The 115,343-nt window shown below is 34.7% G+C and carries 122 protein-coding genes, 4 pseudogenes, 3 riboswitches and 1 other annotated feature; of the genes and pseudogenes, 48 read left to right on the plus strand and 78 right to left on the minus strand.

Annotated elements, in window-relative coordinates:
• Window positions 1-89: 89 nt before the first annotated feature.
• Together ACTYBU_RS03815 and ACTYBU_RS03820 are read right to left on the minus strand one after the other, a co-directional pair.
• The gene (locus ACTYBU_RS03815) at window positions 90-620 is read right to left on the minus strand and encodes an AAA family ATPase (RefSeq protein ID WP_445487288.1); all 531 of its coding nucleotides are present in this window, start codon (window positions 618-620) and stop codon (window positions 90-92) included.
• A 169-nt stretch (window positions 621-789) separates the two neighbouring features.
• A complete protein-coding gene (locus ACTYBU_RS03820; protein ID WP_445487290.1) occupies window positions 790-1,269 on the minus strand; it encodes a GNAT family N-acetyltransferase in 480 nt (159 codons plus the stop codon).
• Between the two features lie 337 nt (window positions 1,270-1,606).
• On the opposite strand from ACTYBU_RS03820, the gene ACTYBU_RS03825 reads away from it, so the two are divergent.
• The 6 genes from ACTYBU_RS03825 to ACTYBU_RS03850 all read left to right on the plus strand — a co-directional run bounded on the left by ACTYBU_RS03825 (window position 1,607) and on the right by ACTYBU_RS03850 (window position 4,569).
• Window positions 1,607-1,792 (plus strand): CBO0543 family protein, encoded by a 186-nt coding sequence (locus ACTYBU_RS03825; protein ID WP_445487553.1) that lies wholly within the window; start codon window positions 1,607-1,609, stop codon window positions 1,790-1,792.
• A 462-nt stretch (window positions 1,793-2,254) separates the two neighbouring features.
• Entirely contained in the window at window positions 2,255-2,500 is a 246-nt protein-coding gene (locus ACTYBU_RS03830) for a spore gernimation protein GerQ (protein WP_445487291.1), read from the plus strand.
• A 16-nt stretch (window positions 2,501-2,516) separates the two neighbouring features.
• Window positions 2,517-2,885, plus strand: a complete 369-nt coding sequence (locus tag ACTYBU_RS03835; RefSeq protein ID WP_445487292.1) for a spore coat protein — start codon at window positions 2,517-2,519, stop codon at window positions 2,883-2,885.
• 18 nt (window positions 2,886-2,903) lie between these two features.
• A complete protein-coding gene (locus ACTYBU_RS03840; RefSeq protein ID WP_445487293.1) occupies window positions 2,904-4,040 on the plus strand; it encodes a zinc-dependent alcohol dehydrogenase in 1,137 nt (378 codons plus the stop codon).
• Between the two features lie 17 nt (window positions 4,041-4,057).
• Entirely contained in the window at window positions 4,058-4,252 is a 195-nt protein-coding gene (locus ACTYBU_RS03845; RefSeq protein WP_445487294.1) for a hypothetical protein, read from the plus strand.
• Between the two features lie 17 nt (window positions 4,253-4,269).
• Window positions 4,270-4,569: a spore coat protein gene (locus ACTYBU_RS03850; protein ID WP_445487296.1), complete on the plus strand. Its 300-nt coding sequence runs from the start codon at window positions 4,270-4,272 to the stop codon at window positions 4,567-4,569.
• Between the two features lie 151 nt (window positions 4,570-4,720).
• Here the strand turns inward: ACTYBU_RS03850 and ACTYBU_RS03855 are convergent, their stop codons facing one another.
• Window positions 4,721-5,818 (minus strand): L-dopachrome tautomerase-related protein, encoded by a 1,098-nt coding sequence (locus ACTYBU_RS03855; RefSeq protein WP_445487298.1) that lies wholly within the window; start codon window positions 5,816-5,818, stop codon window positions 4,721-4,723.
• Between the two features lie 429 nt (window positions 5,819-6,247).
• On the opposite strand from ACTYBU_RS03855, the gene ACTYBU_RS03860 reads away from it, so the two are divergent.
• Window positions 6,248-6,616, plus strand: a complete 369-nt coding sequence (locus tag ACTYBU_RS03860; RefSeq protein ID WP_445487299.1) for a hypothetical protein — start codon at window positions 6,248-6,250, stop codon at window positions 6,614-6,616.
• Here ACTYBU_RS03860 and ACTYBU_RS03865 read toward each other — a convergent pair.
• The 4 genes and pseudogenes from ACTYBU_RS03865 to ACTYBU_RS03880 form a co-directional block, all read right to left on the minus strand.
• Window positions 6,587-7,103 (minus strand): annotated as a pseudogene (locus ACTYBU_RS03865) (transposase zinc-binding domain-containing protein); the annotation flags it as partial. The gene ACTYBU_RS03860 and the pseudogene ACTYBU_RS03865 sit on opposite strands and share 30 nt — an antisense overlap.
• Before the next feature lie 377 nt (window positions 7,104-7,480).
• Window positions 7,481-7,771: a hypothetical protein gene (locus ACTYBU_RS03870; protein ID WP_445487301.1), complete on the minus strand. Its 291-nt coding sequence runs from the start codon at window positions 7,769-7,771 to the stop codon at window positions 7,481-7,483.
• Between the two features lie 447 nt (window positions 7,772-8,218).
• Entirely contained in the window at window positions 8,219-8,434 is a 216-nt protein-coding gene (locus ACTYBU_RS03875; protein ID WP_445487302.1) for a hypothetical protein, read from the minus strand.
• 10 nt (window positions 8,435-8,444) lie between these two features.
• Window positions 8,445-8,666 (minus strand): WYL domain-containing protein, encoded by a 222-nt coding sequence (locus ACTYBU_RS03880; RefSeq protein WP_445487305.1) that lies wholly within the window; start codon window positions 8,664-8,666, stop codon window positions 8,445-8,447.
• 107 nt (window positions 8,667-8,773) lie between these two features.
• Between ACTYBU_RS03880 and ACTYBU_RS03885 the strand changes: the two genes are divergently transcribed.
• From ACTYBU_RS03885 to ACTYBU_RS03900, 4 genes are all read left to right on the plus strand, one after another.
• Complete coding sequence (locus tag ACTYBU_RS03885) at window positions 8,774-9,103, plus strand: YolD-like family protein (protein WP_445487307.1); 330 nt, start codon at window positions 8,774-8,776, stop codon at window positions 9,101-9,103.
• A gap of 12 nt (window positions 9,104-9,115) precedes the next feature.
• On the plus strand, window positions 9,116-10,381 hold the full coding sequence (locus ACTYBU_RS03890; RefSeq protein WP_445487308.1) for a Y-family DNA polymerase: 1,266 nt from the start codon (window positions 9,116-9,118) through the stop codon (window positions 10,379-10,381).
• A gap of 625 nt (window positions 10,382-11,006) precedes the next feature.
• Window positions 11,007-12,077, plus strand: coding sequence for a hypothetical protein (locus ACTYBU_RS03895; protein ID WP_445487309.1), 1,071 nt, complete (start codon window positions 11,007-11,009; stop codon window positions 12,075-12,077).
• A gap of 27 nt (window positions 12,078-12,104) precedes the next feature.
• Window positions 12,105-12,248, plus strand: coding sequence for a hypothetical protein (locus ACTYBU_RS03900; protein WP_445487311.1), 144 nt, complete (start codon window positions 12,105-12,107; stop codon window positions 12,246-12,248).
• Between the two features lie 67 nt (window positions 12,249-12,315).
• Here the strand turns inward: ACTYBU_RS03900 and ACTYBU_RS03905 are convergent, their stop codons facing one another.
• Complete coding sequence (locus tag ACTYBU_RS03905) at window positions 12,316-12,564, minus strand: helix-turn-helix domain-containing protein (protein ID WP_445487312.1); 249 nt, start codon at window positions 12,562-12,564, stop codon at window positions 12,316-12,318.
• Between the two features lie 169 nt (window positions 12,565-12,733).
• Between ACTYBU_RS03905 and ACTYBU_RS03910 the strand changes: the two genes are divergently transcribed.
• The 6 genes from ACTYBU_RS03910 to ACTYBU_RS03935 all read left to right on the plus strand — a co-directional run bounded on the left by ACTYBU_RS03910 (window position 12,734) and on the right by ACTYBU_RS03935 (window position 17,817).
• The gene (locus ACTYBU_RS03910; RefSeq protein ID WP_445487314.1) at window positions 12,734-13,171 is read left to right on the plus strand and encodes a helix-turn-helix domain-containing protein; all 438 of its coding nucleotides are present in this window, start codon (window positions 12,734-12,736) and stop codon (window positions 13,169-13,171) included.
• A gap of 107 nt (window positions 13,172-13,278) precedes the next feature.
• A complete protein-coding gene (locus ACTYBU_RS03915; protein WP_445487316.1) occupies window positions 13,279-13,941 on the plus strand; it encodes a hypothetical protein in 663 nt (220 codons plus the stop codon).
• A gap of 50 nt (window positions 13,942-13,991) precedes the next feature.
• On the plus strand, window positions 13,992-14,573 hold the full coding sequence (locus ACTYBU_RS03920) for an ImmA/IrrE family metallo-endopeptidase (RefSeq protein ID WP_445487317.1): 582 nt from the start codon (window positions 13,992-13,994) through the stop codon (window positions 14,571-14,573).
• Window positions 14,574-14,598: 25 nt separating this feature from the next.
• Window positions 14,599-15,414, plus strand: coding sequence for a hypothetical protein (locus ACTYBU_RS03925; protein ID WP_445487319.1), 816 nt, complete (start codon window positions 14,599-14,601; stop codon window positions 15,412-15,414).
• Between the two features lie 79 nt (window positions 15,415-15,493).
• Window positions 15,494-16,813 (plus strand): hypothetical protein, encoded by a 1,320-nt coding sequence (locus ACTYBU_RS03930; protein WP_445487320.1) that lies wholly within the window; start codon window positions 15,494-15,496, stop codon window positions 16,811-16,813.
• 38 nt (window positions 16,814-16,851) lie between these two features.
• Window positions 16,852-17,817 (plus strand): DUF6414 family protein, encoded by a 966-nt coding sequence (locus ACTYBU_RS03935; protein ID WP_445487322.1) that lies wholly within the window; start codon window positions 16,852-16,854, stop codon window positions 17,815-17,817.
• Here the strand turns inward: ACTYBU_RS03935 and ACTYBU_RS03940 are convergent.
• Window positions 17,801-17,986: a hypothetical protein gene (locus ACTYBU_RS03940; RefSeq protein ID WP_445487323.1), complete on the minus strand. Its 186-nt coding sequence runs from the start codon at window positions 17,984-17,986 to the stop codon at window positions 17,801-17,803. The two genes, ACTYBU_RS03935 and ACTYBU_RS03940, sit on opposite strands and share 17 nt — an antisense overlap.
• A gap of 325 nt (window positions 17,987-18,311) precedes the next feature.
• On the opposite strand from ACTYBU_RS03940, the gene ACTYBU_RS03945 reads away from it, so the two are divergent.
• Window positions 18,312-19,499, plus strand: a complete 1,188-nt coding sequence (locus ACTYBU_RS03945) for a tyrosine-type recombinase/integrase (RefSeq protein ID WP_445487325.1) — start codon at window positions 18,312-18,314, stop codon at window positions 19,497-19,499.
• Between the two features lie 67 nt (window positions 19,500-19,566).
• On the opposite strand, the gene glnA is transcribed toward ACTYBU_RS03945, so the two are convergent.
• The 8 genes from glnA to miaA all read right to left on the minus strand — a co-directional run bounded on the left by glnA (window position 19,567) and on the right by miaA (window position 26,762).
• Window positions 19,567-20,904 (minus strand): type I glutamate--ammonia ligase, encoded by a 1,338-nt coding sequence (gene glnA / locus ACTYBU_RS03950; RefSeq protein ID WP_445487327.1) that lies wholly within the window; start codon window positions 20,902-20,904, stop codon window positions 19,567-19,569.
• 36 nt (window positions 20,905-20,940) lie between these two features.
• Window positions 20,941-21,360 carry a MerR family transcriptional regulator gene (locus tag ACTYBU_RS03955; protein ID WP_445487328.1) on the minus strand — a complete coding sequence of 140 codons (420 nt, stop codon included), beginning with the start codon at window positions 21,358-21,360 and terminating at the stop codon, window positions 20,941-20,943.
• Window positions 21,361-21,486: 126 nt separating this feature from the next.
• On the minus strand, window positions 21,487-22,755 hold the full coding sequence (locus tag ACTYBU_RS03960; RefSeq protein ID WP_445487330.1) for a methionine gamma-lyase family protein: 1,269 nt from the start codon (window positions 22,753-22,755) through the stop codon (window positions 21,487-21,489).
• 24 nt (window positions 22,756-22,779) lie between these two features.
• The gene (gene hflX / locus ACTYBU_RS03965; protein ID WP_445487331.1) at window positions 22,780-24,018 is read right to left on the minus strand and encodes a GTPase HflX; all 1,239 of its coding nucleotides are present in this window, start codon (window positions 24,016-24,018) and stop codon (window positions 22,780-22,782) included.
• Window positions 24,019-24,366: 348 nt separating this feature from the next.
• A complete protein-coding gene (spoVK, locus tag ACTYBU_RS03970) occupies window positions 24,367-25,305 on the minus strand; it encodes a stage V sporulation protein K (RefSeq protein WP_445487333.1) in 939 nt (312 codons plus the stop codon).
• The gene (locus ACTYBU_RS03975; protein WP_445487335.1) at window positions 25,265-25,390 is read right to left on the minus strand and encodes a hypothetical protein; all 126 of its coding nucleotides are present in this window, start codon (window positions 25,388-25,390) and stop codon (window positions 25,265-25,267) included. The genes spoVK and ACTYBU_RS03975 overlap by 41 nt, the downstream gene beginning before the upstream one ends.
• Before the next feature lie 144 nt (window positions 25,391-25,534).
• Window positions 25,535-25,771: an RNA chaperone Hfq gene (gene hfq, locus ACTYBU_RS03980; protein WP_445487337.1), complete on the minus strand. Its 237-nt coding sequence runs from the start codon at window positions 25,769-25,771 to the stop codon at window positions 25,535-25,537.
• A gap of 46 nt (window positions 25,772-25,817) precedes the next feature.
• A complete protein-coding gene (gene miaA / locus ACTYBU_RS03985) occupies window positions 25,818-26,762 on the minus strand; it encodes a tRNA (adenosine(37)-N6)-dimethylallyltransferase MiaA (protein ID WP_445487339.1) in 945 nt (314 codons plus the stop codon).
• 261 nt (window positions 26,763-27,023) lie between these two features.
• Here miaA and ACTYBU_RS03990 point away from each other — a divergent pair, with 261 nt between their 5' ends.
• Window positions 27,024-27,155: a hypothetical protein gene (locus tag ACTYBU_RS03990; RefSeq protein ID WP_445487340.1), complete on the plus strand. Its 132-nt coding sequence runs from the start codon at window positions 27,024-27,026 to the stop codon at window positions 27,153-27,155.
• A gap of 52 nt (window positions 27,156-27,207) precedes the next feature.
• Here the strand turns inward: ACTYBU_RS03990 and ACTYBU_RS03995 are convergent, their stop codons facing one another.
• The 5 genes from ACTYBU_RS03995 to nadB all read right to left on the minus strand — a co-directional run bounded on the left by ACTYBU_RS03995 (window position 27,208) and on the right by nadB (window position 32,929).
• Complete coding sequence (locus tag ACTYBU_RS03995; protein ID WP_445487342.1) at window positions 27,208-28,677, minus strand: sigma factor-like helix-turn-helix DNA-binding protein; 1,470 nt, start codon at window positions 28,675-28,677, stop codon at window positions 27,208-27,210.
• Between the two features lie 132 nt (window positions 28,678-28,809).
• Window positions 28,810-29,229, minus strand: a complete 420-nt coding sequence (locus ACTYBU_RS04000) for a hypothetical protein (RefSeq protein WP_445487343.1) — start codon at window positions 29,227-29,229, stop codon at window positions 28,810-28,812.
• A 196-nt stretch (window positions 29,230-29,425) separates the two neighbouring features.
• Entirely contained in the window at window positions 29,426-30,529 is a 1,104-nt protein-coding gene (nadA, locus tag ACTYBU_RS04005) for a quinolinate synthase NadA (protein WP_445487345.1), read from the minus strand.
• 14 nt (window positions 30,530-30,543) lie between these two features.
• Window positions 30,544-31,389, minus strand: coding sequence for a carboxylating nicotinate-nucleotide diphosphorylase (gene nadC, locus ACTYBU_RS04010; protein ID WP_445487347.1), 846 nt, complete (start codon window positions 31,387-31,389; stop codon window positions 30,544-30,546).
• Complete coding sequence (gene nadB, locus ACTYBU_RS04015; RefSeq protein ID WP_445487348.1) at window positions 31,358-32,929, minus strand: L-aspartate oxidase; 1,572 nt, start codon at window positions 32,927-32,929, stop codon at window positions 31,358-31,360. The genes nadC and nadB overlap by 32 nt, the downstream gene beginning before the upstream one ends.
• A gap of 172 nt (window positions 32,930-33,101) precedes the next feature.
• Between nadB and ACTYBU_RS04020 the strand changes: the two genes are divergently transcribed.
• Window positions 33,102-34,229, plus strand: a complete 1,128-nt coding sequence (locus tag ACTYBU_RS04020; protein ID WP_445487350.1) for an IscS subfamily cysteine desulfurase — start codon at window positions 33,102-33,104, stop codon at window positions 34,227-34,229.
• Between the two features lie 235 nt (window positions 34,230-34,464).
• Here the strand turns inward: ACTYBU_RS04020 and ACTYBU_RS04025 are convergent, their stop codons facing one another.
• Genes ACTYBU_RS04025 through ACTYBU_RS04035 form a run of 3 tightly spaced genes read right to left on the minus strand, consistent with a single transcriptional unit; the run spans window position 34,465 to window position 35,731 of the window.
• The gene (locus tag ACTYBU_RS04025) at window positions 34,465-35,046 is read right to left on the minus strand and encodes a TetR/AcrR family transcriptional regulator (protein ID WP_445487352.1); all 582 of its coding nucleotides are present in this window, start codon (window positions 35,044-35,046) and stop codon (window positions 34,465-34,467) included.
• Window positions 35,047-35,078: 32 nt separating this feature from the next.
• Window positions 35,079-35,390, minus strand: a complete 312-nt coding sequence (locus tag ACTYBU_RS04030) for a DMT family transporter (RefSeq protein WP_445487555.1) — start codon at window positions 35,388-35,390, stop codon at window positions 35,079-35,081.
• Complete coding sequence (locus tag ACTYBU_RS04035; RefSeq protein WP_445487353.1) at window positions 35,390-35,731, minus strand: DMT family transporter; 342 nt, start codon at window positions 35,729-35,731, stop codon at window positions 35,390-35,392. The genes ACTYBU_RS04030 and ACTYBU_RS04035 overlap by 1 nt, the downstream gene beginning before the upstream one ends.
• Before the next feature lie 267 nt (window positions 35,732-35,998).
• On the opposite strand from ACTYBU_RS04035, the gene ACTYBU_RS04040 reads away from it, so the two are divergent.
• A complete protein-coding gene (locus tag ACTYBU_RS04040) occupies window positions 35,999-36,400 on the plus strand; it encodes a YrvL family regulatory protein (RefSeq protein WP_445487355.1) in 402 nt (133 codons plus the stop codon).
• 82 nt (window positions 36,401-36,482) lie between these two features.
• Here ACTYBU_RS04040 and ACTYBU_RS04045 read toward each other — a convergent pair whose 3' ends face one another.
• The 5 genes from ACTYBU_RS04045 to ACTYBU_RS04065 form a co-directional block, all read right to left on the minus strand.
• Window positions 36,483-36,851, minus strand: a complete 369-nt coding sequence (locus ACTYBU_RS04045) for a PhzF family phenazine biosynthesis isomerase (protein WP_445487356.1) — start codon at window positions 36,849-36,851, stop codon at window positions 36,483-36,485.
• Window positions 36,851-37,171 carry an iron-sulfur cluster biosynthesis family protein gene (locus ACTYBU_RS04050; RefSeq protein ID WP_445487358.1) on the minus strand — a complete coding sequence of 107 codons (321 nt, stop codon included), beginning with the start codon at window positions 37,169-37,171 and terminating at the stop codon, window positions 36,851-36,853. The genes ACTYBU_RS04045 and ACTYBU_RS04050 overlap by 1 nt, the downstream gene beginning before the upstream one ends.
• Before the next feature lie 242 nt (window positions 37,172-37,413).
• Window positions 37,414-38,061 (minus strand): YcnI family copper-binding membrane protein, encoded by a 648-nt coding sequence (locus ACTYBU_RS04055; protein ID WP_445487359.1) that lies wholly within the window; start codon window positions 38,059-38,061, stop codon window positions 37,414-37,416.
• A gap of 349 nt (window positions 38,062-38,410) precedes the next feature.
• Window positions 38,411-40,090 carry an arginine--tRNA ligase gene (gene argS, locus ACTYBU_RS04060; protein WP_445487360.1) on the minus strand — a complete coding sequence of 560 codons (1,680 nt, stop codon included), beginning with the start codon at window positions 40,088-40,090 and terminating at the stop codon, window positions 38,411-38,413.
• Window positions 40,091-40,134: 44 nt separating this feature from the next.
• Window positions 40,135-40,353 (minus strand) — a binding site (T-box leader).
• A 65-nt stretch (window positions 40,354-40,418) separates the two neighbouring features.
• Window positions 40,419-40,751, minus strand: a complete 333-nt coding sequence (locus tag ACTYBU_RS04065; RefSeq protein WP_445487362.1) for a hypothetical protein — start codon at window positions 40,749-40,751, stop codon at window positions 40,419-40,421.
• A 175-nt stretch (window positions 40,752-40,926) separates the two neighbouring features.
• Here ACTYBU_RS04065 and ACTYBU_RS04070 point away from each other — a divergent pair, with 175 nt between their 5' ends.
• Entirely contained in the window at window positions 40,927-41,208 is a 282-nt protein-coding gene (locus tag ACTYBU_RS04070; RefSeq protein WP_445487364.1) for a hypothetical protein, read from the plus strand.
• Between the two features lie 203 nt (window positions 41,209-41,411).
• Here the strand turns inward: ACTYBU_RS04070 and ACTYBU_RS04075 are convergent, their stop codons facing one another.
• The 7 genes from ACTYBU_RS04075 to ACTYBU_RS04105 form a co-directional block, all read right to left on the minus strand.
• A complete protein-coding gene (locus ACTYBU_RS04075) occupies window positions 41,412-41,975 on the minus strand; it encodes a maltose acetyltransferase domain-containing protein (RefSeq protein ID WP_445487365.1) in 564 nt (187 codons plus the stop codon).
• Window positions 41,976-42,197: 222 nt separating this feature from the next.
• A complete protein-coding gene (locus tag ACTYBU_RS04080) occupies window positions 42,198-43,154 on the minus strand; it encodes an NADP-dependent oxidoreductase (RefSeq protein WP_445487366.1) in 957 nt (318 codons plus the stop codon).
• Window positions 43,155-43,208: 54 nt separating this feature from the next.
• Window positions 43,209-44,090, minus strand: coding sequence for a LysR family transcriptional regulator (locus ACTYBU_RS04085; protein WP_445487368.1), 882 nt, complete (start codon window positions 44,088-44,090; stop codon window positions 43,209-43,211).
• A 145-nt stretch (window positions 44,091-44,235) separates the two neighbouring features.
• Window positions 44,236-44,895 (minus strand): type 1 glutamine amidotransferase domain-containing protein, encoded by a 660-nt coding sequence (locus ACTYBU_RS04090; protein ID WP_445487370.1) that lies wholly within the window; start codon window positions 44,893-44,895, stop codon window positions 44,236-44,238.
• A 240-nt stretch (window positions 44,896-45,135) separates the two neighbouring features.
• Window positions 45,136-46,008, minus strand: coding sequence for an AraC family transcriptional regulator (locus ACTYBU_RS04095; RefSeq protein ID WP_445487371.1), 873 nt, complete (start codon window positions 46,006-46,008; stop codon window positions 45,136-45,138).
• Between the two features lie 198 nt (window positions 46,009-46,206).
• Window positions 46,207-46,431 (minus strand): hypothetical protein, encoded by a 225-nt coding sequence (locus ACTYBU_RS04100; protein WP_445487373.1) that lies wholly within the window; start codon window positions 46,429-46,431, stop codon window positions 46,207-46,209.
• 123 nt (window positions 46,432-46,554) lie between these two features.
• Window positions 46,555-47,058: a TVP38/TMEM64 family protein gene (locus tag ACTYBU_RS04105; protein ID WP_445487375.1), complete on the minus strand. Its 504-nt coding sequence runs from the start codon at window positions 47,056-47,058 to the stop codon at window positions 46,555-46,557.
• A gap of 484 nt (window positions 47,059-47,542) precedes the next feature.
• On the opposite strand from ACTYBU_RS04105, the gene ACTYBU_RS04110 reads away from it, so the two are divergent.
• The 6 genes from ACTYBU_RS04110 (at window position 47,543) to ACTYBU_RS04135 (ending at window position 51,137) form a co-directional block, all read left to right on the plus strand.
• Window positions 47,543-47,800 carry a YueH family protein gene (locus tag ACTYBU_RS04110; RefSeq protein WP_445487376.1) on the plus strand — a complete coding sequence of 86 codons (258 nt, stop codon included), beginning with the start codon at window positions 47,543-47,545 and terminating at the stop codon, window positions 47,798-47,800.
• 99 nt (window positions 47,801-47,899) lie between these two features.
• Window positions 47,900-48,403 carry a GNAT family N-acetyltransferase gene (locus ACTYBU_RS04115; protein WP_445487378.1) on the plus strand — a complete coding sequence of 168 codons (504 nt, stop codon included), beginning with the start codon at window positions 47,900-47,902 and terminating at the stop codon, window positions 48,401-48,403.
• Between the two features lie 181 nt (window positions 48,404-48,584).
• On the plus strand, window positions 48,585-48,998 hold the full coding sequence (locus tag ACTYBU_RS04120; RefSeq protein ID WP_445487380.1) for a BlaI/MecI/CopY family transcriptional regulator: 414 nt from the start codon (window positions 48,585-48,587) through the stop codon (window positions 48,996-48,998).
• Window position 48,999: 1 nt separating this feature from the next.
• The gene (locus ACTYBU_RS04125; RefSeq protein ID WP_445487382.1) at window positions 49,000-49,848 is read left to right on the plus strand and encodes a M56 family metallopeptidase; all 849 of its coding nucleotides are present in this window, start codon (window positions 49,000-49,002) and stop codon (window positions 49,846-49,848) included.
• A 178-nt stretch (window positions 49,849-50,026) separates the two neighbouring features.
• A complete protein-coding gene (locus tag ACTYBU_RS04130) occupies window positions 50,027-50,431 on the plus strand; it encodes a DoxX family protein (protein ID WP_445487383.1) in 405 nt (134 codons plus the stop codon).
• Window positions 50,432-50,462: 31 nt separating this feature from the next.
• Window positions 50,463-51,137, plus strand: coding sequence for a DsbA family protein (locus ACTYBU_RS04135; protein WP_445487384.1), 675 nt, complete (start codon window positions 50,463-50,465; stop codon window positions 51,135-51,137).
• 524 nt (window positions 51,138-51,661) lie between these two features.
• On the opposite strand, the pseudogene ACTYBU_RS04140 reads toward ACTYBU_RS04135, so the two are convergent.
• The 4 genes and pseudogenes from ACTYBU_RS04140 to ACTYBU_RS04155 all read right to left on the minus strand — a co-directional run bounded on the left by ACTYBU_RS04140 (window position 51,662) and on the right by ACTYBU_RS04155 (window position 58,302).
• Window positions 51,662-53,230 (minus strand): annotated as a pseudogene (locus ACTYBU_RS04140) (IS1182 family transposase).
• Between the two features lie 176 nt (window positions 53,231-53,406).
• On the minus strand, window positions 53,407-54,327 hold the full coding sequence (locus tag ACTYBU_RS04145) for a ketopantoate reductase family protein (protein ID WP_445487386.1): 921 nt from the start codon (window positions 54,325-54,327) through the stop codon (window positions 53,407-53,409).
• Window positions 54,328-54,764: 437 nt separating this feature from the next.
• The gene (corA, locus tag ACTYBU_RS04150; RefSeq protein ID WP_445487387.1) at window positions 54,765-55,748 is read right to left on the minus strand and encodes a magnesium/cobalt transporter CorA; all 984 of its coding nucleotides are present in this window, start codon (window positions 55,746-55,748) and stop codon (window positions 54,765-54,767) included.
• A gap of 423 nt (window positions 55,749-56,171) precedes the next feature.
• Window positions 56,172-56,334, minus strand: a riboswitch (M-box (ykoK) riboswitch).
• A gap of 342 nt (window positions 56,335-56,676) precedes the next feature.
• Complete coding sequence (locus ACTYBU_RS04155; RefSeq protein WP_445487389.1) at window positions 56,677-58,302, minus strand: RNA-guided endonuclease TnpB family protein; 1,626 nt, start codon at window positions 58,300-58,302, stop codon at window positions 56,677-56,679.
• 373 nt (window positions 58,303-58,675) lie between these two features.
• Here ACTYBU_RS04155 and ACTYBU_RS04160 point away from each other — a divergent pair, with 373 nt between their 5' ends.
• On the plus strand, window positions 58,676-59,545 hold the full coding sequence (locus tag ACTYBU_RS04160; RefSeq protein ID WP_445487390.1) for an aminoglycoside 6-adenylyltransferase: 870 nt from the start codon (window positions 58,676-58,678) through the stop codon (window positions 59,543-59,545).
• 67 nt (window positions 59,546-59,612) lie between these two features.
• Here ACTYBU_RS04160 and ACTYBU_RS04165 read toward each other — a convergent pair whose 3' ends face one another.
• Window positions 59,613-60,599 carry a ketoacyl-ACP synthase III gene (locus tag ACTYBU_RS04165; protein ID WP_445487392.1) on the minus strand — a complete coding sequence of 329 codons (987 nt, stop codon included), beginning with the start codon at window positions 60,597-60,599 and terminating at the stop codon, window positions 59,613-59,615.
• A 184-nt stretch (window positions 60,600-60,783) separates the two neighbouring features.
• Between ACTYBU_RS04165 and ACTYBU_RS04170 the strand changes: the two genes are divergently transcribed.
• The 4 genes from ACTYBU_RS04170 (at window position 60,784) to ACTYBU_RS04185 (ending at window position 65,317) form a co-directional block, all read left to right on the plus strand.
• Window positions 60,784-61,476: a response regulator gene (locus tag ACTYBU_RS04170; protein ID WP_445487394.1), complete on the plus strand. Its 693-nt coding sequence runs from the start codon at window positions 60,784-60,786 to the stop codon at window positions 61,474-61,476.
• On the plus strand, window positions 61,473-62,489 hold the full coding sequence (locus ACTYBU_RS04175; protein WP_445487396.1) for a sensor histidine kinase: 1,017 nt from the start codon (window positions 61,473-61,475) through the stop codon (window positions 62,487-62,489). The genes ACTYBU_RS04170 and ACTYBU_RS04175 overlap by 4 nt, the downstream gene beginning before the upstream one ends.
• Window positions 62,490-62,613: 124 nt before the next feature.
• The gene (locus ACTYBU_RS04180; RefSeq protein WP_445487397.1) at window positions 62,614-63,375 is read left to right on the plus strand and encodes an ABC transporter ATP-binding protein; all 762 of its coding nucleotides are present in this window, start codon (window positions 62,614-62,616) and stop codon (window positions 63,373-63,375) included.
• Entirely contained in the window at window positions 63,365-65,317 is a 1,953-nt protein-coding gene (locus ACTYBU_RS04185; protein ID WP_445487399.1) for an FtsX-like permease family protein, read from the plus strand. Before ACTYBU_RS04180 ends, ACTYBU_RS04185 begins: the two co-directional genes overlap by 11 nt.
• A gap of 44 nt (window positions 65,318-65,361) precedes the next feature.
• On the opposite strand, the gene ACTYBU_RS04190 is transcribed toward ACTYBU_RS04185, so the two are convergent.
• The 6 genes from ACTYBU_RS04190 to ACTYBU_RS04215 form a co-directional block, all read right to left on the minus strand.
• A complete protein-coding gene (locus tag ACTYBU_RS04190) occupies window positions 65,362-65,880 on the minus strand; it encodes an RNA polymerase sigma factor (protein ID WP_445487401.1) in 519 nt (172 codons plus the stop codon).
• Between the two features lie 18 nt (window positions 65,881-65,898).
• Window positions 65,899-68,154 (minus strand): histidine kinase dimerization/phospho-acceptor domain-containing protein, encoded by a 2,256-nt coding sequence (locus ACTYBU_RS04195; protein WP_445487403.1) that lies wholly within the window; start codon window positions 68,152-68,154, stop codon window positions 65,899-65,901.
• Window positions 68,132-68,824, minus strand: a complete 693-nt coding sequence (locus tag ACTYBU_RS04200) for a response regulator transcription factor (protein WP_445487404.1) — start codon at window positions 68,822-68,824, stop codon at window positions 68,132-68,134. The genes ACTYBU_RS04195 and ACTYBU_RS04200 overlap by 23 nt, the downstream gene beginning before the upstream one ends.
• A 196-nt stretch (window positions 68,825-69,020) precedes the next feature.
• Window positions 69,021-69,173, minus strand: a complete 153-nt coding sequence (locus tag ACTYBU_RS04205; protein ID WP_445487406.1) for a YfhD family protein — start codon at window positions 69,171-69,173, stop codon at window positions 69,021-69,023.
• 78 nt (window positions 69,174-69,251) lie between these two features.
• The gene (locus ACTYBU_RS04210) at window positions 69,252-69,674 is read right to left on the minus strand and encodes a CBS domain-containing protein (protein ID WP_445487556.1); all 423 of its coding nucleotides are present in this window, start codon (window positions 69,672-69,674) and stop codon (window positions 69,252-69,254) included.
• Between the two features lie 196 nt (window positions 69,675-69,870).
• Complete coding sequence (locus ACTYBU_RS04215) at window positions 69,871-70,590, minus strand: MBL fold metallo-hydrolase (protein WP_445487407.1); 720 nt, start codon at window positions 70,588-70,590, stop codon at window positions 69,871-69,873.
• Between the two features lie 251 nt (window positions 70,591-70,841).
• Between ACTYBU_RS04215 and argH the strand changes: the two genes are divergently transcribed.
• Entirely contained in the window at window positions 70,842-72,374 is a 1,533-nt protein-coding gene (argH, locus tag ACTYBU_RS04220; protein WP_445487408.1) for an argininosuccinate lyase, read from the plus strand.
• A gap of 76 nt (window positions 72,375-72,450) precedes the next feature.
• Here the strand turns inward: argH and ACTYBU_RS04225 are convergent, their stop codons facing one another.
• From ACTYBU_RS04225 to ACTYBU_RS04240, 4 genes are all read right to left on the minus strand, one after another.
• The gene (locus ACTYBU_RS04225; RefSeq protein ID WP_445487410.1) at window positions 72,451-73,170 is read right to left on the minus strand and encodes a YebC/PmpR family DNA-binding transcriptional regulator; all 720 of its coding nucleotides are present in this window, start codon (window positions 73,168-73,170) and stop codon (window positions 72,451-72,453) included.
• A 298-nt stretch (window positions 73,171-73,468) separates the two neighbouring features.
• Window positions 73,469-73,837, minus strand: coding sequence for a hypothetical protein (locus ACTYBU_RS04230; RefSeq protein WP_445487411.1), 369 nt, complete (start codon window positions 73,835-73,837; stop codon window positions 73,469-73,471).
• A gap of 182 nt (window positions 73,838-74,019) precedes the next feature.
• Complete coding sequence (locus ACTYBU_RS04235) at window positions 74,020-74,367, minus strand: YolD-like family protein (protein WP_445487412.1); 348 nt, start codon at window positions 74,365-74,367, stop codon at window positions 74,020-74,022.
• Between the two features lie 25 nt (window positions 74,368-74,392).
• The gene (locus ACTYBU_RS04240; RefSeq protein WP_445487413.1) at window positions 74,393-75,625 is read right to left on the minus strand and encodes a DNA polymerase IV; all 1,233 of its coding nucleotides are present in this window, start codon (window positions 75,623-75,625) and stop codon (window positions 74,393-74,395) included.
• 448 nt (window positions 75,626-76,073) lie between these two features.
• Here ACTYBU_RS04240 and ACTYBU_RS04245 point away from each other — a divergent pair.
• Window positions 76,074-76,184 (plus strand): annotated as a pseudogene (locus ACTYBU_RS04245) (GNAT family N-acetyltransferase); the annotation flags it as partial.
• 46 nt (window positions 76,185-76,230) lie between these two features.
• Here the strand turns inward: ACTYBU_RS04245 and ACTYBU_RS04250 are convergent.
• Together ACTYBU_RS04250 and ACTYBU_RS04255 are read right to left on the minus strand one after the other, a co-directional pair.
• Window positions 76,231-77,085, minus strand: coding sequence for a metallophosphoesterase (locus ACTYBU_RS04250; protein WP_445487415.1), 855 nt, complete (start codon window positions 77,083-77,085; stop codon window positions 76,231-76,233).
• Between the two features lie 294 nt (window positions 77,086-77,379).
• Window positions 77,380-78,012 carry a class I SAM-dependent methyltransferase gene (locus tag ACTYBU_RS04255; RefSeq protein ID WP_445487416.1) on the minus strand — a complete coding sequence of 211 codons (633 nt, stop codon included), beginning with the start codon at window positions 78,010-78,012 and terminating at the stop codon, window positions 77,380-77,382.
• A gap of 351 nt (window positions 78,013-78,363) precedes the next feature.
• Here ACTYBU_RS04255 and ACTYBU_RS04260 point away from each other — a divergent pair.
• A pseudogene (locus tag ACTYBU_RS04260) lies at window positions 78,364-78,661 on the plus strand (IS6 family transposase); the annotation flags it as partial.
• Window positions 78,662-78,777: 116 nt separating this feature from the next.
• Here ACTYBU_RS04260 and ACTYBU_RS04265 read toward each other — a convergent pair.
• Entirely contained in the window at window positions 78,778-79,089 is a 312-nt protein-coding gene (locus ACTYBU_RS04265; protein WP_445487418.1) for a DMT family transporter, read from the minus strand.
• Window positions 79,089-79,427 carry a DMT family transporter gene (locus tag ACTYBU_RS04270; protein ID WP_445487419.1) on the minus strand — a complete coding sequence of 113 codons (339 nt, stop codon included), beginning with the start codon at window positions 79,425-79,427 and terminating at the stop codon, window positions 79,089-79,091. The genes ACTYBU_RS04265 and ACTYBU_RS04270 overlap by 1 nt, the downstream gene beginning before the upstream one ends.
• Before the next feature lie 474 nt (window positions 79,428-79,901).
• Here ACTYBU_RS04270 and ACTYBU_RS04275 point away from each other — a divergent pair, with 474 nt between their 5' ends.
• Both ACTYBU_RS04275 and ACTYBU_RS04280 read left to right on the plus strand, forming a co-directional pair.
• Entirely contained in the window at window positions 79,902-80,777 is an 876-nt protein-coding gene (locus ACTYBU_RS04275) for a LysR family transcriptional regulator (RefSeq protein ID WP_445487421.1), read from the plus strand.
• 197 nt (window positions 80,778-80,974) lie between these two features.
• Window positions 80,975-81,700 carry an AAA family ATPase gene (locus ACTYBU_RS04280; RefSeq protein WP_445487557.1) on the plus strand — a complete coding sequence of 242 codons (726 nt, stop codon included), beginning with the start codon at window positions 80,975-80,977 and terminating at the stop codon, window positions 81,698-81,700.
• Between the two features lie 68 nt (window positions 81,701-81,768).
• Here ACTYBU_RS04280 and ACTYBU_RS04285 read toward each other — a convergent pair whose 3' ends face one another.
• Both ACTYBU_RS04285 and ACTYBU_RS04290 read right to left on the minus strand, forming a co-directional pair.
• Complete coding sequence (locus ACTYBU_RS04285) at window positions 81,769-82,869, minus strand: DUF1835 domain-containing protein (protein ID WP_445487423.1); 1,101 nt, start codon at window positions 82,867-82,869, stop codon at window positions 81,769-81,771.
• Window positions 82,870-83,009: 140 nt separating this feature from the next.
• The gene (locus tag ACTYBU_RS04290; RefSeq protein ID WP_445487559.1) at window positions 83,010-83,540 is read right to left on the minus strand and encodes a DUF402 domain-containing protein; all 531 of its coding nucleotides are present in this window, start codon (window positions 83,538-83,540) and stop codon (window positions 83,010-83,012) included.
• Window positions 83,541-84,034: 494 nt separating this feature from the next.
• On the opposite strand from ACTYBU_RS04290, the gene ACTYBU_RS04295 reads away from it, so the two are divergent.
• Entirely contained in the window at window positions 84,035-84,337 is a 303-nt protein-coding gene (locus ACTYBU_RS04295) for a hypothetical protein (RefSeq protein WP_445487424.1), read from the plus strand.
• 159 nt (window positions 84,338-84,496) lie between these two features.
• Here the strand turns inward: ACTYBU_RS04295 and ACTYBU_RS04300 are convergent, their stop codons facing one another.
• On the minus strand, window positions 84,497-85,333 hold the full coding sequence (locus ACTYBU_RS04300) for a YitT family protein (protein ID WP_445487560.1): 837 nt from the start codon (window positions 85,331-85,333) through the stop codon (window positions 84,497-84,499).
• A 285-nt stretch (window positions 85,334-85,618) separates the two neighbouring features.
• Here ACTYBU_RS04300 and ACTYBU_RS04305 point away from each other — a divergent pair, with 285 nt between their 5' ends.
• Window positions 85,619-85,813, plus strand: coding sequence for a hypothetical protein (locus ACTYBU_RS04305; protein ID WP_445487426.1), 195 nt, complete (start codon window positions 85,619-85,621; stop codon window positions 85,811-85,813).
• Between the two features lie 193 nt (window positions 85,814-86,006).
• Here the strand turns inward: ACTYBU_RS04305 and metE are convergent, their stop codons facing one another.
• A complete protein-coding gene (metE, locus tag ACTYBU_RS04310; RefSeq protein ID WP_445487427.1) occupies window positions 86,007-88,304 on the minus strand; it encodes a 5-methyltetrahydropteroyltriglutamate--homocysteine S-methyltransferase in 2,298 nt (765 codons plus the stop codon).
• Window positions 88,305-88,458: 154 nt separating this feature from the next.
• A riboswitch (cobalamin riboswitch) is annotated at window positions 88,459-88,656 on the minus strand.
• Window positions 88,657-88,756: 100 nt separating this feature from the next.
• Window positions 88,757-88,868, minus strand: a riboswitch (SAM riboswitch).
• Window positions 88,869-89,089: 221 nt separating this feature from the next.
• Between metE and ACTYBU_RS04315 the strand changes: the two genes are divergently transcribed.
• From ACTYBU_RS04315 to ACTYBU_RS04325, 3 genes are all read left to right on the plus strand, one after another.
• On the plus strand, window positions 89,090-89,398 hold the full coding sequence (locus tag ACTYBU_RS04315) for a hypothetical protein (RefSeq protein WP_445487428.1): 309 nt from the start codon (window positions 89,090-89,092) through the stop codon (window positions 89,396-89,398).
• A 16-nt stretch (window positions 89,399-89,414) separates the two neighbouring features.
• Window positions 89,415-89,573, plus strand: a complete 159-nt coding sequence (locus tag ACTYBU_RS04320) for a hypothetical protein (protein ID WP_445487430.1) — start codon at window positions 89,415-89,417, stop codon at window positions 89,571-89,573.
• Between the two features lie 920 nt (window positions 89,574-90,493).
• Window positions 90,494-91,417 (plus strand): class I SAM-dependent methyltransferase, encoded by a 924-nt coding sequence (locus ACTYBU_RS04325; RefSeq protein ID WP_445487431.1) that lies wholly within the window; start codon window positions 90,494-90,496, stop codon window positions 91,415-91,417.
• A gap of 47 nt (window positions 91,418-91,464) precedes the next feature.
• Here ACTYBU_RS04325 and ACTYBU_RS04330 read toward each other — a convergent pair whose 3' ends face one another.
• The gene (locus ACTYBU_RS04330) at window positions 91,465-92,430 is read right to left on the minus strand and encodes a glycoside hydrolase domain-containing protein (protein ID WP_445487433.1); all 966 of its coding nucleotides are present in this window, start codon (window positions 92,428-92,430) and stop codon (window positions 91,465-91,467) included.
• Window positions 92,431-92,694: 264 nt separating this feature from the next.
• Here ACTYBU_RS04330 and ACTYBU_RS04335 point away from each other — a divergent pair, with 264 nt between their 5' ends.
• The gene (locus ACTYBU_RS04335; RefSeq protein WP_445487562.1) at window positions 92,695-92,757 is read left to right on the plus strand and encodes an HD domain-containing protein; all 63 of its coding nucleotides are present in this window, start codon (window positions 92,695-92,697) and stop codon (window positions 92,755-92,757) included.
• Between the two features lie 94 nt (window positions 92,758-92,851).
• The gene (gene sda / locus ACTYBU_RS04340; protein ID WP_445487434.1) at window positions 92,852-93,013 is read left to right on the plus strand and encodes a sporulation histidine kinase inhibitor Sda; all 162 of its coding nucleotides are present in this window, start codon (window positions 92,852-92,854) and stop codon (window positions 93,011-93,013) included.
• A gap of 274 nt (window positions 93,014-93,287) precedes the next feature.
• Here the strand turns inward: sda and ACTYBU_RS04345 are convergent, their stop codons facing one another.
• The 16 genes from ACTYBU_RS04345 to ACTYBU_RS04420 all read right to left on the minus strand — a co-directional run bounded on the left by ACTYBU_RS04345 (window position 93,288) and on the right by ACTYBU_RS04420 (window position 111,417).
• Window positions 93,288-95,495, minus strand: coding sequence for a GH32 C-terminal domain-containing protein (locus tag ACTYBU_RS04345; protein WP_445487435.1), 2,208 nt, complete (start codon window positions 95,493-95,495; stop codon window positions 93,288-93,290).
• Between the two features lie 21 nt (window positions 95,496-95,516).
• Window positions 95,517-96,359, minus strand: coding sequence for a carbohydrate ABC transporter permease (locus ACTYBU_RS04350; RefSeq protein WP_445487437.1), 843 nt, complete (start codon window positions 96,357-96,359; stop codon window positions 95,517-95,519).
• 3 nt (window positions 96,360-96,362) lie between these two features.
• Window positions 96,363-97,262 carry a carbohydrate ABC transporter permease gene (locus ACTYBU_RS04355; RefSeq protein ID WP_445487439.1) on the minus strand — a complete coding sequence of 300 codons (900 nt, stop codon included), beginning with the start codon at window positions 97,260-97,262 and terminating at the stop codon, window positions 96,363-96,365.
• 71 nt (window positions 97,263-97,333) lie between these two features.
• Complete coding sequence (locus tag ACTYBU_RS04360; RefSeq protein ID WP_445487441.1) at window positions 97,334-98,647, minus strand: ABC transporter substrate-binding protein; 1,314 nt, start codon at window positions 98,645-98,647, stop codon at window positions 97,334-97,336.
• A 164-nt stretch (window positions 98,648-98,811) separates the two neighbouring features.
• Window positions 98,812-99,780, minus strand: a complete 969-nt coding sequence (locus ACTYBU_RS04365; RefSeq protein ID WP_445487443.1) for a LacI family DNA-binding transcriptional regulator — start codon at window positions 99,778-99,780, stop codon at window positions 98,812-98,814.
• A gap of 120 nt (window positions 99,781-99,900) precedes the next feature.
• Entirely contained in the window at window positions 99,901-100,128 is a 228-nt protein-coding gene (locus tag ACTYBU_RS04370) for a hypothetical protein (RefSeq protein WP_445487444.1), read from the minus strand.
• A gap of 594 nt (window positions 100,129-100,722) precedes the next feature.
• Window positions 100,723-101,721, minus strand: coding sequence for a PLP-dependent cysteine synthase family protein (locus tag ACTYBU_RS04375; protein ID WP_445487446.1), 999 nt, complete (start codon window positions 101,719-101,721; stop codon window positions 100,723-100,725).
• Window positions 101,722-101,933: 212 nt separating this feature from the next.
• Window positions 101,934-102,890, minus strand: a complete 957-nt coding sequence (locus ACTYBU_RS04380) for an ABC transporter ATP-binding protein (protein ID WP_445487447.1) — start codon at window positions 102,888-102,890, stop codon at window positions 101,934-101,936.
• On the minus strand, window positions 102,865-103,866 hold the full coding sequence (locus tag ACTYBU_RS04385; RefSeq protein ID WP_445487449.1) for an ABC transporter ATP-binding protein: 1,002 nt from the start codon (window positions 103,864-103,866) through the stop codon (window positions 102,865-102,867). The genes ACTYBU_RS04380 and ACTYBU_RS04385 overlap by 26 nt, the downstream gene beginning before the upstream one ends.
• Window positions 103,867-103,898: 32 nt before the next feature.
• Complete coding sequence (locus tag ACTYBU_RS04390; RefSeq protein WP_445487450.1) at window positions 103,899-104,702, minus strand: ABC transporter permease; 804 nt, start codon at window positions 104,700-104,702, stop codon at window positions 103,899-103,901.
• 14 nt (window positions 104,703-104,716) lie between these two features.
• Complete coding sequence (locus tag ACTYBU_RS04395) at window positions 104,717-105,658, minus strand: ABC transporter permease (protein WP_445487452.1); 942 nt, start codon at window positions 105,656-105,658, stop codon at window positions 104,717-104,719.
• Window positions 105,659-105,675: 17 nt separating this feature from the next.
• Complete coding sequence (locus ACTYBU_RS04400) at window positions 105,676-107,247, minus strand: ABC transporter substrate-binding protein (RefSeq protein ID WP_445487453.1); 1,572 nt, start codon at window positions 107,245-107,247, stop codon at window positions 105,676-105,678.
• A 26-nt stretch (window positions 107,248-107,273) separates the two neighbouring features.
• Window positions 107,274-107,975, minus strand: a complete 702-nt coding sequence (locus ACTYBU_RS04405; RefSeq protein WP_445487454.1) for an HAD family hydrolase — start codon at window positions 107,973-107,975, stop codon at window positions 107,274-107,276.
• A 90-nt stretch (window positions 107,976-108,065) separates the two neighbouring features.
• Window positions 108,066-109,802, minus strand: a complete 1,737-nt coding sequence (locus ACTYBU_RS04410; protein ID WP_445487455.1) for a CocE/NonD family hydrolase — start codon at window positions 109,800-109,802, stop codon at window positions 108,066-108,068.
• 100 nt (window positions 109,803-109,902) lie between these two features.
• Window positions 109,903-110,415 (minus strand): GNAT family N-acetyltransferase, encoded by a 513-nt coding sequence (locus tag ACTYBU_RS04415; RefSeq protein ID WP_445487456.1) that lies wholly within the window; start codon window positions 110,413-110,415, stop codon window positions 109,903-109,905.
• Window positions 110,416-111,258: 843 nt separating this feature from the next.
• Entirely contained in the window at window positions 111,259-111,417 is a 159-nt protein-coding gene (locus ACTYBU_RS04420) for a pyridoxal-dependent decarboxylase (protein ID WP_445487457.1), read from the minus strand.
• A gap of 147 nt (window positions 111,418-111,564) precedes the next feature.
• Between ACTYBU_RS04420 and ACTYBU_RS04425 the strand changes: the two genes are divergently transcribed.
• The 3 genes from ACTYBU_RS04425 to ACTYBU_RS04435 all read left to right on the plus strand — a co-directional run bounded on the left by ACTYBU_RS04425 (window position 111,565) and on the right by ACTYBU_RS04435 (window position 113,181).
• The gene (locus ACTYBU_RS04425; protein WP_445487458.1) at window positions 111,565-112,041 is read left to right on the plus strand and encodes a DUF2975 domain-containing protein; all 477 of its coding nucleotides are present in this window, start codon (window positions 111,565-111,567) and stop codon (window positions 112,039-112,041) included.
• Between the two features lie 10 nt (window positions 112,042-112,051).
• Window positions 112,052-112,273, plus strand: a complete 222-nt coding sequence (locus tag ACTYBU_RS04430) for a helix-turn-helix domain-containing protein (RefSeq protein WP_445487460.1) — start codon at window positions 112,052-112,054, stop codon at window positions 112,271-112,273.
• Window positions 112,274-112,410: 137 nt separating this feature from the next.
• A complete protein-coding gene (locus ACTYBU_RS04435; RefSeq protein WP_445487461.1) occupies window positions 112,411-113,181 on the plus strand; it encodes a DUF817 domain-containing protein in 771 nt (256 codons plus the stop codon).
• Window positions 113,182-113,946: 765 nt separating this feature from the next.
• Here the strand turns inward: ACTYBU_RS04435 and ACTYBU_RS04440 are convergent.
• Window positions 113,947-114,897 carry a VanW family protein gene (locus ACTYBU_RS04440; protein WP_445487463.1) on the minus strand — a complete coding sequence of 317 codons (951 nt, stop codon included), beginning with the start codon at window positions 114,895-114,897 and terminating at the stop codon, window positions 113,947-113,949.
• Window positions 114,898-115,343: the final 446 nt, after the last annotated feature.

The following is a 115,343-nucleotide window of genomic DNA, read 5'->3' on the forward strand; positions in this document are numbered from 1 at the left end:
AATATAGGAATGCTGCCATGATTGTTAAAAATAAATGGCCTTTCCTATAACTTAAGGAGGTGCTAACCTAGCTTAAAGGTAAGTATTATTTAATTTATGTATTTTGCTATTTCTGAGTTGGTTTTTATAATAATTGAATTAGCTTTTTCTTCTTGAAACATTCTTATGATATTTGGTTTGCTTTCTTTTTCAAATTCTCGGTTCCATTTAAACATAGCTAATAACATATTGAAAGAAGGTTTGTAGTTAGCTGATTCTATCCCTAATAATTGTCGGACATATCTTTTCAAAATCCTAATTTCTCGTTTTATAAACGGTGTATCCAAAAATATTATTATGTCAGCTTTATTGAAACTCTTTCTTACCCAATTATGATTATGGGCTCCTTCAATAATCCACTTCTTCTCATTAATAATTGCCTCTAAATATTTATCCCTTTCTTCATCTTTTCTTCTTATATCCCCTGATTTATGTCTTTCCCATACCACATTGTCTAATTCGTAAAATTGTATATTATACTTTTCCGATAACTTTCTAGCTAATGTAGTCTTACCACTTCCTACTGAACCAATAATATGGATTCTATTAGGTATAGTTTTATTCAAATAGTTCACCGCCATCTAATTCTTTTTTACTTGATATTCTATATAACACTTTGAAATCCTTCTTCCACAAACCTTCCATTTATCTTCCATAAGCCAGTTTTTCATTTATTACAGTAATGCTGCCCCCTGTTAGCACAATAGGAAAAGGACATCCGCAGCAGTGCCAATCTATACTCTTCCCCAGTTACTTCAATAACTTTTTCATCTCAATTTCATCCCTTATTGGGATACCGTCATTACTTATTAAGGGTATCTCTAGTTTTAATTTTCTTGCTTTCTCTACTGCGTTATTAATAACTTGGGATATTATGAAACCTCGTTTTTGATAAAACTTTAATGCCAATAAATTATCATTTGTAGTTATGAGTTTAACGAGTTTACACTCCTGATTAAAAGCAAGACTTTCTACTTCTCTAACAAGCGATGTACCTATCCCTTTCCCTTCTTCAATGCTGTCTAACGAAATAATTTCGCATTCGTTATTTTTAATAATATAGGTGATTAAGCCAATGATGTTGTCTTCTTCATTTACGACAGCAAAACCATCTAATGTACTACAGTCATAAACGCCGCTGGAGATTACCATTTCTGGAGTTCCCCAATGCGACTTGAAAAATTCTTTTATTTTATCATTCGGTAAACCCTGAATTGCGTAGGTTTTCATTATAAGACCACCTTAATGTAATAGGTTCTTCTTCTAGTAAACTGCCATGTTTCTACCATAAGCAAGGTTTTCATAATTTATTACAGGAATGCTGCCCTGTTAGTTCCGAAGCAAAAAAGAACATTAATCCTTCCCAGATTAATGCCCCCTTTAGTTTAAGAGAAAATGTCAGTATAACCACCTGCAACAGAGATAACCTATCTTATGGAGGTGCTAAACATGGGACGAAAATTTGAAAAAAACTAATAAAATTGCTTTATTTCTTTGGTATTGGTTCCTTTATTTACTTAATTAAAAAACCACTTGCAAAAGACTGGCTCCTTGTTTTCTTTTCTTTATAAAAAGTTATTATGCATCATTGGTCGATAAATTAATTGTAAATAAAGGTTATGTTCAATATCCCACCCGATTTCCAAGTAAAGTTAAAACAAGCTTGTTTTTTGATTATATACTTTTCCCAATTACATGTGTCTTTTATAATCAACTCACTAAGGATTCTCGCATCCTTCAGTGCCTTTTATAAGTTCTGTATTTCAGTGTACCAATAACTATTACTGAGCAATGGCTAGAAAAAAATACACAGCTTGTTAAGTATAAAAAGGGGTGGAATTGGAAAACCACTTTTTATTCGCTTTCTTTTTCCTTTTTATTGGTCAGATTTTCAATGTCTGTTATAAGACGTCTCATCAATAATAAATACGATTTTTCTTAGACGTAGATTCTTAATCAACAATAAGAGTAAATAGGATGAGGCATATCTTCTTCCTTTTGTATTATAAATTCAACCAGATATTTCTGGTTGAACTTTTTTTAGTTACTTGATTAACCCCCCTCACCCATCATAATAAATGCCCCCCTCACTTTATCCAACATTCCAACTATTTAAGATAATTTACAAATTTTATAAAAAGCATTAAAGAATGTTTCCCTCCTATTTTGGAATAATACAATTGATTGTATTAAAGAATAAGGAGGTTAAATAGAAATGGATACACAAAAATTAGCTAACCATGAATCATTGGAATTACATGAAGTTATTAATTTTAAAACCCTTTGCTTAGCGAAATCAAAACTAATGCAAGGACTTGTATTTAATCAAGATTTGAGAGCATTAATGCAAAAAGATGTTGAACAATCCATACAAGCGCTTGAAGAATTACAGAAAATTTATCAACGTGCACCTTTTGAATCTCCTGTTCCTCAAAACCGACCTACACCAATAGTAAATTGAAAAGGAGGTAAATAAATTGAATCAAGACTATTTAGACCCTATTAACTCCCTACACGTACCTGAGTTAGCAGATACCACATTTGCGATGGATTTCCTCCTTCGTGCCAAAGAAGGTGTTCGCAATATTGCTGTCGCATTAACGGAGTCTGCATCACCTGATGTTAGAACCCTTTTACGAAACCAGTTAATGCAAGGTATTGCCATGCACCAAGAAATTACAGAACTTATGATTAGTAAAAAATGGTTCCATCCATACGAATTAAGTGAACAATATCAACTAGACCAACTCTCTGCCAACAATACAGTGATGATTGGAAAAATGAATCTATTCCCGGTTGAGACCAATAGAAAAGGTATGTTTGACCGGACACCTGATGAACACTAACACTGGAGGCTGTATATCATGAAGGCAGTTACGTATCAAGGTATTAAAAATGTTGTAGTAAAAGAAGTTCCAGACCCAAAAATTGAAAAACCAGATGACATGATTATTAAAGTAACGAGTACAGCAATATGTGGGTCTGATTTACATTTAATTCACGGCATGATTCCTAACCTGCAAGAAAACTATGTTATCGGCCATGAACCAATGGGAATCGTCGAAGAAGTTGGTCCAGGTGTGACTAAGGTAAAAAAGGGAGACCGAGTCATTATCCCCTTCAATATAGCATGCGGTGAATGCATTTATTGTAAAAACTCTTTGGAAAGCCAATGTGATAATTCTAATGATAATGGTGATATGGGTGCCTATTTCGGATATTCTGGTACGACTGGTGGCTATCCAGGTGGGCAAGCCGAATATCTAAGAGTGCCTTTTGCCAACTTTACTCATTTCAAAATTCCAGAGACTTGTGAAGAACCTGATGAAAAGTTAGCTGTTATTGCCGATGCGATGACTACTGGTTTTTGGAGTGTTGACAATGCAGGCGTAAAGGATGGAGATACAGTTATTGTTCTTGGCTGTGGACCGGTTGGTCTTTTTGCTCAAAAATTCTGTTGGTTAAAAGGGGCAAAGCGAGTCATTGCCGTTGATTATGTCACTTATCGCCTGCAGCACGCCAAGCGCACAAACAAAGTAGAAATTGTTAACTTTGAGGACCATGAGAATGTAGGAAATTATCTTAAGGAAATCACCAAAGGCGGTGCAGATGTTGTCATTGACGCTGTTGGTATGGACGGTAAAATGACTGATTTAGAATTCCTCGCGAGTGGGATGAAACTTCAAGGTGGAGCATTAAGTGCATTTATCATAGCTTCACAAGCTGTGCGTAAAGGCGGGACAATTCAAGTTACTGGCGTTTACGGCGGCAGATACAATGGTTTCCCTTTTGGAGATATTATGCAGCGAAATATCAATATCCGCTCCGGTCAAGCCCCTGTCATCCACTATATGCCATATATGTTTGAATTAGTTTCTACGGGGAAAATTGACCCAGGAGATGTCGTGAGTCATGTACTTCCACTTAGTGAAGCAGAGCGTGGGTATGAAATTTTTGACGCAAAACTGGATAATTGTATTAAGGTCTTGTTGAAACCTTAAGGAAGGAGATATAAAAAATGAACTATGCTTTACATGAAGTTCTTGAAGTCCATGAGATAGCTGCATTTAAGACCACTTGTTTGACTAAATCAAAAACGATGAGAGCTTTAGTTACAGACCAGCAATTAAAAGATATTATGCAGTTAGACATTGATGTGTCTACTAGACAATTACAAGAATATGCTTCTATCCTTTCGAACGCTAAGCAGTAAATAGGAGATGAATAAACATGAATCCAATCATTGAAAATTTAACTGGCATGAACGCACTATCCGACCAAGTAGTTACAATGGATTTACTCATTTCTGCTAAAAGTGGAATTAGAAATTATGCAATGGCAGTCACAGAGGCAGGAACACCTGAAATTAAAGATATGCTCACTCGCCATTTAGTGGAAGCTCTTGATATGCATGAACAAATATCTGCTTATATGGTAGAAAAGGGATGGTATCACGCTTGGGATACAAACGAACAGATTAGTTTAGATTTAAATAATATAAATACAGCATTGAACTTACCGACATTATAAAAAATTCCAAGGAACAGTTTAACAATCACCAGAAAACTGTTCCTGGTAAACCATTTTGAGTTTTTTTCGCAGAAGTAAATAAAATTAATACTTCTTGCTTTCTAGAGTTTGTTTTACTCTATATAATGAAAATAATTATTGACTATTTTTATTATGAAAAGGTCGGAGCAGGTAATTCATCAATTTTCATACGAAGTAAACTATAAGGTTTCTGTCGTAGGTCTTTTCCATAATGAAATCTAGGCTGCCGATGTAATTGGTTCACAATGACATACAAATATTGATCCGGACCAATTGAAAAAGTATCCGGCCACAAAATTCTCGGTTCATGTGCGATAGTCTCCATCATGCCATTTGGCAATATTTTACGGATACTGTTGTTTTCATAATCTCCAGCATAAACAGTTCCCTTTGCATCGGTGATCATTCCATCAGACGCACCTTTTTCTCCCCAATACTCCACATGATAAGGTAATTCCAGATCCGGTATCGTTCTGTCTCTCAGGGCTTCTGTTGAGATCGAGAATAGATGACGGCTTGTTAGTGGACAAAAAAATAATACCTTTCCATCGGGAGAAATCGCAATACCGTCAGACGCCAATCTAAATGGAGAAGTTGAACCATCTTTGTTTCGATTCATTAAAATTTGACCTTCTACTTTCGGTAAAAAATAAGGATAAGGTGACGTTGAATTTGCACCATTTAACCGTCTAAACGCGTTTCCATTTGATAAATCTACGACGATAATAGCTCCTGGTCCTTTGGAAGAAGAATCCGTTATATAGGCATAACCTGCTTTTCCAACACGAAAATCAAAACGGACATCATTCAGATAAGTTGTATATAGGACAACATCTTCTGTAAAGGTATATACTTTTCTTATTGTATTGGTTTCTAAATCAACAGCGACTAATTTTGCCCCTCCTTTAATAGGCTGAGAAAAATTGGGTGCCGCTGTATCTAATATCCAAACCGTTCCCCTTCCATCAGCCACTACACTTTGAACACTGATGAAAGTCGTTGTGATATTCTTGGGGTTAACCAAATTGGTTTGTAAATTAGGATAAGGCTGCAATTTATCCCCAACAATTTCCGCCACCGTAAATTTAACATCATCACCCCATTTCGGAAAGCAAATGAAAATACGACCGGTTTCTGAAACAGTAACACCTGTAGGCATAGCCCCATAAAATGCATAAACTAGTTCTAAATTACCGAAATATTTTTCACTAGGTAACATAGGTTTCATAATATCCTCCTTAAGTAATCAAACGGGATATCACCTATATATGATTTATATTTTTTCTAGTGCATGTTCTTAACTAGTTTTCTATACGAAACCGATGATTGAAAAGATTGTTTTCGAAATTTAATTTAAAGGTCCCCAGATGAAGAAAAATTCAATTATCAGGTAGCGAAGTTCAATATTCCTGAATCAAAGTAAACTTTTATAAAAAATCACAAAGCCTTTAAACTTTGTGAAGAAATGTACTTAAGCTAAACTGCCCTTTTAGTTGAAGAAAGTAATTTTCCTCACTATTACTCAATAAATTTACATTAAACCCTTTAAAACAAACATATGTTCTGATATTATCAAGAAGTTTGAATTAATCTCCATTGAATTTATTTGATTAAAAACTGCTGGCTAAAAAATGACAAAAACAAGGAGGGAGCGTATGTGAACATTGTTATAGACCTAGAATACTGGACAAAAGAAAACATAGGTAAACAAAAAGCCATTTTTGGCGTGGATGAATTACAATTTAAAATAAATCCAGATAAAGAAGCATTAAGAGTAGCTTACAATTGGTTTGATAAAGTACGTCAAGAATATCCACATGATATCAAAATCAACAGTGTTAAATATAATGGAGAGCATGATATTACTCAAGGAATGCAAAATGTTTTAAAGAAAGTAAAACGAATCGCTTTCGAAGAATGGAAAGCGCCTCACTTGGGTCTTTTCTCGCTCTTCGCATGGCTCCATTACAAAAAGGACATACTATTTCCACTTCTTCATTCTCTGGATATGAGGATTAAATTTTAAATCTCGCCTAAAAGTATGAATAACTGTGATAATGCCAACCTGTAAATCGCGTTTTTTACTTTTACGTTGAAAATAAAATTGAAATACATCCGCTACTTTCTTACTTAATTCATTTAATTTTTTTCGGGCTTCAAAAAAGACATTCCTCAATTCTTTAGGAATGGTAAATACCATAACGATGGGGAACGTTAAAAATCATTTCTTGTTGTTTATCTGACCAATCATCTGTATATTTTTTACCACACTTATGACAAAAACGACTTTTACAAGTAAAACAAACAAAAACAGGATTAGGACCACCTTCACATCCGAGACAGTCGTAACGAGCATATCCCAAATCACGAGTTCCACATCTAATCGCTTTCTCTACGGTTTCTTTTATGTCTTCGCGATACGATGCTGGAAAAAGATTGGAGTGCATCTTCCAATAACCATCAAAGTGATCCTTTAATATTCGTTTGATAATTCCACTCTTAGACTGATTCATACGAAAACACCACTAATATTATACGAACATTTTATCGAACAGTTATCCACAAGACTATGGATTTTATAATTTCCTAGACAATCAAAAAAGCCCTGACGCTTACAGCGTCAAGGCTTCTCCCTCTTAATACATTTCCATGTATTGATCTCTCTCCCATGGGTGCACTTGTGTGCGGAACATATCCTAACTTATCATTTCATAATATCCTCAATAATAAAACCACTAATAATAAGCATTCTATAAATATACTTTTCATTTTTATTAATAGCTTTTCATAAATTGGGGGCAAGATGGGGGCAGATTTGGGGGCAAGATTCTAATACATATAATATTCAATATTCTATCTAGTATTTAATTAGAGCCTTGCTATGGTTAAATTACTTTTTATCCTGTTTTTCTTTTATTTGTTCACGGATACTTTCGAGGTCTTCTAAAGACAATTCCTTGAGAGCTTTTGCAACTTCTTTCTCAATCTCTTTTTTATTGTTTTCACGGTATTGATTCCACCAATCTCTAAGGCCTTCTGTTTTATCTAATATGTAATCAATATCTATCTCTTCTTCTGTATCATCTGAAATATAGTTTAGTAATGCTGCTAGCATGCGATTAAGATTAGCAATTTCTTCTTCGCTATTTTTGTTTAAATATACACCTTTTTGTTGTGGCATGATTTCTCTCCTTACGTAATGGTTAAGTGATTTTTTTAGTATTACCAATAATGGATTTTTTCAATTAGTAAAACAACATAAAAAGCCCTTCTCAAACGAGTTGGGCTTTACTTAATATCTTCATTGGTATAATTTTTTTGGATCAGATTGATACTAGGATAGAATAAAATTTCTTGAAAGGAGAAATAAAATTTGAAAAGCAAAAAACACTTACTTCTACTAATGTCTTCTATTTTATCCTTAGGATTTCTATTTGGGTGTAATGGGGTTGATGAAGATGAACCAGATCCAACTGAAGAACCTTCTGAAGAGCAAAACGATGAAAATGAATAGTAATAATTATTAAAAAGATTAATCATAGTGATTAAATGTGTATAATTGAACGAATTAGGTCTTGATAAAATTTAAAGCTACAGTAAAACAGCCCTTCTTAAAGCTTCCTTTCTATTATTGCATCATACTAAAATTACACTGTGGACAATAAAAGTGAACGTGTTTGTTTATCCCCCATGCACATGAGTAATTAGTAGTCATTTTTCCGCATCCAGGGCATTCAACTTCTTTTGAATCATCTGGATATCCATTTGCTTCTTCATAAATTTCCACAACAGTATCAATTAATTTTTCCATTTTTTCTAATACTTCGTTACTTATTCTTCTCATCATATACTCCTTATGCATACATTTTATAGTTTTTAGTAACAAAGGAGGCAGCTAAGATGGACTCGATCTTAAAGATGCGTGGTTGTCTCTTTGTAAGACAATAAGCTTTTATATAATTCGCTTGTATATCATTTATTAAAATAGTCCTTTTTGAAAACGTCTTATCGTTCTTCTCGTATATAATTTCTAATGCTAAATTTTCAAGCAATGCTTTCTCAAGTTGTCGATTCATTACATAACTACCTCCCTTTTGCATATATTATATACGAACATTAGTTCTAAAACAAGATTGAAAACGAACAATTGTTCTGTTATTATTTTTTAAAAGGAGATGTAGTTATGATTAGAGATCGTGGAACGAAAAAATGGACTGCTATGATGCTGCCGGAACATGTTGCAGCTGTTAAAGAAGCTTTAGCCAATGAAAAGAAAATTAAGAAACCTATTTTAGATGAAAGTCAAATTCAAGAAATGGAAATCCTCCTATTAGAAGGCATGGAATACAACTTGATCCTTCAATATGACATTTATAAAAATGGAGCAATCAAAAACATATTCGGAAGAACCGTCTATATCGACTATATAAAAAATGAACTTCGTATACAAGATAAAAACGATAACATTCACTATGTTCCTTTCCGCACCTTAGTAAACATACAAAAAGATTAAAGGAGAAAAACTGTGTTTGATTATACTCAATTCCCAAAACGATCTATTCTTTGCGTGGATATGAAAAGTTTTTATGCAAGCGTTATCGCAGTCCAAGAAGGATTAGACCCTCTCACTTGTCATCTCGTTGTGGTCGGGAACACCGATCGCAATGGCAGTGTTGTTTTAGCCGCATCTCCTGCGATGAAAAAAGATTTTAAAATTAAAACAGGATCTCGTTTATTTGAGATTCCTGATGACCCAAAAATTAAAGTGCACAATCCACGAATGGGATTATTTGTCCGTGTATCGACGGAAATTACCAAATTGTTTTTTCGGTATGTTCCACCATCTTCTGTCCATACCTACTCAGTCGATGAAAGCTTTCTCAATGTTGGTGGATTAGAGAAAGTTTGGGGAACACCTTTAGAGATTGCAAAAAAAATTAAAAATGACATTATGCTTGATTTTGGTTTACCCTCTACTATCGGGATAGGTCCTAATATGTTAATAGCAAAACTATGTCTAGATTTAGAAGCAAAAAAATCTCCCTCCGGAATATCTACATGGTCATACGAGGATATTCAAGAAAAACTATGGCCAATCTCCCCCTTGCGAGAAATGTGGGGAATTGGTAGCCGGGTTGAGAAAACATTAAACAGTATGGGAATATTCTCTATCGGTCAACTAGCAAAATATGATTTAAAGCTTTTAGAAAATAAATTTGGCATAATGGGCAACCAATTGTACCACCATGCGTGGGGAATTGATTTATCTGAAATCGGCGCACCTATTATACAGGGACAAATTAGTTATGGAAAAAGTCAAATACTACTTCGTGATTATAAAGAAATAAGTGAAATAAAATCCGTCATCTTAGAAATGTGTGAAGAAGTCGCTAGAAGAGCAAGAGTAAACAATAAAGCAGCAAGGACGATAAATTTTGGACTAGGATATAGTAAAAATGAGTTTGGAGGCGGTTTTCACAGATCAAGGACTATAGAAAATCCATCCAACATTACTATTGATATTTACAATGTGTGTTTAGAATTAATGAGTGAAAACTATCGTGGTCAAACAGTACGTTCAATTTCTATCTCGATTACTAAATTAGAAAATGACTACGAAATGCAGCTTGATCTCTTTGATGATAACGGATGGAAAAAAAGAAAAATCGGTTATGTTGTAGACGATATTCGCAAGCGTTTTGGTCCTGCTTCTTTATTGCGCGCTGTTTCCTATACATCTGGAGGCACAGCTTTGCATCGAGCAAGCTTATTGGGTGGTCATAAGAAATAAGAAGATATCTAATGAAGTCTTCTTAACCCTTCTTCTGGTTGATTTTGGAGATGAAACTTTGCTTCTTTGACAGGGAAAATTTTCGGATTATTCTTCGTAATCAACTTGAAATTTCCTACCATCACAGCTGTATTAATATGATACGGATAGCAATCAAAATGTCACAGACCCCATGCAAAATCAACAGCTATTTCATCAGCATTTCTAATCTTTTTACGGCATATTTGGCAGGTTATTAGATTATCCCACATGTACATTCCTCCTTTCATTTTAAGGAGGTTCTTTGTCGTGGGTGGATTTTCCTGTTTGTTCACAAAATGTACAAAAAAACACAACCTTAAGAGTGAGACCAATATATTCACCAATCTAGTGGTGGATTAAATTGAATCGACCAATCTCTGCCAACTGAATTAATCGAAGAACTACCTGAGTGTATATTTTTAACATTTTTTTACTTTTCTAGAATCTATTTACTTTTATAGAATAATATAATAAAATCAATTAATAATTAATAGATTTTTCTAAAAATTAATTCTATTTCATTTTAGAGAAAGGAGATTTTCAACATTAGAGAGACAAAAAATTAAAAATAAGATTATATTATATTTTATGGGGGAAACAAAAAATGAGAATAAAACTAAATCTTCTAATTATTTCTTTCGCAATACTAATTTCCATTTGTTTTTCGTTTAATCTTGAACAGGCGAAAGCAAGTGAAAACTTAAAATTTGTTAACAAGTATGGTATTGAAATAACTGAGTCAGATTATAATAGATTAATTAGTTTAGGTTTTGAAGATGAGCAGATTCAAAACATGAATGCAGAAGAATATGATATAAATAAAGAAATGTACGGAGAAACAATTAACGTTTTAAAGCAATATGTAAAAACTACTTATCTATATGATCAAACTCCTCCTATAGATAAATCAGTAAAAGATAAATCAGTGAAAAGTTCAAAATCTATGTTAGTCGAAGAAAATGAACCTGAATTAGTGGATGAGAAAGTAGAATATTTGTCAAAAGAAGAATTTGAGCAACAATTAAAGTATGATACTCAAAATCAGTTAGGAAAAAATAAGATTAATAATTCAATTGCATTATCGCCTGATGAAGGTACAGATAGTACTTCTTATAAAATAATTACAGTAAAACTTACTAAAATAGCAAGTAAGGAATGGAAAGTTTCTACTACATTGGAATGGAAAAAAGTTCCGGCAACAAGATCTAAAGATATCATCAGTGCTGCTATAAGATATCCAGATGATTTTGTTATAAACCATACAAAAAGATATGGCTCTCAATACTATGAATCTACTGGGGTTAATGCAAAACAACAAAGTAAAACTTATAATGAACTTATCACTTATGGTGCAAATAGTGGAAATTGGTTGAATGAAGGGTATGAGGGAGATGGTCTAGTTCAAAATTTAAGAAATAATTTTTATGATGCAGGTTATAATTATAAAGTGACTTACTTTAAAAATTATATGTATTTTTACTTTAATCTCGATGTTAAATCTTATTCACATAGCAATGTTCAAGTTAGTGGATCTTATGTGCATCAAATAAATACATCACCTTTTTCTGTTTCAGATATCTCACTAACATATGGAGCACCATCAATTACGATTGGAAAAAATGACGAAGAAAAATTTGATACACCAATCTATGCACGAGCTTATGTTCCTTATTAATTTTCAAAAAACATTGGAGGAAAAATTTTGAGAAAATTCGAAATCGTTTTAAGTATTTTATGTATTGGAATATTAATCACACTTATATTTATCGGCTTTCAATTAATGAAGATGAACGATTCTCTTGATGGACTGTATGATGTTCTTAGATTGATGTCAAAAAACAGGTAATAACCATCTTGGTTGGTAGACTTAGTAGCAAGTCTACCAACTTGACACATAGATAAATATAATAAGATTAAGTTTCATTACCTTTTGGTAAATCCATTTCATAATAAAAAACTTTGTCAAAGTTTAAATCATTAAAGTTTTTTAATACTCCAGCTATAAATTTACTGCCGGGATTTCTTTTTCCGTTTAAAATTCGATTAACCGTACTATGTGCTACACCTATAACATCAGCAAATTGACTCTCAGAAAGATTGTTTTCTTTTATAAACGTTCTAAGAAAATCTGCTTTTACTAATATATCTGTATTAACTGTCATCTCTTCAATCCACCTTTACCTTTTGGTAATTACCTTATGGGAATAATATAGCATCTATTTTACCAAAAGGCAACACTTTTTATTGTTTTTTTTATATTTTATTTCCTTTTGGTAATTAGGAGTTTTAATATAAAAGTATTTATAAATACCTTTGATTGGATTGATTAGTATGAGCGAATTTGGAACTTTTATAAAAAAAATAAGAGAATCCAAAAGTCTAACCTTGAATCAAGTTGCTTTATACTCTGAAATAAGTGCAGCTCAATTGTCTAGAATTGAAACAGGTAAACGAGGTATTCCTAAACCACAGACAATAAAGAAGATATCTGATGCTCTTAAGTATGATTATGACGAGTTAATGAGAATTGCTGGTTACATAAAAAGTGAAGAAACAGCAAATGTTGCTGGACAAGATATAACCTTAACAACTGAAGAATATGAAATATTTAAAGAACTTAGAAAACATCCTATTCTTTTCCATGACCTTGCAACAAATCCTGAAAAGAAAATTAAGGAACTTATCCGTCTTCAAAAAGCAAAAGATATGTTTTTAAAAGATGACGATGACGAAAAACGTGGAGATGGATTTGGAGAATTAGAAGACTGACACGATTATTTAATTAATCGTGTTAATTTTTAACTTACCTATGGTAATAACTAACTATTTTTGAAATCAAATGGAATCATACTTTCATCATATTTAGGGGGTATTTTATGCAAACGAATGTAATTGAAGTAGTAAAGAAGAAGCCTTTATGGTTAATAGTTGTCTGTGTACTTGTTTTATTAGGAATAGTGTATTTTATAGGTCACTCAATAGGACATTCAGAAGGTCTTACAGATGCAACTGTAAAGATAGATAAACAAAAATATAATTATGATAAATTAGTTGCAGCTGTAAAAAACAAACAGCAACATTTATCTACAATAAATGAAGATATTTCGGCGTTATCAAAAGAGCAAGAAGAGTTGAGTGATGAACTTTCTAATGCAAAGGAAGCTATTTCTAAAAAAGTAAGTGCTGAAAATGAACTATCTACTTTAAAAAGTGACATAGACAGTAGACGTAATGAAATAACTGAATTAAATGATGAATTATCATCCTTACAAGGAAAAATAAAAGAAACAAAAGAAAAGCCAATCATATTACCTGCTGGTCAATTTACTGTTGGAAAGGATATACAGGCTGGAAGATATAAAGTTGTTGCAGCTGGCAGGGGTGGAAATCTATTTGTCTACGATTCACTTGGAAATAACTTGGTGAACACCATTATATATTCTGATAAAAGTAATGGCGAAACAGAATATGTTACAAATTTGGACGATGATTATGTAATTGATGCACATTATTCGTTCAAGTTTATACCAGTTGAATAAACTAAAAAATTATCAAAATACTAAGAATTTAAACGTTTGGAGTTATTAGTATGCAGCTTTTAGCAAAAAATATAGACGATTGGGAACAACGAGCAAACAAGGTCCTTTCACATTTTCACTATCAATATGCCGATGAAATCGATCTTTACCATATTTGCTGGCGATACGGTATTATCATTAAACCACTCGATCAGAATTATTTTACCCACACCGAAGACTATGCATCTATAAAACACTTAAAATCATACTCTATTCCAGATAAAATCGGCCGCCGTGGCACGATCTATATCGTTCCTGGCTTAGATGCCATAGAAAAAAGAATGCTCTTAGCAGAAGAGTTTTGCCATGTCTATGCCCACCAATCGTCGCAGTTCATGACAGACAAGCTCATGCTAAACAAATTAGAATGCCAGGCAAAACGAATGGCAGCCTACCTCCTTATGCCCCACCGCTTTCTAAAGGAGATTTATGTAGCTGCCATAAACGAACCGGTTCTTGTTAGTGACATTGCTGATCACTTTCTTGTCAGCGAAGAGTTTGCTCATTATCGGTTGGAGTTGATTTATCAGCATAAGGTGGATGGGTTTGTGCAGATTCGGGAGCGATTGTGGAGTTTGGAATGGATAAGGTAATGAGAAAGGATGTTATGAAGTAAAAATGGCAACATGGATTGAAAGTTTAGGGAATTCCAAAGCTTTAATAAGTTTTATTGTTTTAATAATTGTACCTAGTTTTATTACATTGATTTCTTCAACTAAGGCAGAACGAACCCAATATAGTAAAGAACTTAGATTAGTTTATCAAACTATCATCTATGGTGCATCATTAGTCGTATATCCCCTTTTAGTTGGTTTTTCAGCTAGTCCAAATGATAAATTAATATTATATTTTAAAAATAATCAGCTTTTAGTAGACTTAATTATTTTCATTGGCTGTATTTTTTTATTTTACGTTTATATTCGGATCAATTATCTTAAAAAGAAATTAGAAAAGAAAAAAAGAATTAAATCAAGTGATTATGATTCTGAGGATCTTCCAAAAAGAACAAAGACTAAAAAAAATCTCGGAATAATTGAATGCTTCATTTATTATATTATAAGCTTATATTATCTTTTTCATATAATGTTTATATATGGTTACATTGTCACTAGTTTCTCTGATTCTATTCAAATATTGGCATTCACTATTTCTTATCTACTCATTACTGCGCTTCCTATAAACTTAATTTTAGAATTATTTAAAGACAAACTAGTATGTAATATTACTTTAAAAAACGGAAAGGTTCTTAAAAATGTATATATATTGCACCCAACATTAGGAAAAAAGATTCTTATCAGTAATAAAGAAAAAGTTATTCCTCCATATCACCAAATACTTATCTCTAAAGATGATATTGATCGAACTGATTATCTTGTAACTAATCAATTTTCTGATGTCCCTATAGAAATTATTGAGGAAATTGATCCAAAATAAATTGCCCAAAATGTGCTTATCTTTCAACAAAAACATATTTAGATTAAATTTATTAATAATTCCATAAAGGAGATCAAACATGCCTAAAATTAGTCTTGAAACATTTGAAAAAACAATAAAAAATAACAATTCTGGTCTTATTATTGGAAATGGTTTTAGTATGAACTTTGATCCACAGTTTGGAAATATTTATGATTCTTTAAAAGAAGGCATATTCTCTATTTATAAATACGGTAACTTTTCAATTTCACCAGATGCAAAACCGATTACTCGACAAACAATTAATCATAATTATAAAACTGTATTAAATTATGTTCGTTCAATGAATCAACAACAATTAGAAAAGATATTTGAAGATGGGGTGGTTTTTGCCGCTTTTATCACTGAAAACCAGCATATAAACAACTATCTAAAAAACAATAAACACATTCTTGACCATTTTAAAATCGGACAAAATATGTTAGAAATTACTGCTAATATATACAGAATTGGCAAATTAAAAGGATTTAAATACGTTAACATTGAACATTGGCCGATACTAATATGGCTGTATAACCTTATAGAATTCCATGAAGAATTTAAGACTTTTAAAAAATCTCCTAATAAGTTTATATCTATTCTTACAATTGGTGGTACTAAAAGTATTTTCCCTAAAAATTCCCCAGGTGATGTAATGAATAGAACAAGATTTAATGGGTTTTACATTTTATATCGTTTGCTTATGATTACGATAATATTTGGTAAAGGAAAAGCCATTGATAAAAATAAATTAAAATTTATTGATTCTATTTCTACTTCATCATTATCTGATTGGTTAAGCAACTTTAAAACCTTGTTTAGTATGAATTATGATCAAATTCTTTCTCATATTGCTGGAAGACCAGTAACTTATTTACATGGACGTTTTGAAGATAAAAAACAAGGTTTCACTTACTTTCAATCATATGCACTTACCTATAATGATACTGAATATTATAGCAATAATATTATACTTGGTGATTACCAAACTTCTAAAGTATTAGATCATGCGATACACTCTTTAGTTATGAAAAATTTCCTATTTACTGAACCTGCAGTTGAAACATTAAAGGAATTACAAGCTAAAATGAATGAATTTAATTTGAACCATATAGTGTTTTTTGGAATGAACCCCGAAAATGATTATCATATATTAAGTGGAATTTATTACAATTTTCTTCAATCTAAAATTCAATATCCAACTATTACCTTTTGTTATTACAATGAAAATGAGATAGATGATTTTATAACTATTTTTCATCAATCAATCCATTCTATATACAAAAATACTCAATATCAGGAACAAATAACTTTGAATTTTGTTGTTTCTAAAGAAATTATTTGTAATTACATTAAAAAAGAACAGACCGCAAACCTGTAACGTAACTTTTACAAATATCTATAGAAAGGAAGAATGAGATGAAGGAGATTTTATATTTAGATACAGATTTAATGAATTCGATGTTAGCACAATTAGATGAAGGAATTATTAATTCATTTTCTTTTGAGGAAAATATGCAGGAGTCTGAAACTGAAGGTCAACAATCTGCTAAGGGTAAGAAAGCTAGACTAAGGGCACAAGCTAAATTAAGCACAGGTATTCTTCCTGGTGGGGAATTATTATTAGGTTCAAATCTCGAAAATAATGGAAATGAAACCACTATCGAATCACGTACAATCTTAGACGGTCAAAAAGATATTTTAAACAAAGCATTCCATGATTATGCACTTGATATTCTACAAGACAAACTTTTAGAAAAAGAAATACTTAAAACAGGACCTGAATTTATTGAAGGAGACCTTTTCTTAAGTGAAAGTACTTTTAAGTTTTTTGATTTTGAATTTCAATCTAATGTAATTGATATGGAAGCAATGAGTCAATTTATTTTATATGCTGAAGGATCACCTATTTCTGATATCTCTGAAGCATTAGAAATATTAGAACGAAAAAAGAAAGGAAAATTAACATCCCATGATCAGGGAAAAGTAGATTTTGCTGAAAAAATGATAAATAAATATGAATCGACAAAGCCATTATTAAACATGTTGAATATGTTTAAAACGTATAATAACTACGCTTCTAAAATATTTGGTAACTCTTCGATCATTAGATTTGAGGATATAGTTGGGATTATAAAAAAAGAATATCTAAGAGTTACACCTGAATCACTTTCATTAAGAACTAACCCATTTAGAAATGTTAAATTTTTAGCAAGAGTTATAGGTACAAAAAACGAAGTTTATGATGGAAGTTTAGAAAAAGTATTAGATGTATCAGATTTCGATCAGATACCAAATTTATTCTCTGATATGTTATTAGGATCATTTGGAGTAATTAAAAAAGGAGACATTATTGTTACTCCCATAGCTATTTATTTCGAATAGAATCAAAATACTTAGATCGGTTTATTTTTCTTTCATTAAATTCTATAGACTTATCCTTAATTGACGCTCTTATATCGTTAGCTCTTAATTTATTTTGTTCCTTGAGGAGTTCATACTCATCGTTTAATTTCTTTTGTTCTCTTTTAGTTTCTTTTAGTAAATTTTTCACTTATCACTCACTCTCCTTTTGTCCCCAAGTATTCTTGGGGATTATTTATAAGAAAACAGGACAAATAAACTAATACTACTCTTTTTTAATTTTAATTATATCTATCCCCTACCATCATTATACATAATAATAAAAACTTTTATTAAAATTTTTATTATTGTTAAATTTCATTTAGACTACCTCTTTTATTTTTCCCACAATCAAACTTTATCAACTATTCACAATAAGAACATATGTTCTTATAATTAAAATGTACCTTCCCCTTTATATCATTGTTACAATTCTCTATATATTATTAAAAGAAAAACAAAGGAGGACCTTAAAAATGGCGAGTTTCAAAAAAATCACACCTGGAAATTGGTCTTTTCGTCACAAATATAAGGACAAAATTACGGGTAAGCAACGTGAAGTAAAGAGACAAGGATATCAAACGAAACCTATGGCAGTTAAAGCCTATGAAGAATTAAAACGATCAATAGATTTAGGGTTTGATTCAGCTTCCGAAGAAACACTTGCTGAATTTCTTGAATTTTGGATGAAGGAATACAAGGAAGGAAAGATTGCAAAGAATACATATCGGCTTCATGAACGAAATATAAAAAACCATATCATCCCCTACTTCCAGCATATTCGCTTAGAAGATTTGACTTATAAAATGTATCAAAAGTTTATTAACCACTTAATTGAACAAGGCTACAGTAAAAGAACAGTTGAAATTATTCACGGAACAATGTATGGTGCTATGCAGCGAGCAAAGTTGCTTAAAAAAGTACACGACAACCCTTGTGAAGATGTATCCATTTACTCAGCAAAAGAAAAAAGAGAAAAAGAAAATAAAGCTGATATTAAATTTATTCCATATGATAAAATCGAAACATTTTTGGAAGTTGCTCTTGCTGATAACTATACGTATTACATCTTCTTTCGATTTCTGATTGAGACAGGATTACGAAAAGGAGAAGCTCTTGCCTTACAATGGGAAAATGTTAATTTGGAATCAAATAGAATTAAAATTCTTCAAACACTCGATTATGAAGCTGAATCAGATGAGGAGTTATTTGGTGATACAAAAACATACCATTCTGTTAGAGAAATTCCTATCACCAAAAGATTAGCCATGGATTTAAAATCACACAGAGTGAGACAAAACAATAATATCTATCGTTTAAAGGATGCATATAAAAGTAATCTTGACTTAGTTTTCTGCAGAGAAGACGGTTCCACTATCCCTAAGTCAACATTATTTAATGCCTTTAGGAGGATATTAAAAAAGACAGGATTACCAAACCTAAGCATTCATACTTTACGTCACACACATGCTGTCTTGCTTCTTGAATCCAATGCGGAAATGAAATATATTCAAGAAGCATTGGGGCATGGATCCATGCAAATCACTTCTGATATCTATACACATGTCAGTAAAAAGATTGAAGAAGATGCTATCGAGAAATTCGAAAATCATACCAAAAAAATTATTTTGGGGGCAGAATGGGGGCAAAAAACAAATAACTAGCCCTCCCCTCTTTTATTGCCCCCAATAAAAAAAGCCCTGACGCTTACAGCGCCAAGGCTTCTCCTTCTTAATACATTTCCAAGTACTGATCTCTCTCCCATGGATGCACTTGTGTGCGGAACATATCCCACTCTATTTCTTTCGCTTCAATAAAGTGTGCAGTAATATGCTCTCCAAGTGCTTCAATCATTACTTCATTTCGTTTTAATACATCCAATGCTTCTGCTAATGTTGCAGGCAAGTCTTCAATTCCTTCTGCTAAACGCTCTTCCTTGCTCATGATGTAGATGTTGCGATCTACTGGAGCTGGCGGGAATAAATCGTTTTTAATACCATCTAATCCAGCTTTTAAAAGAGTTGCCATTGCCAAATATGGATTAGCTGCTGGATCAACGCTTCGGACTTCTACTCGTGTGCTTAAACCGCGTGATGCAGGAATGCGCATCAGTGGTGAACGGTTTTGTGCGGACCACGCAACATAACAAGGCGCTTCATAGCCAGGCACTAGACGTTTGTAAGAGTTTACTGTTGGATTCGTAATTGCAGTAAATGCTGTAGCATGTTTCACGATTCCTGCAATAAACTGAAGTGCTGTTTCACTTAATTCCAACTCTCTCGTTGGATCAAAAAATGCATTTTCCCCATTTTTAAATAAGGACAAGTTGCAATGCATTCCAGAACCATTTACGCCAAACAATGGCTTCGGCATAAATGTTGCATGAAGTCCATGTTTTCGTGCAATTGTTTTTACTACAAGCTTAAAAGTTTGAATTTGATCACATGCAGTAATTGCATCTTCGTATTTAAAATCAATTTCATGTTGACCAGGAGCCACTTCATGATGGGAAGCTTCAATTTCAAAGCCCATTTCCTCAAGCTCCAATACGATATCACGGCGGCAGTTTTCCCCTAAATCTGTTGGTGCGAAGTCAAAATATCCACCGTTATCATTTAATTCAAGAGTAGGCTGGCCTTTTTCATCTAATTTAAATAAAAAGAATTCTGGCTCAGGTCCTAAGTTAAAGTCAGTAAATCCTAGATCTTCCATTTCTTTAAGAATTCTTCTTAAATTATTGCGCGGATCCCCTGCAAATGGTGTCCCATCTGGATTATAGATATCGCAGATTAGACGAGCAACTTTTCCTTTTTCAGCTGTCCATGGAAATACAACCCATGTATCTAAGTCAGGATATAAATACATATCCGACTCTTCAATACGGACAAATCCTTCAATAGATGATCCGTCAAACATCATTTTATTATCCAATGCTTTATCAAGCTGGCTGATTGGAATTTCAACGTTTTTAATTGTTCCTAAAATATCTGTAAATTGCAGGCGAATAAATTTTACATCGCTTTCTTTTGCAAGTCTTTTTACATCTTCTCTTGTATAGTTGTTAGCCATCTATTCTCCTCCTAAAAATTACGGTCTGCGGTTTCTTTATCTAGGAAAAAATCTTGACATATCTCCTTGACGCATTGATGGTCGAGTTGAATTGTTAAAGCGTCCAGCATTTAATAACTCTTTACGCAATAGTTTGCGCAAATCCTCATCAGATAATTCCCGACGGGCTTTTTCAGCTTCTTTTTTCACATCATCTGTTAATACATGTTTTTCTTTAACAGAGAAAATCTGCTTAATACCAGCAAGATTTACGCCTTGATCGATTAAATCTTTAATTTCTAATAATTTATCAATATCCGTTAATGAGAAAAGTCGTCTATTGCCATCCGTTCTTGCTGGAGCCACTAATTCATGCTCTTCATAGTACCGAATTTGTCGAGCGGACAGCTCTGTTAACTGCATAACAATACTTATTGGGAATAGAGGCATCGACCGACGAATTTGACTACCAGACATAGTTTTCGGCTCCTTTAAATATATATTTACCCAATTTCATTATAATTTTGGTTAGATATGTTGTCAACCTATGTGACTCTTTCTCACCTATTGTTGTAACTTGCACTAGTTTTTTCTGTCATTTTCTTATATTTCTATAAGGTTTTGTTCCAATAAACGATTGACTGCCAATATTATGGCAATTTTCACATGAGAGTAGGTCAACCCACCTTGAACATAGGCAGCATATGGAGGCCGAATTGGCCCATCTGCTGTTAATTCAATGCTTGCACCTTGAATAAACGTTCCTGCAGCCATAATAACATCATCTTCATATCCAGGCATATAATTAGGATACGCCGTTACATGAGAGTTTACAGGAGAAGCAAATTGTATCGCTTGGCAAAAAGCTATCATCTTTTCTTTATTGTCAAACTGTACAGATTGAATTAAATCTGTTCGCTCCGCATTCCATTTGGGAGATGAGTTCATGCCTAGTTTTTCAAGCATTGCCGATGTAAATACGGCTCCCTTTAAACTTTGCCCAACAATGTGGGGAGCAAGGAAAAAGCCTTGATACATCTCTTGCAGACTATAGAGTGAAGCGCCTGCCTCTGCGCCAATTCCCGGTGATGTCATTCGGTAAGAACAAGCTTTAACAAGCTCTTCTTTTCCCACTATATAACCGCCAGTTTTGGCAATTCCTCCTCCAGGATTTTTTATTAATGATCCTGCCATTAAATCTGCACCCACATGGCATGGTTCTTGCAGTTCAACAAACTCGCCATAACAATTATCCACAAACACAATGACATCATTTTTCAATTCTTTTACAAATGAAATCATTTCGCTTATTTCCGAGATGGTAAATGAAGGTCTAGTTGCATACCCTTTTGAACGTTGAATCCCGATCATTTTTGTATTCGGTTTAATGCTTGCCTTCAATTTGTCATAATCTACACTCCCATTTGGAAGCAGGTCGATGCTGTTGTAAGATATATTAAATTCTTTTAATGAACCAACACCGTCTCCTCTTATTCCAACTATTTCTTCTAATGTATCATATGGTTTTCCGGTCATATATAATAATTCATCACCAGGGCGCAGAACTCCAAACAGCGCAATGCTGATTGCATGAGTCCCAGAAATTATCTGCGGTCGGACAAGTCCTGCCTCTCCTCCAAATACATCGGCATAGATTCTTTCAAGGGTATCTCTTCCTGTATCGTCATAGCCATACCCAGTTGAAGGAATAAAATGTGATTCACTTACTTTATTCTGTTGAAAGCTTTCTAGTACACGAAATTGATTTCGATCGATGTTTACTTCAATTTGCTTATGGACGAAGCTAATTTGGTGTTCTACTTCAGCCACGAGTGATTTCAGTTCTGTTCCAAATGTTAATTGTTCGTACATTTATTTCTCCTATCAATTATCCCTTTAAATTAATTTTGCAGAGATAGCATGGTCTTTTAATGCATATCCTTTACACACATAATGTTGTTTTTCTTCTTCGAAATGTAAACTACGCAAAATGGTTTCATTTTTCAATTGAGAAAGAAGCTTCCCATTGCTGGCTTTAACTTCCACTTCATAGTAATCCATATTTTCAATCATGATTTTTTCTATCGTTTGTTTTACTTTATTTCGATCTTCCTGATCCAAAGCGGATATAATAATACTTTCTGTTTTGGAAGTAGGTACAAATTCTTTATGCATCAAATCCCTTTTATTATAGATGGTTAACTGAGGAATCAGTGGCATATCTAAATCTTCCAGCAGTTTATGTACTGTTTCTTCATGTTGATAATATTCTTCGTTTGACATATCAACGACATGCAGCAATAAATCAGCTTCCCTTACTTCTTCTAATGTAGATCGGAATGCAGCAACTAAGGTTGTTGGCAAATCTTGAATAAAACCAACTGTATCTGTCATTAATGCTGTAAATCCACTTGGCAAAATCACTTTTCGAGTCATTGGGTCAAGGGTTGCAAACAAAATATTTTCTTCCAAAGAATCAGCCTCTGCCAGCCTATTGAACAAGGTTGATTTTCCAGCATTTGTATAGCCTACAAGAGCAATTTGGAAGGCACGATTCTTTTTTCTTCGATCCCGGTATCGGTCCCGGTGCTGAACAATTACTTGAAGTTGTGTTTTAATGTCATCGACTCTTCGGCGTATATGTCTCCGATCCGATTCCAATTTTGTTTCTCCTGGTCCTCTTGTTCCAATTCCTGCACCCAATCTAGAGAGCTGTATACCTTGTCCACCAAGCCTCGGCAATAAATATTGAAGCTGTGCAAGCTCCACCTGAAGCTTCCCTTCTTTCGAACGAGCTCTTCCAGCAAAAATATCTAAAATCAGCTGAGTACGATCAATTATTCTTGCTTCCATTTTCTTTGATAAATTTCGAACTTGGCTTGGAGACAATTCATCATTAAAAATAATAATGTCTGCTTCCAATTCTTCTGCTAAAGCTTCTAGTTCTTCTACTTTTCCTTTTCCAATATAAGTCGATGGGTGAATACGGTCGCGATTTTGAATAAGGGAAGCAACCACTTCACCATTTGCCGTTTCCGTTAAAGAAGCCAGCTCTTCCATTGAATACTCATACCTTGTTGTCTCTTCTGTTGTTTGACACCCAACAAGAATTACTTTTTCTTTTGCTTGATTCAATAAGCAAACCTTCTTTCCACAGGATTCTTGCAGTTTATTATAACAAAAAAAACGTTTTCTTTCTCGATATATCCCTTATTATCGTATTAAAACTTTTATTATTTTTATATTGAAAATTCATTTCTATTATACCCAGCTATGATAATATACAGTAGCATACTATATTCATGAAAAACAGCTTTTTTTAACACAAGATCCATTATCTAAAAAAAGTGACATTATGCAACAAAATACTATTTTTTTTGCTCTTATATTCATTTCGAGCATTTAAAATACATAGTTAAAAAAACACTAACTATTATGTTAGCGTTCAAACTTCGGTTTAATTCCATCTTTCTGTTCCTCTATTTACTCTAGCTTTAAATCATTGCTTCTAATGGTCATTAATTCATAACGGTCATAATTGCTTTGCATAAGCAGCCTCATTGCTTGTGCTCTTATCGATTTTTCGATAATATTTCGAATATATCTGCCATTGGAAAAGGTTGGCTGTTGTATCATTCGAATGGAACTTAAATGATCTTTTAATGCTTTTTCAGCTTCATGACTTAATGTATACTCTCTTTCTTCTAACATACGGCTTCCTATTTCCATTAATTGATCAGTTGTATAATCGGGAAAGTCGATAACAAGAGGAAATCTCGAATGAAGTCCAGGGTTTAATGATAAGAAAAAGTCCATCTCACGCGAATATCCTGCAAGAATTAAGATAAATTCATGCTGTTTATCTTCCATATGCTTTACGAGCGTATCAATCGCTTCTTTGCCAAAATCCTTTTCTCCTCCTCTGCCCAACGAATACGCTTCATCTATAAATAAAATGCCTCCTAATGCTTTTTTTACTAAATCTCTTGTTTTTTGTGCAGTGTGGCCAATATACTCCCCAACTAAGTCAGCTCTTTCCGCTTCAATTAAATGACCCTTTGATAATACATTCATTTTTTGAAACAGCTTGCCGATTAACCTTGCAACGGTTGTTTTTCCGGTGCCAGGATTTCCTTTAAACATCATGTGAAGTGCTTGTTTTCCTGTTTTTAAACCATTTTCTTCTCTTTTTTTATTTACATATATCCAAGCATATATTTCTTTAATCATTTTTTTCATTTCATCCATCCCGATAAGCGTTCCTAACTCATCTTCTATTTCCCTAAGTGCAGCATGTTCATTAGGTAATTTTTGAGGGATTGTTTTCGATTCTGGCAGTTCTCTTGGCAGAACCTTCTTTTTTTGCGAATTAATAACAACACTAATCTGTCCATTGTTTTTCATCCTTATTGGATGTTCCAAAAGCTACACCTCCTAAGGGACAGAAGCCTACTGCTATTACTTGTGTATACGTATTTCCTTCAGTTCCCCATATATATATATTCATCTATTAATCCATTCATTAAAAATTTTTTTTGGTTTTTAATATGGATGCTGAAACAGATGTTTGTTTATCCAGAAGGATGGTGTTTAGGGATAATTTTTACATAAAAAAACTTCACGTATCATGTTTACGTGAAGTTCTTCCTATTTATGCTTGATTTCCTTCTAAATCAATCTGGACATTTTTTAATGGCGAAAAGGTGGAAATAGCATGTTTATATACTAATTGCTGCTTTCCTTCTGACTCAAATAATACAGTGAAATTATCAAACCCTTTTATTAATCCACGAATTTGAAATCCATTTAATAAAAATACAGTTACACTAGTTCCGTCTTTTCGTAGTTGATTTAAAAATTGATCTTGAATATTAACTGATTGCTTCATGAAAATCCTCCTCTTTTCTCTCTAATACTATGTATTCTATTTTTCTTTATAGCTTTCCTTCCAAATAGGTCGAAATTTCCATTATTTTTTTTCTAATGCCATGGTTTTTGACGCTATCTGTCATATCAAACCATTTTACACTCATTTTATTGCGAAACCAAGTTAATTGCCTTTTTGCATAACGTCTTGAATTTTGTTTTAGTTCGTCTATAGCATCTTCAAATAAAAGAAATCCATCAAAATATTTATATAATTCCTTATAGCCAATGGCTTGAATCGACTGACAATTTTTCAAACCAGAATCGTAGAGATTTTTAACCTCTTTTACAAGTCCTTCTTCCACCATTTTGTCGACTCGTTCATTTATCCGGTTATACAATAAATCCCGATCCATGGTAAGACCGATTATTTCTGCATCATATAATAATTCCTGGCTCTGTTCTTTCTGCCAGTCTGACGCTTTTTTTCCTGTTACATGAAATATTTCCAACGCCCGAATAACACGACGGACATTTTGATGCGGAATAGCATTAGCCGAATCTGAATCCTTTATCATTAGTTCAGCATGGATGGCTTCTGAACCTTCTTTTTGTGCAAAAGATTCCAGTTGCTGCCGATAATTGATATCTGTCGGCGTTTCCTGAAATTGGTAATCATACAAGACAGATTGAATATATAGTCCTGTTCCGCCTACAATAAACGGAATTTTCCCTCGATTTGTAATCTCCGAAATTTTTTCTCGTACTAATGTTTGAAACTCAGCAACAGAAAAATGTTCATCAGGGTTTTTTATATCAATAAGGTGATGTGGAATTCCTTCCATTTCTTCTTGGTTAATTTTGGCTGTTCCAATATCCATTTTTTTATAAATTTGCATAGAATCACCACTGATGATTTCACCATTAAAACGTTTTGCCAATTCTATGCTGAGTTTTGTCTTGCCAACAGCTGTTGGACCTATCAAAACAATTACTTTTTCTTTTTTTGTCAATCCATTCCACTGCCTTTTTCTGCATTTTAGTCTTTAATGCATGACTATTGAATATATTTTATCATAAAAGCATCTATTGGTTAATATTTATGCATTATTGCCTTGATTCTAATCGTCTATACCATCTTTTACGAAAGAAACTTTTTCCCTAATTATTATGATCACAACTATTTGCATCATCTCGTATAAGAAAGAATCGAACGGTTATCCTAATAAAGAAAATAATGTTTTAAATATTATAATCTATAAGGATGAAACCATATGATCAAACAATTATTTAACTTATTTAACGTGAACCAAGAAGAGGACGATTTTTTTTCTTCCGATGAATACCTTGAATTTGATGATGAGCTTGGAGAATTTTTGGAAGAGAAAAACCCTTCTTCTAAATAGCTAGAATGAAAATCTGTAAGCAGAGTTTAACAATTCTATTCTACAGATTTTCTTATTCAATCTTAGATCCTCCCATGGAACGGATATTTATTGTATATCTATCGTCTTTTATCATTTCTTTTATATTCTTATCCTGCAGAAACTTATTAATTCCCCTCGTAATTTCTTCGGCAGCTGAAGTATTCCCTTTTGCTCCCTTTAACAAATTGGTAAGTATACTTATTTCTACTTGACTATTTTTAAACTCTAAATTTATACTATCATAGGAATAACTTGGATTTTGGGCTATTCCTTCAGAAATACATTCGACTAATGGATACCATCTTTGTGATTTTTCAGCTATTCCTTGATCATGATAAATAAATACAATCTTTCCTTTATTATTAAATTTGTCTAAAATATTTTGAATAGTAATTCTAACTTCGTCTTCTTTTTCATTACTTATATCATCCGAAACATATACCTCCCAATTCGTTGTCCCTTCCTCATCCATATTTTCCCCTACATTAAAGTTTACTTTTTGTGACAACTCATCCAAAATCTTGCTATCTTGTTCTTCTTGTGCTTTTGCAGCTGGATCCATTCCTTCTTCTTCCGCTTTTTCATCATATGGTTTATGATATTCAAACTTGATGGTAAAATCCCAATTTTTTTCTTGCAAGACATTTGCCGCTTTGGATTTTATTTTTTCTTGATTTTTATTCGCTTCTTTATTTTCTGTTGAAATGTAAAGGATATGGGATTGATAGTCAGAATATACAAAACAGTCAGAAAAGCCAAGTTCCTTTAATTTCTTATCCACTTGCTGAACTGTAGTACCTTCTTTATAAATTTTTATTATATCTGGTCCTGGATTCACTCTTGATTTAGCAAGTAATGGATCATCAATCGAACCTCCGAAGAAAAGGGATAATGCAATCAATCCACTGCAGAAATACACCTTTTTTTTGGAATTGGTAGATTGTAATAGAACATTGCTAGTATGATGAATGATATTATTTTCAACCTGCTTAAACTCCAGTTGAGCAATTTCCTTTTGAAAAAATAAGGGAAGCTGATCTAGGCTAATCGAAGTTTTTTTGTCGTTCCATAGAGGAATCGCATGAAGCAGCTGCCTCCTTATATTATTTTCTGATAACAAAAAAAATTTTGCTATTTTTTCAATCGGATATTCTTTATAATAACGAAGAATAATAATCATCCGTTCTCGTGCTGAAAGTTTTTGCAAGTTTTTTAAGAGTGGTGTTTTACTTGCTTGAAACAGGACATGAATAGACGAATTTATTTTTGTCTGTTTTTTGTATTCTTTCCAAAGAGTATGTAGGCAAGCTTCCTTTTTTGTTCTCCATAATGGAAGTTTTGTTTTTAAAGAACAAAATTCTGCTAATTGTAAGGATACTGTTTGATTTCCTGATAATAGATAGGCGACTTCGTATAATTCATCTATTAAATAATGTATGTTTTTAACTGGCTTATTTTTATAAAAAAACAACTTAATTTTTTCCCCGCTTTCATTTGGCATTGTAGGTAGTAAATTCCCCCCTCTTTTTACCCCTATCTTAAAGCATTACCCATAAATTATCATTATTCTATAATAAAAATATGACACCCTTCCATTATATATATTGTTATTTGTAATGAATTTGCTACTTTTTTAAGGAGTTGCTGTTTTTTCGACCGTTTTATTCAAAAGTATATTCTGTACTTTTTTTGCAGTCTCGCCTTCTAATTTTACATATGTATTTTCAATTGGATTAATGATTTCTGTGCTTCCATTCATGGAAAACCAGATTTTATACTGTTCAATATTTTTTGGAAAATCCGGCTTGTACTCATAAAAGAGGCGAATATCAACATCTTCTACTCTTGCCATATTTCGTTTAGACTCTTCCCATAAAGCATCTTCCCAAACTCCTTGCAATTCTATTAACGCATGATTATCGACAATCATCTTATTCTTATGGTCTTGTTGGTTGGCTATATCTACTCTTGTTAATTGTGGTTCCTTTGGATGAGCGATATTTAGATATTGTGCGATGGAAAAGATCAGCAGCAAAAATATTGTTATCCACATTTTCTTCTCCCATCTCCTTTACTATTTTCCAAGATTTTTGTATTTATATATATTTGAACGAATGAGCAGTATAAAAAGTTACAAAAAATTTGAAAATAATGCAAAAAAAAACGGTTGATGAATGATTCATCAACCGTTTTCCACAAACAATTCTATTTTACTCTAATTAGTATTCTATCAAATATTTATCCTTTTATTAAATAGTCAGCATTCTATCTAATGCTAATCGAGCATTGCTGGCAGCAGGTTCTTCCACAATAATCTGATTTGATTCAAATCCTGTCTCCAATGATTCCAAACACCATACAAAATGAGGCAAATCAATACGATTCATTGTTAAACATGGACACATATTTTGATTTAATGAAATAATATGTTTATCCTTATGTTCTTTTATTATCCGCTTTACTAAATTCATTTCCGTCCCAATGGCAAAGGAGGTATTCGGTGGAGCATTTTGAATGCGCTCAATAATATAGTTGGTTGAACCAGCATAATCTGCTAATTGCACTACTTCGTGTCTACATTCAGGATGAACAATAATTTTCATCTCAGGGAATTGTTCTCTTACTTCCGCAACATTGTTCACGGTAAAATTTTCATGAACAGAACAATGTCCTTTCCAAAGGATCACTTGAATTTTTTCCAATGAGCCTTCATATTCCAACTCATTTGTAATTGGATTCCAAATTGCCATATTTTCTAATGGGATACCCAATTGAAATGCAGTGTTTCGACCTAAGTGTTGATCCGGCAAAAATAGCAGTCTTTCTTTTTGCGTAAATGCCCAGGAAACCATTTTTTCTGCATTCGAAGACGTAACAGTTGCTCCTCCATTTTCACCGACAAACGCTTTGATCGCTGCCGTTGAATTCACATAAGTTAGCGGTATAATCGTATCTCCAAAAAGCTGCTGCAATTTGCCCCAAGCTCGATCTGTTTGATAAATATCCGCCATATCGGCCATCGAACAGCCTGCTCGCATATCAGGAAGATATACTTTTTGCTGTTTTGTTGTTAAAATATCCGCTGTTTCTGCCATAAAATGCACGCCACAAAAAACAATATACTCTGCCTCCTTGTTTTCTGCGGCAACCTGAGCAAGTTTTAGGCTGTCTCCTGTTGTATCAGAAAATTGGATAACCTCATCTTTTTGATAGTGATGACCTGGGATAAACAGTCTTTTTCCCAATTTATTTTTTATGTTAAAAGCTCGATCTTCTAATTCTTCTGTAGACATTTTCAAATAATGTTCTGGAATTTGTTTATTATTTATTTGTAATTGTTCAAGAATACTCATTGCTTTCATCTCCTTTATTCGAATGATGACATGTTTACTTTTACACTTATATCCATTGAAGCAACAGAATGGGTTAAAAACCCTAAAGATATATAATCAACCCCACAATTTCGGTATGAAGCTAAGTTTTCTAAAGTAATTCCACCAGATGCTTCGGTAGTTACTGTTTCTGGAATATCTGTAATCCAATCTTTAATTTCATCTGGATGCCGATTATCAAACATAATCACATCTGCTCCAGCCTGCAGCGCCTCTAACATTTGTTCTTTCGTTTCTGTCTCTACTTCCACTTTCACCATATGGCCAATAGACTGTTTAATTATTTTCACTGCATTGCCAATCGATCCTGCAAAGGAAATATGATTATCCTTAATCATCACAGCATCATATAAGCCATAACGATGGTTGTATCCCCCACCTACTGTTACAGCATATTTTTCTAACATACGCAGACCTGGAGTTGTTTTTCTTGTATCGCATACTTTTGTATAAGGACTATCCAAAATGTCTACCGCTTCTTTTGTTTTTGTTGCGATGCCGCTCATTCTTTGAATAAGATTAAGAATAACCCGCTCTCCTTTTAAAAGGTTTCTGACAGTTCCTTTAATGGTGGCAATTTTTTGTCCTGTCTCTACTTTTTCTCCATCTCTAATATGGATGGTAATTTCCATCGACGCTTCGAGGAGTTGAAATCCTAATGTGATGATGGCTTCTCCGCAAAATATGCCATTTCCTTTTGCCCAAAAAACAATTTCACCTTTTGTATCAATTGGAAAGATTGTGTCTGTTGTTACATCTCTTTCTCCTATATCTTCTATAAAAAATGATTCAAGTTGTTTTCGCAATTTGATTGTATTCATCTTTTCCTGCCTCTTCTTTTTTATGGATAATCTTTCTTTTCAGCCATTTTTCTTTTTCCTTTGGATAATCTTCTCTAAAATGGCCTCCTCTGCTTTCTGTTCTTGCTAAAGCAGATTTTGTTATCAACCAGGAGATAATCAGCATAAATACCTTTTCTTTATCACTAGGAGACATGTACGATAAGTTGATGGATAATAGATTAGGAATATCATAATTCTCTAGCCATTCAAGGTGTTTTCTTAAGCTATTTTCTTCTCTAACAATTCCTACATTGTCCATCATACGTTCTTTTATTTCATTTGCATTTGGAAGCATGATCGGCTTATCATCATTTAGGACTTCTTTTTCTTTTATAAAATAAGAAGAAGGTTTATAGACAGCTCTATTGATAAACTGTGCAAGCTGATTTCCCATAAACAGCCCTTCTAATAAGGAATTGCTAGCCAACCTGTTTGCACCATGAAATCCTGTGCATGCAGCTTCTCCGATTGCATATAATCCATTTATGTTAGTTCTGCCCATTAAATCCGCTTCGATTCCCCCCATTAAAAAATGACTTCCAGGTGCTACTGGAATTCTTTTTTCAGATAAATCAATGCCATTTTCTATGCACATTTTTGTAATAGATGGAAACCTTTGCTGAAAATCATTGATGCAGCTTATATCTAAATATATTTTTTCTCCATTTTTTAAATAACTGTATATAGTTTGGGAAACAATATGGCGAGGTGCAAGGTCTTTATAGGGATGGACATTTTTCATGATAAAGTCACCCTGTTCTGTTATCAACCTTGCTCCTTCCCCTCTAACAGCCTCAGAAATTAATCCTACTGTTTTGCCATCAATAGATAGCAATGTTGGATGAAATTGCATAAACTCCATGTCTGTTACAGCTGCTCCAGTCATATAAGCCAGTGCTATTCCGTCTCCTGTAATCGTATATTCACTTGAAGTCAGAGAATATATTTGGCCGCATCCCCCTGTTGCCACTACTGTATGTGCTGCAAAAAAACAACTTATTTTGCCATTGGGATACGTCCCTTTAACACCAATACATTCCTTTTTATGGTTTTGCAATAATTCATGGACAAAAAAGTTTTCCACGACCGTTACATTTCGTCCTAAGGAATTCCCCAAAAATTCTACTACTCTTTTTCCAGTCGCATCACCGCCGCCATGAACAATCCTTTTTTCACTGTGTGCACCTTCCATGCCAAGCTGCAGATTCCCGTTTTGATCTCGGTCAAAAGCACACCCATCTTCTATTAATTGATGGATTAGCTCCGGCGCTTTTTTTGTAATTCGTTTTACTACCTCTGCATTATTGTGAAATCTCCCTGCTTCAATCGTATCAAGTCCATGTTTTTTAAAATCATCGGTTACACTGATAGTGGCAGCAATTCCACCTTGCGCCAAATTAGAATTGCTATGAAAAATTTTTGATTTTGTGAGAATAATCACATTTAAATCATTAGAAATTAACTTAGCCAACTGCAAACTTGCTATCCCACTTCCAATAATTAAAACATCTGAGTGCATACATTACCCTTCTTCCTAACAGGTGTCTTGACACTTATATTTACATAGATTTAAACTTATGACAAGTATTTTATTTATTTACTATTTTTTTCAAGCTTATATTTTTAACTTTTGGAAAAAATTGTTCTTGTTTTCGAAATAGAGCTTTTGCAATTTTACTGGAGGGAATACGATGATTTATTTAGATTACGCTGCGACTTGCCCTATGGATGAAGAAGCTGCAGCAGCCTACGTGGAAATTGCTGTTAACTATTTTGCCAACTCTAATAGTCTGCATGATATGGGAGGAACAGCTTTATCACTTATCAATCAATGCAGAAGGGATTTTTCCAATCTTTTAGGTGTAAATAAAGAGGGAATATATTTCACTAGTGGGGGCTCCGAAAGCAATTTTTTATCCATACAGGCTTTGCTGTCTAAACAGACGACAGCCAAAAACCATATTATAACAACATTAGCAGAACATTCTTCTATCCATAGCACCATGAAAACTTTAGAAAAACAAGGATATGAAATTACTTATCTTCCTGTTTCAACTAATGGAATAGTAGATTTAGGGCTATTGGAAAAAAACATAAAAACAAATACTGCTCTTGTCTCGATCCATCATGTTAATTCCGAAACTGGCGCGATTCAACCGTTAAAAGCAATAGGATCTATTTGCCGAGAACATCATCTTTTATTTCATAGCGACCTCGTTCAAAGCTTTGGCAAACTTCCATTAAGCTCTTTCATTGGTTTGCTTGATGGTTTTTCTATTTCAAGTCATAAATTTTATGGACCCAAAGGGGTTGGAGTTGCTTTTGTTCATCCAAAATTAACCTGGAAAGGGTTTTATCCAGGCACTACACATGAAAATGGGTTCAGGCCTGGCACATTAAATACTGCCGGTATTGTAGCAATGACAGTTGCCGCCAAAAAAGCTAGTAATCAATTAGATGCAAATCATCTGCATTATAAAAAGCTGCGAAACGCCTTTTTGCAAAAAGCAAAAAAGAATCCAATTATTCATGTAATAGAATGCGACAGCCAGCTTCCTTCTATAATTGGATTGCGAATTAACAGCATGGAAGGACAGTGGATGATGCTGGAAAGCAATCGACGCGGGTTTGCCATTTCAACAGGCAGCGCCTGTCAAGTTGGACAGCAAGCTCCCTCGAAAACAATGAAGGCGATGGGATTTACCGATGACCAAGCGAAGGAATATATTCGAATTTCTTTTGGAAAAGATACGCTAGTAGAGGAAGTTGAACAGTTTGCACAGATAGTAGAAACGATTATCAAAGCATCAATAGCATAACCATCCTTCTATTTTTTATGTGCAGTGGATTATATTTATCCCACTCTTAACGGGCAGTAAGACCCCCACCTCGGGGATACTGAGAAATCGAGGAAGCTAGGTGTTGAAACTCGCCCGTAAAGGTCCGATAAGTTCAACTAACCATCAGTGGGGGATGAAGAAAACCCCCACTGATGGTTAGTTGAACTTTATTATTCAGAACCACTGCACATTTTTAACTTTTAATTTTTAATTTTTAATTTTTAATTCCTCTCCAAAAAACTTTCCATAAAGCCTTCAATTTTTTTCCTACTTGATTAGACGCATTAAAATAAGCTAGTTCTACCATTATTGCCATCACGATCCCTGTAAATGCAGTCGTTAATGTATCTGCATTTTCTTCAGAGGTTATTGCCTCTTTCTGTATCCATTGTTCAAAAGCTTCTTTCAACAGCTTTTCTTGGAATACTTCTACCTCCAAAACCTCTTGCTGGACTTCTTTATAAAGATGAGATGGTGGTAGAAACCCCATGAGCAGCCAAAATTTTAAACTTTCATTTTTTTGAAACATATCAACTATATTCCACAAGTATCCATATAAAAATGAGGATACATTGCTTCTATCATTTTTATGAAAATACGTTTCCTTCATGCTTATTTCTGCTTCTTTCGCTTCACGGAGCACTTCTAAAAACAACTCATCTTTTCCTTTAAAATGGGCATAAATAGATGACTTTTTAATGCCAACTTCGTCTGCAATTTGTGTAAGCGAGGTTCCCTCATACCCATTTATTGCAAAATATTTTAATGCTGCCTGTTTTAATTCCTCCCGTTTCATAAAGCTGTCTCCTTCTATTTAATCGTTCTATACTAGGAAATTAGTTTTAACCCTATTGTCGCAGATAAAATCATGCCAATAAAGAATAGTCTTTTCCACTCTTTCGGTTCATCATATAAAAACATGCCGATACAAGCAGAACCTATTGTGCCAATACCAGTCCACACTCCATATGCTGTTCCCATCGGGATAGTTTTTAATGCATAAGTAAGCATGGCAAAACTTAATAAAAATCCTATAATAAGATATAAAACAGCGTCCCACTTTTTTAATGTTAACCTTTTTATATTCAGCACTCCAGCTACTTCACATAGCCCTGCTGACAGCAATGCTATCCACGCCATCATTGATCCCTCTCTTTTACAGGATTTTTATCTGTTACAATCTTTAAGCCGATTACCCCTATTAGTAAAATTCCAATAAATAATATCTTTAAAGGCTGAATTGGTTCATGAAACAACACAATTTCTCCTATCACTGTTCCTGCTGTTCCCAGCCCGGTAAATACAGCATATACCGTTCCAATTGGCAAAAATTTTGTTGTATATATTAACAGGATAAAACTAAATATGATTGCTAAACCTGTTCCTATCCATTCTAATGGTGTTGCTGCATATTTTAAGCCAGCTACCCAAACAACTTCTATTATGCCTGCTCCAAACACCATTATCCAATAACGATTCATCTTTTTCCCTCCTGGTGCTAATAACTTTAATCAGTAACCTACCGACCGTTCGGTTGTTATTTTCTCACCAATTTTTATCTTTGTCAAATTTTGCTTCTACTAGGTAACTTTTTTTCGGTAGAATCGTATACAAATAATAACTGCTTTTTCTCATCTTTATTTTTCCATATGTTTTGTTATCATTTTGTTTAGGAGTGTATAGTATTGAAAATAGACAGATCCTTTCGAAAAAAATCGAGGAAATCATCATTCTTTTTGAAGATCAACATGATTTTTTTTGTTCTATTCGCATTTGCTTTCGTCTTTGTCCTCTACTATTTTGGTTTTTTAGGCTTTTTTAAACTTTTGCACGTACAATTTGATTCCTTATTCGCTCTTTTTCTATTTGTAATTTGGTATCTTTTAATAGGAATTATTGGCGACCTGATTATTAAACTAGTAAGAAGGTATATTAATGTGGTGATTCCTGTAAACGTTTGGAAGTTTTTCAGCACATTTCTGCTCATTTATTTTATTAACTGGATGATTATCCTATTATTGTATAATTCGATGGAGTCTATAAAAATTAGCGGATTTACACAAATGCTTGCTTCAGTTATCATCAGTTTTGTTGAACTAGCATTTGAAAAACCCGAGAAAAAGGGGAATAGTCATACTGACCTCTATTAGAGGATAAAAAACCACATAATCTACTTAAAGGTAAATTATGTGGTGCACTAAAAAATAGATTTAATCTAAATAGAAAACCCGATTATTCATATTCTAAATTCCATTCTTTCACAAATACTGCACTTCCTGTTATATGAACATCTAGTTCATTTTCTACTTTGTAAATTTCCACGAATACCTTTCCGTCTTTATTCATTTCCTGTCCTTGCTCGACCAGTACTTTCACTGTTTCCTTTTGTGCCAACTGCTTTTTTATGTATGTCGCATAATACGCTCCCATGACTCCTGAGGCGATGCCTGTAACTGGATCTTCAATCGCACCAGAATATGGTGAAGAAAAATGACGTCCATGCATGGTTGCATCAGAATAATAGGTTTCCAGACAAAAAGGGAGTAGAGAAGATCGTGGTTTCTCCTTTAAAATACTTCCTAGCTGGAAAGTGCTTTTCATCAGGCGTTTACTTTTCGCTTCACTTCTAAATGAAAGGAATAAATTTGACTTGGTCCTATTAATCGAAAGCCTTTGCCCTGTACATAATCCAATTTTAAATCTTCATTTATATGCTTTAGCGTCATTTGATCTAAATAGATAACGATTCCATTGTCTTCAAATTTTGTATCCTCCGTTTTTATATGGTCCACAGAAAAATCGTAATTATATGTGTAGCTGCATCCTCCGCTAAAAATGGAGCTTATTTTAAAGCTTGCGCCTTCTGGAACCTCATAAGTTTGCAATTTTTTCTTTGCATCTTCTGTAATTGAAACTTTCATTTTATTCACTCCTTCTAATTTAGGAAAAGCTTTTTTTTCCTTATCTTCTTTTTATTCCATCCACACAAGAAAATGAAACCCATTTCTTTCACTTATTAAATGTATCAAATAATTGATAACCTGCTGGAAAGCATTCTTTCTATTCTTTTCTTTCATTATATGCTGTTTTCCACTTATTCGAAAAATATCTGCTTAAAAAAACAATGTCGAGTTGCTTTCCATATCGACATTGTTTGATTTCGCTATTTTCTTTTTACAAAACTCACTATAATCGCTGCTATAGAAACAATAATGGCTATTATCGACAATACAGTACTTAGTGATGTACCTTCTTCCTGATCATGTGCTGACTTTTCTTCTGTATTATTTGCTGTTGTATTATGACTATGTCCATGGCTGTCAGTAGCCATTTCGGATTTTACTATATCTGTAATGGAATGAGGAAGCTCTGAATTTTCATCACCTGTCCATTCAACAATGCTTCCATCTTTATAATATTGAAAAGCATCCCATGCCACTTTTTCTGCCTCAGAAGGGTTCTGTGCTGTAAAAGTGAAAGTACGATATTGTCCTGGTTGAATGGCTGCGTCGTCATTTGCTGTTTCCCAAGTAACAGTTGTTACTTTGTCTTTATTGTCTTTTTCAGTCGTTGTTTTCCAGCCTTCAACTGGTTCATACATTTTAAATTCTAGATTTTCCGGTATTTTTAAAACAATTTTTGTCGTTGGAATATCCTTTTCTACTGGAATCTTTATACTATATGTTTCCCAGGCTTCTGTTGTAGAAGTAGCAGGCTTCACCGTAACATGGGCACTTGCCGGCAACGCAAGGAAAACCATAGCAAAAAACACAGTAAGAATGGATAAAATATTTTTTTTGTTATGTAGCATTGCAAAATCTCCTTTTTTCTCTTTCTTTTGTTAAAATAGTTAACATCTTTTATGGAGTGTTAACCTTTCCTATCATAACAAATACGGAAAATTAATAAAACAAAATAACACGATGTAATTGCAGCTTCTTCAAACAGGTTTTCAAGTAAGAGCATTATGGTCGAATGAAATATAATATATACCATTTTCTCCATTTAAAGGTTGTGAACTCCAACTTTTTGTTAAAACTCCATTTTTTTGACAAAATAAAAATAATTTTACAGTCCTATTTAAACTACGCTCTCAGGCTGTTCGAAAATATTTTCGAACAGCCTGACTTTTTCTAACCATCTTTTAATTTGCTGTATTATCACATTTCTTGTGGAGCTGCTATGCCTAATAAACGAAGACCTTCCTTTAGTACAATGGTCACCGCATATACTAATGTTAATCTTTGTTGTTTATGGTCATCTTCCTTCAGTATGCGAGTAGATGCATAATACTTATTAAAGGCTTTAGAGAGTTCAATAACATATTTAGCAATCTCAGAAGGATCATAGTTATCCATTGCCCGTTTTACACTCTCCGGAAAACTCTCTAATGTTTTTATTACATTCCAGCTTGATTCATCCGCAAGGAGTTGTTCATCCATCTTTTGCATCTTTCCTTTTCTTAATAGAGAGCAAGCACGAGCATGTGTATATTGAACATAAGGACCTGTCTCTCCTTCAAAACGAAGCATATCATGCAAAGAAAACTCAATATCTGACAACCGGAAATGCTTTAAATCATGAAAGATCACAGCACCCGTTCCAACCTGTTTTGCGACTTCTTCTTTAGTAGTCAAACGGGGATTCTTTTCTTCTATGTTTTGAAGTGCGAGCTCAATAGCCTCTTTTAACACTTCTTCCAGCAACACTACTTTTCCTTTTCTAGTCGACATTTTTTTGCCATCTTTCAGCATCATACCAAAAGGAATATGAGCCATTCCTGTTTGCCAATCATACCCCATTTTAGCAAGCACGGAAAAAATCTGTTTAAAATGGAGCATTTGCTCATTTCCTACTACGTATAACGCTTTTTCAAACTTGTATGTTTCCTGACGATATAAAGCAGCAGCTAAATCACGGGTTGCATATAAAGTGGTTCCATCTTTTTTCTTGATTAAACAAGGAGGAAAATCGTCGAGTTGTACTACCATCGCACCATCGGATGGGATTAGCAACTGTTCTTTTTCCAATAAATGAATGACTCGCTCTATCTTATCGTTATAAAAAGCTTCTCCATTAAAAGAATCGAAAGAAATTCCTAACATTTCATAGACTTTATTAAATTCCTTTAACGATTCTTCCCGGAAATACTTCCATAATTCGACTGCTTCCTCATCGTTTTCTTCTAATTTTTTAAACCAATACCGACCTTGATCATTTAACGATGGATTATTTTCTGCCTCTTTATGAAAAGTGACATATAGTTTTAACAATTCTTTAATTGGGTTTTGTATAACCTTCTCTTTATCTCCCCATAGTTGATAAGCTACCATTAGTTTCCCAAACTGTGTTCCCCAGTCTCCTAAATGATTTATTTTTATTGGCTTATAGCCATTTTTTTCCGCAATTAGCGCTAAAGAATTTCCAATAACAGTAGAACGTAAATGCCCCATCGAAAAAGGCTTCGCAATATTTGGAGAAGAAAAGTCAATGATTAGTGTACCATTTCTTCTAATTGAATGATGTCCATAATTTTCTTTTTTGTGTATGATTTCTTTTAAAATACAGGAAGATACTACAGACTTTTTCAAAAATATATTTACATACCCATTTACTACTTTTACTTTTTCGATTAAAGGAATCGTTAAATTCGCCGCAACCTCTTCTGCTATTGCCTGAGGAGATTTCCTTAATTGTTTCGCTAATGAAAAGCAAGGAAAAGCATAATCTCCTAAATGAGCTGATTTTGGTATTTCCAACAAGGATATTATCTCTTCTTTTTCTAAATGTTCATGCAGAATGCCAACTAAACTATTCGCCATTTCCACCTTTATATTCATCTTTGTTTCTCCTTTCTGCAGAAAAAAACTCCCGCCTCTTCTATTGAAGAGGCGGGAGTTTTAAATTACCCGCGGTACCACTCTAATTGTTTTCATCCTAAAAAAACCACTTGTTTGTGTTAACGGAACCATTCCGATTTTTCCTACTGTTTTCAGAAAAACATCTCCAAAGTGCGCTTCATTATTCGATCCGTATTAGGCTCCCACCTTCCCTAAATCGCTGTAACATCCCAAATAATTACTCTCTTTTTCCAAGATTTTCACTTTTTATATTATTATACTGATTATTAACGGAATTGCAATCAGAAATTCCTTATTATTTCAACTATTAGCTCGCTGGCGGAATAATTTGCTTGATCAATAAAATAAAAAAGACTAATCCTATAATTGTATATATTATTGACACAAGTAAGGGTTTATTAAATTTATGAAAAAATGGTTCACTTTCTAATATATACCCCGTCTGCGCACTTACAGAACTGTCCATGAATCTTGTAAAGGAACCACCCTTGCTGGAAAAAGTACAAATAACAACAGTAAACAGCAGCCCTACAAAAAACATCACTTCGATAAAGCGCACGGAAAAAACTTGAGCGACTGCATATGTTGCTATTACTTCCAACAATATCGTTATAATCGGTAATACAATCGATTTCTTCATTCTTTTTCCTCCTAACATTTTCTATATTCCTACGAAAATACAAAGAAAAAGTTTCGAAAAATCAGAAAATTTCCATTTCCATTACTTCTATTCCCTATCTCCAGATTAATTAATCGCCATTTTCAATATGTAGCCATATTGTTTGCTGCACATACAATAACCTGAGGTGAAAATAATGAATCCATTTCAAAATAGAGTGCATGGTGCTCCTGTTATAGGTGCTATTCCTATTGTCCCGCCAGCTATCCATGGTCTAGCAGGTGCAGGAGCCATCATACATGGAGCTGGTCCAACAAGTTTTCAGGCTGGAAATCCAGTTGTCATCTATCCATATCAATATTTTCCTACTTCCCATTCTCTCTATCCAAATACTTCTTATCCTTATACAAATAATCCATATCCTTATGTAAATAACCCTTACCCTTATCCATATGGAAACTACCACCTTCCATATTAAACGATGACAGACTTTTATTTTAAACAGTTATAATATGCTAGGTATTAGAAAATATAATCTATGCCTAGTATTTTTTTCCATTGGCTTTAACACTTTAACTTTCCACAAAAATTACTATCCTGGTTACATTGTTTTCTTATTGAAATAACGGCATATTACTTCAATAAGAAAACAAACAAAAATCTCTGAAGTAGCAAAGCAACCTACGAGATAGTTAATGTTTTTAAAATCCTTGCTGGATTCCCACCTACTACTACATTATCAGGCACATTTTTGGTTACAACAGAGCCGGATGCAATCACAGCATTATTGCCTATTTCCACACCTGGCTGAATGACAGATCTTCCTCCAATCCAAACATTATCTCCGATAGTTACTGGCTTGCCGTATTCTTTTCCTGAATATCTTTCATTTGGATCAAGCGGGTGTGTTGCAGTATAGATATGAACACCTGGCGCTAAAAAACAGTTATCTCCTATTTTAATAGGACAAACATCTAAAAAGATGCACTCATAATTGGCAAAAAAATTCTCTCCTACATAGATATTGTAGCCATAATCACACCGAAATGGCGGTTCGATTTTTATGGTTTCACCTGTAGCACCAAAATGGTTTTTTAACAGTTCGTTTCTTTTTTCTTTTTCTGTTTCTAATGTAGCATTATATAATCTTGTAAAGGCACGTGCATTGTCACTTTCCTTTCTTAAGGTAGGATCTGCCGGACTATATAATTCTCCATTAATCATTTTTTCTTTCTCCGTTTTCATTTTTCATCTCCTCTTATTTTATTTTGCATCATATCATTATACATTAATTTTATTTTTTGTCATGAAGAAAATTGATTTTCTGTTTTTTGGTACTGTACTGAACGGAATAAGAGATAGTATAAAAGGTATAATCCAATAGAAATACAAAAGTTCTACAAAATAAGCATATGTAGAACCGATTCACTTCATACATGAACAAGTAATCCTGTTGTAAATACCTTGTTATTCTTCTCTTTTTAAAACGATCTTCCCGCGTGTTCGACCTGTTTGACTAGAAAGGTGAGCCTTTTTAGCTCCTTCTATAGTAAGCGGGTATACTTCTGAAACGACAGGCTTTATTTTTTGGGATTCAACTAATTCACAAATATGCCGCATATTTTTTCCATCTGGTCTTGTAAATACAAATTCAACATGTAGCTGGCGATCTTTTTCTAATCTATCTATATTAACAGGTCGGACGGCATCCCGCTCGCTGATGATGGTAGCCACAGTTCCATTTTGCCTCATAAACTTCAGTGCATCTCCATAAGCTCTACCTCCAAGCGTATCTAACATAAAGTCAAATTTTGTTTGTGTTATGATGCCACCTTGGTCATAATGAAGCACTTCATCCGCTCCTAACTCTTGGACAAAATCACCATTCTTCGAACTTGTTGTGGCTGCCACATATGCACCAAACGATTTTGCCACTTGAATGGCTATCGAACCTATTCCCCCACTTCCTGCTAAAATAAACACTTTATCCCCCTGCTGAATGTTACCCACTTCTACTAGCGCCTGCCATACGGTAAGTCCTACTAATGGAAGCGAAGCCGCTTCTTCATATGTCAATCCACGAGGCATAAGGGAAACAAGTTTTGCTGGAACTACCATTTCATCAGCATATGTACCTTGTTTCTCCATTTCTGGTCTAAAAAATACATTGTCACCCTTTTTAAATTCAGTGACATTCGATCCAACAAATTCTACTTTCCCTGCTGCATCCCAACCTAAAATTAGTGGCAGTTCATATGGAAAATCCGCTTTCAAGCAGCCCTCTCGCACTTTCCAATCTACAGGATTCACACCACTTGCTTTTATAGAAATTAGCAGGTCGTCTGGTCCAACTGGTTCGGTTGGAATATTTATCATTGCAAGCTGTTGAACATCTCCATATTTTTTAATGCCGATCCCTCTCATTTTACAATCCCCTCCACTGGCTACACTTATATTATGTATTTTCTCTGTTATTTTTTATATTAAACTTCTTATTAAATTTATGGCCTGATTAATTTCTGGTGAATTTTTGTATTTTGTTTTATATGCGATGTACAATTCATTTGGCACTGTTATGTGTTCCAATATTACTTTTGCTTTGTTAGCATTCATGGAATGATCTACTATGTAAGTTGGGATAAACGTTATGCCTGCACCATTTTCCACACTTGATAACAACGCGTGTAGATTAGGTATAACATGAACCGGTTTAAGTTGGGGCCGCTTGCTAAATTGCTTTCTCCAAAACCTTCTTATAATTGGCAGTTCTAAACCGTAGCTTACCCATTTTTGCTTGATCAGCCATTTTTCTAATTCTTTTTTATGTTGAAAATCTGGAACCATCAGCTCTTTAGGGGCAATTAATACAAATTCTTCTTCTATTAAAGGAAGATATTCAATACCAAGTGCTTGTATCTTTTTAGAAGTTACAATTAAATCCACTTTTTCTTCTATTAATTGTTCCAGCAACTGTGAAGCAATCCCAAATTGTGCGATCATACGAAATTTTTCATCATTTAGATTTGGGAGGATTATTTCACTGAAAAATTCAAGAGCCGAACCAAATCGAATGACCGGCATATTTGGCAAAGAGCTGCTTTTCAGTCCGATGGTTTTTTCTTCAAGAGACTCGATAAGAGGGGCAACTTCTGAATAAAGCTCTTTACCTCTCTCTGTAGGCAGCATCTTACGAGATGATCTTGTAAAAAGGGGCACCCCCGCCTCCGCTTCCAAGGCAGCCAGATGCTGGCTCATCGCCGGCTGTGTCATTATTCTTTCTTTCGCAGCTTCGGACACAGAAAGATGCTTATAAATGCTGACGAAACTTCGATACCACTCAAAATCAACCACATAAATCATCCTTTTTCATTCATCTTATCTTACTTATAGCTATTTGTGTATACACCTTTCTTTTGTTTCCATTTCACTTATTTCTATTTATTCCTTCCAATGTTTATAAACACTTTAAGAGGTTGATATCACGAAAAGATATCAACCTCTTTTTTTAACCTAGTTTTTCCACAACTGCTTTAATTACACTCAATGTAGATTGAGGATTTTGTCCTGTAATCAAGTTTCCATCGACTTCATAATGTGTATGCCAATTTGGAGCTGCAACAAAAATCGCTCCCAGTTCCCGTATTTTGCTTTCTAATAGGAATGGCATATATTGGTCAAGAGTAGTTTCTGCTTCCTCACGATCCGTGAAAGCATTAACACGCTTACCAGCTACAAGCGGTTGACCATTTGACAAGGTTGCTCCCACTAATCCAGCTGGTCCGTGACATACAGCCGCTACTATTTTATCTTCTTCATAAAAATCACGAAGCAATTCTTGAAGTTTTTTGCTTTTTGGAAGGTCAAACATGGTTCCATGTCCACCTGGCAAGAAGATGGCATCAAAATCCTCTGCAGAAACTTGATTAAGATTTACCGTATCTTGTAAATAATGTTTTGTTTCTAAAAATTCTTGTGGAGTGCTTTCATCAACACTGCCTGGATCTACAGGAGCAGTTCCACCAAGGGGACTTGCTACCGTTACATCATACCCTTTTTTAGAGAATTCTAAATAAGCTTCAGCAAATTCTGATAACCAGATGCCTGTCGCTTTTTCCTCGTTCATTTCTTTATGGTTTGTTACGACCATTACTATTTTTTTTGACATATTTTTTTCCTCCTTCATAGGATTTCTCTGTTACATATGTCATTGTAAAACAGGTTTACCCATAAAACTAATTATAAAAAAGCACATCATCTATAAATAAATTTATAGATGATGTGCTTTTTCCTGAAACTATCACTTTTATTAGCAAATGTTTAGATCTTCAATTGTCATTTACTATTTCTTTTTTTGTATTTTTTAAGGATTAACCATTCTTTTTTTTTATCCATATTCTACTTTCTTTTATTTTTTCATTTTCACCGGAATCCATATTTCTGAATAATAATCAGGGTTTGTCGGATTATCATCTGAATATAGTTCAAAGGAAATCGGGCCTCCGTGTTGATAACCACTGCTTGGAAACCATTCTTCATAAATTTGCTTCCACACTTTTTGGATGCTATTTGGCATTGGTCCATGCACTTCAAAAACAGCCCATGTGGATGCAGGAATCAATAAAGAGTCGTAGCCGATTGGCGCCTCTTGATTACTTGCAGCTGCAACCCAATAATCCATCTTGTTTTCTGCTTCCGTCTCCTTTGTCGTTGCACAAACACCAAGTATCCCTTTTATAGCTCCATCATTTCTTTCTGCTAAAAAACCTGTTGTTCCATTACTGTTCACTTCATTCCAAAATAAAGGAATGTCCCGTAAATTTTCATTCGAGTTCATAGAATAGGTTCTTTTAATCCCAATTATTTGAAACGCTTTTTTCTCTGTTACCTTAAAATCCATCGCTTCTGCTCCTTTCAAACTTACCTGAATGGTTAAAGGGTTATACACTTTCAATTTTCCCATTCCTTTTTTTGTTTCTGTTGGTGTTGCACCATGCTGTTTCTTAAAAGCCTTCGAAAATGCTTCAGGAGAATCATAACCATATTTCAGGGCGACATCGATCACTTTGCCGTTTGTTTTTATTAATTCATTCGCTGCTGCTGTTAAGCGTCTTCGTCGAATATACTCCCCAATTGATATATCGGTTAAAACGGCAAATGTGCGTTGGAAATGGAAGGGTGAAATGTTAGCATGCATTGCTATCTCTTCTATATCCAATGACCTTTCTAGATTTTCTTCTATATAACGTATTGCATTTTGCAACCCTTCCAGCCACGTCATTTCGTTCACTCCTTCTATGTAAACCTTATCAAATACAAATGGAAAAAACCTGTTCTTTTCTGCTCGTATCGAACCGATCTACTTACAAATAGAAGCCAAACCTTTCATGTAAACGAACACGATCAAACACAAGCCTTTCAAAAAAGCTCATCTTTTTACCTAATCGTAAAAGATGAGCTTTTGATTCGTACTTTTCCTTTATTCACCTCCACCTCCACCTCCACCACCACAGCTACCTCCATCATTGCCTCCAAAAAAAGGACCACAATCATTTCCACTATCCGCATACCCCATATCTTGAGTGTGGTTATTCGAAAAAGGGTAATGATTATTATGTGTATGATTATTTATCGTAGTACTCTTCTTTTTTGTTACTAGCAAACTAACAATAATTACTCCTAGTATGAAAATAATAATGAACATATTTTTTCCTCCTTATGAATAAATTTTAAAAAGTAGTCTAGTATCTTTACGAATCAATAGACAAAAAGTTTCCATATTTTCATAAAAAAAGACGAACCTGTTGCGTGCTGGTTTCGTCTCTTTTTAAAATCTTTGTCTTATTTTTTTTATATTTTGGACCAGTTCTGGTTTGGTTTTTTTTAAACAATAAATCAAGATGATCGCACTTACAATAATTAGAAATAAAATAACTGGGTGTATATTTATAGAGACGAAGCCTAATGGGATTAATGCTAAAATAAAAAAATAAAAAAAGTTTCCAATTGTTGTTCCAATAATAAATGTTTTTAAAGATATGGAACTAATTCCTGCAATGATATTTAAAATACTTGTTGGAAAAAAAGGAAAAATTCTTCCGTATATTACATAGGACAATCCCTTTTTTTCTATTTTCTCAAGAAAATTATGATACTTTTTGGATAATGGCAACTCTTGAAACCAATAACGCACGAATATAAAAATTATAATTGCTGCAAGTATACTAGAAATCCAACTCCAGATAAAACCATACATAAAACCAAAACAGTAATAATTTAGTGAGATCACAACAAGCAACGGAATAATCGTAAAACTATTTTGAATAACCATAATAAATAAACTGAAAAAAAGGGCATAATATATATTTTCTTCTAAAAAGGACGAGACTGTTCTAAGCTCTCCTTTCTGAATTGAATGAAAGATGTTTGTATTAAAAATAAAGAAACAAATGATAATGACCAAACCAATAAATGTAATAAATCTCCCATATTTTTTTATAAGAAATCACCTTTTTCATATATATATATGGTCATTCTGTATAAAAAGAAACCTTGCTTATGCGTCCATTTTTTATTTTTATACCCTGTTTTTCTCCAAATAAAGCCCATATTGCTAATAGGAAAAGGAAGGTATGGCTTCTGGTGGGTATATAACCATATTCTTTTTATTACATTTTTATGTGAGAAAAAAACGAATCCTTAAAAAACGATGAGCAAAGGCCTATGTCATATTACATTTTGTTTAAATTTTCCTCTAATTCAAAAAAACACTACATTTTTAAGCTATAATGGCATTGTTAATGGAGGTGTTAACAATGATCTCATTATTAGAAGATATTACGCAAACAGGGCAAAAAGATACAATGCTTTATATAATAAACATGAATGGCAGGTTTATTATCGCCATTCCTAAAATTCATTGGTCCACAGAATTTTCTGCAGCAGATGATCTGCCCAAAAGATATGAACATATTCATGCTTCTTTAACCTTCCATATGTACGATGGCGATTCTTCCATTCTTGCTAATAATATTACCATGCACTCTGCACATTATGATGATGTTTATACATAATATTACTACTTATCTCACATTTTTTCGATAAGCCATTTACTTTTTCTCTTTTTTTCTATAGTATATATTTCACTATATTTTGATTAGGAGTTTTTCATATTGAACTATCTTTTTACATCTGATCGCTTAGGCTTTCGTCTTTTACAATTAGATGATATGGACGCTTGTGCACTGTTTTGGGGTGACGAGGAAGTAATGCTTTATTCTGGAGGAAGCACTTCTGAAGAGTTGCTGCCTCATGTTATTGCTTTCTATGAACAATCTCAAACCCTTCATCACTTATCAGTTTATGCAGTGGTAGATTTAGCAACTAATAAAGTAATAGGAGCAGCAGGATTTAATTTTGAACAAGAATCGGACAACCCGGAGCTGATTTTTCATTTCATGAAAGCTGCTTGGGAAAAAGGCTATGCTTCAGAAGCTTCCATTGCTTGCTTAAATTATGCTTATGCATCAAAAATTATCGATAAAGTCACTGCTTCAACCTCTATAAAAAATACAACGGCTATTAACATTTTAGGCAAAATTGGTTTTGACTATTTAGGAATAAAGTACTTGGAAGATACACAACAAGAAGAGGCGTTTTTTGAACTGGTTTTTTAAGTTTCATTTACTTTTCTAAGTACCTTTACTCTAGCCAAAAGTTACTAGTCTTATTGCTCCAGGCTTCCTCCTTTATCTCATTAATTTTGTACTTTTTATTACATTCTTGTAACATATACACTTCATTTCTTGACTAAAAACAAAGCTATACACTACAATGGGTCGTGTGAGGTGTTTTTGCTTGAAAATCAATCAGTTTAAGTTTAAAGAAAAAGGTTTAAATCGTTTTTTTGGACCCTTAGAGTCAAAAATTATGTCCATTCTATGGGATGGAGAAGAAATGACGATTAAAAATGTACATCATGTTTTAGAAAAAGATAAAGTTGTAAGCTTTAATACCGTGATGACAGTAATGAATCGGTTAGTGGAAAAAGACATATTACAAAAACGCATCGAAGGAAGATCTTCTTTCTATAAACCTATTCTTTCTAAAGCTGTTTTTTTAGAAATGCAGTCAAAAGAACTTACACATGAATTAATGGATGAATTTGGATCCCTTGTTGTTAATCATATGCTCGATGCATTGGAAGATGTTGACCAATGTTTAGTAGAAAAATTAGAACAAAAAATAAAAGATTGGAAAAAGGAAAAATAGTATGACAAAAAATTATACTAACACTCTTTTTATGACAAGTACTTTCATTTCCAGTATTTTGCTAATCCAAATGATTTGTTATCTTTTTTCTATTTTTTGCGGCTTTACCTTAAGCTTTAATCTTTTTCAAGTATGTCAGAGATTTTTTCAAGTAATTGGTGTCCCTTATATAGAATATATGCTTTTAGCTTTAGTTTTTTATACCATTTTACATACTGCCTTACTGATTGCTGAACAGGCTATCCAAAAAAGAAAAATGCATAAAAGGCTACTATGTTTAGTTAATGAAAAACGCAGTTCAGAGCTTATGCAACAGATGGAGTACCGTCAAAAACATGTACTGGTGATTGAACATCACGACCCAATGGCTATTACAATGGGGTTTTTCCAACCGAAAATCTTTCTTTCTACCGGATTATGGGATTTATTATCAAAAGAAGAGATAAAAGCAGTATTGTTTCATGAAGCATATCATCAAAAAAAATTAGATCCTTTAAAAAGTTTTCTGATTCAGTTATTTGCAACAATTATTTGGTATATACCTTTATTAAAGTGGATTTCCAAACAATATATCGTTATTCGGGAAGTATTGGCGGATGATTATGCAATAAAAAAGAGCGGCAATCCGATAGATATTAGTAATGCGTTAATTAAAATGATTAAAAATCGGCAGCAAAAAAAACATCCTTTTACTTATGTTTCCTTTGCTGAAAGCTCTGTTAATTATCGAATCAGATATATTTTGAATCCTGATAAGCCTTATACGATGAGATTGCCTTTTTTATCTACAGTGGCTTCCCTAAATATATTTATTATACTTTCAATATTATTTATTATTGCATTTATTTAATTTTTTTATATATTCACACTACATCGTGTAGTGTCAGACTGTCGATCAACTTGTTTCGCTGCCAGCCCCGATAGGCAATGTTTTGATCAACCTGAAAAGCAACTAAAAAAATGGTATTCGTAATAACACTACAAATATAGTGTTTTATTTAAAAACTCATAATAAGAGGAGGAATAACATGTTTACATTACAACCTATTGGAATACTTCTTATCCGTTTCGTTCTGGGGATTATATTCTTTATGCATGGTTTAGCAAAGATTCAGAATGGGATGGAAAATACAGCAGGCTTCTTCACAAGCTTAGGTTTACCTGGTTTTTCAGCGTATTTAGTAGCTGGAATAGAACTTATCGGAGGTGTGCTTATTATTATTGGTCTTGGAACACGAATCATTGCTGTTTTATTTGCAGCAATAATGTTAGGTGCTATTTTTATAGTGAATAGAAGCAATGGCTTTGTTGGCGGCTATGAACTTGATTTATCTTTGCTCGCCATGTCTTTATTCCTAGCATTTAATCACCAGCAGACATATGCAATAGATGCTATCATCACCTCTAATAAAAACAAACAACAAAGTGCCTAACTACTTTTGATTGAATGAAGGAGAAAGTATAGTGAGCAAAAACAACAAAAATAAACCATCTAAATTTTTTTACTGGATAATTGGAATCATCATTGTCTGCATCGCTTTTCTTGTTTATTTATCCCAATTGCCAAAAGATGCAGCAGCTATTGATTATAAGAATCAGCCTTTTTTAGGAAAGGATTCTGCCCCTGTCAGCATTGTTGAATTTGGCGACTATAAATGTCCCGTTTGTAAAGATTTCACCCAATCCTTTTTCCCTCTTATCGAAAAAGATTTAATTGATACAGGGAAAGCAAAGTTCTATTTTATGAACTACCCTTTTATTCATAATGATTCAACAAGGTCCGCTTTGTTTGCTGAAACAATTTATCATGAATTAGGCGAGGACACATTCTGGAAATTCCATGAACTGCTTTATGAACAGCAGCCAAATGATCTTAAATATGAAAACATCGATCTTTATACTGATGCCTACTTAAAAGAAACATTAGCGAAAGTTGCGGACAATGATAAAGAGGTCGAAAAAGTATTACAAGCATTTAGTGAAAATAAGTATAAAGATTCTTTGAAACAGGATTTGTCCTACGTGGATTCTCTCTCTGTTACAGGTACACCCACCATCTTTATCAATGGAGTTAAATTCGAAGGAGATACTTATGACGAATTCACAGAAATGGTAAATAAAGCATCTAAAAGCAACTAAGTTTATTCCAGATAGATTGTCATAAGTACTTTTTATGGTAATCTATCTTTTTTTGTTTAGAAAAGCTATGAAAACATGCACATAAATCTGCTGCAAGGTCTGGGTCAAAATGTTTCCCTCTTTGTTTTTCAATAAACCTTAGTGCTTGTTCCACTGTCCTTGAACCTTTGTACACTCTTCTTGAAACCAATAATCAAATACATCCACAATGGCAACCACTCTTGACTCAAAAGGAATATCTTCTCCTTTTAAACCGTATTGATATCCTGTTCTATCCCATTTTTATGATAAAGTGCAACTAACAATCAGTGGGGGTTTTCTTCATCCCCCACCTAGCTTCCTCGATTTCTCAGCATCCCCGAGGTGGGAGTCTTACTGCCCGTTAAGAGTGGAAAAATTTCAGACCATACACACAATAAGTAAAAAGAGGCTGGGACAAAAAGTCTCTATAAGTGAAAAAAAGTGAAGTCGCCGGGTGCGATTTCACTTTTTTTCACTTATTTTAGAGATATGTTGGCAAGAGCTTACGCTCTTGCCGCATATTTTCGTATGTTCACGGCCATTAATGCGAGGCCGGTTTCGTTTTCGACTTTCGATTTCCCACGAACCGAGAACCGTGTGAAACCTAAATTAGCCTTCAAGAATCCAAAAACTCGCTCCACGTCTATTTTACGTTGACGGTAAATCTTAGCCGTTTCTTCTTCCGAAAGCTTCGTTTTTATGTATTCTTTTTGTTCTTCCCATTTTTCATTAACCATAAGCTTACGATTCGTACCTTCTTTCGCTTTAGTACATAAGGAGCGTAGTGGGCAGCCTGTACAGTCTTCACCTTCATAGATATTGAATTGGCGTTTGAATCCTGTTTTATCTGTACGGGTTGAATTGTATTGGAATGTAAGCTCTTTCCCATTCGGACAAGTGAACGTATCCCTTTCTTCATCATATATCCAATTACTCGTTTTAAAAGGGTCCTTTTTGAACTTTTTCTTTTGCTCGTTTAAGTAGTGATTATACGTGATGAGCGGATTACGTTTTCTATTGGTCAAAATATCATCGTAATTTTGTTCGCTTCCATAACCGGCATCTGCCACGATATGTTTTGGTAAGGAAAAGAACTGCTTTTCTATTTGATTAAGGAATGGAATAAGTGTTTTTGTATCCGTTGGGTTAGGGAATACACCGTAAGCTAGTGTGAATTGCCCCTCTGTCGCTATTTGCACATTATAGCCAGCTTTTAGTTGTCCATTTTGCATGTAGTCATCTTTCATTCGCATAAAAGTGGCATCTTGGTCTGTTTTCGAATAACTATTGCGTGTTCCAAAGGTTTCAAAATCTTTTTCGTACTTTTGTTTGCGCGCAATCCAATCGTATATCTGTTTTACCATTTGTTTCGGTGATTTTCTTTCACTCCGAAGTTGTTTGCGCTCCTTAACATCGTTAGAGTTGTCAATCTTTTGGGTATACTCATCGACTACTTCCTCTAAATTTTCAGCGATTTGCGTTAATTCCTCCATGGAAAGCTGCTCATCATTCTCTCTTTTTATTTCAGGAATGATTCGATTTTCAAGCAGTTCATTGTACAACTGGTTAGACCTTTCCACCAAATTTTCATGGTATTTTTCAACAGACTTCTTCCAAACAAAGGTGAATTTATTGGCGTTTGCTTCCACTTTTGTACCTTCGATAAAAATAGCTTCTTGATCAATGAGCTTCTCCTGCACTAACTGGCAACGGAACTGCACGAAGCACTGACGTATGATTTCCTGCATATCGGGATGAACACGGAAACGATTAATGGTCCGGTAGCTTGGCTCCTATCCTTGTGCGAGCCACATCATTCGAATACTATCATTTAAAAGACCTTCCATTTTACGCCCAGAGAACGTCGATTGCGTGTAGCTACATAAAATAATTTTCAGCATCATACGTGGATGATAAGCTGGACACCCAGTAGGTCGAACGAAGGAATCGAAAGCTTCACTCGGAATACTTTCCACTAAATGATGGATGGAAAAGGCAATATCATTCTCCTGTATTTTTATTTCTAAATCTAAATGCAAAATAAATTGATTCATGTTATAATCTTTAAACATAAGGACCCTTCTTTCGGATGAGATTTGGTGTGGTAACTTTATTTTATCAGAAGTGGTCCTTATTTTTATGGGAAAAAATAAACAAAGCCGGTGAAATTTTACGACGAGTAAAATTCCACCGGCTTTTTCATCTCAGAGGAGAGTTTTGTCCCAGCATCTTTCTGTTTTTCAAATATTTAAAACGTTGATTCTAATGCACGTATAATTTGATACAATGTTCGATTAACAGGCGTTTCAATGTTCAGCCTTTTACCGTAATCTATCACTTTTTCCGAAAACATCGTTACCTCTGTCAACCGTTTTGCTTCTATATCTTGAAGCATCGAAGTTTTTCCATCCTTGCTGATATTGCTTACTATATTTTTAAAGAAATCATCCATATCTACTTCTGATAAGTCGATCTTTTGTGCCTTTGCAAGCATGATCACTTCTTTCATCGCATCCATTGCTAAATCTCTTGCAAAACCAGGTTCTTGAAAGAAGCCGTAAGGGGATCGGGTGACTGCAGATACTTGATTCATCCCAACATTTATCATAAATTTGTACCACAAAGTCCTTTCCATATCTTTCGGAACTTCTACTGGAATTTTTCCTTTTTCAAAGCATGCTTTGATGTTTTGCACTCGCTCTGTAAGCTCCTCGTTTTTCTTTTCCCCAAACGATATTTTCCCCGGATTGGAACAATAAATAGAATTGCCGTCTCGTGTTGAATCAATGCCATTGCACATGGCATATACTACTTTTTCCCTTCCATATACTGCTGCAATTTCTTCTTCACTCGTTATACCGTTCAACAAGGATAGTATTGTCGTATTTTCCCCAACATGATTGAGAATAGAAGCAATTGCTTCTTCCAGCTGTCCATATTTAACCGATACTATAATTAAGTCTGCGGCTTCACTCTTTTCTTCCGGTGTTATGTATGTAAATGAAACGGGTTCATTATTCACATATATCCCTTTTTGTTCATATCGTTGTTTTCTTTTCTGATCGACAATTGCCTTCACTTCCAATTCTCCTGTTTTCTGAAGAATATCTCCATATACAGAGCCGATTGCTCCTAATCCAACAATGGCAATTTTTTTTATCATTGACATGTCATTCTCCTCCAATAATTCCTTTTCCAACTAAGACATATTCATCATACCACGCTGGAACATGGGAGAGAATGCAAAAAGATCATTCCACCTGCATCTATAATGCCCTTAAGACGAAGAACGAAAGCTAAAATTGTTTTGGGTTATAAATTTACAGCTACTCTAATAAAATTTTTTCTAATTAACAAAAAAAAAGCCTTCAAAGGCTTTTTTGCGTTTTTCATTTATATCGGTTCATTTGTTTTTATTTTGGCCCTGTTTAACTTGCCTGTTGATTGCAGCGAGAGGTGTTCGCTTTCCGCGGGCGGTCCCGGGAGCCTCCTCGGCGCTTCTGAGCCTGTGGGGTCTCCCTCTAACTCGCTTTTCCCGTAGGAGTCTCACTCCTGGAACGAAAATCAACATAGTGCCAAAATCAACACTGAGCTTTAACATAGCCCTTATTTTAAATAATCTCTTTTTTTCGCTGATTTCCAACTGACTATAGGAATCAAAATAAGCAGAATAAGTACTACGATTGTCATAATGGGTTTATCCTGAAACGGCAGCGGAATATTCATGCCAAAAAAACCCGTAATAGCAGCAATGACTGCAGTAAGTACTGTAATCATGGTTAAATGCTGCATCGATGAATTCGTTCTTGCAGAAACAATGGAAAAATACGTGTCCATGGCACCAGATACAAGATCCCGATACACTTCTAATGAATCAGCAATACGCTCAAGATGATCCACTAAATCCATATAATAAGGAATATTTTCTTCTTGCACCTTAAATAAATAACGGTTGCCAACAGAAGCAAAGATTCTTTTTTTCGGCTGAATAACTCTTCTGAATATTACTATGGTTCTTTTAAGAGCAAGGAATTCTTCGGAAATTTCTTGTGCAGGGTTTATATACATTTCATCTTCCAGTTCATCAATCCGCTCTGCAATTCTGTCCAAGATAGGAAAATACTCATCTACAATTTCATCTATAATAGCATAAAGAAAATAATCTGCCCCTTGATTCATTTTTGTTTTGCTATGGCGAATCGTCTCGACTACTTTCCCTATCGCTTTAATTCTTTTTGGATGAACCGTAACAATATAATTATCGCCCAAAAAGACATTTAATTCCTGCGTGGTAATTTCTACATCTTCTTCTTCATTATAATTAACGGCATTAAAAATAAAAAATGTATATCCGTCATAACGGTCGACTTTAGACCGCAGTGTATGCTGTAAACAGTCTTCTATAGCAAGGGGATGAAAATCAAAAATATCCGCAATTTTTTGCAGCTCTTCCTTTGTTGTATCATAAAGATCGATCCACAGAAGATTTTCTTTCTCGTTTCCCACTTTCATATGCTCTTTTATATCTGCTAAATCAATTTTCTTTTTTACTTCTTCATTTGTTTTTGTATATAAATAGGTCTTAATCATGCTTGTCACCTCTCCACTTCGATTAGAGGCAATAAAAGATGCTTAAACTCCCGTTCATTTCTATATACAAATAGGTCTTTCGGAGAACGGGAGGAATCTTTATTTCCTCATTCTTTATTTGCTTATTATTCTGTATCGAATTTGGATCATCTGCTCCCATTCTTCCCCACCTCCATTTAGAAAAGCATAAGCGCCTTGGTAATTGCCGTATTCTACTGAGATAAAGGAAACACGTTAAGCCGAATGGCATACCGATGTTGCCTTATCGTAGGGTGAAGTTCTGAAGTATGTTAGGCAATAGGCGCTGGAGCTAGATAGCTATCTGACTTCAAAAAACTTATACTTTCTTATCTCTCTAAAAAAAAACCTCTTTCGATCGAAAGAAGTCATTACAAACAATATACGTAGAAATATATCGCTTCTTATGTCTTCCCTCGTTTTGTTTTAGCACTGTATAGCATAGGAACTATCCAGCTACATTAAGAAAAACCTTAATCCGATTTTTCCTGTTGACCCATTGGCGTCTTTGGACATTTTTGGGCAGCAGCGTATCTCTATACAGGAGCCTCACTTAACAGAAAACAAATTATTAAATTCGAATCTTATTTATCCTCGTACACACTATATACCCTTGAAAACATTTTCGTCAAGTCATTGTAACTATATTTCTTTATTTGCTGATACTCCCATCGCTAAAGCAATGGGGTTCTGAAAAACTCTTGCTTCTCTTCATTCATACACGTACAAGTACATTCACACACTCCACACTCTTAAGAGTGGACGGCTTGGGAATTAAGCACTGACATTAATAAATATCCTGTTTAAAGGTTTATTCAGAACTTTCACAGCCAAAGCAACCTTTGTTGCCATTCGCGACTGCATCTATGGTCCTCACAGACTCGGTAGATCACACCGCCATTATTTATTTTTAAACTGCTGCAGCAGTTTTTTTGTTTTTTAATCGAATGCCTGCATTTAACACCATTATACCTTGTTTCTCTATTCGTTCTATTTCTTTATCATGTAAAGATTGAAACATTTCAAACGTCTGTTCACAACGTTTTCTATTCGTTTTAGTTCCTGTCTGATTGGAATTCATCAACAGAAACGCCGAGTATAAATCTCGTTGAATGCTTGTCCCATCACTAAAGATGTGCCATCTTTCTTTTAATTCTTTTTTCGTATAATCATTTGTCTTATGATTATACTGACTAGCTTTGAATATTCTTGTATTCACTTTCTTTAACATTCCACCTTGAGCTGTTACTTTTCGTTCAAGTATGCTAATAAACATTGCGGGAGCACGATGCCCAATACTTTTTCCAAAACGCTTTTTGCGCTTGTATTTTCCTGTTTTTTCACTGATTTCTGTTTTCTTAACACGTTTTTGCAAACTCTTTATGTTCATTTCTTCCCAGTAATGTTTATCTCCAAAGGAAAGTAGTCTATTAGCTAATATACGATGAGATAGTTTTCTATTATCGGCTTGCTTTCGATATAATTCTATCATTTTGGCTTTCAACTTCAAATAATGTTTGGAGTAAATCCACATCTTTTTTTCTTTTTTAATTGTTCCATCTTTATTGTAATTTTTCGGATTCATCGCTCGTTTTGAACGATCCATTTTTCTTTGAATCAATCGAATTTTCCTTGTTAGGTTCATCACATTCTCAGCTAAATTCGTTAAGAGAACTTCATTCTCTCCAACGACTGCGATAGAAGAAGTTCCTAAGTCACCTCCAACACGACCTTTTCCAATTTGATGTTTGAATGAACCATCTTTATTTCGTTTCGCTGGGGGAAATCCTTGAACGATCAATTGAGCAAAATAACGAGTTTTTCCACATATTACACGTTTTATAATTCGAACATATTTCACTTTATGGAAAGATTTTTTCACCTCTCCTTTTTTAGTTTTGTATTCAAATTCAACACTATTTTCGAAGTTAGACAATGCTTCCTGCATGTACAAATCATTTTCTTTCATGATTAAATGTATATTTGTTTTTCCAAAAACAATGGTGCCATCTCGATAAAACCAGCCAGTATTGTTTTTCTTTCCTTCAAAACTAACCAATTCTCCGCGTTTAATAAAGTTCACTCTCTTGGATTCACCTTTCAATTTCTTACAAAACGTATTCCAAGCACGAGTAGCTGCTTTTTGAGCAATATCTGCATTTAATGTATTTCCAAAATGGTTCCGAATGATTTTAAGATAATCGTGCATAGCATACTCCGTTAACTCAAATCGTTCTTGTATATCAAATATCTTCTTCATGATTTGTTTTTTCTCGTTTTGATAGAATTGGATGTTCTTTTTATTTCCTTGTGCTTTATTATAAGAGAGTTTTTTAGAAACAGCACAAAGGCATCTTCTTAATTTTTTATACTTCTTTGTCCGTTTCATTTGTTTTTCCCGTTTTAATAGTTCTCCAAGACTCGAATTATAAATAACGCGACTCACTTCTAAATTATTCTTAATATCTTTTATAATAGAAGGATTTGTCCATAATTCCATCGTTAATACATAGGAAGGCGTTGTCTCCTTTGCCATTACAAAAACCTCCATACAGAACATTTGTTTGTGTTATAATTATAACAAACAAAATGGAACAAATGTACCTTTTAACAAAATGTTCAAAAAAAGCAAATTCCTCCCACACCTGAAGGAATGGGCTTCCTTTATAAGTACTATGGTTTTATCAATACATTTATAAAGGTAAAGAGTTCCATTTCAATTCCTATTCTATAGGCATGCATAAATAGAGGTTTTTTGGTCTATACGTTGAATTATTTCTATCATACAGAAAAAAATGGAGGTTTTTGTATGCCCGTTCCTCAGCACCCTATATAACCTGATTCTTACCCTATTCGAGGTCCTCCTATCCCTCTCTTTAAAAAATAATGAAAACAAGGAGAGCAAAAAAATGCGATCAGAACAGGAAATGGTTCAATTATTAATAGAAATGGCAAAAAGGGATGAAAGAATTCGTATGGTTTGCATGAATGGTTCCCGTGCAAACCTCAACGCTCCTAAAGATCCTTTTCAAGATTATGATATCGTTTATTTTGTTACGGATATGAATGCGTTCATTGAAGATTGTGATTGGATTGATGTGTTTGGAGAACGCATTATGATGCAGACTCCAGAAACTAGCGTGCTCTATCCCTCTGAAAAGGGTGGAAGATTTCCTTATTTAATGTTATTTACAGATGGCAACCGCATTGACTTAACCCTTGCACCACTTGACGACAGACATGGCTATTTGAAAGAGGATTCTTTAACAACCCTTTTATTGGATAAGGATGATATCATTTCTTCTTTTCCAGCACCTTCCGATCGAGATTATTTAGTAAAAATACCTTCTGCGGCTTTATTTGCCGACTGTTGGAATGAATTTTGGTGGGTATCAACCTATGTTGCAAAAGGATTATGGAGACAAGAAATTCTGTATGCAATCGATCATCTAATGATTATACGAAACACGTTGCTTAAGATGATGGAATGGAAAGTCGGAATCGAAACAGATTTTTCAATTAGTGTCGGCAAAAACAGTAAATATTTAGAACGCTTTGTGGATTCTACCGAATGGGAACAGCTGCTGAGCACTTATAAAACAGATAATTATGAAAGCAGTTGGACTTCCTTGTTTACAATGATAGGTCTTTTTCAAGAAACTGCCCTATTTGTTGCCCAAAAGTTGAATTATGAGTATCGATTCCAGGAAGAGAAAAAAGTGCTTCAGCATTTGCAGCATGTTAAAAATCTGCCTTCTAGTGCAACGGAAATTTATTAATTTCTGATGTATGCCATTAAACAACTCAAAAAAAAGCTACGCTATAAAGATAATAGCGCAGCTTTTTTCATCGACTTAAATTCCATTTTATTACTAATCCTAAATGGGTGAGCCCTCCTCCGAAACCATACAGTAATAGCTTATCGCCATTCATCACTTTTCCCTCTTCTATTGCTAGATTTAGTGCCAAGGGAATAGAAGCAGATGATGTATTTCCATAATACTCCATACTGGTTAAGGTTTTTTCTAAAGAAATTCCAGATTTTTCGCAAATTGATTCCACCATACGTAAATTTGCACTATGTGGAATAAACCAGTTGATTTCCTTTTTGCTTAAATCTGCCTTATGCAATAACGCTTGTATTCCTACAGGCAACGTACGAACAGCCCATTTGTAAACCTCTCTTCCATTTTGAACCATCTTTCCGCTTCTCGTTAAAGGAGTATCATGCATCGTTTCAGCGAATGTTGTTCTATATACATTCATTCCCCCTTCACCATTTGTTCCCATGTGGTGTGCAAGAAAACTAGGGTTCTCTGCATCGTACTCTACTAACACCGCTCCTGCTCCATCGCCAAATAAAATGCAGGTGGATCGATCTTTATAATCTGTTACTTTTGATAAAGTCTCACTTGCCACAACAAGTATCTTTCTATGAGTCTCTGAAGTAATTAAACTATTAGCTATGTGCAATCCATATGTAAAACCTGCACATGTAGCATTTAAGTCAAATGCTCCGGTATTAGTTATATGAAAGTGATGTTGAATTTGGCAAGCTACACTAGGAAATGCATAGTCAGACGTTGTCGTTGCGACAATTATACAATCAACATCTTTTAACTCCATTTTATAATTTTCTCTAAGATTTTCAATTGCCTTTATAGCCATCATGGAAGAATACTCTGTTTCTCCTGCCATTCTTCTTTCCTTTATTCCTGTTCTTTGTACAATCCATTCATCATTTGTATCGACCATTTTTTCTAAGTCTGCATTTGTTAGTTTTGATTCAGGTACATATGCTCCAATCGCTGTAATTCTTGCTTTCGAAATCATTTGTTTCCTCTCCCTCTTCATTTAACATCTAGTATTATAACTTAATATTAACACCAGGTACTAAAAAATTGCAATACTGTTCCATCTTTTCATAATATTTAGCTCTTTTTACCATTTATCTAGCATCCTTTCCCAATTTTCGTTACACTCTATATAGATAAATGTGGAAAATGTGGTGGTAATTATGTTTAAACTATTGTTAATTGAAGATGATGTAACCTTATTTCAAGAGATTAAGGAACGATTAAATCAGTGGTCTTATGAAGTATTTGGCATCACTGATTTTAATCATGTGATGCAGGATTTTACAGAGAAAAAACCCGACTTAGTGATTATTGATATACAGCTGCCAAAATACGATGGTTTTCATTGGTGCCGAATGATCCGCAGTCATTCGAATGTACCTATTATTTTTTTATCCTCGAGAGATCACCCTACTGATATGGTGATGTCGATGCAGCTTGGTGCAGATGATTTTGTCCAAAAGCCTTTTCATTTTGATGTGCTGATCGCTAAAATCCAAGCCATCCTGCGCCGTGTCTATAATTATAATGTAGAAACAAATGAACTGAAAACATGGTGCGGCGCAACGATTGATTATGAAAGAAATATGGTTGTAAACCAATCGGGCTCCTCTATTGAATTAACGAAAAATGAAATTTTTATTTTGAAACAGCTTATTGAACAAAAAAATAAAATTGTCAGCCGGGATCAGTTAATCAACAGTTTGTGGAATGATAAACGTTTTATCAGTGATAATACGCTTACTGTTAATGTTAATCGGCTGCGAAAAAGGCTCGAGGAAATCGATCTTGGCAAGTTTATTGAAACAAAAGTCGGCCAAGGCTATATTGCCATTGAAGAGGAAAGCTTATGATTAAAAAATATCTTTCCGAAAAAAAAAGCTGGATTTTTTTCATTCTATTTATACAATTATTTAGCCTTTTTATTGCAAGCATGGATCAAAGACTTTCTTTTCATTCCATGTTATATATATCTTTTTTAGCATTGCTCTTTCTCATTATTTTTTTGTTGCTTCGCTATCAAAAAGAAACGGCATTTTATAAAAGTTTGGCAGAACGGGAAGATAATCTTGATTTAACAAGCATAACAGATCCTGAACGCCCTTTTGAAAAAATTATCGAAGAATGCATGAGAAATCAAACAGAATTGCTGAAAAAGGAAGCGCAGCAAAATTCAATCTTGCTGGAACAAGAAAAGGATGAACTTTTGGCTTGGATACACGAAGTAAAGACACCATTAACTGCCCTTCATTTGATGATCGACCGCTTGGAAAATGAACCGATTAAAGTACAGTTAACTTATGAGTGGCTACGAATCCATTTATTGCTTGATCAGCAGCTTCACCATAAAAGAATTCCTTTTATTCAAAATGATTTATATATCGAAAAAGCTAATATCGAAGCAATCATTTTCGAAGAAATTAAAACATTGCAATCGTGGTGTATACAAAAAGGAATTGGTTTTGACATTGAGTTAAAAGCAGCAGAAGTACTTAGTGACAGCAAGTGGCTTGCTTTTATCGTTCGACAGCTTTTGTCCAATGCTGTAAAGTACAGCGTTGCATCTGATATTATGATAAGCAGCTTCCAAAAAGGGGAAAATAATATTTTGCAAATTAAGGACAGCGGAATTGGCATTGATGCAAAAGATCTCCCTCGTATTTTTGATAAAGGATTTACTTCGACAACTCATCATATGAATCATCATGCAACAGGCATGGGATTATATTTAAGCAAAAAAGTTGCTGATAGCTTGCTTATTCATATCGAAGTAGAATCAATGCCGAATAAAGGGACTATTTTTACGTTAACCTTCCCGAAAAAGAATGATTTTGTCCATCTTATACATAGACAACAGATTCAATAATCTCAGAAATGACAAGGCATGTGACAAAAATGTCACATGCCCCTTTTATTTGTTCGCCAAATCGAAGGAATTAATAACCATATCTTTTTATAATAAACGTATCAACTAAAGGAGTGTGTCAAAAATGAGTATTTTAGAAGCAACTAAAATTCATAAAAGCTATGGAAATAAGTTTAATAAGCAAGAAGTATTAAAGGGTTTGGACATCAGCATTCAACAAGGAGAATTTGTCAGCATAATGGGAGCTTCTGGTTCTGGTAAAACAACTTTTCTGAATGTGCTCTCTTCTATTGATAAAGTGACAAGCGGTACGATTAAAATCGAAAGCAATGAAATTACCGGAATGAAAGAAAAACAATTAGCCCTATTTCGCAAAAACCATCTCGGCTTTATTTTTCAAGATTATAATTTGCTGGATACATTAACAGTGAAGGAAAATATTCTGCTTCCTTTATCTATTTCCAATGTACCAAAAAAAGAAGCACAAGATAAATTTAATACGCTGGCGAAAGAGCTTGGCATTTACGAGTTAAAAGATAAATATCCAAACGAAATTTCCGGCGGACAAAAACAGCGGACATCTGCCGCAAGAGCTTTTATTCATGAACCGAGCATTATTTTCGCCGATGAACCGACTGGAGCACTAGATTCCAAATCTGCTTCCGATTTATTAAATAAACTTAGCAGTCTTAATAAAAACCGCAAAGCAACGATTGTGATGGTTACACATGATCCAGCAGCGGCTAGTTTCTCAAGCAGAGTTATTTTTATAAAGGATGGACAAATTTATACACAGCTAAATAAAGGCGAACAAGAAAGACAAAGCTTCTTCCAAGATATTATGAAAACACAAGGAGTGTTAAGCGGGGTGCAATATGAACATTAATCAGCTCATCCTGCGAAATTTAAAAAAGAATATCAAAAATTATTATCTGTATGTTTTGGCCCTTATTTTTAGTGTTTCCTTATATTTCGCTTTTGTGACCTTACAATATGATCCGTCCATGGATGCAACAAAAGGTTCTTTAAAAGGAGGAGCTTCCATTCGTGCAGCATCTATTTTATTAGTTGCGATCGTCGGTATCTTTCTTTTTTATGCGAATACGATTTTTATTAAACGCCGCAGTAAAGAAATTGGCTTATTTCAGCTGATTGGAATGACGAAAGATCGGATTTTCCGAATCCTTATTACGGAAAACATTATCTTGTATTTTGGCTCCTTGCTGATTGGCACTTTTATCGGATTTTCTTTTTCGAAATTAGCTATCTTAATTTTGTTTAAAATAACTGGTGTGAAAGGAATCGCAACATTGCACTTTTCATCACAGGCACTGATTCAAACGATACTTGTATTTTGTGCGATTTATGTTTTTATCATGTTGATGAACTATATCTTTATTAAAAGACAAACGATTTTAGCTTTATTTAGAGTGAAATCTTCATCGGAAGGCAGAGTAAAAAAATTATCCATTTGGGAAATGTTGATGGGTATTGTTGGAATTATTCTTGTGATTGTCGGCTATTATCTTTCATCTAGACTATTTAGTGGTGATTTCATTACCATGAATCAATTATTTATGGCAATGGTTGGCATTTTAGCGTCTGTTATTATTGGAACGTATCTTGTCTATAAAGGATCTGTCAGCTTTATTTCTAATATCATTCGAAAAAGCAAAAACGGCTATTTAAATATTAATGAAGTGCTTTCCCTTTCTACGATTATGTTTCGAATGAAGTCAAATGCCCTTTTATTAACGATTATCACCACCGTTTCTGCTCTTGCTATTGGCTTATTGTCATTAAGCTATATTACGTATTATTCTGCAGAGAAATCAGCAAAAAAGAATATACCGAACCAATTTGCTTTTAGTGACCAAAAAACAGCCGATACCTTTAAACAAGCATTATCGGATAAAAATATATCCATTAAAGAAACGAACATTCCCGTTATTCAAGTAAGTGCCAATGTCAAAAACATTCTCGCATTTGAACCAAAAGGAATGACCCAGGATATGAGCAGTATGCAGATTGCTGTTGTGAGCGAAAACAGCGTCAAAGAGGTGGAGAACCTTGGAAAAGAGGAAGTTCTTTTTACAGGCTACAATGATGCACTGCAGCGATTTATGGGTTTTAAAGATAAGGGAATTGTTACATTCACCCATAAAAAAGGAGCCGTTCCCCTTCACTATTTAGGGTTGAATCAAAACACAGTCGTTTCCTTTAATTTCACAAGCGGCGGGCTGCCTACAGCTATCGTCGACCAAGCTGTTTTCGATACGCTGTTTAATAATATCGATAAAAAGATACAAATGAAGAACTCTACTACCTATACCGGCATCGATTTAAACGATGAAACAAAATTGGAAATGGCCAATCAAACGTTTCATGGGTTGGCACTTGATCAAAAGTTTGACAACCATTCCCGTCTCGATATGCTGAACGAGCAGAAAAAAAGGATGGGACTAACAATGTTTATTGTCGCCTTTTTAGGATTAGCTTTCCTAATTACATCAGGCTGCATCCTTTATTTTAAACAAATGGACGAAGGAGAAGACGAAAAATACAATTATAAAATTTTACGAAAATTAGGTTATACACGAGGAGATTTACTGAGAGGAATTCAAGGCAAGCAACTTTTCAACTTTGGTATTCCGTTGATTGTTGGACTGCTGCACAGCTACTTTGCCGTCCAATCCGGCTGGTTTTTCTTCGGGACTGAATTATGGACCCCGATGATTATTGTAATGGTATTATATACAGCGCTTTATTCTATCTTCGGCGTACTATCTGTTTTCTATTATAAAAAAGTAATTAAAGCTGCGCTTTAAACAGAAAAGTGGTGTCCTTAATATAGGCACCACTTTTCTACATATTATACATTCACTTCATTTAAAAATTGCATTTTCAACTGTTTTCTTGCACGGTAAATTCTTGTTTTCACTGTACAAGGCTTGATTCCTAGAATTTCTGCAATCTCTCCTTCTTTTAAGCCGTGTTTTATTTTTAATAAAAACACTTGCTGGTAGTCTTTATTCATTTTCCCAATTGCATCATTTATACGATCGAAAAATAAATCTGACTCAACTTTCTCTTCCACATTCTGTTTTTCTGTTTTCCCGATATTATCAAGCATATCTTTTTCCATTAAAACTCCTTTCTTTTTCCTCTCTTTTCGAACAAAATCAATCGCTGTTCTTGTTGCCGTTACCGACAGCCATGCGCCAATTTTTTTCTCATCCTCTATACTTCTCATTTTTTTTATTGCTTTGATAAATGTTTCTTGCACGACGTCTTCTGCTAAATGCCGATCTCTTGTGATGGAGTAGCTTATTTGAAATAACCGTTGATAAAATAAGGGAAATAGTTTTGAAATATCTTTTGGATCCACCATTATTTGGTCTCCCTTCCTTTACTCCTCTTTTAACGAAATGCTTACTTTAAACAAGTCTCCATCTGTTTCCATCTGAAAGATGCCCTCATGTAGTTCGACAATGGACTTGGCAATCGCAAGTCCTAGACCTGAACCTTCTGTATGGCGGGATGTATCTCCCCGCTTAAATCGTTCATGCAGCTCCTCACTATTACTGGTCAATTCATACTTGGAAATATTTTTAAACGTAATAACGGCTTGTCTGTCTACTTTTTCAACTGTGATATACACCCTCGAATGCTCGAGAGAATACTTTAAAATATTGCCGATTAAATTATCAAAAACTCGCCATATTTTTTGTCCATCAACAAGGGCATATACTGGTTTTTCTTTATTTGTGACTCGGAACTGCAGCGTGGATTCTTTGATGCTTTCATCGTATTCCGCTAAAGCCTGCTGCAATAGCTGCACAACATCCACCTTTTCTTTTTTCAGCTCAATATTGCCGCTTGCCATTTTCGACACTTCAAATAAATCATCAATCAGCACCTTTAGCCGCTTCGATTTCCGGTCGATAATTTCAAGATAGCTAGCTTGATCTTCAGTTGTCACAGATCGCGACTTTAGTAGCTGAGTATACGTAATGATAGAAGTTAAAGGCGTTCTAAGATCATGGCTTACATTCGTAATTAGTTCTGTTTTCAGCCGTTCGCTTTTTGCTTGTTCACTTTGCGATGTTTTGACTGCTTCTGTTAATCTATTAATATTGCCTGCCAATTCTGCTAAAACTGTTTTACCGGAAACTTCTAGGTCCGGTCCTAATTTCCCTGCTGCAAGCTCATTTGTTTTCCAAACAATTCGATTAAAATAACCGATTTTCTTTACTAAGCTCATTGTTAACGGTATTCCAATAAAGATAAGGATCAATATATAGAGAAAAATAAAATCTGGTTCCGCTAATACAACAGTTGCTAGTAGGCCTAATCCGAAGATTGCTGCGAGCATAATAAATAACTGTGTTCCGACACTTTGGTTTAAAAAGGCGTTGTGTATATGGGCAGCTGTTTTTTTACAAAACTTGCTAAAAAAAGAAATTATTCTGCTTGTCAGTGACTTCTGCCATGCTTGTTTCAACCTATTCCAATTTTTGCTTGTTTTCCATATCAACTTTCCTTGAATAATCGTTAAAGCCCAACAAAATGCTCCCATACTTAAAAACAAAATAATATCTCTTATACTTTCATAAGTACCTACACTCTCTGGATACTCTAATTCTGTCATAACACCCCATACACAAACAATCGCAAATATGAAGCTACTAAGAAATAACGCCCATTGCAAATCGAATGGTATTTTGTGATAAAATCCTTTGATGGGATTGCTAACTTTCGAACTAATTTTCGACTTTCTTCCAATTAAAAAAGCGAAAATCAATGCTGCCATACATGCAATAGAATAAATAAGCACTATCTTTTTCGCATACTCATACTGACGATACTCCTGCATGATTCTGCTCGAAGGATCGAGTGATTTTAATATACCGATTTCTCCCACAAAGGTTCCTACCTGCTCTTTTTTTTGTACTTCATTTTTAACTAAATCCCTCATTGTAAATTCATAATAGTCATCATAATTATCATCCTTTGATATCGTATCGTTTGTATGAAACAACGTATTTTTTATCTGGATGACCTGTTTCCCCTCTTGTTGTTCCGCAGACTTTACATTCGTATAGACTTCACCTGTTTGATTATTTTTAAAATAATATGTAATCCACTCTTTATAACTTTCGTAATCTCCTCGAAGAGATTCTTTTTGTTTATAATATTCTTTCAACCGCTCCTCTTTTTCTTTTATTACCTTTGGTCGTATATGCTCATCGCTTTCGAAATTCTCTTTAATATCCTCGATTTTCTTATCTCTTTCAGCAATAAGTGCTTCTACTTCCTTTGTATTTTCTTCCGAATATGCATCACCAATTCGCTGTCTATACTGTTCTTTAATATTTGCAAGCTGCTCGTCTAGGGTTCCATAGCGATAGCGGTGTTCGTTAATATCATCTTTTGTTACTTTTATATTTTTTTTGGCCAGCTCCTCTGGAATCTTGTATAAATCAAATTCGCTTAAATACCTTTTAAAACCATATACATCATCTTGAAACTGCGGTGTATCAAAATAATCTTTATACTGATATTCACTTGCATATATGTAAAAAGTAAATAATCCGCTTATGCCGCTTGTAAACAACAAGATCCAAACAATAAAAACAATACTATTTTTCCATTTTGTAGCCAATGCCCCACACCACCTTTAAATACCTTGGATTTTTTGCATCAATTTCGATTTTTTCTCTAATTTTGCGAATATGTACGGCAACTGTATTTTCTGCATGATAACTTGGCTCTTTCCACACTCGTTCATAAATCTCATCAATCGAAAACACTCGTCCTGCATGTTGCATTAACAGCTCGACGATTTTATATTCAATTGGCGTCAGCTTTACCGGCTCCCCATTCACTTTCACTTCTTTAGCTGTTGCATCTAATGTCAGTCCGTTTAAATCAATCACTTTGTTAACGCCTTCGAATGTTCCGAATGTCACATATCTTCTCAGCTGTGATTTCACTCTGGCAACAAGCTCCATTGGATTAAAGGGTTTCGTGACATAATCATCAGCACCAACTTGCAATCCTAAAATTTTATCGGTATCTTCGCTTTTTGCACTTAGCATAATGATGGGAATGTTTTTTTCTGCTCTAATTTTATAAGTTGCTGCAATGCCGTCCAGCTTCGGCATCATAATATCTAAAATAATCAGATGAATTTCTTGTTCATGAATCAGCTCAAGCGCCTCTATGCCATCCTTTGCTTTTAGCACAGTAACCCCTTCATTTTTTAAATAAATTTCAATCGCGTCCCGGATTTCTTTTTCATCATCCACGACTAATACATTTAACTTCTCCATGTTTCCCCTGCTTTCTTCTATCTTTGCTCTGTTTATATAATAATCGGAAAATCTTAACATTCTCAGATAAAAAATCTTAAGATTTTCTTAATATTCAGGTTGAGCTTATGTATAGCTAAAAAAATTTTAACAAAAAAAGGATTGCCTGTAATCGGCAACCCTAAAATTAATATTGAAATAGTGATGGTACATATTTTTATTGAGGTCTTGGGGCTTTTAATTTCTCTCTTTCACCTAGCTCCTGAGAAAACTCATCATTAACCTGATTCGATTCTATTTTTAAATTTTTTGGGGTTTGGGGTAATGAATTTTTATTTCCAGATGGTTTTTGACTGTTTGCTCTTCCCATAATTTTGCCTCCTAAAGAAAATGACCGTGATTAATTTCTAACTCCAGGTTTGTTCCTTCCTTATTGCTTTAAAATTTCTTATTGAAGGTGTTGAGAAATACGACTTAATGCATCCCCAGCTTCATTGATATGAATGTCAACGGTTGCCAAGTCACCAATAGCACAAATTCCAACCATTTCTCCATTTTCGACCACTGGGATACGGCGGATTTGAAGGTCAGCCATCATTTTGGCACATTCATGTGCGTCTGTATCCGGAGAACAGGTAATGACATCTGTAGTCATACTATCATGGCAATGGATTGTGCTGCAGTCTTTTCCATCAGCTACACAGTTGATGACAATATCACGGTCTGTGATCATTCCCACCACTTTTTTCCCTTCACAAACCGGTACGGAACCACAATTGATATCACGCATAATTTTTGCTGCTGCTGTCACAGGCTCATGTGGTGTACATACTTTTACTTCTTTTGACATTATATCTTGCACTTTTGTCATTTCTATTCCTCCTTTTGCAATGGATAATTCGTTTGTCCACTTTATTTTCTCCATTCCGTATTAAAATATTACTTGCTTAAATTTTAGGAAGGATTTGTTTTGGAGGAATCGGCAATAATACCCACTTAAAGATCACTTCTTCATGTAACATACTAGACAGACCGATTTAAGGGCTGAAGTTGATCCGAACTGTGCATTAAATTATTGATTTTACAACTTGAAACCCTAACTCTTTTGCTTCTTCTTTTTTGAATCCTTCATCTAAATGCATACAATACACTTTATCTCTCACCTCTTGCTTCACTAATTCATTTAATTTTCTTAATGATAAATGCACATTTCCCTCATAATCGGCTTTGCACGTATCTTGATAAAATAAGTCGAATCCCCCATTATAAAGCCTTTCTACTATTTCCAGCGGGATATCATTAGCATCTCCACTGTAATAAATGGTCTTATTCCCATAATGGATGATGTAGCCAAAACAACTTAATTCTTTTACGTGTGTTACAGGAACAGCTTCATATTGTAAATGGAAATCATTACATCGAATGCTTCCGTTCTTTTTAAATTGAATCAATGTATAAATGTTTTCTTCTATTCCCATTCCTTTTAATAGGTGTTGAATTTTTATGGTATAAGGAGTCAGCACCGTAACATTTGGTTCTGCTAATTTACCCATTGAATAATATCCAAAGAATATTAAGTCACCTAATGAACCAACATGATCTGGATGAGTATGTGTCAAAAGTATGTATACTTCTTCGACATTCTTTAACAAGCCGCTTCTTTGAAGTCTTTCGAATGTACTGCTGCCACAATCAATTAAAAATAGGCTATTGCCTTTTTTTATAAATGCTCCGTTGTTTCCTAATTGGGTATTAAAAGCACTTCCACATCCAATAAAATTCAACAAATTTATTCCTCGTTTCTTAAGTTTTTACAATTATTATACCGATTATCTATATCATTTCCTATTTAATAGGATAGGCTATTGAGGTGGAACGCTTTATTCCAAATAAACGAATGACATTATTTAGGGAAATGGACTAGCATGAATGAAAAACATCAGACATAAATTAGTCTGATAACAATTGCAATACACTGCTATTTTAATAAATAATGGGACTATAAAGATAAAGGAAGAAACGTTAGGGGGAGGATACAATGGAAAACTTGAATGAGCCATTAATAAACCAAAATGACAAAATTCTTCAAAAAGAAGGTCATGCTTTTCCTGGAAAAACATACACAGAGGTAGTGCTTGGGCCTTCTTATGACGAAGCAAAGCTTCATTTGCTTGATCCGATGATGGCCATTAATAAAGCACAGCTTATTATGCTTAACGAACAAGGATTCGTCTCTCGTGATGAAGGAAAACAGATTGCAGAGGCTATTAGAAGCCTTGATTTACATTCCATTCGCACCTCTCACTATACTGGGGAAGTGGAGGACCTATTTTTTCAAGTGGAAGGTGATCTTCTTCAAAAAGCTGGAGATATTGCTGGAAATCTCCATATTGCTCGGAGCCGTAACGATATGTGCATTACCATGTTTCGTATGACGCTCCGTCAAAAAATGCAGACTACCTTAACTTCCGTCTTATCCCTAAAAGAGCAATTACTTCACTTTGCTAAAGAACATGCTGAAGCCCTCATGATTGGATATACGCATACACAGCAGGCGCAGCCTACAACAATGGCTCATTATATCATGGCAGTTGTCGATAGCTTAAACCGTGATATCCAGCGTTTTAAAATGGCATACGAACATTGCAACCAAAGTCCGATGGGAGCAGCTGCTTTTACCACGTCAGGATTCGCTATCAATCGGGAACGAATGATGGAGCTTCTCGCCTTTGATGGATTAGTGGAAAATTCCTATGATGCGATTGCAGGAGCCGATTATATTGCGGAGGCTATGGCTGCCACTCAAATTGCGGCTATTTCCCTTGGGCGCTTTGTTCAGGACCTGTTGTTATGGAGCACACAAGAGTTCGGCGTGTTAACGGTTGCCGATCCTTACGTGCAAATAAGCTCTATTATGCCTCAAAAACGCAATCCAGTATCCTTTGAGCATATACGTTCTTTATTATCCAGCTGTGTGGGCAATACACAAACCGTGCTCACGATGCTTCATAACACTCCTTTTGGCGACATTGTCGATACAGAAGATGATATGCAGCCGTATGGTTGGAAAAGTTTAGATCTTTTGGATAAATTATGCCGGCTGCTTGGCTGTGTCATCGGAACAGTGAAAGTGAATAAAGAAAAGCTGCGTGAAAGGGCTGCTTCTAGTTTCGCTACCATTACCGAACTAGCGGATACGATCGTTCGAACAGACGCGCTGTCCTTTCGCAAAGCACACCATATTGCAAGTATCATTGTAAAAAACGCAATGGCTCAAAACATCACCCCACATCAAATTTCTCTGGATCTTGTCAATGAAACTGCAGTAAAGGTTATCGGAAAACCACTGGTGCTGGATGAGGCAAAACTTCGACAATCACTTGATGCTGATTATTTTGTCCGTATTCGCTCCCTGCCAGGAGGTCCGAATCCAGATGAAGTGAAAAGAATGATCGCAGACCGGATGAATCAGCATACCCATCAGCAGTCTTGGCTGCAAAATGTGAAAACTAAATCGGAAAATTCGCTGCAGAAGTTAGATTCTATATTGTCGGATTGGTGCGATTGTTGAATGGTCTATCTTTGTAAGAATTTATTTGCACAAAAACCCCCTCATATACATGCATAAGGGGGTTCTGCTTTTATTTTTATTCTCCTAAATCCACATTATGATACACTAGGCGAACGTCTTCTAAATCTTCCAGTACATCAATCATTTTTTCAAATTGTGCCTGTGCCTCTCCATCTAATGTTACATCATTTTGAGCTAGCATCGTTAATTCTGCAACTGTAAATTCTGTTACACCTGCACTTTTAAATGCTTCTTGCACCGCATGGAACTGATCTGGCTCTGCATAGACAATAGCAGCGTCATCTTCTGCGATAATATCGCGCACGTCTACATCTGCTTCCATCAATAATTCCAACACTTCTTCTTCTGTTTTTCCTTCTACTCCGATAACAGCTGTTGCATCAAACATATAGGAAACAGATCCACTCACACCCATATTTCCACCATTTTTTCCGAATGCTGCACGAACATCTGAAGCAGTGCGGTTTACGTTATTTGTCAACGCATCCACAATTACCATCGATCCATTTGGTCCGAATCCTTCATAACGAAGTTCATCATATGTTTCCTCCGAACCTCCTTTTGCTTTTTCAATTGCACGATCAATAATTGCTTTTGGGACACTATATGTTTTAGCGCGCTCTAGAACCACTTTTAACGCTTGATTCGATTCTGGATCTGGCTCCCCTTGTTTTGCTGCTACATAAATTTCACGGCCAAATTTTGCATAAACACGGCTAGTGTTCGCATCTTTTGACGCTTTTTTCTCTTTAATATTGTTCCATTTACGACCCATAATGAACACTCTCTTTCTAATTTCACCATTTCAACTATTTATTATAAATAAAAACACCGTAATTGTTCAACGATTTACATAAAATGTTCAATATATGTTCCCATTTATTACGCTGAAGATTACCTTTTTTTTAAAGTCCAATAATATTATACCGTAATTACATGATTTGTTAAGTCTTAAAGAGGAAAAAGCGAACTTTCTAGCAATTCCTGCAAAAATATGTATGATCGGATATTAATACAACACTCTATCATAAAGCTCATGCCTCTTCCTTCAAAAAACATAGGAATAAGGCTTTTTATAATGACTTCTTTTCGTTCTTGCTTTTCATCCACTCTAATGTCTTTATGATTCCTTCTTGATAGGATGTTTTGGGAATAGATCCAATCTCTTTCCTATACTTCTCTCCACTTAAGATCACTGGATGCTCTGTTAAATACATCATCTCTACCATCTCTTTCATAAAAGGACTAAATATCCCCATTCCTTTAATCATTCTTTTTGAAATGGTTCTAAATTTTTTTATGTACCCTAGCTCCTTTTTGATAAGTTCCTTCAACTGAAGTCCTGTTATAGGGTGTGCTGCTGGAATATTCCAATTTTGATAATAAGCATCTTCCCGACTGGCAAGCTCTACCATTGCCTTTGCTCCATCGAATGTATACAAATATTCTCGAGCTGTCTGTTGTGATCCAATAAAATTTGCTGTTTTATTGCGGGCAATATTTTTTAATGTTTCATGTAAAATTGTATTCGTAGCATTCGGTCCATATAAAGTAAACTTCCATCAGTGGGGTTTTTCCTCATCCCCCACTGATGGAAAGGTTCACTTTATTTTAAATCTACAAGTCAGCTGATTTCCACTTGTAAGATGCGCTTAAAGGAAAGGCTTAGGTTATCTTCATCATTAATTTTCAACCTTAACCAACCTTCATTTACATCTACCTTTTGAATCTTTCCCCAGAACTCTGCAGTTCCATATTTTTCAGCATAGGTAATCGTAACTGTGCGTTCCTGTTCAATCGATTTAACAATCACACGGTTGATCTCCTCAAGTTGATCATCATCGAGAATAGGTAGTTGAAACTCCTCCTGTTTACGCCGTTCCTTTAATAGTTGTTCCCTATGGTCAGGCAGCATCATTCGACTTGATTCCCACATTAAATTATATCCAGGGCTTAGTTTGTTAGGAGTCACTACTCTTCACCTCCTCCTCCATTTTTTATTTGTAATGTCCGCCAATTTTTTCAGCTCGATGAAAGGCTTGCCCTGCTTTTGTTAAGGATGAAGCACGGACAATGGCCGTTGGTCCGTATTTGGAATGAATAGAATCTAAAGCCCTATTTATATTTTCTTTTTTTATTTGAATATCAAATAAATTGAGCTGGTAGCAATTAGCTGGTTGCAATTGAGAAAGAGCAACTCCGATACTGCGAATGGGAGAACCATCCCAATGCTTTTCTAATAAATGAAACGCAGATTGAAAAATATCCATGCCGAAGTTAGTAGGGGCAAATAATTTTGATTGTCGGTGAAACCCGGTGGGAAAATCAAAACTTGCCCCGCGCACCCCTATTGAAACGGTGTTTCCCATGTATTGCTTAAGACGCGATCGCCTTGCCACTTCTTCACTCAACTCAAGTAATACAACTTTAATTTCTTGAAGATCCCCATAATCTCTCGGCAATGTCATATGATGACCAATTGCTTTTTGCTGGTCGTGTGTTTTTACGGTGACAGGCGAATAATCAATTCCATTCGCTGTTTGCCATAGTACCTGTCCATTAATTCCCCACCTTTTCTTGAGGAGTTCTAAAGGGAATTTTGCTAATTGACCAATCGTAAAGATTCCCATTCCGTGTAAATGATCTTTCATTCGATTACCGACTCCGAACATTTTGTCAACTGGCAAAGGCCACATCTCCTGATGCATATTATCAAAGTCTAATTGAAATATGCCGCTTTCGTTTTTCTTTGCAAAATTATCACAAGCAATTTTTGCGAGCACTTTGTTCGGTCCGATGCCGACTCGAGCATTAATCCCTATTTCATTCATAATCGTATTTTTGATGTTTTGTGCAATGGCAAAAGAGTCCCCAAACAACAGCCTGCTAGCCGCTACATCCAAGAATTGTTCGTCCACAGAAAAGACTTCCACAAGGTTTGTAAACTGGTTTAAAATATTTGTGATTTGGATGGAAACATCAAGGTAACGCTGCATGCGAGGCCGGACAATTACGGCATTAGGGCATTTTTGTTGAGCTTCCCATAACCGTGACGCATTCTGAACTCCCCATTTTTTAGCCAATGGGCAAGCAGCAAGCACCACACCACTTCGTCGTTCAGGATCTCCAGAAACGATTAGGGGTTTATCAGCTAGCTCCGGGAAATCTACTTTTTCTACCGATGAATAGAACGATTGCATATCAACAAGTAAAATAACGTTATCCCGCATATTACAATATCTCCTTCCCAAAAACAGAACATACTTTCGTATTTATTATATACGAAAGTATGTTCGTTTAGTACTGGAAAATCGTTCATTTAATGACAAAAGTATCATATGTAGCTTTGCAGAAAAGAAAAAGCTGGAGATTTCATCAAACGTTTACCTATTGCCAAGAGAGTTGAAGATTTGACATTGCTGCGGCAACTTTTCTTATTCAAACAACAGGCAGAAAAGCTAAGAAAAAAGTTAAAAATAATTAAAGAAATATAAAGTAAACTTCCATCAGTGGGGGTTTTTCCTCCTCCCCCACTGATGGTTAGTTGCACTTATCGGACCTTTACGGGCAGTTATCCCCCACCTAGCTTCCTCTATTTCTCGGCATCCTCGAGGTGGGGGTCTTACTGCCCGTTAAGAGTGGGATAAATTACATTGTCTATATGCGGAAGGAAATTATGGAATAATTCAAGAATTTTATGTGCATCCAGAATATCATTCAAAGGGTGTTGGTTCAAAATTATTATTTTCAGCTGAGGAATATAGAAAGAATGATCTCTCAACATCTTGAGGTGGGAATCTTATTGCCCGTTAAGAGTGGGATAAAAGCTCTGACGTTAAACTGCCGACAGAGCCTCTTCCTTCTCTATATTATTTAGAGATAGTTGGTGAAGTGTGATTTCAGGACGACTTCCAATTCTGATGTTAATAGATGTTTGTCCTAAGCCTTCACTTATATAAAAAGGTTTTTCATCATAATGATGCAGGCCTTTGATCATATTCATCCGCATCATTGTACGTCCGAGTTTTGCGAGATGATAAGGTTTAGGCCAGTAAATTTGTCCACCATGGAAATGACCTGACAAAAGATAATCGTAGTAGAAATCTTTCATTTTGAGAACAATGTTAGGATCATGGGTTAAAACTAAATGATATCCGTTTTTTAGATTGGAAAATGATTTTTGAAGGTTGCTTCTTTTTGTGTGAAAGTCGTCAATCCCAATAATATTAACATGCTTTCCTTCAACTATTATTGTCTCATTTTCATTTTGGAGCGTTTTACAGCCATGCTCCTCAAATGCTTTCTTCAATATTTCAAAATCCTTTTGCTTTAACTTGTAATCATGATTTCCAAACACAACATAGATTCCATACTGTGCATTTAAGCGATTAAATACTTGTAGATAAGGAATAAGTTTAGTAATACTACGTTTTTTATCCAGGTAATCTCCCGTAAGAGCAATTAAATCAACTTTCTTGTCTGCCAACTTGTTGTAAAGTTGTTCCGGTGAAATGGAGATATTCTCAAGATGCATATCTGAGATTTGTAAAATATTTAAAAGAGAATTATGTGGAGAATTTATAGTAGATAAATTAACTTTATTTAATATAACCTTTTGAGTATTTTTATATGCCCTATAGAAAAGAAATAGGATGATGATGAACAGCATAATCAAGAAAAGTACTTTCATTATATCTCCTCCCTTCCACCACATTATAGAGGAACCGAATGTGGATTATTAGAGGTAATTAATGGGGATTAGGAACAAATGAGTCATCGATATATGTTTATATTGAACGGGCAATGAAATTATAGCATTAAAAAGGACGGAGTTTATCCTGTTGACTATCCTCCGTTCACTAGTTCAGTTGTAATTATATAGGAATGGTAAATTGTTTATGAATTAAAGGAGAGTCACAGGTATTTAAAAACGGAAACGATCTCTGCTCAAAAGGTAAGACGCAGCAAAACAGAAATAAAGAACTTATAGTACGGCTGTAAAATATAGTTCGTTATAAAAAAAGCACTTTTTAAATCTTCTTAGCACGTTGCATCGAAAATTTTCCTTAGTAAAGTAATTTATATAATCCTCTTCACTTCGAATGTAGTCACCTTTATCATTATACTTCATGAACCAATTGCTAATCGGGGACTTTTCAAAAAAGCAAGGTTCAATCACTACAATTTTGCCCTCTGGTTTTAGGATTCTTTTGAATTCCTTTACATAATATTGGATCGTTTCTGGGGGGATATGGTGTAGTACAGCGATAATCAAAATAAAATCAATGCTATCGTCCTCTACAGGAATTTTATTATCCCTAAAATTTTCAAAATGGTACTGGGCATACATGCGTTTTGCAAAGTCGATCCTGCGCATATCGGGGTCAATCCCAAAGTAATGATCAGGTGAACATAATGTACAGTTAGCCCCGGTACCTGCTCCAAAATCCAGTACTGTGCTATCTGTAAAATCAAAGTACTGTTGAATATTATTTTGAATATATATTTTTGTAATCCATTTTGGTCGAATTAATGAGTGATAAATTCTAGGTGATAATTGCAAATAAAAACACCTGCACTTTTTTAAGTTTTTTAAGTTGATTCCATGTAATTCCATATTTTTTTTTAGTCCTATTAAAATCCTCTTCCATCAAACAAGGTACAATTTCCATAACTAAACTATTATTTCTGTCAGTCATTTTTTCTTTCTATCCACCATACAGCATAAAAGACACCTAGAAAAAATTGCAGCTATCACTATAGTTAAGGTAATCCACTTTCTTACCTTCGATATCCATAAGCATATGCCACTTTATTTTAAATACAATGCTATTATGCTTTTGAAAGAGGTTTGCATTAATTCCAATATAATTCTAACGAGGGATTAATTGGTGAAATTACAAATGCATGAAGTTTTTACCAGACAATCGGTACTTCTTAAAGAAAGCTTTGCGTCTTTTCTGTTTCTAAGCCTTATGTCATAACCGTCGATAATCCAGCGTCCCCCTATAGCCATTCAATAACTAAAAGATGCCTGAAAGTATTCAAATAAGACAGATTCTGAACAATATCGCTTCACAGCATCATCGTTTCATTAAGTAACGAGTATATTCCATGCTTAGATCAAAACGTATGAAACAGCTATCTCTATATTGAGTGATGTTGAAGGAAAACATATAATGAAAAAAGGACAACTTCACCATCAGGTAAAGTCTGTCCAAAATGAAGTAGAATTTATTCATGAACTAATCGGAATAAAAAATTAATTAAGGGTATTCATCTTTATGAAATAGATCATCATAATTTCAAAACAACAAAAAATATGGGATTATCCCATTACTTATAAACAGGAAAATTTCTCCAATAAATAATTTTATCTTTTTTAAAAAGCCTTTAGTATCACAACACCAATAATGATAAGACCAACAGAAACTAGCTTTCTAGTGCTTTTTGATTCTTTAAATAGATAGATACCCAACAATGTAGTACTAACAATTGTCAATCCTGCCCATATCGCAAAAACAATACCCATTTCAAAATATTTTGTCGTTAATGAAACAAAATAAATACAAGGAATAAATAGCAGGAATGCGCCTATTGTCGGAAGAAGGACTTTAAAACCTTTAGATAACTTTACACACAGTTGTCCTGAAACCCCTAAAATCAAACTAATTGCTAAAAATAAATAGCCCACTATTTAACCAGCCTTTCTTTAGACTTTCCTTTCATGTTAAGAGAAATGGAACCAATAATAATGAAACAAATTCCCAGAATTTTAGATATAGAAATAGATTCACCAAAGAAAACTATTCCAGTAATAACAACAAGTACTGTTGCACCTCCTGCATACAAGGCGCTAGCTACTCCTACTTCCCCTCTAGCATTAAGCAGCATATATGCCGAAATGGAGGAACAATAAAATATTATAGCTAGAATGGTTGGGACAAAATTCGTAAATCCATCCGTTATTTCAAGAAAAAAAACTGCGATAACTTCTAAAATAATGGCAAAAAATAATAACAGATAAAACAATACAGCCTCTCCTTTTCCGAGAATTATACCTAAATTAAAATAACGTATTTAAAATAAGATAAAGTGAACCTTTCCATCAGTGGGAGGGTTCTTCATCCCCCGCTGATGGAAGCTTGTGGTCCACAAGATGGGAATCACACAAACGAAGACATAAGGAAGTGGCGACCTTAGTTTGTGTACCTCCCTCTGACCTTTACAGGCAGAGTTATCCTCACCTCGTTTCCTCGATTTCTCCGCATCTTGAGGTTGGGGGTCTTACTGCCCGTTAAGAATGGGATAAAATATGCCTTTATTGCATCATTTTAAAACCTATATCTCTAATATTTATCCCCCTATTAGCAACCTTATTTGATGGTCACTATTTTATCTTAGCAATAATATCTTGTAAAATAATGATAAGTGATCGTAGATATCATTAATCTTGATACCTAATTTATACAACCTAGTTTAGTAGATGAGGAGGAAAAGAAAATCATGGATGTTGAAGATATTCGTATTTTTATGGCTGTTGCAGAACATGGCAGTGTAAGTCTTGCTGCAAATGAATTAGGTTATGTCCAACCGAATGTCACTTCACGTATCCGTTCTCTTGAAGGGAAAATTGGAAAGCCATTATTTCATCGCCATCGACGTGGAATGACATTAAATGTGGAAGGTAAAAAACTTTTAAAGTATGGAGAACAACTGATGCAATTGATGAATCAAATGCATCAAGCATTTCAGGATGAGGATGATCCTTCTGGATCGCTATGCATTGGATTGGTCGAAACAGTAGTAGGCTTTCCTGATATTCTGTCTTTATATTATGGCAAATATAAAAAAGTGGATATAACACTTGTATCGGGAGTAAGTTCACAATTAATAGAAAAAGTTCTAACGTATCGGTTGGATGGAGCGTTTGTAGCGAAGCCAGTCAATGAACCATTGCTTGATCAAGTTCCTGCATTTGAGGAAGAGATTGTCCTTGTTTGTGGTACCATTAGAGAAGAATCTAAAAATGTTCAATCTGGCAAAGAATTACTGCACTTACCGTTTATTTTATTTAATAAAGGATGTCAATATAGAGAAAACTTACAGCATTGGCTAAAAGAAGAAAAGATGACGACACCAAGAATCATGGAATTTGGTACACTTGAAACCATTATGGGAACAGTTATTGCTGGACTTGGTATTACGGCAATATCACGATCCTTGGTGGAGAAATTTGAGAAAGAGGGACTAGTCCGACTATTTCCATTCCCTAAACCTTATAAAAATATTGAGATTGTTTATATCCGTCGATCAGATTCCTTCCTTGGCGTAGCAGAGAGTAAATTTATGGATGCGATTGCTGAAATAAGAATAAAGTGAACCTTTACGGGCAGTTATCCCCCACCTAGCTTCCTCGATTTCTCAGCATCCCCGAGGTGGAGGGCTTACTGCCCGTTAAGAGTGGGATAAAACATAAAGTACTATAACTATCATAAAAGAGCATTTAGCGGAAAAAGATTCGCAGATGGATTCCGAGCTATCTCCCTTTACAAATGAAAAAATGGCAGGTGACTAACATGTTTTTAAAAAGAATTAGTTTAATAAAAGAAAATATCCCTACATATGAGCAATACCCTTTCTCCATCCCAGCCATTAAAAATTTTCAAGCATTAGATTTAAAAAGCAATGTTACTTTTTTTGTCGGAGAAAACGGCTCAGGAAAATCGACTCTACTAGAAGCCATTGCCGATAAATGCGGGTTTCATACTGCTGGCGGCAGCAAGAATAACTATTATGATGTGCATTCCGCCAACTCTGACTTAGGAGAGTTTATCCGCTTAGCCTGGCTGCCAAAAGTCACAAATGGATTTTTCCTGCGGGCGGAATCGTTTTATCATTTTGCCACACATATTGATGAAGTAGACGAAACTGGTTTTCGGGATTATGGCGGCAAATCATTGTTGCAGCAATCCCATGGGGAATCGTTTCTGTCCCTCTTTTTAAACCGCTTTAAGGGAAAAGCAATCTATTTATTGGATGAACCGGAGGCCGCGCTTTCCCCGCAAAGGCAGCTAGTTTTTTTGCGGATTCTGCATCAACTAAGCACATCAAATGAATGTCAATTTATTATCGCCACACACTCTCCTATTCTATTAGGCTATCCAAATGCAACAATTTTAAGCTTTGACAGTGGCAGAATTGAAGAAATGGAGTATGAAGAAACCGATCATTATCAAATTACCAAATATTTTTTGCACAATCGAGAGAAAATGCTGAATGAGCTTTTAGAAGCAGAAGAATAATAGTGACAAAAAGGATATGTTCCTTCAAAGATCAGAGGAACATATTCTTTTATTAGGAGAAATGCACCTTACTTTAGCATTACACGATAATGACGTATCGATTTAGGAATCCCTTTCATCTTCAATACCCCGCCATACACTAAATCACGTATGCGATATTCTATAAAAGAATCACTTAATTTGTCTTCCATCGTATCAATTGCTTCCCCAATAATAGTGGAAACTTTTATAAAGGCTTTGTTTTCCTGTTTTTCATGGATTGTTTCGATTATTTTCAAAAGAAAGGCATCAAAATACTGCTCCGAAACACTGCAAATTTCGTTGTGCTGCCAAATACGTAATACCTCCCTTGACTGTTCCAACGATTTCCATTCTTCTATATAACAGGCTTTTTCCTCATTAGAAAGCTTTTTTTCTTTTTTCTTCATCTCAAAAAAGAATTTTAATTTCTCTGATTGAAACATAGAAACATAGGATTGTTTTATAGCGTCTTGTGCTTCTATATGGACAAGATGAATATCATTTGTTTTCTCAGCTAATAAAAATAGTAAGAAACGGAGTGCTGTTTGTTCTGCACTATTATTACCATACCAAATATAAATAGGAGATTGTTCTGGGATTTCTGCTATTTCAGCAAGTGTATTCGTAAAGCGAATTTCCTGGTCAAATTCACTTATTTCCGTATTAATATGATCGAACAGCCATTCAAACCGTTCTGCTTGTCCGCTTTTAGTATGTAAATTCTTTATGGGACCAACTGCCAGATATTCAGACAAACCAATCACCTTTTTAGGAAAATCAAGCGCAACGCGTAAAGAACCGGCTGCTGATTCAGATGCTGCAAGATGGACTGGAGTATGCTCCGCATAAGGGTAACCTCCATTATTGATGGTCAATGATTTTTTATGGTTAACAATTTGCCTGTTAACCTCTTTTATCATAAAAGCAATTCCTTCCTCACTCATAACAAAACCACTGCCAGTAACAGGATTCTCATCTTCATGATTAAATGCCGCAAACTCTTCTCCATCTTTTAGTTCATAAACTGTACAATCACCAGCTTCTATTAGCTGAGAAGTTCTTATGTACTTTTCTGTTTTAATTTCATATACAAACACAACTGATTCACTATAGAAATAAATGAATGGATAAATACATCTCGTTTCCATTCAATCCCCCCTTCCTTTTCATAAATTTTACCATATCTTTTTTATTGAATTTGTTTAATAAAGAACTTTTGATTAAATAAAGATATTTTGGATGCGTAAAATTTGTTAAAAAGCTAGATAACTTTTAAATCCTTAAAAACCTACTGATTAAGAAGAGAAAGCATTTTTTCATGAGGAAAATCAGTCTCCATAGCAGCAAAAATTTCGGATAAAATACTCTCCATATTAACAGTTAAGTATGTCAGCGCTTTTTGCACGTACCCATTTTCAAATTGCACTAATGGCCTCGGCAATTCTTCTTCATCTAAAAGAAAGATTTGCCCATTAGGAAACACAAGTACATCCAGTATTAAATCTTCAAAACTTAGGCATTCATCTGTTATGAATGTATGTTGTACGATATTAAAATAAGCGCCTAAATAACTGCCCTCTTCATCTCGCCACATATAGACATTATAAGGGCGGTCATTCCAGTAAAAAGCGGTGGTATAACTGCCTTTAGAAATAGTTAGATGCTTTCCTTCGACTGTTGTCATCGTAAAAGAATCCGTGATTTTATGAAAAAGGACAAAATGCGGTTCGACTTGCAACAATAAACAGCTATATTCGACTATTTTGTTGTTATAACGGATTTTTTTTTCGATAATTTTTTTATTTTGCTGAAAATTCATACTAACATGATCCCTTTCTATGCTATATTCCTCCATAATATCCCTACTATATTTATTATTCACAGATACTCTCCTATCATTTTGTTATCATACCATTTTTATCGATTAATCATTATTTTATTTCCTTTTATTATTATTAATCTTACTATTACCATTAACTCTTAAACTCGTACATACTAATGTAAATATACTTCCCTGTTTATTTGGACTAAAGAATAAAGTAAACTTCCATCAGTGGGGGTTTTTCCTCATCCCCCACTGATGGTTAGTTGCACTTATCGGACCTTTACGGGCAAGTTTCAACACCTAGCTTCCTCGATTTCTCGGCATCCCCGAGGGGGGGCTTACTGCCCGTTAAGAGTGGGATAAACTTTTTGCAACCCACATATTCTGAGCATAATATAATATAAGCCGTGCTACATTATATTTTATTTATTTTATTTCGTTCAATATTCATTTTTTCCACATAGGATATGAATAAGGAGTTGAATGTTATGAAAAAGCAACATGAACAGTTTGAGATCGAAACGCTTAAGCTTATTAAAAATAAACTTGATTATATTTACTCCATTGCTAAAAGCTACAACAATGATAACCGGGAATTAATGGGAACTATTGAAAGTTTAGCTTCAGTAGCGAACATGTTTGCGAAGATTAAATTAGAAGAACTAAACGGTAAAGAACAAACATCAGGTCCTCAAGGATTCATTGTGAGTAAATTAGGAAACGTATACTCAAATTTGAAAGAGTATGAAAAGCAAAAGCAAGAAATAGATTTTCCAGATTGGAAGCTTTGACGTTTGCTTTGTACTTTTTTCATTAGAGATTGCAGCGCCAAATCAGCGCTTATTTTAATCCTTCTCCTATTTATTACAAAGCAAAAAACAAAATAGAAAATCCCACCTATTAAGTAGAGTGGGATTTTGTCTATAACCAATGATAAAGTGATTGTTTTATTATTTAGAAAGCTCCAAAAAGCCTTTCCCAAACACATCGCGGACATCGTGAATGGTAATGAATGCTTCTTCATCCACTTCTTTAACTATTTTTTTTAAGATCACCATTTCTTGTTTGCTTATCACAATATACAGAATTTCTTTTGCATCTTTTGAATAAAAGCCTTTTCCGTACATAACGGTTACGCCACGATCCATTACGTCGTTAACTTTTTCTGCAATTTTGCTTTGTTGACTTGAGATAATCGTTACAGCCTTTTTCGGGTTCAATCCTTCAATAATAAACTCCATAACCTTTGTGGCAATATATAACATTACAATCGTAATCATTAATTTTTCTGCGCCTATTATAAAGTAGGCAGAAAAAGCAACAATCAAATCAAAAAACAGCAAAGAAAAACTAACATTCCAATCGAGATATTTATTTGTAATTCTTGCTAAAATCGTTGTTCCAGCAGTAGTACCGCCAACTTTTAAAATCATGCCAATTCCAATCCCAGCCAGAACTCCGCCAAAAATAGCGTTAATAACGATCTCATTTGATTCAATATGCCAGTTTTCTGTAAGATGTAAAAACAATGAATTAAAAATAACAGCAATAATGGTATAAATACATGTTTGTTTATCTAAAAACTTGTATCCTATTAAAAGTAAAAATGCATTAATAATAAAGCTGACGAGCCCAGGCCCCCATTGAAATAAATAAAACAAAATAATTGTAATCCCTGTTACTCCGCCTTCCCCAAGATCGTTTGGAATAACAAATAGATTAACAGCTAAAGCGAATAAAAAGGTTCCAAGCATAATAAAAACAATATCTCTTCCTTTTTTGTACATTTCTCTACTCATTTTTTTCACCTATTCTTTAAATTAATAATCTTGAATAATTCCTTTCTTACATTTTTGATTTATATCATGTTTAGGAAGAGTTTGTAAATATATTTTTTTATTTATTCAGCATCTCTTTATCCAAACAATAAAAATATATATCATACAAGTTAAAATTGTACATATAGGAATATTTTTTCTATAACTGGGTAAAGACAACTAACCTTTTCTCTAAATAATACCCATTGCTAAATTTTCTTTTTTACGAAAGAGAATTTGGCGGGGGGTGATTACATGAGAAAAGTTAGTGGAATAAAAAATCTAATTATTTACCTTCACTCGCTGGACTTTTCTATAACAGAAGATGAAATCAATCGTTTAATAGAAGAAAAGGCTATTCCCCATCAAAAACTCATTCGAAGCATTTTGATTTTTGACCTAGACCATATTGATTGGTGGGTAAAGGAATATCGTGAAAAGGGTAGATGAAGGGAGCTCCGCTATTTTAGCGGAGTTTCAGTCTGAACATCTAACATTTATTCTACATACTAAAACTCTGCTATTTTCTTAGAGATTCAACTGTAATTTCGATCCGCACATTCCCCTAAAAAAAGGAAGGCAAACAAGTTCAATTTGAACTAATTCTCCTTCCTTCTATCTTGATAAAGTTGTTATACGACTATTATCCTTTTGTTACAAGAAGTTTTGCTCTTGTTTGTTTTGCTGCTTCTACCATAACTTTTAACGCTTCAACTGTCTCATATTCACCGCGTGTTTTTAAACCACAGTCTGGATTAATCCAGAACAATTTCGAATCAAGCACCTTTAATGCACGGTCAACGTTTCTTGTGATTTCTTCCAATTCTGGAATACGAGGGCTGTGAATATCATAAACACCTAGGCCGATTCCTTTTTTGTATTCTGTTTCTTCGAAGGCATTTATTAGCTCTCCATGGCTTCTTGATGTTTCGATGGAAATAACATCCACATCTAAAGCATCAATGCTGCCAATAATATTTTTAAAATCAGAATAGCACATATGTGTATGAATTTGCGTTTCATTTTTTACACAGGATACAGACAATTTAAATGCATATACTGCACCATTTAAATAGTTCTCTCGTTTGCTCTGTTTTAATGGAAGCCCTTCGCGAATTGCCGGTTCATCTACTTGAATCATGCCGATGCCGCTTTGTTCCAACGCTTCTACTTCCTTGCGAAGTGCCAACGCAATTTGATTTGCTACTTGTTGTCTTGAAATATCATTTCGTACAAAAGACCAGTTTAAGATCGTAATTGGTCCTGTCAGCATTCCTTTTACTGGCTTGGATGTTAAGCTTTGTGCGTAAACCGTTTCCTTCACTGTCATTGGTTCTTGGAATGCAACATCTCCAAAAATCACCGGCGGTTTTACACAGCGTGAACCATAGGATTGCACCCAGCCGAATTTAGTAAATTGGAAACCAGCCAACTTCTCTCCGAAATATTCCACCATATCTGTTCTTTCAAATTCACCGTGCACCAATACATCTAATTCTAATTTTTCTTGGATCTCAATCCATCTTTTTGTTTCGTCCTCAATAAATTTGCCGTATTCTTCGTTTGATACTTCCCCTTTGCGCCATTTTAAACGCTTCTTCCTAACTTCAGCTGTTTGTGGGAAGCTTCCAATTGTTGTTGTTGGCAAAATAGGCAATTGAAATACTTTATCTTGAAGCGCTAAACGTTCTTCAAAAGCAGCATATCTTTCGGAAGAGAAAGAAGCAAGGTTTTGAATCGCTTCTTGCACTTCTACATTATTGCGATAAGAAGACTCGGATAATGCTGAAATTGCTTTTTCACTGTTGTGCACTTCGTTTTGGATAGCAGATTTTCCTTCTTGAACACCTTTTGCAAGAATAGCAACCTCTGATAATTTTTCATCTGCAAATGAAATTGCTTCTTTTAACACTGGGGCTAATTCCTGTTCATTTTTCACCGTTACAGGTACATGCAATAGGCTACAAGATGGCTGAACAACTATACGATCTTTTCCTACTATTTGAGCAATTTCTCCTAAAAGAGAAGATGCTTGTTCTAGTGAAGCTTTCCAAATATTTCTTCCATCCACTACGCCTGCAAATAACACTTTATCCTCAGGGAAACGTTTTGTTTTAAGCGCTGTAATATTTTGACCTTCATCATGAACGAAATCCAAACCAATTGCTTGAACAGGAAGAGAAACAACTTCTTCGTATTGATCAATGCTTTCAAAATATGTTTGCAAAATGAATTTTACATTTGGCGCAGCATTCGTTAATGCAGTATAAACAGGCTTAAATAACGCTAATTCTTCTTTTGTGATAGAAGTAGATAAAATCGGCTCATCTATTTGCAGCCACTCCACTCCCTCTTCTTGAAGCTGTTTTGCAATTTCTTCATAAAGAGGTACAAATTGGTTGATAATAGATGCAAAATCCTCTTCTTTATATCCTTTTGATAATTTCACGAATGTTACAGGTCCTAATAATACAGGTTTCCCGTCAATTCCAAGCTTTTTTTTTGCTTCTTTATAAAAGCTTAATGGGCGGTTTTCCACAAGTGTTGGTACTACTCCATCCAATTCAGGAACGATGTAATGGTAATTCGTATTAAACCATTTTGTCATTTCAGATGCTACAGCGTTTTTTGCACCACGGGCAATTTCAAAGTACGTTTCAAGGGATACTTTACCGCCATTATAGTCAAAACGTTTTGGCACTAGTCCAAACATAGCTGCTGTATCAAGAACATGATCATATAAAGAAAAATCGCCAACAGGAATTAAATCGATTCCCTTCTCTTTTTGCTTTTTTAAATGGTTTAAACGAAGTCCTTCTATCGTTTCTAAAAACTCTGCTTTCTCTATTTTACCTGCCCAAAACTGTTCTAATGCTTTTTTCCATTCTCTATTTTCCCCGATACGAGGGTACCCCAAATTTGAACTTTTCACATTACTCATTTTATTCTCCACTCCCGGTTTTTAAATTTTTCTGCAAAATAAAAATCTCCCTTTTCTTATTGGAAAAGAGAGATTAGATGGCATTACAAATAAAGCTGAGACATTTTGATTTTCTCAACAATGCGATTCCGCACCTCCTCTATATCCACGTAGAGTATAGCTGACACAACAGGCAGGTCTCCTGACTTAGGTTCAACGCTTCTTATCCCTTCCCATTTCTTTCATTAAGAAACAGTGGTTATCTTAATAAGTTGCTCCCCATCACAGTGGCGGGACCGTGCCGGAATTTAACCGGTCTTCCCTTTTAAGCTGTACAAAATTCTTATACCGCACCTAGTGTGTTATGTATTAAATTTTCAAAAGAAAAATATTGGCTAGATAATAAGCACTATTTTCCTTAAGACAAAAAGCCTCTCTATTATTTTAGAGAGGCTTTTTGTCTTAAGGATCCTCTCTTATTTTTCAAAGCATTTTTGCTTTGCTGGAATTAGCACCTTTTCCACCAAGGTAAGAATGGTTGCTGAGGCTTCGTAGGGCCAGTCCCTCCGCCTCTCTTCATAAGAGTTATTTATTCTCGTTTTTTTAATGTAATTGGATGTTAACATACTTAATAATATTCTGTCAAAAAGAATTTTTAAAAAAACAAAAATTCTTTAACAACATTCCAGCATCACAGGTTCAGAATTCCGAAGAAAAAACATTTGTAATTTGTATGGATTAAGCCCTTTCAGCAAAACATAAATCATAGCTGTAATTTATCATCTGTGTACAAAGGAGCTTTATAAATGAATTATTTTATTGATCATTTAGATTTACATGCGAAAGGTTTATGGTTTCCATTGGTTATAAGCACCCTTCTTGTCATCATGGTCCTTTTTATTCCGAAAAAAAAGATAAACTGGAAAGACATTTATATCATATTTGGGATAATCGGATTTGCCACATGGGTATGTGAAGGTTTAATCGGAAGAGTATTTGATTTGCTTGATTTAGGAGATCCAAAAAAAAACGGGGCTCGGGGAAATCGTCAGCTATACCTTTATTCCAGCCTCCCTTGCCATTCTTTATTTAAATTACTTGACACCGGAAAATAAATGGAAACTTACAATTGTGTTTGTATTGTTTTCTTCACTTACAGACATTGGCATGAAATTATCTGGATATATGATTTTTCATGGATGGAATCTTTTCTACTCGGTTATCGTTTTCTTTGTAACATATGCGTTTTTATTGCCGATTCATATTCGATTTATTAAATCTAATGAATGAGAGCAGGGTTATTTCTATATTATTCTCCCCATTCTATACGTTGTCATTCATAATATAAGGCAATTCAAAAAGCTAAGATTAATAACTTAACCTTATTACTGTTTCATCCCATTTACAGACAAGCAGATAGTTATATTCACCTATGTTTTTTTAGAAAATACAGGAAATAACACACTTACTAAAATGTACCATTTAAAGCTACAATTTGTGATAACAACTACCAGATAGCATCAATGTTTATAGAAATATGCTTTAAGCAATTTTTATAAGGAGGTGCTTTTTTTGATAAAATCCATTATTTGCTACATTCGCAGATATCACAAATTTAACTATTATAATAATAAATGTGTAACTTGTGGTAAATTGCGGAAACAAGCTTCCTAAAGTTTTTTTCCTAATTAGAACAAGGCCAAAACGAATGAACTTTTTTAGATGCTAACCTTCAGGAGTACAAGCTGATTGATTTCCATAAAGTAAACTTCCATCAGTGGGGGTTTTCCTTATCCTCCACTGATGGTTAGTTGCACTTATCGGACCTTTACGGGCAAGTTTCAACGCCTATCTTCCTCGATTTCTCGTAATCTTGAGGCGGGGCTTATACTGCCCGTTAAGAGTGGGATAAAGCCAACTTGCAAAAATAACGAAAAAAGACTTGTTGCAGCTGCATGGGGTGGGTCCAAAAGCTGTAAAGCAGCTGGAACTAACACTGCAAGATTAAAGGTTTAGCCTTTGCTGGAGAGCAGCTATACCTTTACTAAAGTTGTTGCAAATTTCAAAAATTTAAGTGCATTGATTGATATATACTCATTAAAAATTGACAAAAAATATTATTTATGCTAAAATTTACAGTTAACCATAATGATTATATAATAGGGTTCTCATGGCCATGAGAACCCTATTTTTTTATGGAGGTCTTTTTTATGAAAACAGGCAAAGCAAGTGTTACTTCACTCGTTTCCGCTTTTAGCAGAGCGTATCATAGTGAGTTTGATCGCCCACTAATATTTGATGATTATATCGCAAAGAATTTAATCTCCCAGCAAGAGAAAAGTATGATTAAAGAGAATATGGTTCAAGGCATACAGTTTTTTAATAAAGAAATCGCAGATAAATTAGATTATAACGCAGATAAATTACTAAAATGGATTACACAAATACAGCTTTCTCCAACGCCATTAGCTCGGGCTGCTTTTTGTGAAACAGCTTTATTACATGAAGTTTTCTTAGATGCAAAGCAATACGTTATTTTAGGAGCAGGGCTGGATACTTTTTGCTTTCGCCATACGCATCTTAAAAACAAGCTGCAAATTTTTGAATTGGATTACCCCGCAACACAGGGAAATAAAATAGATCGATTACATGAAGCAGAATTAGAGATTCCTGACCATTTACATTTTGTACAAATTTATTTTTCCGAAGAATTTTCTGATAACCTGCTAGTAAATGCAGGTTTTGATCGCAGCAAAAAAACATTTTTCAGCCTTCTAGGCGTTTCCTATTATTTAATGAAAGAACAGTTCGCTCATTTGCTACAACAGCTATTTGCCATTGTTCCATCTGGAAGCTCCATTGTTTTTGATTATGGAGATGAACATCTTTTTACAGAAAAAGGGGAATCAAACAGAGTGGAAAACATGGTAAAAATGGCTGCAGTTGGCGGCGAACCAATGATTTCCTGCTTTTCTTATCAAGAAATGGAGGAATTGCTGGAGAGTGCAGGTATGCTGATATTTGAGCATTTAACTCCAAAGGATATCGAAGAACGATACTTTCAAAATCGAAGCGACTTTTTATCCGCTTTTGAAACCATTCATTTTATGCATGCTGTAAAAAATAATAGATAGCTGTTTGTCCGTTCCATCCCCTTCTGTTTAGGGCTGGAACGGACTGCTTATTTAATGCGGATTTTTTGCTTTTCATAGATCAAATCTATATTTTTAATGTCCGGGTTTAATTTTTTTATACTATCGACTGCTGTTTTATAATCTTTTGCTATTTTCGTTAACGTTTCTCCTTTTTTTACAATATGATATTTAGGTTGTATTTCATCCTCTATTATATTTTCAGATGGGTTAATCCAGCTTCCTGGAACCTCTTGCTTCTTCGTAACATTTATCATTCCTTGAAATTCCTTGTATAGATAGTATTCTCCTTTCGAAACGTTTCCTTTTTTATTTTGCTTCGCTTTTGCATCTGCTGCATTTATATAAGCATTCACCGTCTTATTAATATGATAGGTCTTCTTAGAAATCGATTCTATAACAGCTTCCTTTGCTGTTTCCTTCTTCCAATGTCCCGGACTCTTTATAATATTATTTCGATCAATGGTTACGCCGGCAGTACGAATATTATTTTCACATTGATACATATGAATAAAGTCAGCAACTTGCCCTCTTGACCATGCATACGTTTGCCAGTAAAAGTCTGCTAACCCCGCATCCTTTACTGCATTCACCACTTTGTATGAACCATAGATTCCTATTTTATAATTCTTTACTATCCTTTGTATCTCACTGAAATATTGAAGCACACTTTTCAACTGGTAAAAGGATGCATCAAAGTCTACAGCAAAATAAATAGCTGTCCCTTTTGGCTGTTGAACAGACTGTGCATATTCCATTGCTTCTTTTACATCTGCAGCTCCTTGCAAGGAAGTAAAATAGGACCCATAATTTGCACTTTTTTGATAAATGCTGATTAAATTCAATCCTTCAGCTTGAATGGCTGCAGCCTCTTCTTGATTAAATGACTTCCAGCTGTCGCCAAGATAACGGGCAGCATAATCAAAACCAGCATTTTTTAAACCCTTGGCCGTTTCAGCTGTCAATTTTGTTGCACAATCAAATCCTTTTGCCAATTCACACCACACTCCTCTTTCTATAGTTATTAATACAATAGAAAAAGAGCACCTAATAAGGCACCCTTTTTTCATTCTATTTTTTATAAAATGCGGTTTTCTTAGTTTCGTCCATAAATAACCTGCAAAAAAAGAATCAGAATCATTTTAGGTTACTTAATCGCTTTGGATCGGGATCACTCGTGTTCTCCGTTGTTCATTCAAGATTTGAACATACTGTGAGAGTTTGGAAAATGACAGCGTTTTTTTCTTGATGATATAAATTTGAGAGCTGCAGCTATCCTTCATGATATTGGGCATTTGCCATTTTCTCATGCAGTTGAATAGACGCTTGGATATAATCATCATCTTTTACAGATGTTTATAAAAAAAAGAAATAGGGAAAAAACAATTAGTATGTATTTTTTTGGAGGTTTTTTCCATGTCCACATTAAATCTGCTGAGTGATCATTCTCTATTAGAAGCATATATAGATGCAAGAAAACTTAATCTATCTTCTGAATTTATTCAAATTCTAAGAGCAGAGTTATTTAATAGAGGATTGATACAGATAATTCAGCATCTGCAGGTTAAAAATTTATAGGGATCTAATTTCTTAAGTGCAGATTGTAGCATCTAAATAATGGAGATGATTTTATTGAACAAATCACCTCCTTTGTTTTGCTAAAAAATTCAAATACTATCCCTTCTCCCTCTGCCTATCTCTTCTTCTCGACATGAAGAAACTCCCTAATTATGCTCATTATTAAAAAGTGAAAAACCATTTGGATCATTCATTTATCCAGCAATACCCCAGCATTAGGTGATATTTATGTTTGTATTTTGTGATTAATTTTTACTGCCTATTGTCATTACGTTTACTCGCTTCCCCTATTTTTCCAAATTGGTTTTAGTTTATAGACTTGAATTGATCTGATATGGATCGTTTCATCTCCAATAAGAGATAAATAATCACTGTTTTTTAGAGAAGGATAAGACCTGCTCGTAATCATTTTTTTATCATTCAAGTAGCATTCGATTGTAGAATGATCGATATAAATATGTGCGATTAATCCTTTATCTATGACAAGTGAACCACCTTGTATATCCCCTTTGCGCTGAATACTACTTTTGCTTCGGTCAAACCAAACTTGTTTTTGCTCTTTATCAAAGATTAGACTTGTTTTTTCCTGGTTCGTAGGATGCCTTTTAAATTCCAAGCCAACTACCTTGTTTGTATCTTCAAATTCCACTATTATTTCAAGCATTTTATGATGGACAACTTTAAGCTTTTCATTGATATCAACTAATAACCTATTCTTTTCATTCACTAACGTTTCATCTCTCAAAGATACTAGATTTTCCAATGGTTTCATTCTAAGCTCATTGTTTTCAAGGTAAAGTTCAATGGGAAGTCCCGCATTATGTGCCCAGCCGGCATCATGCTCTTCCTGCTCATTCCGGTTACCTTGAAGGATTGAAAATACGATTGATTTGTTTGTCAGTGGATCCACAAAACCACTTGGTCCACTAAATTTAAACCTGCCATAATCTATCAATTGTGGTTCTTGGGAATGAGGGATAAATTTAAAGTTGTTTTTATCAAAATCCCCAAGAAAATAATAGGTATCCACTTGACCTTTTGGTTCTACATTAAAATAACTCATAAAAATAAATATATATTTTGTGTTTCCCTTTCCGTCAGACACTGGTAAAAAAACAGGAAGCTCCCAATTCGTTCCTAGTAAAGGATAGTTTTTATTGTCTACCGTAAAAAATTCCCCTCTAAATGTCCAATTTACACAATCATCTGATGAATAGATCCAGGCTGTTGGGCCTTTGCCTTCTATGCCGCCTCCAATTATTAAATACCATTCCTCTTCTTGTTCATCTTTCCAGACAAATGGATCTCTAAATTGGGAAGGTATTCCTTGTTTATCGGTTTGAGTTATTGCTGCATGAGTGGACATTTCCCAATCAACTAAGTGTGGATCTTCTATATTTTTAGGACGAGCGATAGCTACACCTTGATTACATTCCTTATCAAAATTGGCAAATGTATAAAAAAGACAAGGGATTTTATTTGGTCCAATTGTTGCAGACCCAGACCAGACACCTGATGGCGTTAGGTCACCCTTTTGTGGGAACAACGCAGTTTTTTGATTTTCCCAAAAAACTAAATCATCACTTGTCCAATGTCCCCAATGCAAATTGGAGAAATAAGGACCAGATGCATTTTTTTGAAAGAATAAGTGGTATTTCCCATTAAAGTAAAAGGGAGCATGAGGCTCATTCATCCAATGTTGTGGTGGGATTGCATGGTATTGCGGACGATGTTCGTCATCTAACAGTTTACATTCATCAAGGTCTATATCCTTTAAATTAAGTGACAGCTTATCACACAAACCAAGAAACTCACTTTGGATCGTTTCAGTGGACAAAGCTTCATCAAATATTTGGATAAAATCAATCAATCCAGAAAACATCCCACCTTTAAAAATGTCACTTATTTTAAATGGGCTATTATTTAATCCGATAGATAATGGGATAGTTGAAGGTATCCACCTAGTAATGGAATCACACATCAATTGAAGTTCTGCATTTATATATAGTAGCATCTCGTTCGTTTCTTGGTTATACGTAACAGTAATGAGTGATTTTTTATAAAATTCAACTTGTTTTTTACTTCTTTGCAGATGTATTTTTTTCCCGTCTCCAATTTCAAATTGTATTTCACCATGTTGATATAGACTCAAAGCAAATCCTTTTTTATTGCTTTTATCTAATTGGTCAATGATCGTTGTTGATACTTCTCCATGGCAAGCTTCGAAACAACGAGGTGCCATTAAAGCGGATATCGAAAATGATCCTATTACCTCCAATGGTTTATCTATAATATAGGTAGAATAACCATCAAAATCTAGTGCGTAACCTGATATGGGGGACTTAATCCAACGTGGTGAACTGTTTTCTTTATACTTGGCATCATTAAAAACATACTCGATTTTCAACAGATTTCCGCGTATATGTTCTTTTGTTTGATTACCGTTTCCTTCATTAAAATTAATGTTATAAATTAAACTCATAAGCCACCTCCAATAAACCTATTATTTAATTCCAGAAGAAGAATTTTGTGGCATGATGTATTTTTGTCCGAAAATATAAACCAATAAAATGGGAATCGTTGTTATGGTTAACCCTGCCATCACTTGGTTTAAATATACTGGCTTTGTCTCATTCATAATATTTACAGCAACGGATAATGGATATTTTGAAGTTTCAGTGAAAATCATAAGAGGCCAGACATAATCATTCCAGGATCCGACAAACACTAATATTCCAATCGTCAGGAAAATAGGTTTAGAGATTGGCACAGCAATTTTAGTGAATATTTTCCAGTCCGACGCACCATCGATGTATGCTGATTCTCTTAATTCTTTAGGAATTTTCTTAAAAAATACCATAAATAAATAAATGTTAAATGCACTTCCAATATGAGGTAATGCCAGCCCCCAAACTGTATTCGTTAGATTCATTTTATTTATGATAATGAATATTTGAATTAGAACTGATTGAAAAGGAAAAATAATTAAAATAAGTAAAACTCCAGTAATATACTTTTTAAATGGTATATCAAATGTTGCTAAGGCATACCCCGCTAACGAATTGACAAATAAACTTCCTACAACAATTACAAAACTATAAAAAACACTATTAAAAAAATGAAGAGAAAAATTAAATCTACTAAAAATATCTTTATAAGGTTCCAGCCAAATAGTTATATGATTAAAATTTGGTACAAAACTTTTAATCGTACCAATTTCTTTAGAAATTTCTGCAACCGTTTTTGTGCTATTCACAAACATCCAAACAGTTGGGAATAAGAACAGGAAAGCAAATGTCATTAACACAAGCATTTTTATAGCTGTAATCACATTAGATTTCTTCAATTTTTATTCCTCCTTAAATAATTTTCTTTGAGCCAATGCAATGATGATTAATATTAATGCGAATACAACCGTTATGGCACTTGAGTAGCCAATTTGACGATATCTTGTTCCCTGTTCAAACATGTATAATAAGATACTAGCTGTACTGCCATTTGGTCCTCCATTTGTTAATACTAACGGTTCTATGATGATTTTAAATGTCCCCGTTGTTACAACAATCAGTACAAATACGAGCTGCCCCTTTATACTAGGAAGTGTAATATATTTAAACTTTTTCCAGCCATTTGCACCTTCTATATCCGCTGCTTCGTACAGTGCTGATGGAATATCCTGTAGTGCAGCCATTAATATTAACATTTGAAAACTTATACCTTGCCAAAGAATAATAAAGGAGATGGTTGGGAGTGCTAGATCAGAATCGGTAAAAAAGCCTTGCTTGTTAAAGCCTAAATCAGCCAAAAAAATGTTAATAATCCCCACACTTGGATCTAGAATGTTTTTCCATAGTAAAGAAACAACTATAATGGATAATATATATGGTGAAAAGAATACAGTTCTAAAAAAGGTATTCACTTTTGATTTTTTTGCAATTAAGATGGCTAAGAACAATGATAAAGCGACTTGAAGTGGGACTATATAAATGACATATTTAGAAGAGTTAAAAAAAGCGTATCGTGCATGATTGTCTTCTACTATTTCCATGTAATTATCAAATCCAATAAATGAGATATCATTTGGTTTCAGTAGGTAATAGTCTGTAAATGAAAAGCCAACTGCAAGTATTAATGGATAGATTACAAACACACCTATTAAGGCAAATGCTGGAAGTAAAAATAAAAATTTACTACTAAAAAAGAATTTCAGTACTCCGTATTTATTTATGTTTTTTCTTCCTTTATTCATATAAATACCCCTTAATAATAGTAAGTATACGACTTCTCGTATACTTACTATTATTCTATCAAATTTGTTTTTTACTTAAATCTTGAAGCTTCACGTTCAGCTTTATCCACTGCATCCTGAACTAAATTCTCAACAGAATCGCTACCTAAAGCTATTCCTTCTATAATATCTCCTAATACATCTTCAAGTACTGGGAAAATAGGTGATGTAGGTTTAACATGTGCAGTTTCTACTAATTGATCTAACATTAATTTTCTAGGATACTCACTATATGTTTTCGACGAAGCTAATAGTTCTTTATGACCTGGAATTAGTCCAGCATCTTCTTCCATCGCCTTAGCACTATCCTTATTTGTTAAGTGAGCTATTAGCTCGGCTGTAAGTTCAGGATATTTTGTATTTTTCGTCGCAGCAACATACCAACTGCCATGTGGTGCTGAGTTATGCCCCTTTTTCCCATATGGATAAGGCATTAATGACCAATTCAAATCTGGATACTCTTTTGTAAGTACATCAATCACCCAAGGTCCTTCAAAACTAATTGCTGCTTTTTCCGTAGCAAATGCATTTTCCCTAGCAGTTGGTGAAACAATTCCTTCTCTAAATAGAGTATTGATAAAGTTTAGAGCTTCCATTGTATTTTCACTATTTAAATAACCATCTGTGTCTAAGCCATTTTCTCCAACTAATTGCGCATCATTGGAAAAAATGATTGGAGAGTGTGCATACATTTGCCATCCATTATTATCAGGGTACATATGCACTGGTTCTTGCCCCATAAATTCTTTGAGAATTCTAGTATTTTTCAAAAATTCATCATAGCTCCAAGCTAAATCTAATGTCCAATTTCCATTCTCATCTGCTGGAATATCTATTCCCGCAGCTTTAAATAAATCTACATTGTAGAATACAGGTGCTGATAAATCAAAGGATTGCAACGCGTATAAATCATCTCCAACGCTTCCAGCCTTTACGATTGTATCTAAATAAGAATCAATTACATCTTTTCCTAAATACTCATTTAAAGGCAAAAGAAGATCTGAATCAACATAAGACGCAGTGTACACGCTTTCAAGAGTAATTACATCTGGTAAATCTCCAGTTGTAATGGCAGCGTTGAGTCTATCATTATATCCACTTCCCTCCCCGGTTTTTACGATATGTTCAACGTTTACCTTTACATTTTTATGTTGTTCTTCAAATTCTTTAGCTCTTAAATCATAATTTTTACCCTCTTGATCCTCTGCAGGAACATGTACCCATACTGTTAATTCTTTTGGCTCATTATCATTTGTTGAATCTGCACTATTATTCGTAGAATTAGTACAAGCAGTTAAACCGAAAATAAGGGCTGAAATCATAAAAAAACTAAATAATTTTTTCAAACGTCTTCCCCCTCTCTTTTTGATGGAAACGCTTCCAAAAAAGTTAAATAATTAAAGGGCAACGCCCCTAATTTAAATATGGAAATGTTTCCACCCATGCTTTCAGTATAGTAAATACATTCATTTTTGTCAATCAGCTTTTTATTACTTTTCTTCTTTTGTTATTATAATGTTGTATCCCCCTTAAATAATACTACTGGATGAATAACAGGTTCAACTTGAACCCCATTTATTCTTTTAAGGACTAATTCAACTAAACTTCTCCCCATTAATTCAATTGGTTGCCTAATAGAAGACAGTCTTGGTCTTAGAGCTGAATAGGTCTCGATTCCATCATACCCAATAACAGAAAGCTCTTCAGGTATATTTATATTATGTTCAATGGCAAGCTGTACGAGTTTCAGTGCCATGATATCATTCTCCACAAATACCCCATCTATATCCTTATAAACTTGTAAAAACGTAGTTAAAAATGCAGTTTCATCCTTAATGGGATCCTCTTCAATATAGAGAGTACAGTTTGTTCCATTCTCTTTTGCAGCATCTTCAAAGCCTTTTCTTCTTTTTTCTACTTCCGTTATTACAGTTTTCGAAAAAGTTCCAATATAAGCGACATTAATGCATCCAGTATCTTTCAACACTTGAAAGGCTAATTGACCTCCATCATAATTATCACTTGAAACATAAGGTATATTTTCTCCAATATGACGGTCCACTAAAACAATTGGCATGGAATTATTAAGTTCATTTCCAATTGAATTATAGGAGATTCCAATAATACCTGATACTTTGTTTTGTTTGAGCATGTTTATATATTTAAGTTCTTTTTCGATTTGTCCGCTAGAGTTACAAAGCATCATATTGTACCCATGTTTATCAAGCTCATCCTCAATATGAAAAGCTAGCTCTGAGAAAAACGCGTGATGTATCGAAGGTAAAAATAATGCTACGATCTTACTATCTTGTGTCACAAATGCTCTTGCCGTTTCGTTTGGAATATATCCTAATTGTTCAATAGCATCAAGTACTTTTTTTTTAGTTACTTCACTAACATATCCAGATTTATTGATAACTCGAGAAGCAGTTCCTAACCCTACTCCTGCCAACTTTGCGACATCTTTTATGGTTGCCATGCAATCACCTCAAGTAAAATCATATCATATGTGGAAACGTTTCTCGATTTAATTTTCTAAAGTGTGTTGCTTAGTATAAAAATAAAAGTTTGCAAACAAAATGACACTTTCAAATAATCCTTAACTAATTAACGCTTTAACAACTAAAATAGGTTTATCATATACTAATCCAAAATTACCAACTTCTCCTAAAAGTTTGTACTCATTATCTGAAACTACAAAGTTACTTTCAACAATTTTTGGAAGTATATTTGTTCCCTTATTCTCATTTTTTGTTTCATTTTTAGAACATCCTATAAAACCTATTAAAACTAATATAGTACATAATACACTCATAAATTTTTTCATAGTTTATTTTCCCATTTGTATTTTTATAACTCCATTTTACATTTTTTTCTATTTTACTAAAACAATTTCTTTTGTATTTTTTCGATTAATTTAGGGTGTTTTGTTTGTTCCACTTGAACCAGCAGAAGGCATTGATTTTGATTATAAAAATGCATCCAATGCCAAAAGTGCTGATAAACGGACAGAACCTAACCATCTATTACAGGTGGGCAATCTGTAGAATCAATTAAATTAAGAATTATTGCTAGGAAATGTGTTGGTTTAGAATAAAGTCTAATTAAAAGAATGCTGCAAACGTTGATTTCACAATAGAAAAACCCACACATTTTGAAAAAAGATTGATCAAAATGTGTAGGTTTTAAAAACGGTTAAACTTTATCCCACTCTTAACGGGCAGTAAGACCCCCACCTCGGGGATGCTGAGGAATCGAGGAAGCTAGGTGTTGAAACTCGCCCGTAAAGGTCCGATAAGTTCAACTAACCATCAGTGGGGGATGAAGAAAACCCCCACTGATGGAAAGGTTCACTTTATTTCAAATATACAAAATGGTCCATCCATTCGATTAGAAATATACTAATATTAGTTTTTTTCATTTATTTGAATAAGTCCGTTGATAAATAACGCAATCCTGTATCGGGTAAAATGACAACAATTCTTTTCCCTTTATTTTCAGGGCGTTTCGCTACTTCAATTGCTGCAAATAATGCTCCTCCTGATGAAGTTCCAACGAGTATCCCATCTAATTTTGCAGCTATACGAGCATGCTCATTTGCCTGTTCTGTTTCGACGCTAATGATCTCATCAATAATAGAACGATTTACATTATCGGGAACTTTTTCATCTTCCATATCAGAAAAACGGTAAACACCAGTAATTTCTGGAATATCAGGATCTTGAATTGATGCAATGGAATTTAATCCGGGTTCAACAGCTACAATTTTAATATTTGAATTTTGTTCCTTTAAAAATGCCCCAACCCCTGAAATAGTACCACCTGTTCCCACTGATGCAACGACTATATCCACCTGCCCCTCAGTGTCTCGCCATATTTCGGGGCCTGTTGTATCAAAATGAATCTGAGGATTTGCCTTATTATCCAGTTGATTTAAAAAGACAACGTCGTCTTGTTTTTCAATAACTTCCTTTTTATAAACATTAATAGCTGCAACAAAATCGCCATCGATTTCTTCGGCAACCGCTGCAATTTCAGGTACTTCAAGAAATGGGATCACTTCTCCTCCATGTGCTTTTATTGCTTTCGTTCGTTCTTCACTAACATTATCTTGGATAAGGACTTTTAATTTATAGCCTTTTGCTGCTGCAATTGCTGCCAAGCCAACCCCAGTATTGCCGCTGGTAGTTTCAACAATTGTGTGTTCCTTTGTTAATTCACCATTTTTCTCTGCCTGCTCAATCATGGAAGCTGCGACACGATCCTTAATGCTATTAGATGGATTAAAATACTCTAACTTAGCAATAATTTCTGCTTTAACATCCAGTTTTTCTTCTAGGTTGACTAATCGAAGCAATGGAGTATTTCCAATTAATTGTGTGATAGACGTATAAATAGGTTTTGTTGCAACTTGGCTCATAAAACCCTCTCCCTTTTCCTTTTAATAGCTCTATTAAACTTGCCTGTTGATTGCAGTGAGGGGCGTCCGCTTTCAGCGGGCGGTCCGTGAGCCTCCTCGGCGCTTTGCGCCTCTGGGGCCTCCCACTGACTCGCTTTTCCCGCAGGAGTCTCACGCCTGAAACGAAAATCAACATAGTGCCAAAATCAACAACGAGCTTTAACATAGCCTTTTTAATATAAATGGCATGAAACGTATTGATCTATACTAAATTCCTCAAGTATAGGTTCTTTCTGTTTACATATTTCTTTTGCAAAAGGACAACGACTGTATAGCGGGCAGCCACTCCACTCATCTGCTGCACTTGAAATTTCTCCTTCTAGCAATAGAGGCTCTCCTTGCCTTTTGTAGGTTGGAATAGCCGAAACAAGCGCTCTTGTATATGGATGAAGGGGAGTCTCATATACATGATGTACATTGGCAATTTCGATAATTTCCCCTAAATACATTACTGCTATTCGATCACTCATATAATGTACAACATTCAAATCATGTGAAATAAACAAATAAGTTAGTTGATATTTTTGCTGCAAGCTTTTTAATAAATTCAAAATTTGTGATTGAACGGAGACATCTAATGCAGAAACTGGTTCATCTAGAATCAGCAATTTGGGTTTTAATATAAGAGATCTTGCAATGCCGACACGCTGCCTTTGTCCTCCGCTTAGTTCGTGTATGTAGGCATCACGATAGCTCTCATCCAATCCAATATCATTCATCATTTCGTTTACCCTTGCTTTCCTCTCTGCTAGTGTTCCGATTTTTTGAATAATTAATGGATCTTCGATTAATTTTGAGACTTTATGTTGTGGATTTAATGCGGAAAATGCATCTTGAAAAACATATTGTATATCTTTTTTTAGCAGCCTTTTCTGTTGGATGGTCATACCTCCAATTACTTGGCCTTCGAATATCAAATCTCCTTCGGTAGGTTCTAACAATTGGCCAATCAACTGGCCTAAAGTGGACTTGCCACTTCCACTTTCCCCGACCAGCCCTAGCGTTTCTCCTCTTCTTAACGTAAGACTTACATTGGAAACTGCGTGCAACTCTTTGGTTTTATATAGCCTTCCCTGTGTATATGTTTTTTTTATGTTCTCCACTTTAACTAGAAGATCTTGCGTACTCATCATTTCCCTCCGCAATTTCACTAAAGTAGCAACTGACATCATGAGCATCAGAAACTTTTGTAAGTTGTGGCTTTGATTCAAAGCATTTTTCGATTGCCAGTTGGCAGCGACTAGCAAAGGGACATCCGCCTTTTCGTTCTTGAAGCGGTGGTACAGTTCCTGCGATGGAATAGAGCGGTTTCCCCTTTTTATCCGGTGAAGGGATTGATTGCATTAGCCCCTTCGTATATGGATGACTAGGGTTTTCAAAGAGTTGTTCTGTCGTGCCAATCTCTACTATTTCTCCAGCATACATAACCGCTATCCGATCACACATTTCACCCATTACACCTAAATCGTGGGAAATGAGTACTATTGTCGTGCCTTGCTCACGCTGTATTTCTTTTAATAATTTTAAAATTTGTGCTTGGATCATAACATCTAAAGCAGTTGTTGGTTCATCCGCTATCAGCAGCTTTGGTTGACAAGCAATGGCAATAGCAATCATCACACGTTGCTGCATTCCCCCTGATAGTTGGTGAGGGTACTCATAAAGTAATTGATCAGCACGCGGTAAACCTACTTTCTTCATAAGCTCAATCGCTATTTCTCTAGCTTCCTTTTTGGGGATTTTTTGATGCGTACGAATGATTTCCATAATCTGATAACCTATTGTTAATGATGGATTTAAAGAGGACATCGGATTTTGAAAAACCATCGAGATTTCATTTCCTCTCATTTTTTGCAATTGATGCTTTGGCTTGTTTAACAATGACTGTCCTTCGAACACGATATCTCCCTTTGACGCGAACATTGTTTCAGGCTGTAAACCCATAATGGAATTTGATAATACGCTTTTTCCACATCCTGATTCCCCAACAATACCAAAAATTTCCCCTTTTTGAACCGTTAAGGATAGTCCGGAAAGAACAGGGAGTCTATTCCTATTTTGTTTAAGTTGAATGGTCAGGTTGCGAATCGATAATATTTCTGGCATTTTTTCATTCTCTCCATCCTCCAAAATAATCTTTACTCCGAAAAATCATGTAAATCTCTTATCCCGTCACCTAGCAAATTAAATCCAAGAATGGTTAGCGTTAACATAAAACCTGGCGCTAAAGTATACCAAGGAGCTAACTTAGCAAACCCTTGCGCCTCATTTAACATTCTTCCCCAGCTTGGATCAGGGGGCTGAACACCCAGCCCTAGATAACTTAATGCCGCTTCTACCAGTATCGCAGTGGAAAAACTAAGAGAAGCAGTTACGATAATAGAAGAAACAATGTTTGGTAAAATATGATGAAGGATGACACGAAAATTACTAGATCCAAAATTTCGTGCAGCCCTAATGAAATCCATCTGTTTATACTTAATAAATCCACTTCTAATGACGCGAGAAAAGCTTGGGATCGTCATAATACCAATTGCAATGACCGTAATCTCTAAAGCAGGTTGAAAAATTGCTACTAAAATAAGTGCTAATAGAATTCCTGGGAATGCCAATAATGCATCAATTATTCTCATGAGCAATTCATCAACCCAACCTCCAAAATAACCAGCCGCGGCACCTATTAAAATCCCGAACGACAGTCCAATTAATACTGCTCCACCGCCAACGATAAACGCAGTTTGAGATCCTTTCATCACTCGACTTAATACATCGCGTCCAAAATTGTCCGTTCCCATTAAATAATGGCTGTTTGGCTCAATAAGCCTATCTTCAATATTCATTTGATTAACATCATATGGCACATAAAAGAAGCTAATAAGAAAAATGAATAGTAAAAAAAGTACAATCGCTCCTCCAGCTATTAGATTAAATTTTTTGAACATTTTACCTCACTTCCTTACTTCCATTTGATTTTTGGATCTAGATAGCGGTAGGAGAGGTCGACTAATAAATTTACAATCACTGCAATCATTGCAATAATAATAACCATCCCTTGAACAAGTGGAAAATCGCGATCTCCAATTGCCGAAATAAGCATTCTTCCGAAACCTGGCAATGCATATACTTGCTCAATCACAAGACTCCCAGCAAGAATTTCTCCAAAGTTCAATCCGGCGATCGTAATAACAGGTATCAAAGCATTTTTTAATACGTGCCTAAACAATACAGCTGAATCTTTTAAGCCTTTACTTTTAGCTGTCCGCACATAGTCAAAATTTAATTGTTCTATTATCGTTGTCCGCAAGTACCTAACAAGCACTGCTATTTGAGGAATGGATATTGCAATAGCTGGAAATAGCAATGATTTAAAAGCTAATACAGGATTTTCAGACCACGGCACATAACCGCCTACTTTAATCAAATGAAAAAATACACCAAAGATCATAATTAATAATATCCCCATCCAAAAGGATGGAATAGCAAGACCAATTTGGGTGCTAATAGAAATGAATAGGTCTAGAAATTTCCCTTTATAATTGGCAGCAATTATTCCTAGTGGAATAGATACTAGAATCGTAATAATAATGGCGATGCAAGCTAAGGAAAATGTTACACCTATTCTTTCACCAATAAGTGAAAGAACAGGTTCTGAAAAACGCAGTGACTCTCCAAAATCTAGTAGAAAAACTCCCTTAATCCAATGTATAAATTGTTCAACTGGTGTCTTATCGATTCCAAGCTTTTGTTCCAATGCTTCAATTTGCGCAGGCGTTGCCTCTACTCCCAAAATAATATTAGCTGGATTACCTGGAATGATTCGAAAAGCTAAAAAAACGAGCAGGACGACAAGTAATAATGTTAATAAGGAGCTTAATGTTTTTTTTAGTACATAATCCATTCCATGCCCTCCGATTATTATTTTTCAATATATACTGATGATAAATCTTGAACATAGATTGGATATGTTTTGTATCCCTTAATCGTATCTTTAAAGGTGACATTTGTATAAGGATCCATAATGAAAACAGCTGCTGCATCCTCTGCAATAATTTTTTGAGCTTCTTTAATGAAAGAAATTCGTTTATTTTCATCCGTTTCAATTTTGGCTTGATCTAATACTTTATCTAGCTTAGGATTCTTGTAGTTTAAAAAGTTATTATCAGATATTGAAATATAACGACTTAATATTTCAAACGGGTCAAGCTTTCCGTCTAATCCAATAATCGTAGATTCATAATCGCGCCCTTGATAAACTCTTTCTAACCAAACTCCCCACTCAACCGTTTCAATCTTCGCTTTAATTCCTACCTTCTCTAATTGATTTGCGATTACCTGTGCTGTATCAACATGAAATGGATATACGGAAGGAACTGTAATGGTAAGTTGGAATCCATCTGGCAACCCAGCTTCAGCTAGTAATTTCTTCGCTTTCTCTATATCTGTTGGGTATAAGTCTTCTAAGCTATCGTTATAGAATTTGCTTAATTTAGGGCTTAAGTTAGAACCAATTTTTGTCCCTTTGCCTAGAGCCACTCCTTTGATAATTTGATCCTTATCCACTGCATAATTAATTGCTTGACGAACTTTACTATCATTAAATGGTTTCACTTTATTATTAAAGGCTAATAGCTGAACTAAGTTTTGCTCGTTGCTAATTGTTTTAAAACCAGTGGTTAATTGTTCTGCTTTTTCCGTAGCAATCCGTGGATAAATATCAATTTCACCAGATTGCAAAGCTAAGAATGCTGCTTCTGGGTCTGGCAGAATGCGGAATTCTACTTTATCTAAATAGGGAACTCCTTTGATATAGTAATCTTTATTTTTTTCCACAATTAAATGCTGGCCTGCTTTATATTCTACAAATTTAAATGGTCCCGTTCCGATTGGAGATTTATTGCTGTCTTTGTAATCGGCTGGAATAATAGGCGCCGTAAAAGCTGTAATAATTGCCGCTTCATTTTCTTTTAACTTCACAACAACTGTTTTATCATCTGGTGCTTCAATCTTTTCAACATTGGCAAAGCTAGCGGATAACGGTTTCCCTGAATCCAAACCAGCAAGCTTAGAATAAGAATAGACAACATCTTTTGAAGTTAAGTCTTGACCATTATGGAACTTGACTCCATCACGAATAGCAAATGTATAGGTTAAGCCATCCTTTGAAATTTCGTATGATTCTGCAATGGCTGGATCTAAGCCTCCATCTGTATTTGCTTTTAATAATCCCTCAAAAATATTAAACGTTACTTCTCTTGTACCAGCAGCTTCTGCTAAATGTGGATCTAAATAATCCAAATCTTGAGGTATTGCAACTACAATGCTCCCACCTGATTTCGGTTCTGATTCAGCTTCTTTATTATCCTTTCCATTTTCGGCAGCATCGCTATCCAAGCTACTACTATTACTGCAGCCCGATAACAAAACGAAGCTTAAAACAAACAATAGTAACGCAGGTAACCATGTTCTTTTTCTTGTATATAAAGTCATCATTCATCCTCCTCCAAATTCCTAATTTATACACGTATGGCTTTTAATAATGATGGCAGTTCATTAATAGACTCTAGGGTATGTGGATAGTGAAGCTCTTCAATTCCTTTCTTTTCAAATCGATTAATCAAATATGTTTTAAGCCCTGCTTTCGCACTTCCAACAACATCGTGATAGTAATTATCACCAATATAAATACTTTCCTCGCTTTTTGTTTTCCCTTGCTTAAAAGCAAGTTCAAATATCTGTTTACTTGGTTTTTCGATACCAACTTCTGATGAAATAATAATATCGTCGAAATAGTCAATTAACCCATAGTATTCTAATAAAGGGCGTGCACTCTTATCCCAATTACTAATAACACCAAGTCGATAACCATCCTGCTTTAACGTATGAAGCACGTCTTTTGTGAAGGAAAAAGGCAGCCAGTACGGTTTTGTTTCCTGAATTTCTTTTTGCATAAAGCGGTTTTGAGATTCTAGATGAAATGCAAGTTGTAAATAATGATTTACTACGCCCAAATACCATGGATAAAAATGGTCTGTTTTTGTTCCGAGGATGCCCGGATACTCACGCATAAATAATTTATCAGCATAATGATAGGCTTCTTCAATTTTTTGGATAGGTATATGAATGTTATGTTCTTTCAAATATTGATCATATACCTTTTCACGCTGCTGATATAACAAGGTATATCCGATATCAAACCATATATATGTATATTTCAAGATCTACTATCCTCCTGTTTTTTTATGGTTTAGGGGACGGAGCTTCGCTCACGCCACCTTTATTAGGTTTGAGTCTGCCTCTTTTCTTTGTTAGATGGTGGAGACGAGGGACGAGTCTTCATGTGAGTTTTTAATGGTAAATCGTATATTGGATGGGTATTGTTCGTTATGGTATACCGTTTGGGTAGCTGTTTTAAACGTTAGTTCAGTGACTTCATCCAATGGCAAAAACTGATTGCAATGTCGGTCAAATGTTGGGAACAATGTGCTTGTTATGTTTAGTCGGATAGCATGCCCCTTTTTAAAACGATGTGCAATGGAACCAGCTGAAATGTCCAATTGATATACCTTATTAGGAATTAAGGCTTCACGCTGATCTATTCCATTTCGTGCACTTGCACGAAGCAGTCCTTCTGCAACATTGACAGAGCGGCCATCAGGAAAAACATCTATAAATTTAACAGCAAAATCCGTATCTTCTACTGTAGTGGAAATGTATAATTCTCCGTTCACCTCCCCTACTACATCTACATCTTCTGTTAGAATATCAGATGTATACACAAGTACATCATTACGGATTTCAATAGGCTGTTGATTTTGTGCTCCCATCGGTGTCTGTACGGGATCTGGTCCAGAGCGGCCACCAATTGCAGGTACATAGATGGACGGATGATATACATAAATATCTTTTTCACTATTTTGTTCTGATATTTCCTCTGCCAGTTTTCCTGAACCATTAATTGAATTTGCTCGATCTTCACTTGATAAGTAAAGAACTCTACTTTCACTCTCAGGCAAAGGCCAGTGTTTCGACACATGCCATTCATTTTCTCCTGTAATGAAATAACGAACAGGGTCTTCTTCCCACGCCGTTGGACTATCCTTCAACCACCTGTCAAACCATTTAATTTGTATTTCGTTAACACGATTTTCTGCATTTTTGCCAAAATCAATTTGCCCTACATATCGAGACCATGGCATATGATACCAAGGTGTTAAAATTAAGTATTGATTTTCTCTTGCATTCTCATTTTTGCTTTTTTCTTTTATTCCTTCATAATTTCCAATCGTTTTATCCACATACATGTCATACCATCCACCTAGATGTAAACCAGGAACCAAAATATTTTCATATAATGAGGACGAATCTACTTGTTTTTCATGTGCTTGTTGAATCCACTTTTGATAGAATGGAGCAAGCTCATTTTTGATAATCGGTACGTCTTGCAAAGGCAAGTATTTATATAGTTCTTGAATATTCGTTGTCGCAAGCTGTTGAAGCCATTTCACATCTTTTTTTCTGATTGCTTCATTTTGACTAACAAAGATCGCCCAAGACAAATTTTGAGCTAATGGAAAAGCGCCATTCTCTGAAACCTTTATTGAATTGGATCCACACATAAATGGTGCAATACATGCAAGGTGAGGAGGCTGCTCTGCCGCTGTCAAAAGTTGTGAAAAACCGATAAATGAAAATCCATACATTCCCACCTTTGGAATGGTATAAGGTAACGTTACTGCCCATTCAATGGTATCGCATCCATCTGTTCCTTCGTGAACCAGTGGATTAAATTCCCCTTCAGACGACCACCGTCCACGTGTATCTTGAACAATAACAACATAACCTTGCTGTGCATACCAAATTGGATGTGCATAATTCATTGTTTGTGCATCTTCTTTGTTGTAAGGCGTTCTTAATAGTAGAATCGGATAATCAATTTGGTCATTTGGCCGATAAATATCGGCATATAATTTTGTACCATCTCGCATACTGACTGGTACATTTTGTTGGCGGATAATTCCCTTCTTCATAGCCACTTTATTCATCATCATTACGTTGTTTTCCTTCCGCATATCATATTTATACTATGGATTTAGTCAGTTTTAAAAACATGTAAATCCATATATTTAGATGTAGGCATTATCTTTAAAGATCATATCTATAACACATAACAGTAAAATCAAGAATGTCGTAGTCATATTCAGGGCTTCGTACAAACCCAAAGCGTTCATACAATCGAATCGCATCAGGCATTTTTTCTGAAGTATGTAAATATAAAGCAGAAGCACCTTTCACTCTTGTATAATTAGTGCTGGCTACTAGCAATTTCCTTGCAATACCACTACGTCTTATTTTTGGATGTACACCGAGTAAGCGAACAACCGGAGCATTTATTGGAATATTTAAATCTCCATAAGCATGAAAACCATCCGTGAATATTTGGAGTGTCCCGACGACTTCATTTTCCATTTTGGCAATTAACACTTGATCAATTAAAGGATTGTCAAGTGAAGCACGGATATGTTCTATATAATCATAGTACTCTTGAATATTGGTATAACTGTTTTTATATTGCTCGTAACTCAAGACCAATACTCCAACTGCCTCCTCCTTATCCTCTGACGAAAGTTCTTCAATACTGATGTCGAGTTGATTCATTCGTTCCTCCTTTTCAACACACACTAAATATCATTTTCAATAGTTAATTAACTATCAATTGATTTTTTTTAACACATTTTCCATCCTCCTTTTATATAAAAAAACACATTATTATGATGCGTCCAGAGTGTAGACAAAGTAGTATTTGCACAAACTGCAGGCTGATCGAAAACGTTTATATTTCGAGGCGTGAAGCTCATGACGAGGAGCGAAGTTACCGTAGTTGGGTAATGAGCATCCGAGTAAGGCGAACAACGAAGAAATCGAGCGTTTGTCGACAGCCTGAACACATTATTATGATGTGTCTCCAATAGTCTGGTCATCATATTCCATTTTTAGTGTTAAATGAACATTAACTTATACGATAAGATTCTCCTTGCACAATTCCATCTAAACAAATTGGATTAGTTGTTTATAAAAATATGATAAAGGAAATATTTACAAATGTATAATCAGAAATACTAATGCTATAGTTTAGAAAATTTAAAACATAAACCAAAGTCTATATCACCACTAAAAGAGTTTAATAGGCAAAACAACAAAAAAGTCCTCCTCTAAAAAAAGGAGATTGCTCCCCGAGGTCACTGAAAAAGTGAATGCTATAAAATATAGATAGTGACAATCCAAGCAATGCAGGGGTTTTCGTTCGGTTTTCCGAGGCTGTAACAATCGGCTTTTGCATTAACGATGACATGACCTAATACTTCAATCCCTAATACTTAGCCGCATTCTACTTATCTTTTCGTTATCGTTATATCTTCTAAAGAAGGACTCACAATGATGATTCACTGTTATTAAGAATCGAAGCTTTAAAAACTTCCATCGGAATGACTAAGGAGACACTCAACCATTTATGTGTGCATCAATTGTAATCGAATCAGCATGGTTAATTCCTTCTACTAATTCTTTATACCTTGGTGAACAAGCTGCAAATCCTCCAAATGCAGCGTCAACAGGTAGCCAGAAATGATAGCTTTCTTTTAATTTACCGTGTTCCAACATAGACTAATGAGGAATGCTTTTTTATCTTTGTCTAAAATCAACATTTGTTTAACAATAAAAAAAATATGAAAATAAATAAATTTTTATTGTAAAACGATAATTGATGTGTTAAATTCAAATTGAAAATAAATAAGTGAGGTGCTTTTTGTGAAACGAGGAACAACATTGTTTTTAAAGATAGCTGTTTTTCTTATTGGAACTCCAATTCTTGCTTTATGTATATATGGGTTACCTTTGTTAGCTAATAATCCAGTAAATCCAGATTATGCCCATATACTATATCCTATTATAATAGGTATGTATGTAGCAGCGATACCGTTCTACTTTGCTCTTTATCAAGCTTTTAAACTTTTAACTTATATTGATAAAAACGAAGCTTTCTCAGAATTATCCGTTAAGACTTTAAAGAAAATAAAATACTGTGCTTTCGCAATTAGTACGGTGTATGTGGTGGTTCTTCCGTTTATTTACATCTTGGCAGAAAAAGACGACGCTCCAGGTGTCATGTTAATCGGTATGGTCATTATTTTTGCTTCTCTAGTGATTGTGTTCTTTGCTGCTGTTCTCCAAAGGCTTTTACAAGAAGCGATTAATATAAAATCTGAAAATGATTTAACGGTTTGAGGTGAAAACAATGGCGATTATAATTAATATTGATGTGATGCTGGCGAAAAGAAAAATGAGTGTAACAGAACTTTCAGAGAGGGTTGGAATAACAATGGCTAATCTTTCTATCTTGAAAAATGGAAAGGCAAAGGCAATTAGATTATCCACTTTAGAGGCGATTTGTAAGGCTTTAGAATGTCAACCTGGAGATATTTTAGAATACCGAAGTGATGATGACGCCGAAGATTAATAAACTGGAATATTTAACATTTAGAAGGAATGAAAGTCATTCGGTGGTGAACCTATGGACTTAACCCTAAATCTATTTAGCTATTATCCAATTCAGGACTTACAGATATGGAGAAAAAACCTTTGGAGGCACAAATCATGAGAGCATTAACACAACTCGTTCGTTTTGGTTGGGAGCAGGCCCTATCATGTTTGTTTCCTGTCGTTATTTTTGCCTCTTTGGCTTTTACAAAAATCATGCCACTTCCCTTCCTACCACGGTATGACTGGCTGTTTATCATCTGCCTTCTGATGCAGTGGTGGATGGTGCGTTCTGGTCTTGAAACACGGGATGAACTTAAGGTTATTACCTTGTTCCACCTTATTGGACTTGCTCTTGAACTTTTCAAAGTACATATGGGCTCCTGGTCTTATCCAGAGGAAGGATATTTCAAAATTTTTGGAGTGCCTTTATATAGCGGATTCATGTACGCAAGTGTAGCGAGTTATCTTTGCCAAGCGTGGAGGAGGTTTAAGGTTGAACTGGTTAAGTGGCCACCGTTTTTGGTAGTTGTACCTCTTGCAGCTGCGATTTATTTGAATTTTTTCACCCACCATTATTGGATTGACGTTCGCTGGTGGTTATCTGGACTTGTAATTATCGTCTTTTGGCAATCATGGGTCACATACGAGGTTGATAGAACTCGTTACCGTATGCCACTCGCACTTTCTTTTGTGCTCATCGGATTTTTTATATGGATAGCCGAAAATATCGCAACGTTCTTTGGAGCTTGGGAATATCCAAACCAAACCGATGCATGGAGTCTCGTTCATCTAGGAAAGGTGAGTTCATGGCTCTTATTAGTGATTGTTAGCTTTCTTATAGTAGCAACGTTAAAGCAGGTTAAGGGAAGAATTCCACTAGGATAGATACTAGTCAATTTTTATAACTGTTAAGAACCCTCTTAAAAAAAGTCGGATCCTTAACATAGTAGGGGATTCGAACTTTTTTTAGGTTGAAGTTCTCCTAGCGTACAAAACTCCGAATTAGATAAATGGGAAAAAGCAACTTTTCGAATGTTGCTTTTTTCTTTATAAATAGCTTTTGATAATACTGCCGTGTACATCTTTATTTAATAGCAATACGTGCCCTTATTTTTATTATCCAACTAAGTGTAGCCTATCCAGTGCCCTTAAAGAAAAAAAAGTTTGAAGAAGAACAAGAAAAAAATGAAGGTATATCATAAAATGAATTAAAACAAACCTGGAGCGAATATACGGAAGAAGTAGTAAAAAATGCAGACGTTGAAATAGTAAATTAAATAAAAATAGCTAGATAATGAGAAGGCGGTTGGTTCTGTTAGAAAATACCACGAGTTAGGAAGATACAAAAAAATTTTTGAAATCGAAGAAATTCCCTCGATCTTCTCTATATTTTACGAAAGTATGTAATGACTATTCTTAATCTAATCCCAATTACTGCCTTCGGGATTCGGTACCAGCACCCTAATAGATTACACCCTTGCACCGGTCACACCATCCTTAGAGCCGTTATTTCTAAAGCGGCTCTCTTTATTTGAGTCATTAAATAAGATGCAAAATTTAAACATATCTAAGTATAAACACATCTTAAGTGTGGCAATATTGCTTCCACTATGAAAACAGGCTCTTTCATAAAGCCAATCCATTCTAGTATCATGATTTGACATGACCTGGTGAACTGGAAATATGCATTTTTTGTTCCATATTGGTTTCTTTTGGTAACCGAGATGAAGCCCTGGGGACTTTTTGAGATTCATAATTGATCACTTCAGAAGAGTAAAGGTTTACAACCATACTTCCTCTATTTCCTTTAGCACGAATCAATATCGGCTCGTTAAATTTGTTTTGAAAGCGAAAGTCGGGTCCGTACCAGCTTACCGTAGCATCACGCCCGGATGGAACATAAGGTACGTGCCTGCTATGGGAATAACGCTGTACGATTCTTAATCCCGCGCGATCTACAGCATTAAACAATGTTGATGATACTTGACAAATTCCCCCTCCAACTCCTTCAGAAAACTCCCCTCTAACAATAATGGGAGCTCGCCTGTACCCCTTGTCTCGTGTTCTCATACCTACAACTTGATTAAATGAAAACGTTTCATTAGGAAAAACGACGTGATTGTCAATTGCTTTTGCGGCAAGTGAGATATTATGCGAACGGCTTTTATTGTTAGAATTAAAGTATGTCACGTACTGACCAATTTGTTTTACCCGGATATGAGCAAGCAGCTCACTGTCAACTTCCGGATAAATGTTCATTTCCGGGACTTCTACCTTAGAGGATCCTTTCCCAAAGAAATAAGTATAAAACTGCTCCTTAAACCGCTGCTTATTCAGTCTGTGGCCTACCTGTTCTGGGACGATGCCTTCCTGTTCGTTGATCGTAGCATTGATAGGAGCATGGTAAATTTGCTGATCTAGTTTGTTGATTAATTGATTGTATTTTTCGCTATTAACTATTGGAGTACCGGAAAAGGGCATGGTAAAGTTTTCACGGTTAATAACGGCAATCTTCTGCCCTTGCTGAGTCACCGTCAAGCTGTTAGGAAGCTCAACAGGTTGAGCCAATAACAAAAAACTAGCCATCCATATTTGTAACATAAAAGGTCTACCTCCCAACATTAGTATGAACAGGAGTTTACCTTTTAATGTATATCGTGAGGTTGTTTATCAAGAATCCCTCTTTCGATTAAATTTAAGCATGGATTCCTTCCTCTCCATGCTAACATTTCTAACTGGATTTCTATCCTTCTCCCCTTGTTTAACTTTTTTTACTACTCCCCTTCCTTAAATTTTAGAATATTCTTAAATATTTTTTGTCTTTTTTTGTTTTTTTTTGTATGTTCCATAATAGAATAAAAAAGAATTTTTACATAAATTTAACAAACCTTACATAAATCATTTTTCATGACAAGTGTTATATTTATCCATATGGAGGTGATTCTTTTTAAAGACGTTTATTAGTACTGCCGCCATCATAGTTCTAACCAAACATTCAGGCTCACCATTGGATCCCTCTATAAAGAGATAATGGCTTACACCAGGCT

Source organism: Niallia sp. 03133 (assembly GCF_052663225.1).

Bases quoted from the DNA above. Each gene is read 5' to 3' on its own strand.
- ACTYBU_RS03960 (WP_445487330.1), bottom strand. From the start codon at position 22,755: ATGTACGAACAATTAACATTTGGAACAGAACTGAAATCACTCGTGGCT.
- corA (WP_445487387.1), bottom strand. From the start codon at position 55,748: ATGATTAAGACCTATTTATATACAAAAACAAATGAAGAAGTAAAAAAG.
- ACTYBU_RS04165 (WP_445487392.1), bottom strand. From the start codon at position 60,599: ATGATTTCGAAAGCAAGAATTACAGCGATTGGAGCATATGTACCTGAA.
- ACTYBU_RS04370 (WP_445487444.1), bottom strand. From the start codon at position 100,128: ATGAAAAAATTTATGAGTGTATTATGTACTATATTAGTTTTAATAGGT.
- ACTYBU_RS04045 (WP_445487356.1), bottom strand. From the start codon at position 36,851: ATGAAAAGCACTTTCCAGCTAGGAAGTATTTTAAAGGAGAAACCACGA.
- ACTYBU_RS04020 (WP_445487350.1), top strand. From the start codon at position 33,102: ATGATTTATTTAGATTACGCTGCGACTTGCCCTATGGATGAAGAAGCT.
- ACTYBU_RS04410 (WP_445487455.1), bottom strand. From the start codon at position 109,802: ATGAATAAAGTGGCTATGAAGAAGGGAATTATCCGCCAACAAAATGTA.
- ACTYBU_RS04205 (WP_445487406.1), bottom strand. From the start codon at position 69,173: ATGGGAAGAGCAAACAGTCAAAAACCATCTGGAAATAAAAATTCATTA.
- ACTYBU_RS04185 (WP_445487399.1), top strand. From the start codon at position 63,365: ATGAACATTAATCAGCTCATCCTGCGAAATTTAAAAAAGAATATCAAA.
- ACTYBU_RS03895 (WP_445487309.1), top strand. From the start codon at position 11,007: ATGAGAATAAAACTAAATCTTCTAATTATTTCTTTCGCAATACTAATT.
- ACTYBU_RS04160 (WP_445487390.1), top strand. From the start codon at position 58,676: ATGCGATCAGAACAGGAAATGGTTCAATTATTAATAGAAATGGCAAAA.
- ACTYBU_RS03855 (WP_445487298.1), bottom strand. From the start codon at position 5,818: ATGAAACCTATGTTACCTAGTGAAAAATATTTCGGTAATTTAGAACTA.
- ACTYBU_RS04040 (WP_445487355.1), top strand. From the start codon at position 35,999: ATGATTTTTTTTGTTCTATTCGCATTTGCTTTCGTCTTTGTCCTCTAC.
- ACTYBU_RS04000 (WP_445487343.1), bottom strand. From the start codon at position 29,229: ATGTGGATAACAATATTTTTGCTGCTGATCTTTTCCATCGCACAATAT.
- ACTYBU_RS03930 (WP_445487320.1), top strand. From the start codon at position 15,494: ATGCCTAAAATTAGTCTTGAAACATTTGAAAAAACAATAAAAAATAAC.
- ACTYBU_RS04415 (WP_445487456.1), bottom strand. From the start codon at position 110,415: ATGAATCAACTCGACATCAGTATTGAAGAACTTTCGTCAGAGGATAAG.
- ACTYBU_RS03875 (WP_445487302.1), bottom strand. From the start codon at position 8,434: ATGAGAAGAATAAGTAACGAAGTATTAGAAAAAATGGAAAAATTAATT.
- ACTYBU_RS04110 (WP_445487376.1), top strand. From the start codon at position 47,543: ATGATCTCATTATTAGAAGATATTACGCAAACAGGGCAAAAAGATACA.
- ACTYBU_RS04290 (WP_445487559.1), bottom strand. From the start codon at position 83,540: ATGAATTTTCAGCAAAATAAAAAAATTATCGAAAAAAAAATCCGTTAT.
- ACTYBU_RS04175 (WP_445487396.1), top strand. From the start codon at position 61,473: ATGATTAAAAAATATCTTTCCGAAAAAAAAAGCTGGATTTTTTTCATT.
- ACTYBU_RS03905 (WP_445487312.1), bottom strand. From the start codon at position 12,564: ATGACAGTTAATACAGATATATTAGTAAAAGCAGATTTTCTTAGAACG.
- ACTYBU_RS03850 (WP_445487296.1), top strand. From the start codon at position 4,270: ATGAATCCAATCATTGAAAATTTAACTGGCATGAACGCACTATCCGAC.
- ACTYBU_RS04090 (WP_445487370.1), bottom strand. From the start codon at position 44,895: ATGTCAAAAAAAATAGTAATGGTCGTAACAAACCATAAAGAAATGAAC.
- ACTYBU_RS03990 (WP_445487340.1), top strand. From the start codon at position 27,024: ATGATCAAACAATTATTTAACTTATTTAACGTGAACCAAGAAGAGGAC.
- nadA (WP_445487345.1), bottom strand. From the start codon at position 30,529: ATGAGTATTCTTGAACAATTACAAATAAATAATAAACAAATTCCAGAA.
- ACTYBU_RS04380 (WP_445487447.1), bottom strand. From the start codon at position 102,890: ATGAGTACGCAAGATCTTCTAGTTAAAGTGGAGAACATAAAAAAAACA.
- ACTYBU_RS04105 (WP_445487375.1), bottom strand. From the start codon at position 47,058: ATGGTTATTCAAAATAGTTTTACGATTATTCCGTTGCTTGTTGTGATC.
- ACTYBU_RS04200 (WP_445487404.1), bottom strand. From the start codon at position 68,824: ATGGAGAAGTTAAATGTATTAGTCGTGGATGATGAAAAAGAAATCCGG.
- ACTYBU_RS03925 (WP_445487319.1), top strand. From the start codon at position 14,599: ATGGCAACATGGATTGAAAGTTTAGGGAATTCCAAAGCTTTAATAAGT.
- ACTYBU_RS03870 (WP_445487301.1), bottom strand. From the start codon at position 7,771: ATGCCACAACAAAAAGGTGTATATTTAAACAAAAATAGCGAAGAAGAA.
- ACTYBU_RS03995 (WP_445487342.1), bottom strand. From the start codon at position 28,677: ATGCCAAATGAAAGCGGGGAAAAAATTAAGTTGTTTTTTTATAAAAAT.
- ACTYBU_RS04065 (WP_445487362.1), bottom strand. From the start codon at position 40,751: ATGAAGAAATCGATTGTATTACCGATTATAACGATATTGTTGGAAGTA.
- ACTYBU_RS04080 (WP_445487366.1), bottom strand. From the start codon at position 43,154: ATGAGAGGGATCGGCATTAAAAAATATGGAGATGTTCAACAGCTTGCA.
- hfq (WP_445487337.1), bottom strand. From the start codon at position 25,771: ATGAAGCAATCAGTTAATATTCAAGATCAATTTTTAAATCAACTACGA.
- ACTYBU_RS04145 (WP_445487386.1), bottom strand. From the start codon at position 54,327: ATGTCAATGATAAAAAAAATTGCCATTGTTGGATTAGGAGCAATCGGC.
- ACTYBU_RS04055 (WP_445487359.1), bottom strand. From the start codon at position 38,061: ATGCTACATAACAAAAAAAATATTTTATCCATTCTTACTGTGTTTTTT.
- ACTYBU_RS04305 (WP_445487426.1), top strand. From the start codon at position 85,619: ATGAGAAAAGTTAGTGGAATAAAAAATCTAATTATTTACCTTCACTCG.
- ACTYBU_RS04155 (WP_445487389.1), bottom strand. From the start codon at position 58,302: ATGGCAAAGGAGACAACGCCTTCCTATGTATTAACGATGGAATTATGG.
- ACTYBU_RS04070 (WP_445487364.1), top strand. From the start codon at position 40,927: ATGAATCCATTTCAAAATAGAGTGCATGGTGCTCCTGTTATAGGTGCT.
- ACTYBU_RS04190 (WP_445487401.1), bottom strand. From the start codon at position 65,880: ATGGTGGATCCAAAAGATATTTCAAAACTATTTCCCTTATTTTATCAA.
- ACTYBU_RS04210 (WP_445487556.1), bottom strand. From the start codon at position 69,674: ATGACAAAAGTGCAAGATATAATGTCAAAAGAAGTAAAAGTATGTACA.
- ACTYBU_RS03915 (WP_445487316.1), top strand. From the start codon at position 13,279: ATGCAAACGAATGTAATTGAAGTAGTAAAGAAGAAGCCTTTATGGTTA.
- ACTYBU_RS03880 (WP_445487305.1), bottom strand. From the start codon at position 8,666: ATGAATCGACAACTTGAGAAAGCATTGCTTGAAAATTTAGCATTAGAA.
- ACTYBU_RS04365 (WP_445487443.1), bottom strand. From the start codon at position 99,780: ATGGCAACCATAAAAGATGTCGCAAAGTTGGCAGGAGTAGGGTTAGGA.
- ACTYBU_RS04395 (WP_445487452.1), bottom strand. From the start codon at position 105,658: ATGGATTATGTACTAAAAAAAACATTAAGCTCCTTATTAACATTATTA.
- ACTYBU_RS03830 (WP_445487291.1), top strand. From the start codon at position 2,255: ATGGATACACAAAAATTAGCTAACCATGAATCATTGGAATTACATGAA.
- argH (WP_445487408.1), top strand. From the start codon at position 70,842: ATGGAAAACTTGAATGAGCCATTAATAAACCAAAATGACAAAATTCTT.
- ACTYBU_RS04255 (WP_445487416.1), bottom strand. From the start codon at position 78,012: ATGGAATTACATGGAATCAACTTAAAAAACTTAAAAAAGTGCAGGTGT.
- ACTYBU_RS04075 (WP_445487365.1), bottom strand. From the start codon at position 41,975: ATGAAAACGGAGAAAGAAAAAATGATTAATGGAGAATTATATAGTCCG.
- ACTYBU_RS04285 (WP_445487423.1), bottom strand. From the start codon at position 82,869: ATGGAAACGAGATGTATTTATCCATTCATTTATTTCTATAGTGAATCA.
- ACTYBU_RS04250 (WP_445487415.1), bottom strand. From the start codon at position 77,085: ATGAAAGTACTTTTCTTGATTATGCTGTTCATCATCATCCTATTTCTT.
- ACTYBU_RS04275 (WP_445487421.1), top strand. From the start codon at position 79,902: ATGGATGTTGAAGATATTCGTATTTTTATGGCTGTTGCAGAACATGGC.
- ACTYBU_RS04375 (WP_445487446.1), bottom strand. From the start codon at position 101,721: ATGAGCCAAGTTGCAACAAAACCTATTTATACGTCTATCACACAATTA.
- ACTYBU_RS04300 (WP_445487560.1), bottom strand. From the start codon at position 85,333: ATGTACAAAAAAGGAAGAGATATTGTTTTTATTATGCTTGGAACCTTT.
- ACTYBU_RS04180 (WP_445487397.1), top strand. From the start codon at position 62,614: ATGAGTATTTTAGAAGCAACTAAAATTCATAAAAGCTATGGAAATAAG.
- metE (WP_445487427.1), bottom strand. From the start codon at position 88,304: ATGAGTAATGTGAAAAGTTCAAATTTGGGGTACCCTCGTATCGGGGAA.
- ACTYBU_RS04030 (WP_445487555.1), bottom strand. From the start codon at position 35,390: ATGGCGTGGATAGCATTGCTGTCAGCAGGGCTATGTGAAGTAGCTGGA.
- ACTYBU_RS04400 (WP_445487453.1), bottom strand. From the start codon at position 107,247: ATGACTTTATATACAAGAAAAAGAACATGGTTACCTGCGTTACTATTG.
- ACTYBU_RS03820 (WP_445487290.1), bottom strand. From the start codon at position 1,269: ATGAAAACCTACGCAATTCAGGGTTTACCGAATGATAAAATAAAAGAA.
- ACTYBU_RS03935 (WP_445487322.1), top strand. From the start codon at position 16,852: ATGAAGGAGATTTTATATTTAGATACAGATTTAATGAATTCGATGTTA.
- ACTYBU_RS04085 (WP_445487368.1), bottom strand. From the start codon at position 44,090: ATGATTTATGTGGTTGATTTTGAGTGGTATCGAAGTTTCGTCAGCATT.
- sda (WP_445487434.1), top strand. From the start codon at position 92,852: ATGTCCACATTAAATCTGCTGAGTGATCATTCTCTATTAGAAGCATAT.
- ACTYBU_RS04420 (WP_445487457.1), bottom strand. From the start codon at position 111,417: ATGTTGGAACACGGTAAATTAAAAGAAAGCTATCATTTCTGGCTACCT.
- ACTYBU_RS04345 (WP_445487435.1), bottom strand. From the start codon at position 95,495: ATGAGTTTAATTTATAACATTAATTTTAATGAAGGAAACGGTAATCAA.
- ACTYBU_RS04035 (WP_445487353.1), bottom strand. From the start codon at position 35,731: ATGAATCGTTATTGGATAATGGTGTTTGGAGCAGGCATAATAGAAGTT.
- nadB (WP_445487348.1), bottom strand. From the start codon at position 32,929: ATGCACTCAGATGTTTTAATTATTGGAAGTGGGATAGCAAGTTTGCAG.
- ACTYBU_RS04315 (WP_445487428.1), top strand. From the start codon at position 89,090: ATGAATTATTTTATTGATCATTTAGATTTACATGCGAAAGGTTTATGG.
- ACTYBU_RS03975 (WP_445487335.1), bottom strand. From the start codon at position 25,390: ATGAATATATATATATGGGGAACTGAAGGAAATACGTATACACAAGTA.
- argS (WP_445487360.1), bottom strand. From the start codon at position 40,090: ATGAATATAAAGGTGGAAATGGCGAATAGTTTAGTTGGCATTCTGCAT.
- ACTYBU_RS04240 (WP_445487413.1), bottom strand. From the start codon at position 75,625: ATGCGGGATAACGTTATTTTACTTGTTGATATGCAATCGTTCTATTCA.
- ACTYBU_RS04435 (WP_445487461.1), top strand. From the start codon at position 112,411: ATGAGAGCATTAACACAACTCGTTCGTTTTGGTTGGGAGCAGGCCCTA.
- ACTYBU_RS04430 (WP_445487460.1), top strand. From the start codon at position 112,052: ATGGCGATTATAATTAATATTGATGTGATGCTGGCGAAAAGAAAAATG.
- ACTYBU_RS03945 (WP_445487325.1), top strand. From the start codon at position 18,312: ATGGCGAGTTTCAAAAAAATCACACCTGGAAATTGGTCTTTTCGTCAC.
- ACTYBU_RS04280 (WP_445487557.1), top strand. From the start codon at position 80,975: ATGTTTTTAAAAAGAATTAGTTTAATAAAAGAAAATATCCCTACATAT.
- ACTYBU_RS04100 (WP_445487373.1), bottom strand. From the start codon at position 46,431: ATGTTCATTATTATTTTCATACTAGGAGTAATTATTGTTAGTTTGCTA.
- ACTYBU_RS04050 (WP_445487358.1), bottom strand. From the start codon at position 37,171: ATGAAAGTTTCAATTACAGAAGATGCAAAGAAAAAATTGCAAACTTAT.
- nadC (WP_445487347.1), bottom strand. From the start codon at position 31,389: ATGAATACAATCAAATTGCGAAAACAACTTGAATCATTTTTTATAGAA.
- ACTYBU_RS04385 (WP_445487449.1), bottom strand. From the start codon at position 103,866: ATGCCAGAAATATTATCGATTCGCAACCTGACCATTCAACTTAAACAA.
- ACTYBU_RS03920 (WP_445487317.1), top strand. From the start codon at position 13,992: ATGCAGCTTTTAGCAAAAAATATAGACGATTGGGAACAACGAGCAAAC.
- ACTYBU_RS04355 (WP_445487439.1), bottom strand. From the start codon at position 97,262: ATGAATAAAGGAAGAAAAAACATAAATAAATACGGAGTACTGAAATTC.
- ACTYBU_RS04025 (WP_445487352.1), bottom strand. From the start codon at position 35,046: ATGAAACGGGAGGAATTAAAACAGGCAGCATTAAAATATTTTGCAATA.
- ACTYBU_RS04440 (WP_445487463.1), bottom strand. From the start codon at position 114,897: ATGTTACAAATATGGATGGCTAGTTTTTTGTTATTGGCTCAACCTGTT.
- ACTYBU_RS03885 (WP_445487307.1), top strand. From the start codon at position 8,774: ATGATTAGAGATCGTGGAACGAAAAAATGGACTGCTATGATGCTGCCG.
- ACTYBU_RS04125 (WP_445487382.1), top strand. From the start codon at position 49,000: ATGACAAAAAATTATACTAACACTCTTTTTATGACAAGTACTTTCATT.
- ACTYBU_RS04390 (WP_445487450.1), bottom strand. From the start codon at position 104,702: ATGTTCAAAAAATTTAATCTAATAGCTGGAGGAGCGATTGTACTTTTT.
- ACTYBU_RS04325 (WP_445487431.1), top strand. From the start codon at position 90,494: ATGAAAACAGGCAAAGCAAGTGTTACTTCACTCGTTTCCGCTTTTAGC.
- ACTYBU_RS04095 (WP_445487371.1), bottom strand. From the start codon at position 46,008: ATGACGTGGCTGGAAGGGTTGCAAAATGCAATACGTTATATAGAAGAA.
- ACTYBU_RS04130 (WP_445487383.1), top strand. From the start codon at position 50,027: ATGTTTACATTACAACCTATTGGAATACTTCTTATCCGTTTCGTTCTG.
- ACTYBU_RS04295 (WP_445487424.1), top strand. From the start codon at position 84,035: ATGAAAAAGCAACATGAACAGTTTGAGATCGAAACGCTTAAGCTTATT.
- ACTYBU_RS03955 (WP_445487328.1), bottom strand. From the start codon at position 21,360: ATGTCTGGTAGTCAAATTCGTCGGTCGATGCCTCTATTCCCAATAAGT.
- ACTYBU_RS03840 (WP_445487293.1), top strand. From the start codon at position 2,904: ATGAAGGCAGTTACGTATCAAGGTATTAAAAATGTTGTAGTAAAAGAA.
- ACTYBU_RS04170 (WP_445487394.1), top strand. From the start codon at position 60,784: ATGTTTAAACTATTGTTAATTGAAGATGATGTAACCTTATTTCAAGAG.
- ACTYBU_RS03910 (WP_445487314.1), top strand. From the start codon at position 12,734: ATGAGCGAATTTGGAACTTTTATAAAAAAAATAAGAGAATCCAAAAGT.
- ACTYBU_RS04225 (WP_445487410.1), bottom strand. From the start codon at position 73,170: ATGGGTCGTAAATGGAACAATATTAAAGAGAAAAAAGCGTCAAAAGAT.
- glnA (WP_445487327.1), bottom strand. From the start codon at position 20,904: ATGGCTAACAACTATACAAGAGAAGATGTAAAAAGACTTGCAAAAGAA.
- ACTYBU_RS03815 (WP_445487288.1), bottom strand. From the start codon at position 620: ATGGCGGTGAACTATTTGAATAAAACTATACCTAATAGAATCCATATT.
- ACTYBU_RS03845 (WP_445487294.1), top strand. From the start codon at position 4,058: ATGAACTATGCTTTACATGAAGTTCTTGAAGTCCATGAGATAGCTGCA.